Raw genomic sequence first — 112,601 nt, 5'->3', positions numbered from 1 at the left:
AACCGCTTGCGGGCTGCTGCTCAACGCCGTCCTGACCTTGCGCGTGGGCTGGGTGGAGGAATCGACCAGCGTGGTCGCCATGTCCTGCATCCTGCTCCTCGCGGCTGCCGGGGTGTTCGTGGCTGGGCGGGCACGGCGAATCCAGCTGGTGGCGGGCGATGATTCCATCCCGCTTCTGCGCGCCCATGCAGTGTTGGGTATAACCGCCATTGCCTTTGCGGCCGCGCTGACTGGCGTGTGGTCGGTTGCGATCACCGCCAGAGCCGGTGCTCACGCATTGCCGGCGGGCGAAAGCGCCCCGGCCCGTTGCAGCGGCAGCGAAGGTTTCTTCTTTTGCACAACCATAGCGCGAAGGCCCCGCGTCGGGGCACCGCTTCGCGCCGGAGACCCAGACCATGACCGCGACATCCGACTCGCCTCTCTCGAACCCGCAGGCCTTCCTCCTGCGCCTCTACCGCACCGCCGTGCAGCGGGCCCAGCCCCTGCACAGCATGGCCGCGCATCTGCCGCCGGTGCCCAAGGGCCGCACGGTGGTGCTGGGCGCGGGCAAGGCCGGCGGCTCCATGGCGCAGGCGCTGGAGGCGCTGTGGCCGCTGGAGGCGCCGCTGTCGGGCCTGGTGGTCACGCGCTACGGCCATGTGCCGCCGCGCCCCGAAGGCCTGCCGCGGCGGCTGGACGTGGTGGAGGCCGCGCACCCCGTGCCCGACGCGGCCGGGCTGGCGGCAGCCGAGCGCATCCTGGCGCTCACGCAGGGCCTCACCGAGGACGACCTCGTGCTCTGCCTGATCTCGGGCGGCGGCTCCGCCTTGCTCACGCTGCCGGCCGAAGGCCTCACGCTGGAGGAGAAGCAGCGCATCAACCGCGCGCTGCTGGAAAGCGGCGCGGCCATCGGCGAGATGAACTGCGTGCGCAAACACCTCTCGCGCATCAAGGGCGGGCGCCTGGCTGCCGCCTGCGCGCCAGCGCGCGTGGTCACGCTCACCATCAGCGACGTACCGGGCGACGACCCCTCGGTGATCGCCAGCGGCCCCACGGTGCCCGACGCGACCACCTGCGCCGATGCGCTCGCCATCCTCGACCGCTACCGCATCGAGGTGCCCGCCGCCGTGCGCGCGGCGCTCCAGGCGGGCGAACTCGAAACGCCCAAGCCCGGCGACGCCTGCTTCGACGGCCACGCCGTGCACATGATCGCCACGCCCCAGCAGTCGCTCGAAGCCGCGGCCGAGGCGGCGTGCGCGGCGGGCATTGCCGCATACATCCTCTCCGACGAGATCGAGGGCGAATCGCGCGAGGTGGGCAAGGTGCACGCGGCCCTGGCCCGCGCCGTGGCGCGCCACGGCCAGCCGTTCGCGCGGCCGTGCGTGATCCTCTCGGGCGGCGAGACCACCGTCACCATCCGCCAGCGCCCGCCCGGCACCCCGAAGGGGCGGGGCGGGCGCGCGGGCGAGTTCTGCCTGGGCCTGGCCCAGGCGCTGCAAGGCCAGGAGGGCGTGTGGGCCATCGCCGCCGACACCGATGGCATCGACGGCGTGGAGGACAACGCCGGCGCGCGCGTGTCGCCCGACACGCTGGCCCGCGCCGCCGCGCAGGGCCTGCGCATCGGCGGCTACCTGGATCGCAACGACGCCTACGGCTACTTCGAGGCGCTGGGCGACCTCGTCGTCACCGGGCCCACGAACACCAACGTGAACGACTTCCGTGCGCTTCTGATTTTGTAGCTGCTTGCGCTTGCTGAACAAGCGCTAGAGGCCAATTTGGCTTGAAACCGGCGCGCCCCAGGCGAGCAGACGCCGCGCAAGGGCCGCCCCGCCGCGCTGGCGTCGTCCCCTTCCCGCGCGCAGCGCGAGAGAAGGGGGAAGCCGCGCAGCGGCTCAGGGGGTTGTCACATATCCCCCCACCAGTCCTTGCCGAAGCGCCCCTGCACGAACGCGATGAACGCCTGCACCTTCTGCGGCACCAGGCGCGGCGAGGGATAGACGGCGTGGATCTCCTGCTCCGGCAGGCGGCAGGTCTTGAGCACCTCCACCACGCGCCCGGCCTGTAGCGATTCGTGCGCCACGTAGCGCGGCAGCGCCGCGATGCCCATGTGCGAGCGCGCGGCGGCCAGCAGGGCCGATAGGTTGTTGGAGCGCAGCCGCCCCGTGACGGGCACCGACACCGCCTCGCCGCTCGCGTTGCGCAGGCGCCAGAGGTCGTTGCCCTGCACGCTGCTGTAGATCAGCGTGGCGTGCTCCTTCAGGTCGGACGGGCGGCGCGGCATGCCGTGCTTTTTCAGATAAGTGCGCGAGGCGACGAGCACCCACGGGTTCACGCCCAGCGTGCGCGCGCCCAGGCTGGAATCGGCCAGCTTGCCCAGGCGCAGCGCCACGTCAATGCCGTTGGCGACCAAGTCGGTGTAGCGGTCCTCGAAGCTCAAGTCCACCTGCACCTGTGGGTTGTGCTGCATGAATTCCAGCGCCAGCGGGATGACCACGCGCCGCCCGAAGGCGACGGAGCTGCCGATGCGCAACTGCCCCTGCACGTGGGTCTGCCGCACCTGGACGACGCTGTCGGCCTCGGCCACGTCGGCGGCGATGGACTTGCAGCGCTCGTAGTAGAGCGCGCCCGCCTCGGTGGGGCTAACGCCGCGCGTGTTGCGGTTGAGCAGGCGCACCTTCAGGCGCGATTCCAGCGCGGCGACCTGCTTGGTCACCGTGGGCTGCGTGGTGGCGAATTCGTGCGCCACCTTGGTGAAGCTGCCCGTCTCCACCACGCGCACGAACATCAGCATCGCATCCAGCCTGTCCATCGTTCCGTCTCCCGTTCATTCCTGGTTGGAATAAATTTTATGGTCAGTGCGGGCGTTCCTGAAACGGCGCAGCCTGCCTAGAGTCGGCTCCAGTTCAAAGGAGACCCTCATGGCGAAAATGAAAGCGATAGAAGCCGCGGTGTGCGTGCTGGAAAAAGAAGGCGTCACGGTCGCGTTCGGCGTGCCCGGCGCGGCCATCAACCCGCTCTATGCGGCGATGAAGGCGCATGGCGGCATCGGCCACATCCTGGCGCGGCACGTGGAGGGCGCGAGCCACATGGCCGAGGGCTACACGCGCGCCGTGGCCGGCAACATAGGGGTGTGCATCGGCACCAGCGGCCCGGCGGGCACCGACATGATCACGGGCCTGTATTCGGCCAGCGCGGATTCCATCCCCATCCTGTGCATCACCGGCCAGGCGCCGCGCGCGCGGCTGCACAAGGAGGACTTCCAGGCGGTGGACATCGCCACGATCGCCAAGAGCGTGACCAAGTGGGCCACCACGGTGCTGGAGCCCGCGCAGGTGCCGCGCGCCTTCCAGCAGGCGTTCCACCTGATGCGCTCGGGCCGCCCCGGCCCGGTGCTGATCGACCTGCCCATCGACGTGCAACTCGCCGAGATCGAGTTCGACCCCGACACCTACGAGCCGCTGCCCGCCTACAAGCCCGCCGCTACGCGCGCGCAGGTCGAGAAGGCGCTGGCGATGCTGAACGAGGCCGAGCGCCCGCTGATCGTCGCGGGCGGCGGCATCATCAATGCGGATGCGAGCGCCGAGCTGGTCGAATTCGCCGAAGCCACCGGCGTGCCCGTGATCCCCACGCTGATGGGCTGGGGCACCATTCCCGACGACCACCCGCAGATGGCCGGCATGTGCGGCCTGCAGACCAGCCACCGCTACGGCAACGCCACCCTGCTGGCCAGCGACTTCGTGCTGGGCATCGGCAACCGCTGGGCCAACCGGCACACGGGCTTGGTCGACGTCTACACCAAGGGCCGCAAGTTCGTGCACGTGGATATCGAGCCCACGCAGATCGGCCGCGTGTTCGCGCCGGATTACGGCATCGTCTCCGACGCGGGCGCGGCGCTCAGGCTGTTCATCGAAGTCGCCCGCGAATGGCGCGCGGCGGGCAGGCTGCGCGACCGCAGCGCCTGGCTGCTCGAATGCCAGCAGCGCAAGCGCAGCGTGGAGTACCTGCGCAAGACGAATTTCGACGACGTGCCCATGAAGCCGCAGCGCGTGTACCAGTGCATGAACCGCAGCCTGGACAAGGACACCTGCTACGTCTCCACCATCGGCCTGTCGCAGATCGCGGGCGCGCAGTTCCTGCACGTGTACAAGCCGCGCCACTGGATCAACTGCGGCCAGGCCGGCCCGCTGGGCTGGACGGTGCCCGCCGCCCTGGGCGTGCGCGTGGCCGACCCGGCGCGGCGCATCGTGGCGCTGTCGGGCGACTACGACTTCCAGTTCATGATCGAGGAGCTGGCCGTGGGCGCGCAGTTCAAGCTGCCCTACATCCACGTGCTGGTCAACAACAGCTACCTGGGCCTGATCCGCCAGGCGCAGCGCGCCTTCAGCATCGACTACTGCGTGCAGCTCGCGTTCGACAACATCAACATGGACGAGGGCGAGGCATCGCGCGGCTACGGCGTCGACCACGTGAAGGTGGTCGAGGGCCTGGGCTGCAAGGCCATCCGCGTGCACCGGCCCGAGGAGTTCGCGCCCGCCATGCAGCAGGCCGAGCGCTGGATGGCCGAGCACCGCACGCCCGTGGTCGTCGAGGTGATCCTGGAGCGCGTGACCAACATCGCCATGGGCGCCGAGATCGACAACATCGGCGAGTTCGAGGCGCTCGCCGCCGAGCCCGCCGACGTGCCCAGCGCGCTCGCCCTTCTGGATTGAAACCGGAGACCGCATCCATGCCCCGCTTTGCCGCCAACCTGACCATGCTGTTCACCGAGGTGCCCTTCCTCGACCGCTTCGAGCGCGCCGCGCGCGCCGGATTCGAGGCCGTGGAATTCCTCTTCCCTACGCCCACCCCGCGCGGGAGATCCGCGACCGCCTCGACGCCACGGGCCTCCAGCTCGTGCTGCACAACCTGCCCGCGGGCGACTGGGACGCGGGCGAGCGCGGCATCGCCTGCCACCCAGATCGCGTGGAAGAGTTCCGCGATGGCGTCGCGCGCGCCATCGACTACTCACAGGCGCTGGGCGTTGCGCAGCTCAACTGCCTCGCGGGCAAGGCGCCCGCGGGCGTGAATGCCGCCACGCTGCGCCGTACTTTCGTGGAGAACCTGCGCTACGCCGCCGCGCAACTCGGCACGGCCGGGCTGCGCCTGCTGATCGAGCCCATCAACCCGTTCGACATTCCCGGATTCGTACTGAACCGCACGGACGAGGCCATCGCCATCCTGGACGAAGTGGGCGCGCCCAACGCCTTCGTGCAGTACGACATCTACCACGCCCAGCGCACCGAGGGCGAACTGGCCGCCACGCTGCAGAAGCACCTGCCGCGCATCGGCCACGTGCAACTGGCCGACAACCCCGGCCGCAACGAACCCGGCACGGGCGAGATCAACTACCCATACCTGTTCGCGCACCTCGACCGCATCGGCTACCAGGGCTGGGTGGGCTGCGAATACAAGCCCGCGCAGAGCACCGAGGCGGGCCTGGACTGGCTCAAGAATCATTGAAAGGAAGAACCATGAACGCAACCCCTCTCAAGCTCGGCTTCATCGGCCTGGGCATCATGGGCGCGCCCATGTGCGGCCACCTGATCGCCGCAGGCCACCAGCTCTTCGTGCACACGCGCGGCAAGGTCGCGCCCGCCATTGCCGAGAGCAGCGCCACGCAATGCACCACGGCGCGTGGCGTGGCCGAGCGGGCCGACATCGTCTTTTTGATGCTGCCCGACACGCCCGACGTGGAAAGGGTGCTGTTCGGCGAGGGTGGCGTGGCCGAGGGTTTGAAGAACGGCGGCGGCAAGGTGGTGGTGGACATGAGCTCCATCTCGCCCGTCGCCACCAAGGACTTCGCGCGCCGCATCGAGGCGCTGGGTGCCCGGTACCTCGACGCGCCCGTCTCGGGCGGCGAGGTAGGCGCGAAGAACGCCACGCTGTCCATCATGGTCGGTGGCCCCGATGCGGTGTTCGAGCGCGTCAGGCCCTTGTTCGAGAAGATGGGCAAGAACATCACCCTGGTCGGCGGCAACGGTGATGGCCAGACCGCCAAGGTGGCCAACCAGATCATCGTGGCGCTGAACATCGAGGCCGTCGCCGAGGCGCTGCTGTTCGCCTCCCGCGCGGGCGCCGATCCGGCGCGGGTGCGCGAGGCGCTGCTGGGCGGCTTCGCCTCGTCGAAGATCCTGGAGGTGCATGCCGAGCGCATGATCAAGCGCACGTTCGACCCGGGTTTCCGCATCGCCCTGCACCAGAAGGACCTGAACCTGGCCCTGTCCGCCGCGAAGGATCTGGGTGTGGCCCTGCCCAACACGGCCTGCGCGCAGCAACTCTTCAGCGCCTGCGTGGCGCACGGCGGCGCGGGCTGGGACCACTCCGGCATGGTGCGCGCGCTGGAGACGATGGCGAATTTCGAGGTGGGCCAGAAGGTTCAAGACTGATCGGGGTACAGCGCTTTTCTGGCAAGCGCTGGATGCTCATCTTTCAATAGCATGAGGCTGTCCGGTAGGCACTGGGCGTCATGCCCATCGCCTTCTTGAACTGCCGGGAAAACTGCACGGGGTCGCCGAATCCGCAGGCAAAGGCAATCTCCTGCAGCGGGCGTCCGTCCTTCGCGGCCAGCAGTGCGCAGGCGCGTTCGAGCCGGCAGCGCAGCACGTACTGGTAGGGCGACAGGCCGGTCTCGCGCTTGAAGCAGCGGCAGAAGTGGTATTCGCTCAAGCCCGCTTGCCGCGCGAGGTCGGCCAGGCCGATGGCCTCGCCCAGGTGCGCGCCGATGTAGTCATGGACGCGGCGCAGCCGGCCCTGGCCCATGGCGGACTTCTCCCATGCGGGCCGCGCTCCCCTGGCGAAGCCGGTCAGCAGGTGCGCCGCCAGCGTGCGTGCGAAGGTGTCAGCGAACAGCGGCCCATGGGGGTTGCCCTGGCGCAGTTCGGCGTGCACCAGCTCGGCCGCGTGCAGCACGAATGCATTGGGCGTGTCGGCATGGTGCGGCGGCACGTCCACGCGGGCGATGCCCAGCTCCTGCGCCACCGATTCCACCAGCGCTGGCCGCAGCGTCATCAGGTGCAGGCTGCCCAACTCGCCGTCGTACTGCACACGGTGGGCACAGCCGCTGGGCACGTAGGCCGCGGCGCCGCGCGGCTGCACCTCGCGGCGGGGCCGGCCGTCGATCACCCGCCGGGCCGTGGACAGCGGGTTGAGCTTGACCATGAGGTAGTGCTCCTGCATCACGTGCTCCACCGTGTCCAGCGTCTGCTGGCGGCGGTGCTCGAAATAGAGCGCGTTCCAGCCAAGGCCCGTGCTGCTCAGCGCCGCGTCGTCCCGCAGCACGCGGGCGCGGCTGCCGCCATCCCTGAAATCGAGTCGCACGGCGTCGGTGTTCATCCAGTCTTCCTTCATGGCGCAACAAAGCGCGGGCCGCAGCAGGATTCGGCTAGCGCCATTGGCACCGCCGCACCTATGCTGGGTGCATTCACTGACGGAGTATCACGCCATGCACATTTCCAACCTGCCTTTCTGCACCGTGGACTGGGCCGCCGTGGAGCCGACCGAGCACCCCGGCGAGCACGGCACGGCGACGTGGCGCACGCGCCAGTTCGGCCCCATCCGCGTGCGCATGGTGGAGTACAGCCCCGGCTACCTGGCCGACCACTGGTGCACCAAGGGCCACGTGCTGCTGTGCCTGGAGGGCGCGCTGGACACCGAGCTGGCCGACGGCCGGCGCTTCACGCTCACGCCCGGCGTGTCCTACCAGGTGGCCGACGGCGCGGAGCCGCACCGGTCCTCGACGCAGGCGGGGGCCAGGCTGTTCATCGTGGACTGAAGCAGGCACGCGTGGAGATCAGTAGCGCAGCGCCTCCACCACCCGCGCGAACGCGGGCGAGGGCTGGCGGCGGCTGGGGTAGTAGAGGTGGTAGCCCGCGAACGGCGGGCACCAGTCCTGCAGCACGCGCACGAGGCGCCCGGCCTCGACGTGCGGCATCACCTCGTCCTCGGGCAGCAGCGCGATGCCCAGACCCGTCAGCGCCGCGTCCACCTGCGGCTGCGTGGTGTTGAAGACCAGTTGCCCGTCCACGCGCACGTTCAGCTTGCGGCCCCGGCGCGCGAAGTCCCACACGTACAGCCCGCCCGAGGTGGGCATGCGCTGGTTGATGCAGTTGTGCGCGGTCAGCGCCTGCGGCGTCTTCGGCGCCGCGTGCGTGGCGAAGTAGGCGGGCGAGGCCACCACCGCCAGGCACAGCGGCGGCCCGATGGGGATGGCGATCATGTCCTTGTCCACGATGCTGCCGAAGCGCACGCCCGCATCGAACCGGTCGGCCACGATGTCGCGCAGGCCGTAGTTCACGTCGAACTCCAGCGACACGTCCGGGTACTCGCGCAGCAGCGGCGCGAGCTTCGGTAAAAGCACGCTGTACAGCACGAAGTCGCCGCAGGTGATGCGCACCGTGCCCGCGGGCTTGTCACGCAGTTCGGAGAGCGCATCCAGCTCGGCCTCGATCTCGTCGAAGCGGTGGCCGATGGCCTGCATCAGCCGCTCGCCCGCCGGCGTGGGCGCCACGCTGCGCGTGGTGCGCGTGAGCAGGCGGATGCGCAGCCGCTCCTCCAGCCCGCGCACGGTTTGGCTCAGCGCCGACTGCGTGACGCCCAGCAGCGCGGCGGCGCGGGTGAAGCTGCCTTCGCGCGCGACGGTAACGAAGGCGAGCAGGTCGTTGAGGTTGCGGCGCATGGGGGGATTCTGGCGGGTGGATTGATTAGTGGCTCTTATAAGCGCATTCAGCATTGATGAGCTAGTCGCGCGTTCCAGCGGCCGGCACACTCTCTGCCCATGCCCCTCTTTCCCCGCGGCAACGCCCTGGCCGCCGGCAGTGCATCCGCGCAGGAGCCTTTCATGCAGATCCGCCTGACCGTCGATGGCCGCAGCGCCACCGCCACGCTGTACGACAACGCCACCGCGCGCGATTTCGCGGCGCTGCTGCCGCTCACGCTGACGATGGAGGACTACGCCGCCATCGAGCGCGTGGCCACGCTGCCGCGCAAGCTCTCCACGCAGGGCGCGCCCGAAGGCATGGCGCCCGTGGCGGGCGAACTGACGCATTACGCGCCCTGGGGCAACCTGGCGATCTTCATCGAGGGGCGCTCGTATGCGCGCGGCCTGCTGCCGCTGGGCAAGGTGGATGAGGGCTTGCCCGTCCTGGCGCGGCCAGGGCCGTACCCGTTGCGCATCGAAGCCGTGCTCCCGAAAAAGTAGCTGCTTGCGCTTTATGGATGGGCATTTCAATATGAAAACCATGTGAAACCCTTGAATATCAAGCGCAAGCAGCTATCAAAACAGATGAATCCGAAAGAACGCCTGCCATGAACCCAACCCTCGAAGACACCCGCCGCCGCCATCTGCTGAAGATGGCCGGCACCGGCATCGCCGCCCTGGGCGCCGCCACGGGCTGCGCCGTTTCGCAGCCGCTGGGCGGCGCGTGGGACAAGACCTTCGCCCCAAGCGACAAGGTCGATCACCGCAAGGTCCGCTTCAAGAACCGCTACGGCATCACGCTGGCGGGAGACCTGTACGTGCCGAAGCACGCCAGCGGCAGGCTTGCGGCCATCGCCGTGAGCGGCCCGTTCGGCGCGGTGAAGGAGCAGTCGTCGGGCCTCTATGCGCAGACGCTGGCCGAGCGCGGTTTCGTCACGCTGGCCTTCGATCCGTCGTACACCGGCGAGAGCGGCGGCGCGCCGCGCAACGTCGCATCGCCTGACATCAGCGTGGAGGATTTCAGCGCGGCGGTGGACTGCCTGGGGCTGCTGCCCGAGGTGGACCGCGAGCGCATCGGCGTCCTGGGCATCTGCGGCTGGGGCGGCATGGCGCTGAGCGCGGCGGCCGTGGACAAGCGCATCAAGGCCGTCGCCGCTAGCACCATGTACGACATGACGCGCGTGATGTCCCAGGGCTACGACGACAGCATGGCGCCCGCGCAGCGCGCGCAGACGCTGGAGCAGTTGAGCCGCCAGCGCTGGAAGGACGCGGAGGCCGGCAAGCCCGCCTACCAGCCGCCCTACAACGAACTGAAGGGAGGCGAAGCGCCGTTCCTCGTCGAGTACGCCGACTACTACCGCACGCCGCGCGGCTACCACCCGCGCGCGGTCAACTCCGGCAACGCATGGACCGTGACCACGCCGCTGCCGTTCATGAACCTGCCCATCCTCACCCACATCCGGGAGATCGCGCCGCGCCCGATCCTGCTGGTGCATGGCGAGAAGGCCCACTCGCGCTACTTCAGCGAGACCGCCTACGCGGCAGCGGCCGAGCCGAAGGAACTGGTGATCGTGCCGGGCGCCGTCCACGTGGACCTGTACGACCGCATGGACAAGATTCCCTTCGACAGGCTGGCGGCGTTCTTCCGCCAGCACCTCGCGCCAGCGTGATGGCGGCTGCCGAACCGCGCGCCCATTGGAGCGGCGTGCTGGCGATGACGCTGTGCGTGTTCACGCTGATCGCGTCCGAATTCATGCCCGTGAGCCTGCTCACGCCGATGGCGGCCGACCTGCGCGTGACCGAGGGCATGGCGGGGCAGGGCATCGCCATCTCCGGCGCGTTCGCCGTGGCCGCCAGCCTGTGCATCGCGCAGATCGCGGGCCGCATGGACCGGAAAACGCTGCTGCTGGCGCTGACGGCGGCGATGGGCCTGTCGGGTGCGGTCATCGCGCTGGCGCCCGGCTACGCCGTCTACATGCTGGGCCGCGCGCTGATCGGCGTGGTGGTGGGCGGCTTCTGGTCGCTCTCCGCCGCCACGGCCATGCGGCTGGTGCCCGCCGCCCAGGTGCCGCGCGCGCTGGCCGTCTTCAATGGCGGCAACGCGCTGGCGACGGTGATCGCCGCGCCGCTGGGGGCATGGCTCGGCGCGGTCATCGGCTGGCGCGGCGCGTTCTTCTGCCTGGTGCCGGTGGCGCTCGCCGCCTTCGTATGGCAGTGGATCAGCCTGCCGCGCATGCCCGCAGGGCCGGGCGCGGCGGGCGCGGGCCACGTGTTCAGGCTGCTGCGCCGCCGCGTGGTGGCGCTGGGCATGCTGGGCGTGGGCGTGTTCTTCATGGGCCAGTTCACGCTGTTCACCTACGTGCGGCCGTTCCTGGAGACGGTGACGCGCGTGGAGGTGTCCACCGTCACGCTGGTGCTGCTGGTGATCGGCGTGGCGGGGTTCGCCGGCACCGCGCTGGTCGGTGCGGTGCTCCAGCGCGGCTTCTATGCCACGCTGGCCGCCATTCCGCTGTTGATGGCCGCGATCGCCGGAGCGCTGATGGCCTGGGGCGGCTGGACGGCGGCGGTCGTCGTGCTGCTGGGCATATGGGGCTTGGTCGCCACGGCCGCGCCCGTGGGCTGGTGGGCCTGGGTGCCGCGCACTTTTCCGCACGATGCGGAAGCGGGTGGCGGGCTGATGGTGGCGATGATCCAGCTGTCCATCGCGCTGGGCTCCACCGTGGGCGGGCTGCTGTTCGACCACGGCGGCTACCGGAGCACGTTCGCCGCCAGCGCGGGGCTGCTGCTGGTGTCGGCTGCGCTGATCGTTCTCACATCGCGTGCCGAGGCGCAGGCGGCATAGGGCCGCCGCCCGCAGCGCCCTGGGTTCAGGCGCCGGACCCGGGCGCTTCCCGCGCGGAGGGTGGCCGGCGTTCCAGCGCCAGCATCACCAGGCCGCCGGCCAGCAGCACGCCCACGCCGGCCAGCGCGCCGGTCTTCACATAGACCAGCGACGACCACAGCATGTACCCGCACACGCCGGCGAATGCCAGCGGCAGCAGCGGGTACAGTGGCACCTTGAACGGCCGGGGCGTTTCGGGTTGCCTGCGGCGCAGCACGATCAGCGCCAGCGTGCTCAGCAGGAAGAAGCTCCAGAACACCGGCGCGGTGTAGTCCACCATGGCCTCGAAGCCGCCGCGCAGCGCGCCGCCCAGCGCCACCAGCGCCAGCGCGAAACCCGACTGCAGCAGCAGAGCCAGCGTGGGCACGCCGCGTTGCGGGTGCCAGCGGCCCAGCGCGCGCAGCTGCGGCCAGTCGCGCCCGACGGCGAAGTTGGTGCGCGCGCCGACGATCATGGTGGCGTTGATCGAGGTCAGCGCCGCGACGGCCACCATGGCGGCGATCAGCGTCTCGCCGCCGCGCCCGAAGGCCACGCGCAGCAGGTCGGCCGCCACGGCTTCGCTCCGGGCCATGCCCTGGAGCCCCAGGCCGTGCACGTAGGCCAGGTTCACCGCCACGTACAGCGCGGTGATGCAGCCTATGCTGATGACCAGCGCGTGCAGAATGCGCCGGCGCGGGCCGCGCAGCTCGGCGCTGAGGTAGGCGGCCTCGTTCCAGCCACCGTAGGTCAGCAGCACGAACACCATTGCCAGCCCCAGCATGCCCGGGCTGGGCATGCCGCCGGTGGCCGGCGCCGCTTGCACCGGCGGCAGCGGCGCGGCGGGCGTGCCGCCCAGCCACAGCCACAGTCCGGCGGCCACCACCAGCACCAAGCCCAGCACCTCGGCCAGCGTCAGCCAGCTCTGCGTGCCGGCGCTGGCGTGGATGCCGCGCACGTTCAGCCAGGTGAGCGCGGCGACGGCCAGGGCCGCCCACAGCGTGCTGCCCTGCGCACCCAGCGGCAGCACGGCGCTCATGTAGTCGCCGAAGACGAAGCCCAGCAGCGCGATGGAGCCGGTGGTGATGACGGAAAAGCGCGCCCACGCGAACAGGAACGACACCCGCCGTCCGTAGGCCAGGCGCAGGAAGTGGTAGTCGCCGCCCGCGTGCGGCCAGGCGGCCGCCAGCTCGGCGTAGCACAGCGCGCCGATGAGCGAGACCACGCCGCCCAGCACCCAGGCCGCGATCATCCATTCGGCGGAGCCGGTGAACTGCGCCACCAGCGAGGGCGACTTGAAGATCCCGGCGCCGACGACGATGCCGACGATGATGGCCACCGCCTCGCGCAGGCGCAGCGTCTGCGCGGGCTGCGCCTGCGCGGCGCCGCTCATTCGGTGCCCAGCGGCTCGGCCTCGCTCTCGGGCGCAGGGGCGGCGCCGTCGAACGGCGGCGCGGCGCCGGTGCGGCGCGCGCTGAAGGGCGCCCGCGCGCCGCCGACCGAGAAGTCGTAGACCGACCCCGTGATGGCGTCGCCCGCGAGCTGGCCGCTGAAGCGCCGCAGGTGCCCCAGTGCGTCGGTGAAGCCGAAGCTCACCTGCGTGCCGGCCACGCGCGCCTCGCGCAGCTGCGCCTCGAAGTCGGGGAAGCGCGCGCTGCCCTCCAGCATCTGGAAGCTCTGCCGCAGCGACACCGGCACGCTGACCGTCTGGCCGCCCTGCGGGAAGCTCAGCGTCCAGTCGCCCCCGGCGTTGGCCGGCACCAGCCACAGGTGCACCGAGGCGTTGCCGATGCGCGCCGTCTCGTCGGGCCGCCAGCGGCCCATGCGGAATTCGTGCGAGACGATGCGCGTGCCGGGCTTGAGCGCCAGGATGTGGTGGCGCAGCCGCAGGTTGAGCTGCGGCAGCAGGTACATGGTGATCACGTCGGCGCGGGAGAAGTCGGACTCGAAAATGTCCGCCTTCTCGAAGCGCGCCCGCCCGGCCACGCCGGCCTGCTGCGCGCGGCGGCGCGAGAGCTCGACCAGGTCGGGGTTGTATTCGATGCCCAGGCCCTGCGCCCCTTCGAGCGCGGCGGCGATGACGATCTTGCCGTCGCCCGAGCCGAGGTCGATGACGTAGTCCTTGGGCGTGAGCTGCGCCATGCGCAGCATGCGGCCCACCAGCGCGTCGGGCGAGGGGATCCAGATCACGTCCTTGCCGGACTGGCCGCGCTGCGGCTCGTAGCCCTGCTGCGCGCGGGCCAGGCTGCCCAGCGCCAGCGCGCCGGTGGCGGCCAGCACCTGCCGGCGGTGAAGGAACATCGTCTTCGGGGTCATGGCTGTGCTTCTCCGGTGGAAGGGTGGAAGATGCACGTTGCGCTGGCCGAAGGGCGCTGCGCGCGGGCATGCTTCGAGCCTAACGGCGGCGCAGCCGGTGTGACAAGCCAAGACGCCCATTTCACAGGGGATTCATGGTGAAAATAGCCTATGGCGCTTACCCAGTAAGCGCGAGAAGCTATTTTTATGATAGCGTCGTGCGTGCTTCACCGTGGCGCGGCCATACTGCCGTGTCCGCCGCTTTCCCGGCTTGTCCCGATCCCGTGCAACCCATGAAAGGAACACCGCCATGACCATCCAAGCCTACGGCGCCCAGGCCGCCGACCAGCCCCTGCAGCCGCTCGCCATCACCCGCCGCGCGCCGGGCGCGCACGACGTGCAGATCGCCATCGCCTATTGCGGTGTGTGCCATTCCGACCTCCACCAGGTGCGCTCCGAATGGGCGGGCACGCTCTACCCCTGCGTGCCGGGCCACGAGATCGTGGGCCGCGTCACGGCGGTGGGCGCGCACGTGTCGGGCTTCGCGCCGGGCGACCTGGTGGGCGTGGGCTGCATCGTCGACAGCTGCCGGCACTGCGCGGACTGCGGCGACGGGCTGGAGAACTATTGCGACCACATGGTCGGCACCTACAACGGGCCCACGCCCGACGCGCCGGGCCACACGCTGGGCGGCTATTCGCAGCAGATCGTGGTGCACGAACGCTACGTGCTGCGCGTGCGCCACCCCGCAGCGCAGCTGAGCGCCGTGGCGCCGCTGCTGTGCGCGGGCATCACCACCTACTCGCCATTGCGCCACTGGAAGGTGGGGCCGGGCCACAAGGTGGGCGTGGTGGGCATCGGCGGGCTGGGGCACATGGGCATCAAGCTCGCGCGCGCGATGGGCGCGCACGTGGTGGCGTTCACCACCTCCGAATCCAAGCGCGATGCGGCACTGGCGCTGGGCGCGCACGAGGTGGTCGTCTCGCGCCACCGCGGCGAGATGAAGGCGCACGCCGCGAGCCTGGACTTCATCCTGAACACCGTGGCCGCGCCGCATGAGCTCGATCCGTTCTTCGCATTGCTGGGGCGCGACGGCACCATGGCGCTGGTGGGCGCACCGGCCTCGCCGCACCCGTCGCCCAACGTGTTCAGCCTGATCATGAAGCGCCGCAGCCTCGCGGGCTCGCTGATCGGCGGCATTCCCGAGACGCAGGAAATGCTGGACTTCTGCGCCGAGCACGGCATCGTGGCCGACGTGGAGATGATCCGCGCCGACGAGATCAACGCGGCCTATGAGCGCATGCTCAAGGGCGACGTGAAATACCGCTTCGTGATCGACTGCGCGAGCCTGGCGCAGTAGGCGCCGCCCGGCGCAATTTGCCCGATGCCCAGAGACGGCTACACCGACCTGCTGGCCTTCATCCATGTGGCGCGCGAAGGCAGCTTCACCCGCGCCGCCGCGCAGCTGGGCGTATCGCCATCGGCGCTGAGCCATTCGGTGCGCGCGCTGGAGGCGCGTATGGACGTGCGGCTGCTGACCCGCACCACGCGCAGCGTCTCCGTGACGGAGGCCGGGGCGCGCCTGTACGAGAGCACGGCGCCGCGCTTCGAGGAGATCGACGCCGAACTGGCGGCGGTGAGCGAGCTGCGCAAGAAGCCCTCGGGGCTGGTGCGCATCACGGCGGCGGAGTTTCCCGCCACCTACCTGATCTGGCCCAAGCTCTGCCAGGTGCTGCCGGACTACCCGGACATCACCGTGGAAGTGACGGTGGACTACAACCGCACCGACATCGTGGCCGAGCGCTACGACGCGGGCGTGCGCCTGGGCGACGAGATCGCCAAGGACATGATCGCGGTGCGCATCAGCGCGGACCAGCGCATCGCCGTGGTGGGCGCGCCGCAGTACTTCGCGGGCCACGCCCCGCCCAAGACCCCGCAGGACCTGGCCGCGCACAACTGCATCAACCTGCGCCTGCCGACCCACGGCGGCCTGATGGTGTGGGACTTCCGCAAGGGCAAACGTGAAGTCAAGGTGCGCGTGACCGGGCAGTGGATCTACAACAGCATCACGCCCATCGTGCGCGCCGCGCTGGCGGGGCAGGGTCTGGGTTTCGTGCCCGAGGACGCCGTGGCGGAGCACATCGCCGAAGGGCGGCTGGTGCGCGTGCTGGACGACTGGTGCCAGCCCTATACCGGCTACCACCTGTACTACCCGAGCCGCAGGCAGTCGCCCGGCGCGCTGGCCGTCATCGTCGAGGCGCTGCGGTATCGGGAGCCGCCAATGCCAAAGCGCCGTCCGGCCCGGTAGGCCGCATTGCTGAATCCCGCTCAAAACCGCATGCGGGATTCGGTACTTAATCAAAACAGCGCCGCCGCCTACGATTTCCTTCACCGGGCCTGACAGGCCCACGAAGGAATCTCATGAAGAACACGCTGGTCGCCGCAGGCGCGTCGCTGCTGGTGGGTGCCGCAACGGCCCAAGGCATCCAGATCGCCCCCGCAGGCACCACTCCCACCATCCTGGGCGCCGCGCAGAACTTCAGCGGCCACGCGGCGGTGGACATCCAATCGGCCGGCAACAGCCGCAAGCACGGCAGCGTCGGCATGGTCGCTTTCGCGCCTGGCGCGCGCACCGCTTGGCACACGCACCCGGTCGGCCAGCTGCTCATCGTCACCGACGGCAAGGGCTGGGTGCAGGAAGACGGCCAGCCCCGGCGCGAGATCAAGGCGGGCGACGTGGTCTGGATCGAGGCGGGTGTGAAGCACTGGCATGGCGCGGCACAAGCCAACGGCATGCGCCATCTGGCGATTGCCTACGTGAAGGACGGCCAGAGCGCGGACTGGAAGGAACTGGTGAGCGATGCGCAATACGACGCCCGCTAAGTGCTTCGCTGTGGTGCTGTCGCTCGTCCTCGCGATGGCGTCTGCCGCCCGTGCCCAGGAGCCCAGCCCCATGACCCTATCTCCTAAACAGCAGGCCATCCCCTTGATCGCGTTCTTTATGGCCGGGAGTGACATGCCCCGGCTCCGCGCTGCCTTGAACCAGGGTTTGGACGTGGGCCTGACCATCGCCGAGGCCAGGGAAATCCTGGTGCAGCTTTATGCGTATGCCGGTTTTCCGAAAAGCCTCAACGCGCTGGGCGAACTGTTGAAGGTCGTCGAAGACCGCAAACAGCGCGGCATCCACGATGCGCCGGGGCGCGAGCCCAGCCGCGCCATCCCCACGGGCGATGCGTTGATCGCCGTGGGCACCGCGAACCAGACGAAGATTTCCGGCGGGCCGGTCAAGAACGCGGTGACGGACTTCGCGCCTGTCATCAACCAGTACCTGCAAGCGCACCTGTTCGGCGACATCTTTGAGCGCGACAACCTCGACTGGCAGAGCCGCGAACTCGCCACCGTGGGCGCGCTGTCTGCCATGCCGGGCGTGGAGGCGCAGTTGCGTTCGCACATGCGGGCCAGCCTGCGCGTGGGCCTGAGCGCCGCGCAGTTGCAGCACTTGACGCAGGTGCTGGCGGAACGCGGCGCAAGCCCCTTGGTCATCCAGGCCCAGGGCAGTTTCGCCGTCGGCGGCACCGTGCAAAAGACGGCTGGAACCTACGACAACAACCAGCCGACGGCCCAGGGGCAGAGCTTCCCTGGCGACCACCTCTACGCCTTCTACCAGGTGCCGCAGAGCCCCAGGCCGCTGCCCATCGTCATGCTGCACGGCGCGTTCCAGTCGGCGCGCAGTTGGGAGACCACTGCGGACGGGCGCGAGGGCTTCCAGACCCTCTTTCTGCGCCGGGGCTTCCCGGTTTATCTGGTCGATCAGCCGCGCCGGGGACGCGCGGGCAACAGTACCGTCGCGGCGACGGTCGAGCCCATGCCTTTCGACCAGCTCTTCTTTGATCAATTCCGCATCGGCAAGTGGCCGAATTACTTCGACAACGTGCAGTTCGACCGCAAGCCGGAAACGCTGGGCCAGTTTCTCCGCTCGGTCACGCCCAACACCGGCCCCTATGACGCGGGCGTGATCTCGGACGCCATGGCCGCGCTGTTCGACAAGACGGGGCCGGGCATCCTGTTTTCGCACTCGCAGGCGGGCGGGCCGGGCTGGCTGACGGCGATCAAGAGCCCCAACGTCAAGGCCATCATCGCTTTCGAGCCGGGCAGCGGCTTCATCTTCCCGCAAGGCGAATTGCCGCCCGCGATGCCGAGCGCTGCCGGCACGCTGGCGCCGGAGGCCGTGCCCCTGGCGGACTTCCAGAAGCTCACCCGCATTCCGCTCGTCATTTACTACGGCGACAACTTTCCCGTCGAACCGACCACCGAGCGCGGCCAGGACAACTGGCGCGTGCGCCTCGCCATGGCGAGGCTCTGGGTGGATGCCGTCAACCGGCATGGCGGCGACGCCCGGCTGGTGCGCCTGCCGGAGATCGGCATCCGGGGCAACACCCATTTCCTCATGTCCGATCTCAACAACGTTCAGGTCGCCGATCTGGTATCGCAATTTCTGACCGAGAAAAAGCTGGACTGATCGACGCCATTCACCCCCAGGAGTATTCACATGCAACGCACCCTTTTGAAAGCCACCCTCATGGCCGCCATCGTCGGCGCCTCCGGCGGCGCGGCCCTCGCCGAGGATTACCGCAAGAACCCGTTCACCCTGACCTACGGCGGCGCCATCACGAAGAACGAGCCGGGCCAGATCCACATCCACCCGGTCCAATACAAGCTGAACGGTTTGGACATTGCTGCCAACGTCTATACCCCCGCGAACTACGACCCGGCGAAGGAATACCCTGCCGTCGTCGTGGCGCATCCGAACGGCGGGGTCAAGGAGCAGGTCGCGGGCCTCTATGCCCAGCGCCTGGCCGAGCAGGGCTACATCGCCATCGCCATGGACGCCGCATACCAGGGCGGCAGCGGCGGCGAGCCGCGCAACACCGACAAGCCCCAGCACCGCACCGAGGACATCCACGGCGCGGCGGATTTCATCACCCGCTACGCGGGCGTCGATGCCGCGCGCCTGGGCCTGCTGGGGATCTGCAGCGGCGGCGGGTATGCGCTGGCTGCGGCCAAGAGCGACAAGCGTTTCCGATCGGTGGCGACGCTCTCCATGTTCAATTCCGGCCGCGTGCGCCGCAACGGTTTCGAGGACTCGGCCACCAGCACCATCGGGCAGCGCCTGCAGCAGGCTTCGCAGGCGCGGGCGCAGGAAGCGGCAGGCGGCAAGGTGCTCTACATCGGCGGCGGCGCGGCGGCGACGGACGCGCAGATCGCCGCCATGCCGTTCGAGATGTACCGCGAGGGGGCCGTTTACTACGAACGCAGCCACGCTCATCCCAACTCCGGCGCATCTCCGAATTCGGGCGGCGCCTACACGGTGAGCAGCCTGCTCGACCTGATGCGTTGGGATGCCACCGACCAAATCGAACTCATCGACCAGCCCCTGCTGATGATCGCGGGCAGCAAGGCCGACAGCTTGTACATGACCTTGGATTCCTTTGCCAAGGCCAGCGGCACGAAGAACAGGGAACTGTTCAAGATCGACGGCGCCACGCACATCGAGACCTACTGGGTCCCGCAATACGTGGACGCCGCGGTGGCCAGGCTGACGGCCTTCTACGCCAAGACCCTGTGAGGTAAAAAGGCCGCGCACGGAACGAGCCAGGCGCGGCCTTTTTCGTGAAGCGCCGGTGGGTCAGTACCCCAGCGTCTGCCCGTCCGGGTTGCGCGGGTCGGACGCGCCGTACAGCATGCCGTCGCGGATCTGGATGGTCTGCGTGCGGCCCATCGATGGCTTCAGCGCCACCTTGTGGCCCCATTGGCGCAGCAGGGCCAGGGTGTCGTTGGAGAAGCCCTTCTCGATGCGCAGTTCGTCCGGCGTCCACTGGTGGTGGAAGCGCGGCGTGGCCGCTGCCTCGGCGGGGTTCATGCCGTAGTCGATGGTGTTGACCACCGTCTGCAGCACCGTGGTGATGATGCGTGCGCCGCCGGGGCTGCCGGTCACCAGCGTGGGCTTGCCGTCCTTGAGCACCAGTGTGGGCGTCATCGACGACAGCGGGCGCTTGCCCGCCTGTACGGCGTTGGCGTCGCCGCCCACCAGGCCGTAGGCGTTGGCCACGCCGGGCTTGGCCGAGAAGTCGTCCATCTCGTTGTTGAGCAGGATGCCCGTGCCCTTGGCGACGATGCCGCTGCCGAAGTTGGTGTTCAGCGTGTAGGTCACCGCCACGGCGTTGCCGGCCTTGTCCACCACCGAGTAGTGCGTGGTCTGGTCGCTCTCGTAGGGCTGGGGCTGGCCGGGCTTGATGGCCTTGGCGTCGCGCGCCTTGGTCGCATCGATGCCCTTGGCGAGCTGCTCGGCGTAGCGCTTGGAGGTCAGGCCCTTCAGGGGCACCTTCACGAAGTCCGGGTCGCCCAGGTACTCGGAGCGGTCGGCATACGCCAGCTTCATGCTCTCGGCCATGTGGTGCACGCTCTGGGCACTGTTCACGCCCCACTGGTTCATGGGCCAGCGCTCCATCATGTTGAGGATCTGGATCAGGTGCGCGCCGCCAGACGACGGCGGGGGCATGGTCACGATCTGGTAGCCGCGGTAGCTGCCGCGCACGGGCTCGCGCTCGACGACCTTGTAGTTCTTCAGGTCGGCCAGCGTGACCGCGCCCGCGTGCGGGGCCATCTCGGCGGCGATCTTCTGGGCGATGGCGCCTTCGTAGAACACCTTGGCACCCTGCTGGCCGATCAGCCGCAGCGACTGGGCCAGGTCCTTCTGCACCAGCAGGTCGCCGCGCTGGAGCGGCTCGCCGTTCTTCCAGAAGATGGCCTGTGTGGCAGGCCAGCGGCCCATGGTCTTCTTCTCCTGCTGCAGGATCTTGGCCAGCGTCTCGCTCACCGGGTAGCCCTTGTCGGCCAGCGCCACGGCCGGAGCGACCACCTTGGACAGGGGCATCGTGCCCCACTTCTTGAGCGCATGCTCCATGCCCGCCACGGTGCCGGGCACGCCCACGGCGTAGTGGGTGTAGAGCGACTTGCCGTCGACCACGTTGCCCTTGGCGTCCAGGTACATGTCGCGCGTGGCCTTGGAGGGCGCCACCTCGCGGAAGTCCAGCGCCACGCTCCTGCTGGTCCTGGCATCGTGCACCATCATGAACCCGCCGCCGCCGATGTTGCCCGCATTGGGCAGCGCCACGGCCAGCGCGAAACCCATGGCCACGGCGGCGTCCACCGCATTGCCGCCGGCCTTGAGGATGTCCAGCCCGATGCGCGAGGCCAGCTCCTGCTCGCTGGCCACCATGCCGTTCTTGGCCACCACGGGGTGGAACACATCCATGTCGAAGTCATAAGCCGCGGCGGCGGCCTGCGCGGCGCTGGGCTGCGCGGTGGCGGCCGCGGGCTGCACGGCGGCAGCGGGCGCCGGCGGCTGCGGGTTGCTGCAGGCGACCAGGCTGGCCAGGGCCAGCGCAAGGCTGCCGGCCAGCAGGGTGGAGCGGAATTGCATTCGGTGTCTCCTGGTGGTTGGGGATGGGCCGCAGGGTAAACGCCCGGTGCGGCGCTGGCAAGAGAGTACAAAAACTGTATACACTTTCTAGTACCCGAAACCACTTCAGGAGATGCCCCATGGGCCTCAGCACCCACGTCCTCGACACCATGCACGGCTGCCCCGCCGCGGGCATGGAGGTCGCGCTGTATGCCACCAGCGGCGAGCAGGCCACGCTGGTCAAGCGCCTGACCCTCAACCACGACGGCCGCACCGACGCGCCGCTGTTCGACAACGCCAGCCTGCGCCCCGGCACCTACCGGCTGACGTTCGACGTGGCCGCGTACTTCAAGGCCAAGGGCGTGCAGTTGCCCGAGCCCAACTTCCTGGGCCGCGTGAGCCTGGACTTCGGCATCGCCCATGCGGACCAGCACTACCATGTGCCGCTGCTGGTGAGCCCGTGGAGCTATTCCACGTATCGCGGTTCGTGATCTAGAGCTGTCCCTCGGTGAGGGTGTCGAGTTGGAAACTCCCCGACTTGTCCCACAGCCACGTATCGGTATAGGTCACGCGCTGCATGCGCGAGGGCACGGGGAAGGGCGCGGCGGCGCGCACCGTGCGCTCGATCTCCTTGACCACCTCGGGCGCATGGCGCGGCGCGCGCATCCAGCGCAGGGCGGTCACGCGGCCCGCGCGGTCGATGTCCACCTCCAGCACGCCGATGGCGTAGAGCAGCGGCGGCAGCTTGCCCTTGTAGATGCGCTGCGCGTTCAGGCCGTACAGGTGCGTGGCCGCATCCTGCCGGTAGGCGCGCGGCGTTGCGGCGCCCGAAGCGCGCGCCGAGCCCTGGGCCGCGGGCACGGGGCCGGTCACGCGGGCGTCGCTGCCGGGCACGGCCGGGGCGGGCGCGGGCTCCGGCCCGGACTTGCAGGCCGCCACGATGGCCGCCACGGCCGCCATGAGGCTGGCCGGCAGCCAGAAGGGGCGCTTGCGGGCCGGGGGACGCTGGTCGGGGGACTGGGACATGATGGTCGGTAGGTGAATGGCGAACCAGAGGCGGGAACACATGCGCACGGCGTTGCATCGCTTGCTCGAACACATCCAGGCGGCGCCCGCGTGCCTGGTGACGGTGGAGTCTACCCAAGGCTCGGTGCCGCGCGAGCGCGGGGCCTGGATGGCCCTGCTGGCGGGAGACGATACGCCGCTGGGCACCATCGGCGGCGGGCACCTGGAGCTGCAGGCCCTGCAGGAGGCGCGCGAGCGCCTGGCGGATTACCTGGCCGGGCGGCCGGCGCGCGCGCCGCTGGTGCGCCGGGCGCTGGGGCCCAGCCTGGGCCAGTGCTGCGGCGGCGTGGTGGTGCTGCGCTTCGAGTGCGTGGGCGCGGCGGACGCGCCGGCGCTGCGCGAGCGCCTGGCGCCGCCCCTGCACCCGGTGGCGCTGTTCGGCGGCGGCCACGTGGGCCACGCGCTGGCGCGCGTGCTGGCGCCGCTGCCCTTCGCGCTGCACTGGATCGACAGCCGCGACGGGGTGTTTCCCCCGCGCCGCCACCGCAGGCGCTGTGCGAACACTCCGACCCGGTGCAGGCGGCCGTGCCTGGCCTCGCGCCGCGCTCGTTCGTGCTCATCATGAGCTTCAGCCACGCGGAGGACCTGGACATCGTGGCTGCCTGCCTGGCGCGCCAGCGCGCGCGCGGCGACCTGCCCTTCATCGGCCTCATCGGCAGCCGCACCAAGTGGGCGACGTTCCGCCACCGGCTGGCGGCGCGCGGCTTTACGGCGCAGGAACTGGCGCAGGTGACCTGCCCCATCGGCGTGCCCGGCATCGCGGGCAAGGAGCCCGAGGTGATCGCCGTGGCGGTGGCGGCGCAGTTGCTGCAGCGGCTGGGGCAGGCTTGAAGCCAAAACGGCCTCCAGCGCTTGTCGGGCAAGCGCTGGCAGCTATTCTTCTGGGAGCGATCAGGCCAGGGTGTAGGCCGTCTTCACCGTGGTGAAGAATTCCTGCGCATAGTGCCCCTGCTCGCGCGGGCCGTAGCTGCTGCCCTTGCGTCCGCCGAACGGCACGTGGTAGTCCACCCCCGCCGTGGGCAGGTTCACCATCACCATGCCGGCCTGGGCATGGCGCTTGAAGTGCGTGGCGTGCTTCAGGCTGGTCGTGGCGATGCCCGCCGACAGGCCGAACTCGGTATCGTTGGCTACGGCCAGCGCTTCTTCATAGTCCTTCACGCGGATCACGCTGGCGACGGGACCGAAGATCTCCTCGCGGTTGATGCGCATGGCGGGCGTGGTATCGGCGAACAGCGCCGGCGCCATGAAATAGCCCTCGTGCCCGCTGCCCGTGTGGCAGGCCACGCGGCCGCCGCCGCTGACGAGCCGTGCGCCCTCGGCTTTGCCGATCTCGACGTAGCTCAGATCCTGTTCGAGCTGCGCCTGGCTCACCACCGGCCCCATGTCCGTGCCCGCGGCCAGCGCGGCGCCGACCTTGATCGCTTCGATGCGGCTCTTCAGCGCCTCGACGAAGGCCGGGTAGATCTTGTCCGTCACGATCAGGCGGCTCGATGCCGTGCAGCGCTGGCCCGTGGAATAGAAGCAGCTCTGCGCCGACAGCTCCACCGCCTGCTTCAGGTCGGCATCGTCCAGCACCACCTGCGGGTTCTTGCCGCCCATCTCCAGTTGCACCTTCTTGCCGTTCTCCACGCAAGCGGCGGCAATCCCCCGGCCCACGCCGACCGACCCCGTGAAGCTGATGGCCGCGATGCCCGGATGGCGCACCAGCGCGTCGCCGATCACACGCCCCCGGCCCATGACGAGGTTGAACACCCCGGCCGGAATGCCCGAGCGGTGGATGATGTCCGCCAGCGCCCAGGCACAGCCCGGCACGAGATCGGCGGGCTTGATGACCACGCAGTTGCCGAAGGCCAGCGCCGGAGCGATCTTCCAGGCGGGAATCGCGATGGGGAAGTTCCACGGCGTGATGAGACCGACCACGCCAATGGGCTCGCGCGTGATCTCCACGCCGATGCCGGGGCGCACGGAGGGCAGCGTCTCGCCCGCCAGCCGCAGGCATTCGCCCGCGAAGAACTTGAAGATCTGGCCCGCGCGCATGACCTCGCCGATGGCCTCGCCGCGCACCTTGCCTTCTTCGCGGGCGAGCAACTCGCCCAGCTCCTCCTTGCGGGAGAGGATCTCCGAGCCGATGCGATCCAGCGCATCCGAGCGCGCCTGGATGCCCGAAGTGCTCCACGCGGGAAACGCCGCCACGGCGGCGGTCACGGCCGCATCCACGTCGGCGGCATCGCCCTGGGCGTATTCGCCGATCACGTCGGCCAGGTGGCTGGGGTTGGTGTTGGGCGCGTAGGACTTTCCGGGAGTCCAGGCGCCGTTGATCAGGTTGTCGTGTCGGGACATGAATACTCTCTTATTGATAGCTGCTCGCGATTGATGGACAAGCGCTGGAGGCCGATTGGGCTAACGAACCATGCAGGGCCGCTTGTTGTCGAACTTCCAGCCGGGGATCAGGTGCTGCATGGCGATGGCGTCGTCGCGCGCGCCCAGGCCGTGTTCCAGGTACAGCGTGTGGGCGCGCTGCAGCGCGGCGCGGTCCACCGCCACGCCCAGGCCGGGCGTCGTCGGCACCTCGACGAAGCCGCCCTTGATCTGCAGCGGGTTCTGCGTGAGGAACTGCCCGTCCTGCCAGATCCAGTGCGTGTCGATGGCCGTCACCTTGCCGGGCACGGCGGCGGCCACGTGGGTGAACATGGCCAGCGAAATGTCGAAGTGGTTGTTGGAGTGCGAGCCCCAGGTCAGGCCCCAGTCGCGGCAGGTCTGGCCCACGCGCACGCTGCCGGCCATCGTCCAGAAATGCGGGTCGGCCAGCGGAATGTCCACCGACTGCAGCGACAGCGCATGCACCATCTGGCGCCAGTCGGTGGCGACCATGTTGGTGGCAGTGGGCAGGCCGGTGGCGCGGCGGAACTCGGCCATCACCTCGCGGCCGGAGAAGCCGCCCTCGGCGCCGCAGGGGTCTTCGGCATAGGCCAGCACGCCGCGCATGTCGCGCATCAGGCGGATGGCGTCTTTCAGCAGCCAGCCGCCGTTGGGGTCGAGCGTGACGCGCGCTTCGGGGAAGCGCCGGGCCAGCGCGGTGACGGCCGCGACTTCCTCTTCGCCCGCGAGCACGCCGCCCTTGAGCTTGAAGTCGTTGAAGCCGTAGCGCGCGTGCGCGGCCTCGGCCTGGCGCACGATCGCGTCGGGCGTCATGGCTTCCATGTGGCGCACCTGGGCCCAGGCGTCGCTGCCGCTCGTGTCCTCGCCGGGCTTCACGTAGGGCAGGCCGGTCTTGCCGCTCGGGCCGACGAAGAACAGGTAGCCCAGCATCTCCACGCGCTCGCGCTGCTGGCCTTCGCCCAGCAGCGCGGCCACGGGCACGCCCAGGTGCTGGCCCAGCAGGTCGAGCAGGCACGATTCGACGGCAGTGACGGCATGCACGCCGATGCGCAGGTCGAACGTCTGCAGGCCGCGCCCGCCCGTGTCGCGGCCCTCCAGGGCGCCTTGCACCTGCCGCAGCAGTTGCAGGTGCTGGCCGATGGACTGGCCGATCAGCACGCGCTTGCTGTCCTCCAGCGCCTGGCGGATGCCTTCGCCGCCGGGCACCTCGCCCACGCCAGTGCGGCCCGCGCTGTCGTGGATCAGCAGCACGTTGCGCGTGAAGAACGGGCCGTGCGCGCCGCTCAGGTTCATCAGCATGCCGTCGCGGCCCGCGACGGGGATGACTTCGATGTCGGTGATGGTCGGGGTGCTGGACATGGTCAGTCGATGGTGATCTTGCGGCTCTGGATCAGCGCTTTCCAGCGCGCGTTCTCGCGTGCCTGGAAGGCCGTGAATTCGGCGGGCGTGCTGCCCACGATCTCCAGCCCCTGGTCGGTGAAGCGCTTGGCGATGGCCGGGTCGCGGATGGCGTCGACCGCGGCCTGGCCGAGCTTGGCCTTCACGTCGGCGGGCAGGCCCCTGGGCGCGGCCAGGCCCTGCCATGAATAGACCTCTGCGCCCTGGACGCCGGCCTCGGCCAGCGTGGGCACGTCGGGCAGCACGGGCGAGCGCTTGTCGCCGGTGACGGCAATCGCGCGCAGCTTGCCGGCGCGGATGTGCGGCAGCACGGCATTCACGTTCTGGAACGAGAAATCCACCTGTCCGCCCAGCAGGTCGTTGATGGCCGGCGCGCCGCCCTTGTAGGGCACGTGCGTGCCCGAGGTGCCGCTCTGCTGCCAGAACATCTCGGCCGAGAGGTGGTCCGACGAGCCGTTGCCCGAGCTGGCGAAACTGAGCTTGCCCGGCTGCGCCTTGAGCGCGGCCACCACCTCGGTCACGGTGCGGGCCTGCTGCGCGGACGAGGCCACGAGCACGTTGGGCGCCTGCACGGGCACGCTGATGTAGTCGAAGTCCGCCGCAGCGTCGTAGGGCGCGGACTTCATCAGGTGCGGCGTGATGACGTAGGGGCCGAGCGAGGCGAACAGCAGCGTGTAGCCGTCGGCCGGCGCGCGCTTGACGGCCGTGGCGCCGATGGTGCCGGTGGCGCCAGGGCGGTTGTCCACCACGAAGGATTGGCCGAGCGTGTCGCCCATCTTCTGTGCCATGGCGCGGGCGATGGTGTCGGTGGAGCCGCCGGGCGGGAAGGGCACGACGATGGTCACGCTCTTGTCCGGCCAGGCGGCCGCAGTGGCGCAGAGAGCTGCCATCGCCAGGGCTGCGAGCAGTTTCTTCATGGCGTGTCTCCTGGCCTTATTCGTCCAGCGTGGCGATGAGCTGGGCGAGCGCTTCGTACTCGGCAGGCTTGAGCTCTGACAGCGGCGCGCGCACGGGGCCGGCGTCGTGGCCGACGATCTTCGCGCCGGCCTTGACGATGCTCACCGCATAGCCTTCTCCACGATTGCGGATCTTCAGGTAAGGGATGAAGAAATCCTTGAGCAGCCGGTGCTGCGTGGCCATGTCGTCGTTCTTCACCGCTTCGTAGAAGCGCATCGCCGTCTTGGGGATGAAGTTGAAGACGGCCGACGAATACACCGGCGTGCCCAGCGCCTTGTAGGCTGCTGCATAGACCTCGGCCGTGGGCAGGCCGCCCAGGTAGGCCAGGCGGTCGCCCAGGGTCAGGTACATGGCGCACTGGGCCTCGATGTCGCCCACGCCGTCCTTGTAGCCCACCAGGTTGGGGTTGCGCTCGGCCAGGCGCGCCACGGTCTCGGGCGCGAAGCGGCTGATGCCGCGGTTGTAGATGATCACGCCAAACTTCACGCTCTTGCACACCGCCTCGACGTGGGCGGCCAGGCCTTCCTGGCTGGCCTCGGTCAGGTAGTGCGGCAGCAGCAGGATGCCGTGGGCGCCGGCCTTCTCGGCCGCCTGCGCGCATTCGATGGCGAAGCGCGTGGGGCCGCCCGCGCCGGCGATGATGGGCACCTTGCCCTTGCAGGTGTCCACGGCGGTCTTGATGATGGCCGGGTACTCGCCGCCCGTGAGCGAGAAGAACTCGCCCGTGCCGCCCGCCGCGAACAGGGCGCTGGCGCCGTAGGGGGCGAGCCACTCCAGACGCGCCGCGTAGCCCTTGGCGTTGAAATCGCCATTGGTGTCGAAGTCGGTCAGGGGGAAGGACAGCAGGCCGGAGCTCATCACGTCCTTGAGGTCTTGAGGGGTCATGTCGGTCTTTCTTTCGGGGGAAGAGGGGGCGGGGAAAAGAGGCGTGCGTCAATCGAGCTGCAGGTTCTCCTGCTGCACGACCTTGGCCCAGCGGGCGCGCTCGGCGGCGAAGAAACGGTCCACCTCGGCGGGGGCCATGGTCACCACCTCGGCGCCCTGGCCGGCCAGGCGCGAGCGCACCTCGGGCGAGCGGATGGCGGTGACCAGCGATTCGTGGATGCGGCGGGCGATGCCGTCCGGCGTGCCCGCGCGCAGCATTACGCCCTGCCAGGTGCCGGTTTCGTAGCCGGCCACGCCCTGCTCGGCGATGGTGGGCACGGTGCCGATCAGCGGCATGCGTTCGCGCTTGGACACGCCCAGCAGCTTGAGCTTGCCGCTCTGTACATGGGGGTAGGTGGCCAGCATGCCGTTCATCAGCACCTGGGTCTGGCCCGCCACCGTGTCCTGCACCGACTGCACGCCGCCCTTGTAGGGGACGTACTGCCACTTGGCGCCCGTGGCGCGGGCCAGTTCCACGCCGGCCAGGTGCGGGGCGCTGCCGGTGGCCGTCACGGCGAAGTTCAGGTCGCTGGTCTTGGACAGCTCCACCAGCTCCTTGAGCGTGTTGGCCTTCACCGAGGGGTGCACCACCAGCAGGTGCGGCGAATAGGCCAGCATGGCCGCGCCGCGCAGGTCCTTGGACGGGTTGAACGGCAGCTTGGTGTAGACCGACGGGCTGATGGCCAGCGCGCCCAGGTCGCAAAGCAGCAGGGTGTAGCCGTCGGCGGGCGCCTTGGCCACGAAGTCCGCGCCCAGGTTGCCGTTGGCGCCGGGCTTGTTCTCCACGATCACCGGCTGCCCCAGCATCTCCGACAGCGGCTGGCTGATCGAGCGCGCGATGATGTCGGAGCTGCCGCCGGGCGGGTAGGGCACCACGATCTTCAGCGGCCGGGTGGGCCAGGCGGGCGCGGGCTGGGCGGCGATGCACAGCGGGGCCGCGCACAGGCTGGCGAGTGCGGCGGCGGCCGCGCGGCGGGTGAGGCGAGGGTGCATGGGTTGTCTCCTTGGTTGATGTTGTATGTCATCATACAACATGAGATGACAAGCGCAAGCCTGTCGCGCCGCCTTCAGGCGGCGGGGGCGCTGCGCTTCTGCGCGAGGCGCAGCCGCTCGCGGGAGTTGGTGAGGTGGATGCGCATGGCGGCGCGGGCCGAGTCGGCGTCCTGCCGCTCGATGGCGTTGAAGATCTCCTCGTGCTCGCGGTTCACGCGGTGCAGGTAGTCGGGGTCGCGCCCCGGCGACTGGATGGAGGTGATGCGCGTGCGCGGGATCAGCTGCGCGCCGAAGTGCGCCAGGATGCTCTCGAAATACGGGTTGCCCGTGGCCTGCGCGATGCCCAGGTGGAAGGCGAGGTCCGGCGCGATGGTGTCGCCGCCGCCCGCGGCGTTGCGCTCGAACGCCTGCAGCGCCTGCCGCATGGCCTGCAGGTGGGCGTCGCTGCGGCGCTGCGCGGCCAGGCCTGCCGCCTCGGTCTCCAGGCTGATGCGCAGCTCCAGCACGGCCAGCACGTCCACCGATTCGCTGAGCTCCCGCGCGTTGAGCGTGAGCCCCGCGCCCTCTCGCACGGCCTGCACGAAGGTGCCGATGCCGTGGCGCGTCTCCACCAGGCCGGCGGCCTGCAGCTTGGAGATCGCCTCGCGCACCACGGTGCGGCTCACGTCGTAGCTGCGCACCAGCTCCGACTCGGTAGGCAGGCGGTCGCCCTCGCGCAGCAGGCCCTGGCGGATCTTGTTCTCGAATTCCTCGGAGAGCAGGTTGGCCAGGCTGCGGCCGTTGCGGCCGGACTTGCCGCGCAGGGATTCGCGGGAGGCGGGGGTGGGTGAGGGTAATCCCGTGGACGGCGCATTCATGCTTTGATCATAATGCGTTGTAAGTTGTCTGATGACATATTTCATGCCCCGCCTCCGATGAGCACCTCCCACGCGATCCGCCACGTCCGCATCACGCCCATTGCCTTTCGCGATCCGCCGCTGCTGAACGCGGCGGGCATCCACGAGCCCTGGGCACTGCGCTCCATCATCGAGATCGAGACGGCCTCGGGCCTGGTGGGCATCAGCGAGAGCTATGGTGACCAGCCCATGCTGGATGCGCTGGCCAAGGCCGCGCCGGCGCTGGCGGGGCTGTCGCCCTGGGCGCTGGGCGAGATGGAGCGCCGCGTGGAGGCGCTGGTGGCGCCCCCGAAGCTCACGGCCTCGGAGTTCCTGGGCCAGCAGGTGTCGCTGGCGCCGGGCACGCACGTTTCCAAGACGGTGGCCAAGGTGGTCAGCGCGTTCGAGGTCGCCATGCTCGACCTGCAAGGGCAGATGGCGCGGGCGCCCATCGTCGATCTGCTGGGCGGGGCGGCGCGCGGCAGCGTGCCGTTTTCGGCCTACCTGTTCTACAAGTACGCCGAGCACATCGGCACACCCTGTGCGCCGGACGCCTGGGGCGAGGCGCTGACGCCCGGCCAGCTCGTGGCCCAGGCGCGGCGCATGATCGGGCAGCATGGCTTCCGGAGCATCAAGCTCAAGGCGGGCGCGCTGCCGCCCGAGCAGGAGGCCGCGGGCATCCTGGCGCTGGCAGAGGCCTTTCCCGGCACGCCGCTGCGCATCGACCCCAACGCCAACTGGACGGTGGAGACCAGCCTGCGGATCGTGCAGCAGCTGCGCGGCGTGCTGGAGTACTACGAAGACCCGGCCCCGGGCCTGGACGGCATGGCCGCCGTGGCGCGCGCGTGCGACGTGCCGCTGGCCACCAACATGGTGGTGACGGACTTCGCCGAGTTCCGCCGCAACGCCGAGATGGGCTGCCCCGTGAAGATCGTGCTCAGCGACCACCACTACTGGGGCGGGCTGCGCGCCACGCAGCGGCTGTCCACGCTGTGCAAGACCTTCGACCTGGGCCTGTCCATGCACAGCAACTCGCACCTGGGCATCAGCCTGGTGGCCATGACGCACCTGTGCGCCAGCGTGCCGCTGCTCACCTACGCCTGCGACACGCACTACCCCTGGCAGGACGAGGAAGTCGTCGAAGGCGGGCGCCTCCGGTTCGAGCAGGGCAGCCTGCGCGTGCCCACGGCGCCGGGCCTGGGCGTCACGCTGGACCGCGAGGCGCTCGCCCGCCTGCACGACAACTACCTGCGCTGCGGCATCCGCAACCGCGACGACCTGGGGCAGATGCGTAAGTACGACCCCACCTTCACCGGCAAACAGCCGCGCTTTTGAGCTTTTTTCCATCAACAGACAGGAGACAACCGCCATGCAACGCCGCACGCTGATCCACCGTTCCCTCGCCGCCAGCGCCCTGCTGCTGGGCGGCAGCTTCGCCGCCCAGCCCGCCGTGGCCCAGGGCGCCTGGCCCACGGGCAAGCCCATCACCTACATGGTGCCGTTCCCGCCCGGCGGCAACACCGACACCCTGGCGCGCGTGATCGCCCAGCCCCTGGGCCAGGCGCTGGGCACGCCGGTGGTCATCGAGAACAAGGGCGGCGCCGGTGGCAGCGTGGGCTCGGGCCTGGCCGCCCGCGCGCCCGCGGATGGCTACACCATCCTTGGCGGCACCATCAGCTCGCACTCCATCAACGTGAGCCTGTATTCCAAGCTGGACTACGACCCCATCAAGTCGTTCACGCCGGTGGCCATGCTGGGCTCCGGGCCGCTGGTGCTGGTGGTGCCGTCGGCCAGCCCCTACAAGACGCTGGACGACGTGCTCGCCGCCAGCAAGGCCAAGGCCGGCGCGGGCGGGCTGTCTTCCGCGTCACCCGGCACCGGCACCTCGCCGCACATGGCGCTGGAGCTGCTGGCCTACCAGTCGGGCGTGAAGTTCACGCACGTGCCCTACAAGGGCAGCGGCCCGGCCGTGCAGGACGTGGTGGGCGGCCAGGTGGACATGATGTTCGACACCACGCTGATCGTGGGCCCCCACATCCAGTCCGGCAAGCTGCGCCCCATCGCCGTCACCAGCTCCAGGCGCCTGGAGTCGCTGCCCGACGTGCCCACCATCGCCGAAGCGGGCCAGAAGGGCTTCGACATGGGCTCGTGGCAGGCCGTGTTCGCCCCGGCGGGCACGCCCAAGCCCATCGTGGACCGGCTGCACGCGGAGATCATGAAGATCGTCGCCACGCCCGAGGTCCAGGCCCGCCTCAAGAGCTTCGGCATGGTTCCCTCCACCATGACGCCCGCCGAACTCGGCGCCTACCAGCAGGCCGAGGTGACCAAGTGGGCGCAGGTGATCAAGGCGGCGGGCATCAAGGCGGAGTGAACGGACCGGAACGCGGCACGATGAGCATCCAGCCCCCCTCTGCATCGCGATGGACGCGCGCGACAACGTGGCCATCGTCGCCAACGACGGCGGCCTGCCGGCCGGCACCGTGCTCCCCTCGGGCCTCGTGCTGGTCGACAAGGTGCCCCAGGGCCACAAGGTGGCGCTGGCCGACCTGGCGGCGGGCGACGCGGTGCGGCGCTACAACGTGGTGATCGGCCGGGCCGCGCGGCCGATCCCCGCCGGGAGCTGGGTGCATGAGCGCCTGCTGGAGATGCCCGCGGCGCGCTCGCTGGAGGGCCTGCCCATCGCCACGGTGAAGCCGCCCGAGCCGCCGCCGCTGGAGGGCCATACCTTCGAGGGCTACCGCAACGCCGACGGCTCGGTGGGCACGCGCAACATCCTCGCCATCACCACCACGGTGCAGTGCGTGGCCGGCGTGCTCGACTTCGCGGTGCGCCGCATCAAGGCCGAGCTGCTGCCACAGTATCCGCACGTTGATGACGTGGTAGGCCTGGAGCACACCTACGGCTGCGGCGTGGCCATCGACGCCGTGGGCGCCGAGATACCGCAGCGCACGCTGCGCAACATCAGCCGCAATCCCAACTTCGGCGGCGAGGTGATGGTGGTCAGCCTGGGCTGCGAGAAGCTGCAGCCCGAGCGGCTGCTGCCGCCGGGCACCTTCCCCATCGTGGACGAACGTGAACCCGAACTGGACGTGGTCTGCCTGCAGGACGAGGCGCACGTCGGCTTCATGAGCATGATCGACTCCATCATGGAAAGCGCCAAGGCGCACCTGGAGCGGCTGAACCGGCGCCACCGCGAGACCGTACCCGCCAGCGCCCTCGTGGTGGGCGTTCAGTGCGGCGGCAGCGATGCGTTCAGCGGCGTCACGGCCAACCCGGCCGTGGGCTTCTGCACCGACCTGCTGGTGCGCGCGGGTGCCACGGTGATGTTCAGCGAGGTGACCGAGGTGCGCGACGGCATCGCCCAGCTCACCGCGCGCGCGGCCACCCCCGGGGTGGCGCGAGACATGATCGCGGAGATGGCCTGGTACGACGCCTACCTGGACAAGGGCCGGGTGGACCGCAGCGCCAACACCACGCCCGGCAACAAGAAGGGCGGGCTGTCGAACATCGTCGAGAAGGCCATGGGCTCCATCGTCAAGAGCGGCACCGCGCCCATCACGGGCGTGTTGTCGCCGGGGCAGCGGCTGGCGGACCGCGGCATCGCGCGCGGGCTGGTGTACGCGGCCACACCCGCCAGCGACTTCATCTGCGGCACGCTGCAGCTGGCCGCCGGCATGAACCTGCACGTGTTCACCACCGGGCGCGGCACGCCCTACGGGCTGGCTGCGGTGCCGGTGATCAAGGTCGCCACGCGCAGCGACCTGGCGCGTCGCTGGCACGACCTGATGGACGTGAACGCCGGCCGCATCGCCGACGGCGGCGCCAGCATCGAGGACGTGGGCTGGGAGCTGTTCCGCCTCATGCTCGACGTGGCCAGCGGCCGCCGCAAGACCTGGGCCGAGCACTGGAAGCTGCACAACCAGCTCGTGCTGTTCAACCCGGCGCCCGTTACCTGACAGATGCTCCTGCATTGATAGCTGCTTGCGCTTTCTGCATAGGCGCTGGAGGCCGATTTGGCTTGAAATCCCGTAAGACTGCCTTGTGCGGGTCACTACCGAGCCGGCGGATGTGGCGGCGGCAACAAAAATTGCATACACTTCATGTCCACAAAATTGGTCGCAGCGGTGCCCCGGTAGCTTTCATGCCAAGGTGCGCGGCCTGATCCATCTGCTCAGAGCGCCCGCAGTGGTGAGCAGCTTTCGGGTGGCCCCACGCCACCGGGTTGAAACACTATGGAAAGCTACTTTCTCGACTGGGCCAATCTGCTGCTGCGCTGGCTGCACGTCATCACCGCCATCGCCTGGGTGGGCTCCTCGTTCTACTTCGTGTTCCTCGACAGCAGCCTCACGCCGCCCGTCGACGAAGACCTGAAGAAGCAGGGCGTGAACGGCGAACTCTGGGCCGTGCACGGCGGCGGGTTCTACCACCCGGTCAAGTTCAACGTCGCGCCGCCCAAGCTGCCCGACCATCTGCACTGGTTCTTCTGGGAGAGCTACACCACGTGGCTGTCGGGCTTCGCGCTGCTCACGGTGTCCTACCTCTGGAACGCCGGCATCTACCTGGTGCACCCGGCCAACCCGCTCATGTCGCCCGCCATGGCCATCGTGGCGGCGCTGGCCTTCCTGGTGGTGTTCTGGCTGCTCTACGACGGCATCTGCCGCGTGTTCGGGCAGCAGAAGAACGGCGACGCCATCGTGGGGGCGCAGGTAGCGGTGCTGGTGTGCATCGCGGCGGTCCTGGCCTGCCACATCTTCCCCGGCCAGGCGGCCTTCCTGCTCATGGGCGCGATGCTCGCCACCTCGATGAGCGCGAACGTGTTCTTTTGGATCATCCCCGGCCAGCGCAAGGTCGTCGCCGCGCTCAAGGCCGGCCAGCCGGTCGACCCGATCCACGGCAAGCGCGGCAAGCAGCGCAGCGTGCACAACACCTATTTCACGCTGCCCGTGCTGTTCGCCATGCTGTCCAACCACTACGGCTGGCTGTACAGCCACGAGCTGAACTGGCTGGTGCTGATCCTCATGATGTTCGCGGGCGCGGCCATCCGCCAGTTCTTCGTGATGCGCCACGGCTACAAGCTGGGCCGCAACCCCCATCCCTGGAAATATGCCGCCATGGGCGTGGCGGTGCTCCTGGGCGTGATCGCGTGGCTCAAGCCCGCGCCGCAGGCGGCCGCTCCGGCACCGGCCGCCGCGGCCCCGTCTGCCGCCGCAGCGCCTGCCGCGGGCTACGAGCAACTGCACGCGGTCATGCAGAAGCACTGCGTGGTCTGCCACAGCGCCAACACCATCGCGCAGAAGAATGTGAAGTTCGACACGCCCGAGGACGTGAAGGGCCACGCGCAGCAGATCTACCAGCAGGTGGTGCAGCTGCGCAAGATGCCCTTCGGCAACCCCGGCGCGCTGACCGATGCGGAGCGCGACACCTTCAAGCGCTGGTACGAGGGCGGTGCCCCCACCCCCTGACGGCGTTATGAATGCTATCGCGCGCGCCGCATACCGGGCGGCGCGCGGCGCCTTAAGCTAGGGGCCATGCACCTCTACCGCTCCGCGCTTCTGCGCTTTTCCGACGACGGCACGGCCCTGTACGACGAAGACGGCCTGCTGGCCGTCGCCCCCGATGCGCGCGGCGTGCAGCGCGTGCAGGCCGCCGGCGCCTGGAGCGCGCTGCGTGCGCGCTATCCCGAGGCGCCGGTGACCCACTGGCCCGGCCGCATCATTGCGCCGGGCTTCGTGGACATGCATGTGCACTACCCGCAGCTCGACGTGATCGGCTCGCCCGCGGACGGCCTGCTGCCCTGGCTGGAGAACTACACGTTCCCGCACGAGTCGCGCTTCGCCGACGCGGACTATGCCGCCGGCGTGGCGCGCTTCTTCCTCGATGAGCTGCTGCGCAACGGCGTCACCACGGCGCTCACCTTCGCCACCTCGCACCCGCAGTCGGTCGATGCGCTCATGGCCGAGGCGCAGGCCCGCAGGCTGCGCCTGATCGCCGGCAAGGTGCTGCAGGACCGCCATTCGCCCGACGGCGTGCGCGACGCCACCGAGCAATCGCTCATCGACACCGAGGCGCTCATCCGCCGCTGGCACGGCCAGGGCCGCCTGGGCTACGCCATCACGCCGCGCTTCGCGCCCACCAGCACCGAGGCCCAGCTGCGCGGCGCCGGCGCCTTGGCCGCGCGCTACGCGGACGTGTGGATCCAGTCCCACGTGGCCGAGAACCGCGACGAGATCCGCTGGGCGCGCGAACTCTTTCCCGCCGCGCGCAGCTACCTGGGCGTGTACGACGGCTTCGGCCTGATGCGCGAGCGCGCCGTGTACGCCCACTGCATCCACTTCGACGACAACGACCGCGCCCTGATGCGCGACCGCGGCGCCGTGGCGGCCGTGTGCCCCACGAGCAACCTGTTCCTGGGCAGCGGCTTCTTCGACTACGCGGGCGCCGACCGCGTGGGCTTCGGCTACGGGCTGGCCAGCGACGTGGGCGGCGGCACCAGCTTCAGCCCTTTCCACACCATGCTCGCGGCCTACTACGTGGGGCGCGAAGGCCATGCCAAGCAGGGCCTGAGCCTGCCGCCCCAGCGCCTGTGGTGGCAGCACACGGCCGGCGCCGCGCGCGCGCTGGGCCTGGAGGGCGTGGTGGGCAACCTGCAGCCGGGCTGCGAGGCCGACTTCGTCGTGCTCGACCCGCAGGCCACGCCGCTGCTGGCGCGCCGCACGGGCGACGCGCGCGACCTCGACGAGCTGCTGTTCGCCATGGTCGTGCTGGGCGACGACCGTTTGATCGAGCGCACGGTCATTGCATGAAAAAGGCCTCTGGCGCTTGCCTGTCAAGCGCAGGCAGCTATCATTTGGGTAGCTATCGGCGCGGCCTCGCCTAGAATGCGCGCCAGGAGTGACCTCATGAGCATCAAGAGCGACAAATGGATCCGCCGCATGGCCGAGCAACACGGGATGATCGAGCCCTTCGAGCCCGGCCAGGTCCGCGAGAGCGAGGGGCGCAAGATCATCAGCTACGGTACCAGCAGCTACGGCTACGACATCCGCTGCGCGCGTGAATTCAAGGTCTTCACCAACATCCACAGCACCGTGGTGGACCCGAAGAACTTCGACGAGAAGAGCTTCGTCGATTTCGAGGGCGACTACTGCATCATCCCGCCCAACAGCTTCGCGCTGGCGCGCACGGTGGAGTATTTCCGCATCCCGCGCGACGTGCTCACCGTGTGCCTGGGCAAGAGCACCTATGCGCGCTGCGGCATCATCGTCAACGTCACGCCGTTCGAGCCCGAGTGGGAAGGCTACGTGACGCTCGAATTCAGCAACACCACGCCGCTGCCCGCCAAGATCTACGCGGGTGAGGGCTGCGCGCAGGTGCTGTTCTTCCAGGGCGACGAGCCCTGCGACGTGAGCTACCGCGACCGCAACGGCAAGTACCAGGGCCAGCACGGCGTGACGCTGCCTAAGGCCTGAACCACCGCCCGCGTCCTACGCCGCGTCGGGCGGTGATCCGCCGGGCGCGCGCCGGGGCGCTGCCTACGATCGGCTCCAGTTGAACGACCGGAGCCTTCCATGGCATATGCCCCATCTTCCGCTTCCTCCTCCGACGCCCCGGCTTCCTCCCCCTGGGTGGTCTGGGTGGGAACGGCCGTCATCCTCGTGCAGCTGGTGGCCATCGGTGTGGTGGTGGAGCACCATGCGCGCGAAGCCGCCGCCACGGCCGCGACCTACGTGACCAGCACGCTGCAGCCGCCGGCCACCCTGGCGACCGCCGCGCAGTAGGCGCGCCGCGAATGTGAACTTTCTTGAACCGCCCCGCCGGGGCGGTGCGCTGCGCACATCGGGGCGGCAGCGGCGCTTGCCGGGCGGGCGTAACATCCGTGGCTTGCGCCGTGCGCACATTGGAGAACGCTCATGAGATGGGAAGGCAATCGTCAGTCGGACAACGTCGAGGACCGCCGCGGCAGCGGCGGCGGAGGCGGCGGTTTCGGTGGGCGCTCCATCGGCATCGGCACGGTGGTGGTGGCGCTGATCGGCTGGGGCGTGTTCGGCATCAACCCGCTGACGACCATCGGCGTGCTGTCGGGCGGAGGCGGCGCGCCGCAGGTGCAGCAGGGCCCCGCCAAGGCACCGCCCGCGAACGACCGCAGCGCCGCCTTCGTGTCCACGGTGCTGGCCTCCACCGAGGACGTGTGGGCGCAGATCTTCCAGCAGGGCGGGGCGCAGTACCGCCCGCCCAAGCTGGTGCTGTTCCGCGGCGCCACGCCCACGGCCTGCGGCACGGGGCAAAGCGCCATGGGGCCGTTCTACTGCCCGGGCGACCAGAAGGTCTACCTGGACATGGATTTCTTCGACACCATGAGCCGACAGCTCGGCGCGCCGGGCGAGTTCGCCCGCGCCTACGTGATCGCCCACGAGGTAGGCCACCACGTGCAGACCCTGCTGGGCGCCACGGGCAAGGTGGACGGGATGCGCGGGCGCGTGAGCCAGCGCGAGCAGAACGCCCTGTCGGTGCGCCTGGAGCTGCAGGCCGACTGCTACGCCGGCATCTGGACACGCTACTCGCAGCAGGCCAAGAACTGGCTGGACCAGAGCGACATCGAGTCCGCGCTGAACGCCGCCGGGCAGATCGGCGACGACACGCTGCAGCGCAAGCAGACGGGCACCGTGCGCCCCGACGCCTTCACCCACGGCTCCAGCGCGCAGCGCGTGCGCTGGTTCACGCAGGGCATGAAGACCGGCAGCGTGCAGGCCTGCGATACGTTCAGCGCGCAGACGCTGTAAACGTTTCCTCGGCCACGGTGTATTTCGTCAGGCGCCGCGCATCCACGCGGATGCCCAGGCCCGGCGCCGTGGGCACGGTGAGGGTGCTGTCCGCGTTGAGCGTGAACGGCTCCTCCACGATGTCCTCCTCGAAATACTTCGACGAGGCCGAGATGTCGCCCGGCAGCGTGAAGCCCGGCAGCGAGGCCACCGCCACGTTGAGCGCGCGGCCGATGCCGGTCTCGAACATGCCGCCCATCCACACCGGCACGCCCTGCGCGCGGCACAGGTCGTGGCTGCGCACGGATTCGCGCACGCCCCCCACGCGGCCCGGCTTGATGTTGATGACGCGGCAGGCGCCGATGGAAAGCGCCTTGCGCGCGTCGTCGGCCGACAGGATGCTCTCGTCCAGGCACACCGCCGTGCGCATGCGCTGCTGCAGCTGCGCGTGGTCGATGATGTCTTCGTTGGACAGGGGCTGCTCGATCAGCAGCAGGCCCAGGTCGTCCAGCCCGGCGAGCCGGTCCAGGTGCTCCAGCGTGTAGGCGGCGTTGCCGTCCACCTGCAGTTTCAAATCGGGCCAGTGCTTGCGCACGAGGGCCGTTTCCACCAGATCCTTGCCGGGCTTGATCTTGAGCTTGACGCGCCGGTAGCCCTCGCGCAGGTAGCCTTCCACGCTGCGCAGCAGCGCCTCGGGCGTGTCGTGCACGCTGACCGAGACGCCGGTTTCCACGCGCTCGCGCGTGCCGCCGAGGCGCGTGCTGAGCGATTGGCCGCGCGCCTGCGCGTCCAGATCCCAGAACGCGCATTCCAGCCCCGCCTTGGCGATGCGGTGGCCGGCCACGGGCGACATCGCGTCCCACAGCGCCTGCGCGTCCGCCAGTTCCCGGCCCAGTACCAGCGGGACGAGGTACTCGCGCAGCACCAGCGCGTTGATGGCCGTGCTTTCGTAGCAATAGTCGGGGTAGGCGAGGGCGACGCACTCGCCCCAGCCGGTGAGGCCACCGTCGGTGGCGGCCTCGACGAGGATCGCGTCCTTGTGCGTGAGCGTCCAGCGCGACGTGGAGAACGCATGCCGGAACGGCATGCGCACGTGGCGCAGGGTGATGCGGGCGATCTTCATCAGTCGAGCGAGGCGCCGGTGTGCTTGACCACGACGGCCCACTTGTCCGTCTCGGCGCGGATGAAGCGCGTGAAGTCCTCCACCGAGCCCTCGACCGTGGTGTTGCCGATCTTGGCGAACGCCTCGGTCATGGTCTTTCCCTTCATGGCGGTGTTGATCTCCTTGTTCAGGCGCTGGACCACTTCCCTGGGCGTGCCCGCGGGCGCCACGATGCCGCCCCAGGCGCTCATCAGGAAGTCCTTCACGCCGGCCTCCTGCATCGTGGGGATCTCGGGGAAGAGGAACGAGCGCTTCTCGGCCGTGTAGCCCAGGGCGCGCAGCGTGCCGGCCTTCACGTAGGTGGACAGCGGGCCGATGTTGTCGAACATGATGTCCACGCGGTTGCCGATCAGGTCCTGGTAGGCGGCCGACGAGCCCTGGTAGGGGATATGGTTGAGCTTCACGCCCGCGAGCTGCTCGAACAGCGCCAGGCTCATGTGCCCCGTGGTGCCCACGCCGGGCGATGCGCCGGTCACCGTGCCGGGGGGCTGCTTGCGGATCCAGTCCAGCAGTTCCTGCACGTTCTTCGCCTCCAGCGAGGGGCGCACCACGAGCAGGTTGGAGGTGGACGAGAACTGCGCGATGGGCGCGATGTCGCGGTCCACGTCGTAGGCCAGCTTCTTGAACAGCGTGCGGTTGATGGCCAGCGTGTTCACGTTGCCGTAGCCGATGGTGTAGCCGTCGGGCGCGGAGCGGGCGATGGCCGTCATGCCGATGCCGCCGCCGCCGCCCGGGCGGTTCTCCACCACCACGGCCTGGCCGAGCTGCTTTTGCAGCTCGTCGGCCAGCAGGCGGCTGATGATGTCGGGGCTGCCGCCGGGCGGCGTGGGCACGATGAACTTGATGGGCTTGCCCGGCCAGGCCGCCTGCGCGTGGACGGGTGCGGCGGCGGCGAGCGCCAGGCTGGCGGCGATGGCGGCGGCGCGCCAGATTTTCTTCAGCATTCGAGGGCTCCTTGTATTTTTCCGGCCGCGATGCTAGTGGCCGGGCGCATGCCCGACAATCGACATTTCGGTCGCGGCCGATGACCTAATGTAAAGACCCTCCACACGCTCCATGCGCATCCAGAGCCCCTCCCTCGTCGAACTGCATTCCTTCCTGGCCGTGGCGCGCACCGGGAGCTTCCGCCGTGCCGCGCAGGAACTGTGCGTCACCCAGGCGGCCGTGAGCCGGGCCGTGGCGCGTCTGGAGGCCGACCTGGGGCAGGAGGTATTCATCCGGGGCAGCGGCGGGGTGGTGCTGACGCCGCTGGGCACGGACCTGCAGCGCATGACCGCGCGGCACGTGCGCGCGCTGGAGACGGCCGGCATGCGCCTGCGCAAGCCGCGCGAGCGCCTGCGGCTGCAGCTGTCGGTGGTCACCAGCCTGGGCAACCTCTGGCTCATGCCCCGGCTGGAGGACTTTCGCCGCAGCCACCCCGAGATCGGGATCGAGTTCCGCCAGTACCGGCACGACGAGGATTTCACGCGCGAGGACGTGGACCTGTGGATCGACGTGAAGCGCAGCCTGCGCCAGCAGTGGCCGCGCCAGATCGCCGCGCGCTACCTCATCGGCCACGAGATCCTGGAGGTCTGCACGCCGGACGTGGCGCGGGGCATCCGCTGCGCGCAGGACGTGCTGCGCCAGCCGCTGCTCTACCACTCCGCGCACCCCGACAACTGGAACATCTGGGCCCGGGCGGCGCACCTGGACCTGGCGGGCCAGCGGCTGGGCTGCGGGTTCGACCTGGTTATCAACATGGTGGACGCCGCCCGCGCGGGCATGGGCGTGGCGGTGGTGCAGGAGTGCATGGTGCACGACGACCTGCGCGCGGGCCGGCTGGTCGCGCCCCTGGGCATCCGCGCCTCCACGGGCCGCGGATACTACCTGTGCTGGCGCCGGGCGCAGGCCCAGCACCCGGCCAGCGAGCTGTTCGGCCAGTGGCTGCAGCAACAGGCGCTGGCGCCCGTTTCTGCTGCAGTGCGACAATAGCGGCTTGATGACACAACCCTACTCCTCCCTTGCGCTGGCGGAACCCCTCAAGCGCGCCGTAGCCGAAATGGGCTACGAGAACATGACGCCCATCCAGGCCCAGGCGATTCCCGTCGTGCTGACGGGCAAGGACGTGATGGGCGCGGCGCAGACCGGCACCGGCAAGACGGCGGCCTTCTCGCTGCCGCTGCTGCAGCGCCTGCTGCAGCACGAGAACAGCTCGGCCTCGCCCGCGCGCCACCCAGTGCGCGCCCTGGTGCTGCTGCCCACGCGCGAACTGGCCGACCAGGTGGCCCAGCAGATCGCGCTCTATGCCAAGTACACCAAGCTGCGCAGCGCGGTGGTGTTCGGCGGCATGGACATGAAGCCCCAGACCATCGAGCTCAAGAAGGGCGTCGAGGTGCTGGTGGCCACGCCCGGGCGCCTGCTGGACCACATCGAGGCCAAGAACGCGGTGCTCAATCAAGTCGAGTACGTGGTGCTCGACGAGGCCGACCGCATGCTGGACATCGGCTTCCTGCCCGACCTGCAGCGCATCCTGTCGTACCTGCCCAAGCAGCGCACCACGCTGCTGTTCTCGGCCACCTTCTCGCCCGAGATCAAGCGCCTGGCCGGCAGCTACCTGCAGGACCCCATCACCATCGAGGTGGCGCGGCCCAACGAGACCGCCTCCACCGTGGAGCAGCGCTTCTTCAGCGTGGACGGCGACGACAAGCGCCGCGCGATCCGCCACGTGCTGAACGAGCGCGGCCTCAAGCAGGCCTTCGTCTTCGTCAACAGCAAGCTGGGCTGCGCGCGCCTGGCCCGTAGCCTGGAGCGCGACGGCCTGAAGACCACCGCGCTGCACGGCGACAAGAGCCAGGACGAGCGCTTGAAGGCGCTGGAGTCCTTCAAGAGCGGCGAGGTGGACCTGCTGGTCTGCACCGACGTGGCCGCGCGCGGCCTGGACATCAAGGACGTGCCCGCGGTGTTCAACTTCGACGTGCCCTTCAACGCCGAGGACTACGTTCACCGCATCGGCCGCACGGGCCGCGCCGGCGCCTCGGGCCTGGCCGTCACGCTGGTGGCCAGCAGCGACGCGCGCCTGGTGGCCGACATCGAGAAGCTCATCAAGAAGAAGATCGAGCTGGAGCCGATCCGGTTCGAGGAAGAACGCCCGCGCGGGCGCTACAACGACGGCCACCGCCGCGAGCGCGAGGACGACCCGCGTGCGCCGCGCGAGCGCGAGCGCCGCGAGCCGCGCTCCGGCGGCTATCGTCCGGCCGCCGCGCCGCGCGACCCGTTCTTCGACAAGCCCTACGAGCCCAGCGCGGTCGCCGCAGCCCCCACCTGGGAGGCGGCGCCCAAGGCCGCCGGCACGGGCCGCGGCATCTCCGCCAACATCAAGCCCCGGCGCAAGGTGGCGGCCCTGTTCAAGGCGCCGCAGCCGGTCGAATAAAGCACTTTGTCAAAAGCAGGAGCTGCCAGCGCTTGACTGGCAAGGGTTTCAGGTGGTTTTCATGCTGAAACCCAGGAGCTGCAAGCGCAAGCAGCTATCGTTTTTGAATCAATGCCGGTGCCCGCCCGGGCCGGCCAGCGTGGCGACCAGCGCGGCGTCCATCGCACCGAAGGCCAGCACTGTGCCGCCGCGCCGCGCGGCGAATGCCTGCGCTGCCTCGCGTGCGGCAAAGGCCGGCAGGTTGCCCGCGCGCATGGGGCCCCGGGCGTCGGAGCCGTGCACGTAGAAGGCGGCGCGCGCATCGGTCCAGCGCGCGGCCGTGCCGTCTCCCGCATCGGTGACGTAGAGCGCCGCGACCTGCGCGGCGTCGCGGCCGGGGCTGTAGCGCCCCATGTCCTGCAGGTACATGAACAGCGACAGCGGCGAATCGAAGAAATGCGCGTCGCCGTCGGAGAAGATGAGCTGCGCTGCCCATTCGGGGGCGCGCGCGGGGAACATGCCGCACACCGGGCAGCGCGCGCCCGTGGGAACGGGGCGCGGCTGCGTGGGCGCGAGGCCCGAGGCGCTGTCGTAGGGCGTGGGCGGGGCGACGATGCACACGTCGTCCGGCGGCGCCCCGGCCGGCATGCGCTGCGCGCGGCGCACGGCCCAGGCGCCGCCGAAGCCCAGCGTGGCGAGGGCGCCCAGGCCGCCGGCCAGCAGGGCGCGGCGGCTACATGCGGGTGTCGTGCAGGGCGCCACCGCTCAGGTCCACCATGTCGCGCGTGATCTCGGCAAAGCGCAGCACCTTGCCGCCGTGCTCGGCGGCGAACTTCGCGGCATCGGGCTCTTGCGCGAAGCTGGCGATGGTCGGCCCCATCGAGCCGTGGCGCTTGCCGCCCAGCACGTAGATGCCGGCCTTGGCGTCGATCCAGTGGCCCCGGGGCTCGTTCCAGTCGGCCTGGCCCATGTCCTGCACGTAGACGGCGCGGATGGCACGCACCTGCTCGGCCGCGAGCAGGGTATTGAACAGCTCCACCGTATCGCAGAAGAAGGCGGGCTTGTCTTGCCCCGCGTAGTGGATCTGCGCCTTGGGGCCGGGGTAGTCGGCCAGCAGCATGCCGTCGAGTTCGCAGCTGGTGGAGCGGTCGATCTCCACGGGGGCGAGCGACTGGGCTTCGCCCGCCTTGTCGCCGCAGGCGGCCAGCAGCGTGGTGAAGGCGGCAAGGCCCAGCGTGCCGAGCGCGCGGCGGCGGGTGATGCAGGAACAGGTCATGGCTTGAATCTCCAGGTGGCGAGGGCGAGCGGCAGCGCGATCCAGGCGAGCATCACGCCGCCCATGACCGCCGGGCTGCCCAGCGACGAGGGCACGACGCTGGCCAGGCCGTAGAGCGTGCGCACGTCGTCGAGCGAGAACACGTTGAGGATGCGGAACACGTCCGCCGGGTTGAGCAGCAGCAGCCAGGCGAACGCGTCGCCCGCGAACTGCCCGCCGGTGGTGACGAGCAGGCCCAGCAGCAGCAGGTCGAACACCAGTACGAAGAAGAACCAGGTGGCGATGGCCAGGCCCGAGGCGCGCGTGCGCTCGCGCGCCAGCACGGAGATGAGCACCGCCAGGCTGAGGAAGGCCAGCCCCAGCAGCACCGAGCTGAGCATGAAGCCGCCGTAGTGGTAGAGCGCCGCGCCGCTCATGTGCCGCCACAGCAGCACGGCCACCAGCCCGAAGCCGGCCACGGTGGACAGCGTGAGCGCGCCCGCCAGCCCCAGGTACTTGCCCAGCAGCAATTCGAGGCGCGTGATGGGCAGGGCCAGCAGCAGGTCGAGCGAGCCGCGCTCGCGCTCGCCCACGATGGCGTCGAAGCCCAGCAGCAGCGCGATCAGCGGGATCAGGTAGATCACCAGGCTGACCAGGCTGGCGATGGTGAACTCGATGGAGCGAAAGCCCACCTGCCCCTGCTGCGCGCCGCCGAAGTAGGCGATGACCAGCGAGAACACGGTGAAGACCAGGGCCACCGCCAGCACCCAGCGGTTGCGCATGCGGTCGCGGAATTCCTTGGCCGCGATGGTGAGGATTTGGGTGATTTCCATCTCAGTGACCTATTGCGTTGCGTGCCGTCTGCAGCCTTTGAAACTGGCGCCCGCCAGGCGAGGACCGCCGTGCAAGGGCCGCCCCGCCGCACGGGCGGCGTCCCCCTTCCCACGCGCAGCGTGAGAGAAGGGGAAGCGGCGTAGCCGCTCAGGGGGATGTCTCATATGCTGCGCAGGCCGAAGTACACGTCTTCGAGCGAGGGTTCCTGGATCTGCAGGTCCAGCAGCCGTGCGCCCAGGGGGGCGAGGGCGGCGAGCACGGCCATCTTCTGTTCGCGCGGGCAGTCCAGGCGCAGGCCGCCTTCCGCGGCGGTGCAGGCGACGTGGGGCAGTGCGGCCAGCGCCTGCCGCGCGGCGGGCACGCCGCCCTCGTCCAGCGCCAGGGTGATGGACAGGGGCATGCGCATCTGCTCGCGCAGCGCCTGCACGCTGCCCACGGCCTGCATCTTGCCCGAGGCGAGGATGGCCAGGCGGTCCACGCGCTCCTGCAGCTCGGCCAGGATGTGCGAGGTGATGACCACCGTGACCCCTTCGGCCTGCAGGGTGCGCAAGGTGGCGTAGAAGTCGCGGATGGCCTGCGGGTCCAGGCCGTTGGTGGGCTCGTCGAGGAACAGCACGCGCGGGCTGCCCAGCAGCGCCTGCGCGAAGCCCAGGCGCTGGCGCATGCCCTTGGAGTATTCGCGCACCGGGCGCCTGCCGGCGTGCGCCAGGCCCACGCGCTCCAGCATGGCAGGGCATTGCGCGAGCGGCGCGCCCTTCAGGCGGGCGAAGAAGCGCAGCGTCTCCAGCCCGTCGAGGTTGTCGTAGAGCACCACGTTCTCGGGCAGGTAGCCCAGGTGGCGACGCGCGGCGCGAAAGCCGCGCCCGGTGACCGTGGCGCCGCCGATGCGGATGTCGCCCTGCGTGGCCGGCACCAGGCCCAGCATCATCTTGAATAGCGTGCTCTTGCCCGCGCCGTTGTGGCCGATCAGGCCGAAGATCTCGCCGCGCGGGATGGCGAGATCAACGCCGTCCACCGCGTGCAGCGCACCGTAGTGCTTGCTCACGCCGCGCAGCGCGATGGCCATGCCGTCACTGGCCGGGGAAATGCTTGCCACGCCATTCACTCCAATCGTTGTTGCCGGGCTGCATGCGCGGGCGGGGATCCACCACCGAGGGCACGCGCAGCACGGGAAATTGCTGGGCCACCAGCCGCAGCGCCTGCACGGCGGGGCTGGCCAGCAGCAGCTTGACGCCGGGGTGGCGCCAGGTGAGCCGGTCCACCATGTCGTTGGCCTCGTAGGGCACGTCGCCCACGCCGTCGCCGTCGCGGTCCCAGCCGAGGTAGTTGCTCCAGTGGTTGCCGCGCCGGGTGCCCCAGGGCTCGTCGCGCGCGCCCACGTAGCGCACCTGCTCGCGGTTGCCGATGAAGTCGTTGCCCTCCACCTCGTTGTTCTTGGAGCCGGCCGCCAGGTGCACGCCCACGGTGTTGTCCACCACCAGGTTGCCGTTGAGACGGATGTACTCCACGTCGTAGATGAAGAAGCCCCGGTTGTTGCCGGCGACGACGTTGTTCTCGATCACCGAGTCCTGCAGCGTGCGCAGCATGATGCCGTGGTCGCTGTTGCCCCAGGCGCGGTTGCCGCGCACCACCTGGTCGCGCACTTCCATCAGGGCCAGGCCGCCGCGGTTGTAGTAGCTGTCGTTGTCCTCCCACAGGTTGTGGTAGGAGTTCATGTAGTGCGTGCCGTAGCGGCTGTGGTGCAGCTTGTTGCCCTGGAACAGCGCGTTGTGCGACACGTCGACGTACAGCGCGTCGCGCACGAAGCTGATGTCGTTGTTCAGGATGCGCGCGCGCTGGGTGTTGTAGAGCTGCACGCCGTTGCCGCGCTGCGAGGAGGCGTAGTCGCGCTTGCCGGTGATGCGGTTGTGCTCGATGAGCACCTCGTCGGCCTTCTCGATCCACAGGCCGAACAGGTTGTAGGTCAGGTCGCAGCCGCGCACCACGGCGCGGTGGGCGCCGGGGTAGAGGTAGATGCCGGCGTTCTGGTCCTTGAGGCTGTCGCCCGAGTCGCGCACGATCAGCCCGTCGATCACCACGTCGGGCGCGGTCACGCGGATGGTGTCGCCCTGCAGGCCGCCGCTCACGGTGGGGCGGTCGATGCCGCGCAGCGTGAGCGGCTTGTCGATCAACAGGTTGGCGCGGTACTGGCCGCGCTGCACCTCCACCGTGTCGCCCGGCCGGGCCGCGCGCACGGCGGCGGCGAGGTCGTCGCCCGGGCGCACGGTGACGGTGGCTGCCTGGCAGGCCCCGGCGATCCACAGTGCCAGGGCCAGGCTTAAGTGGGTGGTGGAGCCTTTCATGGAACCACCAGCCCCAGGGCCTGCAGCGCCAGGAACAGCGCGGCGCCGATCATCAGGTTCTTGAATCCCACGTAGCTCATCATGTCCATCACGCCGGCAACGCGGTAATTGTCGCGCCACCAGGGGCCGTCCTTCACGTAGCGGCGGCCCGACAGGCGGATCAGCACCTCGTACACGCTCCAGCCGAACCACCAGCCGATGATGGCGCCCGAGGAGAGCTGCCCCATGGCCGCCACCACCCAGGCCACCGTGGCGGCGATGGCCAGCGAGATGCCCGCCATCTGCAGCGCGCGCTGGCTGCGCCAGCCCTCGGCGCTCCAGGGCCAGAGGTGGTCGCGCACCTCCAGCAGCAGCCACTTGGCGAAGCCCACGCCGCGCTTGTGCACGGGCAGGGTGGGGTCGGTGGGCATGCGCGGGTCGGGCCCCTTCACGGCCTTGGGCAGGATCTGGTCGGCCACCGTGGCGGGATGGATGGGGATGAAGTAGCCGTTCTTGCCGATGGGCGTGAGCTCCAGCCCGTCCTTCTCGCGGCGCTTGCGCTCGCGCGCCAGGGGTGGGCAGCCTTTCACGTCGGTGTAGAGGATCATGCAGTCCAGGCAGTGCAGGCATTCGCGGTGGTCGATGCGGCCGTCGGCGTCGATGGCCTGGGCGCCGCAGCCCACGGCGCAGGCCTTGCAGCTGTTGCAGTCCTGCTTGCGCTTGAGGCCGAACCAGCGGAACGTGCTGGGCATGGCCAGCGACGCGCCCAGCGGGCAGATGTACTTGCAGTAGGGCCGCTCGATGAAGATGGACACGCCCAGGATGGCGGCCACGAACAGGCCGTAGGGCCAGGCGCGGTTCAGCACGCCGACCAGGAAGGTGGTCTTGAACGGCTCCACCTCGGCCAGCTTCTCGGCCAGCCCCATGGAGAACATGGACACGGTGAGCAGGAAGAAGAACACCGCGTACTTGACCCACTTGAGCCGGTCGTGCCACTTCTGCGGCAGCTGCGTCTGGAAGCGCTTGAGTCCGATGTGCTCGGCGATCTTGTAGATCGCCTCCTGCAGCGAGCCGAACGGGCACATCCAGCCGCAGAACAGGCCCCGGCCGAACAGGAACACCGTGACGATGATGAAGATCCAGAACAGGAAGATGAACGGGTCGGACAGGAACAGCGACCACGTCCACTGGAACAGCAGCGAGTGGAACCAGGTCAGCACCTGCGTGATGGAGGGCTGGGCCATGTAGCCGAAGCCGATCCAGAAGATGCTGATGGCCCAGAACGTGTACTTGAAGCCGTTGACCGGCCACTTGTTCTTGTGCGTGGACAGGCGCGTGAGCTTCTCGCGCAGCGCATAGACCACGCCCACCAGCACCAGCAGCGCGGCGAACAGGCCGATCGGCAGGGCCTGCGACTTCCAGATGCGCACCCACGGGGCGGCGGGCTCCTCGACCTTGGGACGGCCGCCTTCGAGCACGCTGGCGGGCAGCCAGTATTTCGACTCGAACACCGCGAAGCTGCGGTGGCCCGTGGCCTGGTCCACGCGGTTGCCCAGGAAGGCCAGCTTCCACGGGTAGGCGGCGGAGAACGAGGGCGAGCGGACCACGAAGATGGCCGACTCGGTGTAGCGCGGCGCGCCCGCGGCCTCCAGGCCGTAGAGGTTGTACGAATCCAGGTCGCGGAAGGTGAACGAGTCCGCGCCCTGCTTGACCTGCACGCGGTCGTAGATGCCGCCGCGCACGAAGCCCGAGCCCTTGAACGACTCGGCGCCCGCCGTCTTGATGACGAAGAGGGCGTTCTCGCCGTCCTTCAGGCGCGAGCGCAGGTTGCCCCAGCCGTTGCTGCCCAGCAGGCTGCGGCCGATGTCGGGGTGGTTCAGGTCGCCGAACCACAGCTCGATGAACGGCTCGGGCCCGCGCGGCAGGCCCACCTGCTCGGGCTTGACGGCCAGGCGCTGCACGGCGCCCATCTGCACGAGCTGGGCCCAGTCGTAGCTTTGCCCGCTGGCGGCGAAGCGCGCCGGCTCGCGCACCGTGGGCGCGATGATGCCGGTCTGCCGCGCCACGGCGGCGCCCGAGGCCATGACCACCTGGTTCTGCGCGACCACGGTCACGGTGGCGCCGGAGATCGCATCGACGCCGATCACGTTCTCGTCGGGGCGCGAGGGGCCGACCTCGATGGTGTCGGCCACCGACTTGCCGATGTACTGGTTGTTGAAGTTGATGAGCGCCGATTCGGGAATGCCCAGCAACAGGATGGGCTCGGAGTGCTTGAGCACCTTCACGCCCACGAAGCGGCCATCCTTGTCCATGCCGATCAGCGTGACCACCGGCTTGCCCGAATAGGCGGGCGTGTCGGTGATGTCGGTGGAGAGCATCACGTAGCCCAGCAGCGTGTCGCCCTCGCCATAGGCCTCGACATAGGGCGGCTGGCCCTTGCGCTGGGAGAAGCGCACGGCGCCGGGGAACACCTCACCGCAGGGCAGCAGCGCGCACAAGTCGGGGGCCGTAGCCAGGTTGGCGGGCAGCTCGGCTTCGTAGGCGCCCGCATAGGCGCGGGGCGCCAGGCCGAGGGCCAGCAGCATGGCCAGGAGGAAGGCGGCGAACCGCGGGCCGAGGGAGATCATGGGACTCTTGTTTTGATAGCTGGTAGCGCTTGGCCAGCAAGCGCTGGAAGCCGATTTGGCTTGAAACCTCCCTGGGCGCGGCGGCCCAGGGAGCGGTGCGGCGTCAGGCTTCGACGATCATGCGGGTGCGCATCTCCAGGTGCAGTGCATGGCAGAAGTGCGTGCAGTAGCACCAGAACACGCCGGGCTTGTCGGCGATGAAGGTCACCGACTTGGTCTCCAGCGGGTTCACGATGAAGTTCACGTTGTAGTTCGGGATGGCGAAGCCGTGCGTCAGGTCCTCGATCTTGTCCAGGTTGGTCAGGATCAGCGTGACCTCGTCGCCCTTCTTCACCGTGAACTCGCGCAGGCTGAAGGCCGGCGCCTGCGAGGTGATCTTCACCGTGACCTTCTTGCCGTTGCGCGTCACGCCCGACTCCTTCGGGTCCTTGATCGCCAGAGGCGAGTCGTCCAGGTCATACACCTGCTTGGGCTTGAGCAGGTCGCGCTTGAAGATGATGAAGTCGTGCGGCTCGCCGCGCACCGGGTGGTCGGCCATCAGCACCATCTTCTCGCCCGAGATGTCGATGAACTGCTCGTTCTCCGGGTGCAGCGGGCCCACGGGCAGGAAGCGGTCCTTGGAGAACTTGCAGCCCACGGCCAGGTACTTGCCGTCGGCCGCGCGCGTCTCGGACTGCGAGGCGTTGATGTGGCCGGGCTGGTAGTGCACGTCCAGGCGGTCCACCACGTACTTGGCGTTCTTGTCGCCGGCGTGGAACTTGATCGCGGCGTCCACGTTCCACTTGACCACTTGGCTGTCCAGGAACAGCGTGGTGTAGGCGTTGCCGCGGCCGTCGAAGGCGGTGTGCAGCGGGCCCAGGCCCAGCTCCACCTCGGCGACGATGGCGTCGTCGAGCTTCTCCATCTTGCCGTCGAACCAGTCCAGCACCTTGGCCAGCTCGATCACCGTGGCCGTGGGCGAGAGCTTGCCGGCGCAGATGAAGTACTTGGCGTCGGGGCTGGCGTTCACGCCGTGGGGGTTCTTGGGCACGCTCACGTAGGCGGTGAGGGCGGTCTTGGGGTCCTTGTTCGCCTCGTGCGTGCCGTCCACCACGGGCACCTTCGACGTGCCGATGGTCTTGAACTTGCCGGCCTTCACGGCTTCCTCGATGCGCGCCACGTTGAAGAACAGGCAGGCGTCGCGCTCGGCGGACATCATGTCCTCGTACTTCGCGCCCATTTCCACGTTGTACTGGTTGGTGGCGGCCAGCTTGCCGTCGTACGAAGTGGCGACCAGGTCGCAGTTGCCGTCGATCAGCACCTGCCAGCGCACTTCCATCGTCTCGGCATCCACGCAGGTGAAGAGGGAGCGGTACTTCGTGTGGTCCTCGATGCCCGCGTTGGGCAGCGGAATGGCGAACTCGCCGCCGCAGAACACGCGCGTGGTGTAGTTGATGGCCGGGTCCACCGGGTCGGCCTTGTCGGGGAAGATGCCGTGGAAGCCCTGCACGTTGGGCAGCTCGGTGATCTTGTCGCAGACGAAATAGTCCAGGCGGATGCGGGCCACGCGGCTGTTGATCTTGTCGTTGATCCAGGCGTAGCGGCCGTCGTAGTTGCCGTCCTTGTACGAGGCGTGCGTGTGGTGGGTGTCGGCCACGGTGTAGCGCAGGTGGCCGTCGGGCTTGGTGCCCATGACCGCCTTGGACTCGTTGGTGACGCCCCAGCCCACGAGCGCGTCGGGCACGAAGCAGGGAATGCGGTGGATCTCGCGGCCCGAGGGCAGGCCCAGCACGCGCATGTCGCCGGTATGGCCGCCGCTCCACAGGCCGTAGTAGGTGTCGAGCTCGCCCGGCTTGAGGTGCGCGCTGGCACCCGCATGGCTGGCCGGCGCCGGGGCGGGCGCCGCGGCGCCCGAGGCGGCAGGCGCCGCGGCGGGCTTGTCGTTGCACGCGGCAACGCCCACCGTCAGGCCCGCCAGCGCGGCCGTGTTGATGAAGCGGCGGCGTCCCATGCCGGCTTCGGTGTTCTGGACTTCTTTCTTCGTGCTCATGTTGGCCTCTTTTCAGGATTGGCAAAGGGAAAACGGTGGTGCGCGCGCCGGCGGCGGCGTGGCCATGGGGGCCACGGCATGCACGCCGGGCGGCGCGGCGGGAAGGGGGGTGGAAACGGGAAGGGCCGGCAGGCGGGCCTGCGCGGGCAGGGGCGGGGCGCTGCCCAGCAGGCACAGGGCGCAGTCGAGGCCCAGCGGGCCGGCCGGGGCCTCGCCGCCAGGGGCGTGGACGACGAGCGCGGAACCCGCGCCGGAGCAGACCACCTCCAGCGTGCGCGGCTGCACCAGGGGCGCGGCCACGGCCGTGCCCAGGCAGGCGAAGAACCACGCCAGTACCCACCAGCGCCAGCGGTTCAGGGAGCGGAAGGTGGACATGGGTGGGTGCGTATCGGTGTTCGTTGTGGAGTTGCCCCGGAGGGTGGCTGCGTGGGTTAAATATTCACCTAAAATGTTTCTTTGCATATTGATGCATGTCAAATGAATATTTAGGAAAATCTCCCACACTGACGCACATCAGGTCGGAGGGCGCCGCGCAGGGCCATGGCACCGCAACGCCCCTCCCGCCTCTTGATGTCACCGCAAGAAAGAAAGGCAACCCCCATGAAACCGATCTCCCTCACCCTGGCACTGGCCGCTGCCGCCGTGCTGCTCACCGCCTGCGGCAAGAACGAGGCGCCCGCGCCGGCCGCCCCCGCACCCGCGCCGGCCGCCCCCGCACCCGCGCCGGCCGCGCAGGCCCCCGCACCTGCGCCCGCCGCGGCACCCGCCGAGAACACCGTGGGCAAGAGCACCTACGGCAAGACCTGCGCCATGTGCCACGCCGCGGGCGTGGCCGGTGCGCCCAAGCCGGGCGACAAGGCCGACTGGGCTCCGCGCATCGCACAGGGCAAGGACACGCTCTACAAGCACGCCATCGAGGGCTTCACCGGCTCCAAGGGCATGATGCCGGCGCGCGGCGGCGCGGCCAGCCTGAGCGACGACGACGTGAAGGCCGCCGTGGACTACATGGCCGACCAGTCGGTCTGAAGGCGAGGAGCGCGATGAACCCCGATCCGCGCATCCCCGGCCGGCTCACGCGCAGGCGCTTCGCGCTGGCGCTGCCGCTGCTCGGCGCGCTGGCGTACCTGGCGCCGGGCGGGGCCCTGGCATCCGCGCCCGGCGGCCTGGTACGCGAGAGCCGCGTGCTCATGGGCACGCGGGTGGACATCGTCGCCAGCGCGCAGGGGGCCGATGCCCACGAGGCCGTCCGCCAGGCGTTCGCGGAAATGGAGCGCCTCGAAGCGCTCATGAGCCGCTACCGTGCAGACAGCGATGTCGGCCGCATCGCCGCCGCAGCCGGGCGGCACGCGGTGCCGGTGGCGCCCGAGGTGATGGCCGTGCTGCGCACCGCGCGGCGGCTGCACCGCGAGAGCGGCGGCGCGTTCGACATCACCGTGGGCGCGCTCGCCGGCTGGCGCTTCGAGCCGGGGCACGAGGCCGTGCCCACGCCCGCGCAGATCGGGCGCGCACTGCGCCTCGTCGGCATGGACGGCCTCGTGCTCGACGAGCGCGCGGGCACGGCCCGCCTGGCGCGGCCGGGCATGGCGCTGGACCTGGGCGGCGTGGCCAAGCTGCCGATACTGCACGCGGGCCTGCGCGCCCTGGCGCGCGCGGGCGTGCACGATGCGCTGGTCAACGGCGGCGGCGACGTGCTTGCGGCAGGCAGCCTGCAGGGCCGCCCCTGGCGCGTGGGCGTGCGCGATCCGGCAGCGCCCGCGCGGCTGCTGGGCGTGCTGGAACTGCAGGGCGGCGGCGTGGTGGCGTCTTCGGGCGACTACGAGCGCGGCTTCGTGCGCGCGGGGCGCCGTCTGCACCACGTGCTGGACCCGCGCACCGGCTGGCCCACCGAGGGCGTGCACGGCGTGGCGCTGCGGGCGCGCACCGTGGACGAGGTGAACGGCTGGGGCGCGGCGCTCATGGTGCGCGGCGCGGCCCAGGCGGGCGCATGGCACGCGCAGCACCCGGGCGTGGACGCCCTCGTGGCCGACGCTGGCGGCGCGCGCTGGCTGTCGCAGGGCATGGCGGCGGCGCTGAAAAATATCGGCTGAAAAGGGCTCCAGCGCTTGCTGGGTAAGCGCGAGCAGCTCCTATTCCGATAGTTCAGGCGCCGGGCTGCTGCGCCTGCGGGCACGCCACCTGGCAGTGCTCGCGCTCGGCCAGAGTGGCGCCGAAACGCACGGCGCTCAAGGCGCCGCCCCAGACGCAGCCCGTGTCCAGCGCCAGCAGGTCGGGCCGGTTCATCCAGCCCAGCGTGGACCAGTGGCCGAACGCGACCAGCGTGCCCCGGCTGCGCCGTGCCGGCACGTCGAACCAGGGCACCAGGCCGGCCGGCGGCTGGCTGGCGCTTTCCGTGCTCTCGAAATCCATCACGCCCTCGGGCGAGCAGAAGCGCAGCCGCGTCAGCGCGTTCACGATGACGCGCAGCCGGTCCATGCCCTGCAGGCCCTCATCCCAGCGGTCGGGGGTGTTGCCGTACATCTGCTGCAGGAAGCTGCCCAGGTGTGGCCCCCGCAGCATGGCGTGCACCTCGCCGGCGAGGGTCGTCGCGTCCTGGGCGCTCCATTGCGGCAGCACGCCGGCGTGGACCATCAGTAGCGTTTCTCCGCCGTGTTCGATCTGGCGCGCCAGCGGCTGGAGGCGCAGCCAGTCCAGCAGGGCCGCGTGGTCGGGCGCCTGCAGGATGGCGTCCATCGTGTCGCGGCGCGAAGGCTTGCGCACGCCGTGCGCGGTGGCCAGCAGGTGCAGGTCGTGGTTGCCCAGCAGCGCATGCATGCTGCCTTCCATTGCCATGCAGCGGCGCAGCACGGCGTCGGACTGCGGGCCGCGGTTCACCAGGTCCCCGAGCAGGTACAGGGTGTCGCGGCTGGGGGAAAAGCCGATATGCGTGAGAAGCCGCTCGAATGCGCCATCGCATCCCTGGATGTCGCCCACACAGTAAATCGCCATGGTCCGCCGTTTCCTTTCTGAAAGCGCGATTGTCATGCCACGGCGTGCTGATTCGGCCGTACCGCTGCGCGGCCATGGCTGTCTTTCTCGGTGTGGTGTAGTAACCATGTGAAACGAGGTGGTTTTCCTACAGGCGGCCAGTGCGGCGCATTGGATTCGCAAATGCGCAGAGGTTCAGGTGCGTGTGGTTTATACGTATAAGGGCTGCAGGTGTTGCGCTCATTGCACTGTATTTCCGCAAACGTCAAGCAGGTTTTGCAAACTATCCCTATAATCAAATCGACCGCGTTTAATCCACCTCGACATTCTCATTAACTGCCATGAACACCAGCTATAAAGACCTCCTGAAGCAGCGCGAAGCGCTGGAGCAGCAAATCAACGAGGCCCGCCGCCGCGAGCTTTCCGCCGCCGTTGCCCAGGTGCGCGACCTGATCGCTGAATATGGCCTTTCCCAGCAGGATGTGTTTCCATCGGGCCGCAGCGGCCGCGTGTCGTCGGCCAGCGGTACCAAGGTGGCGCCCAAATACCGCAATCCCGCCACGGGCCAGACCTGGACGGGGCGTGGCAAGGCGCCCAAGTGGATTCAGAACGAGGACCGCGAGAAGTTCGCCATTTGAACCGGCGTTATCCGCTCATCCGTAAAGCCCGCTTTCAGCGGGCTTTTCTATTGGCGGCGAGATGCGGGGAACATCCTTCTCTGGTTATGGACATTGCCGGACGGGCGGCATTGAGGCATGCCTCCTTCATCCCGCTATGACCACTGCGCGGCGTGAAGGTATTGGCCGGTGAATTGGCAGAGGAGCCAGGCCACTGCCAGAATAGAAGCACCTGTCGTCCCCCGAATGGAGTATCCCCATGGCTGCATCTTCCACCAAAGCCACCAAAGGCCACGCTTTCGCCTCCACGCTCAAGACTTTCACCACGGCATCGGGCAAGGGCGGCAAGTTTTATTCACTGCCGGCGCTGGCGCGCCAGTTTCCCTCCATCGGGCGCCTGCCGGTATCCATTCGCATCGTGCTCGAATCGGTGCTGCGCAATTGCGATGGGCGCAAGGTGACGCCCGGGCACGTGGAGCAGCTCGCCAACTGGGGCGCCCATGCGCCGCGCAAGGACGAGATTCCCTTCGTCGTCTCGCGCGTCGTGCTGCAGGACTTCACCGGCGTGCCGCTGCTGGCCGACCTGGCCGCCATGCGCAGCGTGGCGCAGCGGCTGGGCAAGGCACCCAAGAAGATCGAGCCGCTGGTGCCCGTGGACCTGGTGGTGGACCACTCCATCATGGTGGACCACTACGGCACCAAGAAGGCGCTGGACCTGAACATGAAGCTTGAATTCCAGCGCAACCGCGAGCGCTACGAATTCATGAAGTGGGGCATGCAGGCGTTCGACACGTTCGGCGTGGTGCCGCCCGGCTTCGGCATCGTGCACCAGGTGAACCTGGAATACCTGGCGCGCGGCGTGCACAAGGACGCGAACGGCGTCCACTACCCCGATACGCTGGTGGGCACCGACAGCCACACCACCATGATCAACGGTATCGGCGTGGTGGGCTGGGGGTGGGCGGCATCGAGGCAGAGGCGGCCATGCTGGGTCAGCCGGTCTATTTCCTCACGCCCGACGTGGTGGGCTTCGAGCTGACCGGCCAGCTGCGCGAGGGCGTGACGGCCACCGACCTGGTGCTCACGGTGACCGAGATCCTGCGCCGGGAGAAGGTGGTGGGCAAGTTCGTCGAGTTCTTCGGCGAGGGCACGCGCACGCTGGCGCTGCCCGACCGGGCTACCATCGGCAACATGGCGCCCGAATACGGCGCCACCATGGGCTTCTTCCCCGTGGATGAGAAGACCATCGACTATTTCAAGGGCACGGGCCGCACCCAGGCCGAGATCGAGGCGTTCGAGGCCTACTTCCGCGCCCAGGGCCTGTTCGGCGTGCCGCGCTCGGGCGAGATCGACTATTCGCAGGTCGTGCGCCTGGACCTCGGCGACGTGACGCCCAGCCTGGCCGGCCCCAAGCGCCCGCAGGACCGCATCGAGCTGGGCAACGTCTGCCGGCAGTTCGCCGAGCTGTTCTCCAAGCCGGTGGCGGAATCCGGCTTCAATCGGCCGGCCGAGCTGCTGCACACGCGCTACCAGATCCGCAAGAGCGGCGAGGCACCCGAGGTCGTGCCTGCCGAGAAGCCCGCCCCGCCCGGTGCGCCGCGCTTCGAGGCCGAGATGGAGCAGAACAAGCCCAAGCTGGAGGTGCAGCACGTGGAGCCCACGCTGCACGTGCAGCCCAGGAGCCCGCAGCCGACCATCGGCAACGGCGATGTGCTCATCGCCGCCATCACGAGTTGCACCAACACCTCCAACCCCAGCGTGCTGCTGGCCGCGGGCCTGTTGGCCAAGAAGGCGGTGGAGGCCGGGCTCAAGGTGCAGCCGCACATCAAGACCTCGCTCGCGCCCGGCTCGCGCATCGTCACCGAATACCTCACCGAGACGGGCCTGCTGCCTTACCTGGAAAAGCTCGGCTTCGCCGTGGCGGGCTACGGCTGCACCACCTGCATCGGCAATGCAGGCGATCTCGCGCCCGAGATCAACGAGGTGATCACCGGCAACGACCTGGTCTGCGCGGCCGTGCTGTCGGGCAACCGCAATTTCGAGGCGCGCATCCACCCCAACCTGAAGGCCAACTTCCTGGCCAGCCCGCCGCTGGTGGTGGCCTATGCGATCGCCGGGACGGTGCTGCGCGACCTGATGACCGAACCGGTGGGGCAGGGCAAGGGCGGGCGCTGCGTCTACCTGGGCGACATCTGGCCGAGCAGCGAGGAGATCCACGCCCTCATGCGCTATGCCATGAAGGGCAAGGCCTTCCGCGAAAACTACGCCAAGGTGCGCACCGACCCGGGCGCGCTCTGGAACAAGGTGAAGGGCGTGGCGGGCGACACCTACGTCTGGCCCGCCAGCACCTACATCGCCGAGCCGCCGTTCTTCGCCCACTTTGCTCTCGATTCAGGAGCTGCCAGCGCTGATGCGGCGGGCGCCACGGCTCAAAAAGACTCCGAATCGGTGCTGGGTGCGCGCATCATGGCGCTGTTCGGCGACTCGATCACCACGGACCACATCTCGCCCGCGGGCTCGATCAAGGAAACCTCGCCCGCCGGCCAGTGGCTGCTGCAGCACGGCGTGATGAAGCAGGACTTCAACAGCTACGGCGCGCGGCGCGGCAACCACGACGTGATGATGCGCGGCACCTTCGCCAACGTGCGCATCAAGAACCTCATGATCCCGCCGCTGGCGGACGGCTCGCGCGAGGAAGGCGGCGTCACCCTCTACCAGGGCGACGGGCCGATGCACGGCACCAAGATGTCCATCTTCGACGCGGCCATGCAGTACATCGCGCACAAGACGCCCACGGTGGTCTTCGCCGGCGAGGAATACGGCACCGGCTCCAGCCGCGACTGGGCGGCCAAGGGCACGCAGCTGCTGGGCATCAAGGCCGTGGTGGCGCGCAGCTTCGAGCGCATCCACCGCTCCAACCTCGTCGGCATGGGCGTGCTGCCGCTGCAGTTCAGGGGAGGCGATTCGTGGCAGAGCCTAGGCCTGACGGGCGACGAAGTGATCGACGTGGTTCCCGACCCCGCGCTCACGCCGCAGAGCGAGGCCCGGCTGGTCATCCGCCGCGCCGACGGCTCGCGCCAGGAAGTGGTGGTGACGCTGCGCATCGACACCCCCATCGAGGTCGACTACTACCGCGCCGGCGGCATCCTGCCGTACGTGCTGCGCCAGCTGCTCGCGGGCTGACCCCTCCCTCCGGGGCGCGCCTGAGGGAATAAACCGATGCGCGGCCCTGGGCCCTGGGGCTGGAGAGTCGATACACTCGTATCCACATGTATTCGACGCCATCCCTGGCCCTTCCATGAAGCCCCGGCTCTCTCCATCGCTGGCGCGGACCCGGTTGCCCGCAGGCCCGGTCGCCGTCGTGGCGATGGTGGTGGCCGTGCCGGCGCTGCTGGGGGTGCCGATGCTGCAGGGGCTGGGCGCGCTGGCGCTGGAGCCGCTGCTGGCCTTCGTCGCCGTCTTCGCGGGCCTGCTGGCCGTGGCCGTCTGCCTGCAGATGCTGGACGTGCGCGACCAGCACCGCGCCAACGTGCTGGTGCTGGGACTGTCGGTGGCGGCGGTCTGCAATTTCATGCACGCCATGCTGCAGCTGCAGGCCGGCGCCCCGCAGGCCGGCCAGGCGGCCGCCGGGGCCTTTTTCTCCATGGCCGCGCGCGGCGTGGAGGCGCTCACGCTGCTGCTGTTCGCCCTGCGCCTGCACATTCCGGGCGCGGGCATGGTCTGGGTGGCGGTGGCGGCGCTGGCCGCCATGCCGCTGCTGTGGACCGGCGCGGGGCCGTTGTCCGCCGGGTGGATGCAGGAGCAGGGCGGCGTGCGCCTGCTGCTGGCGAGCCTGGCCGCTGCCGTCGCCATGGCGGCCGCGGCGGGGCTGCTGCTGCGCCCCGGCGGGCCCGAGCGCGGCGGGCGCGTGCGCCTCATGGCCTGGGCCGCGCTGTGCATGGCGGCGGGCGAGGCGATGCTGGGCGTGCGCGTGTGGCTGGGGGACGAGGCGCTGCCGCTCGGATGGGCGGCCCATGCGCTGCGTGTCGCGGGGTACGCGCTGCTGTTCCAGGCGGTCTACACCTCCGGCGTGCGCCTGCCCTATGAGCGCGCGCGGCAGGCCGAGAGGCGCGTGCGCGAAAGTGGCCTGCGGCTGCAATCGCTGGGCCGCAACCTGCCGGGCAGCGTGCTTTACCAGCTGGTGCGCGAGCCCGACGGCCGGCGCTATTTCGTGCACGTGGGCGATGCCATCCTGCGCCTCAACGGCGTGCGCGCCGACGACGTGGTGCGCGATGCCGCGGTACTCTACGACCAGATCCTGCCCGAGGACCGGCCGCTCAACGCGCTGGCGGAAGAGCAGTCGTTCCACACGATGTGCGTGAGCGAATGCGTGGTGCGCATGCGGCGCACCGATGGCGAGGTGCGCTGGATGCGCATGAGCTCCTCCCCGCGCCGTCTCGATGCGGGCCGCGTGATCTGGGACGGCGTGCTGTCCGACGTGACGCAGCAGCGCGAGGCCGAGCGCCTGACGCGCGAGCGCGACGTGCAACTGGCCAGTGTGCTGCAGCACCTGCCCGGCGGCGTCTCGCGCGTGGACCGCCAGGGCCGGGTGCTGTACGTGAATCCGCTGCAGGCGCAGTGGCTGCGCTGCGCGCCTTCGGCCCTGGAGGGGCAGCTGCTGTCCGACGTGCTCACGCAGCCCTTCCTCTCGCGCCTGGACCCGCCGCTGCAGCGCGCGCTGCGGGGCGAGACCACCACGGCCGAGGTGGACATGGAAGGCCCCGACGGTCCGGTGGTCTGGCGCATCACCTTTGTGCCCGAGAGGGCGGGGGAGGAGGTGTCCTCCGTCGTCATCTTCGCCTACGACATCACCGAGCAGAAGCGCCTCGCGCACGAGCTGCGCCAGCAGCGCACGCAGTTGGGGGGCCTGGTGAATGCGATCCCCGATGTCGTGAGCCTCAAGGACGCGCAGGGGCGCTATGTCTCGGGCAACCCCGTGTTCGCGCGCTTCCTGGGGCGCAGCGAGCGCGAATTCGTCGGCCTCACCGATGCGCAGCTCCTGCCCGCCGGCGAAGCGCAGCGCGTGCAGGCGCTCGACCAGCGCGCCATGGCCGCCTGGCAGCCCCTGGTCGTGGAGGAAACCCTCACCTTCGCCGAGGACGGCTACAGCGGGCGCTTCGAGACCGTGAAGACCCCCATCCGCGATCAGCACGGGCGCGTGACCGGCGTGCTGAGCGTCTGCCGCGACATCACCGACCGCCAGCGTGCCGCGCAGGAGATCGAGCGCCTGGCCTTCTACGACCCGCTGACGGGGCTGCCCAACCGGCGCCTGCTGCTCGACCGCCTCGAGCACGCCATGGCCGCGTGCGAGCGGCACGGCCGCCTGGGCGCGCTGCTGTTCATCGACCTGGACAACTTCAAGGACCTCAACGACACGCTGGGCCACGACATGGGCGACCGCCTGCTGGCCCAGGTGGCGCAGCGCCTGGTGGAATGCGTGCGCGAGTCCGACACGGTGGCCCGCTTCGGCGGGGACGAGTTCGTCGTCATGCTCGAAAACCTGGAGCCCGCGCTGAGCCGGGCGGCGGGGCAGGCCGAGCGCGTCTCCGAGAAGCTGCTCGCGCGGCTCAACCAGCCATTCGACCTGGGGTCGCAGCAATACTTCAGCACGCCGAGCATCGGCATCACGCTGTTCGGCGAACAGCGCTCCAGCGTGGACGAACTGCTCAAGCGCGCCGACCTCGCCATGTACCAGGCGAAGGCGGCGGGGCGCAACACCCAGCGCTTCTTCGACCCCGACATGCAGGCGGCGGTCAACGCGCGCTCGCAGCTCGAAGCCGACCTGCGCCAGGGCCTGGCGCGTTCCGAGCTGAGCGTGCACTTCCAGCCCGTGATGGACGAGCGCGCCCGGCTGTGCGGCGCCGAGGCGCTGGTGCGCTGGCGCCACCCCGAGCGCGGCATGGTGAGCCCGGCCGAGTTCATCCCCCTGGCGGAGCAGACCGGCCTCATCGTGCCGCTGGGCCGCATGGTACTGCGGCTGGCGTGCGAGCAGCTCGTGCGCTGGAGCCACCACGCCTCCACGCGCGGCCTGAGCATTTCCGTGAACGTGAGCGCGCGGCAGTTCCGCCAGCCCGACTTCGTGGCCGACGTGCTCGGCACGCTGGCCGAGACGGGCGCGCAGGCGGGCCTGCTCAAGCTGGAACTCACCGAAAGCCTGCTGCTCGGCGACGTGGAGGACACGGCGCAGCGCATGGGCCTGCTGCAGCAGCAGGGGGTGGGGTTCGCGCTGGACGACTTCGGCACCGGCTACTCCTCGCTGTCCTACCTCAAGCGGCTGCCGCTCGCGCAGATCAAGATCGACCAGGGCTTCGTGCGCGATGTGCTGGCCGACCCGAACGACGCCGCCATCGTGCGCACCATCCTCGCGCTGGCCAAGAGCATGGACCTGCAGGTGGTGGCCGAGGGCGTGGAGAGCACCAGCCAGCTGGCCTTCCTCAAGCTGCACGGCTGCGACGGCTTCCAGGGCTACCTGTTCGGCCGCCCCTGCACGGCCGAGCAGTTCGAGGCCGAGCATCTGCCCGAGCTGGGCCCGCATTCCCAGGCGCTCGCCACGCCCGCCCTGCCATGAGCGCACGCATCGCCTGGATCGACCCCGACCCGCAGCACGCGCGCCGCGCGCTCGGGCTGCTGGCCCACACCGACGCATGCGCGGGCTGGCTGGCCATGCCCGTGCCCACGCCGGACTTCGGCATGGCGCCGCTGCAGGGCTGGAGCGCCGTGGTGCTGTGCCTGGCGCCGCACGCCACGCAGCTTCCCGCCTGGGCGCTGGAGCATCCGCACTGGCCTGTGCTGCTGTGCCTGGCGCCCGGCCAGGAGGCGCTGGCCGCGCGGGCGCTGCGGGCCGGCGCCGGCGATGCCGGGGGCGACTACGTGGTGCGCCACCCGGACGCCGACCACGTGCCCGAGCTGCTGCGCCGCCTGGCTGCGCTGGTGGAGCGCTCCGGCCGCAGCGCCGGAGGCGACGCCGCCGAGCCGCTGCGCCAGCAGATCGCGCGCATGCGCACGGCGCTGGCCAGCATGAGCCAGGGCATTTTCCAGACCGGGCCGGACGGACGCATCAACGTCTACAACCAGCGGGTGCTGCAGTTGCTGGACCTGCCCGAGCAGCTCATGGCCGGGCATCCCACGCTGGCCGAACTCACCGAGCTGCAGGCGCACCGCGGCGACTTCGGCACCACCTACGACCTGGTGGACATGCGCGGGCGCGACTACATCGCCGAGGGCGCGGTGCGGATCTCGCCCGAGGTCTACTGGCGCAAGACCCGCGGCGGCCGCACCTTCGAGGTGCGCACCAAGACGCTGCCCGACGGCGGGCTGGTGCGCACTTTCGCCGACGTGAGCGACTACGTGCGCGTGCAGTCCGAGCTGCAGACCAGCGAGGCGCGCTTCCGCAGCCTGTGCGACCTGTCCTCCGACTGGTACTGGGAGCAGGACGCGCAGTACCGCTTCACCGATTTCGCGGGCGTCTCCGCGCACAAGGACGCGCGGCTCGAATCCATGCTCGGGCGCACCTGCTGGGATACGCCCGCCCTGAACATGCGCGAGGAAGACTGGGTGGCCCACCGCCGGCTGCTGGCGGCCCGTCAGCCGTTCCGCGACCTGGAGCTGCAGCGCGTGGGCGCGAACGGCCAAGCCTACTGGATGGCGCTCAGCGGCGTGCCCATCATCGACGCCTCCGGCGTGCTGCGCGGATACCGCGGCGTGGGCCGCAACATCACCGAGCGCAAGCGCGTCGAGGGCGAGATCGAGCGGCTGGCCTTCTACGACATGCTCACCGGCCTGCCCAACCGGCGCCTGTTCCTCGACCGCCTGCAGCGCGCCTGCGTGGGCCTGCAGCGCAGCCAGCGCCACGCGGCGCTGCTGTTCATCGACCTGGACAACTTCAAGGACCTCAACGACACGCGCGGCCATGACACCGGCGACCAGCTGCTCGCGCAGGTGGCCGAGCGGCTGCGCGCCTGCATGCGCGCCAGCGACACCGTGGCGCGCTTCGGCGGCGACGAATTCGTGGTGCTGGTCGAGAACCTCGCGGGCCAGCGCCCCGCCGCCCAGCAGGACGCGGACAAGCTCGCGCGCAAGATCGCCGGCGTGCTCAGCCAGCCCTACGCGCTGGGCAGCGGGCCGGCGCACCACAGCACGCCCAGCATCGGTCTCACGCTGTTCGGGCACCCGCCGGCCGCGCCGGAGGAACTGCTCAAGCAGGCCGATTTCGCCATGTACCAGGCCAAGGCCGCGGGCCGCAACGCCGTGCGCTTCTTCGACCCCGGCGTACTCGCCGCGATGAGCGCGCGTTCCGAGCTGGAGACCGAGCTGCGCCACGGCATCGCGCGCGGGGACCTGCGGCTGCACTACCAGCCCGTCGTCGACGCCCAGGGCCGCATGGTCGGCGCCGAGGCGCTGGCGCGCTGGCAGCACCCGGTGCGCGGCATGGTCAGCCCGGCCGAATTCATCCCGCTGGCCGAGCAGAGCGGGCTCATCCTGCCGCTGGGGCGCTGGGTGGTCGAGAGCGCCTGCGCCCAGCTCGCGGCCTGGGCCCGGCAGGCGGCCACGCGGCAGCTCGTGCTGTCGGTGAACGTGAGCGCGCGCCAGTTCCGCCAGCCCGACTTCGCCGACCAGGTGCTGGGCGCGCTGCGCGCCAGCGGCGCCTCGGCCCGGCTGCTGCGGCTGGAGCTCACCGAAAGCCTGCTGCTCACCGACACCGAAGAGATGATCGCCAAGATGGAGTACCTGCGCGCCCAGGGCGTGGGCTTCTCGCTGGACGACTTCGGCACCGGCTACTCGTCGCTGTCCTACCTCAAGCGGCTGCCGCTGGACCAGCTCAAGATCGACCGCGGCTTCGTGCGCGACCTGCTCACCGACCCCAACGACGCCGCCATCGTGCGCACCATCCTCGCGCTGGCCCAGAGCCTGGACCTGGGCGTGGTGGCCGAAGGCGTGGAGACCACGGGCCAGCTCGACTTCCTGCAGCGCCACGGCTGCCAGGCATTCCAGGGCTACCTGTTCGGCCGGCCGGTGCCCATGGAAGACCTCGAACGGCGGCTCTGAGACCACGTTCTAACGCCCGGATGGGCCGACAATCGCGGGCATGCACAAACAGGTCTTGATCGCAGGCGGCGGCATCGGAGGGCTGGCCGCCGCCCTGGGCTGCTCGCGCGCCGGCTGGGAGGTGCGGCTGTACGAACGCGCGGACGCGTTCACCGAGGTGGGCGCCGGCGTGCAGATCGGCCCCAACGTCGTGCGGCGCCTGCAGGCCTGGGGCCTGCAATCCGCACTGCAGGCCGTCGCGGCCTTCCCCGACCGGCTGCAGGTGCGCAGCGCGCAGGGCGGCCGCGAGCTGGCCAGCCTGCGGCTGGGCGCCACCGTCATCGAGCGCTATGGCGCCGCCTACGCCACCATCCACCGCGCCGACCTGCATGGCCTGCTGCTCCAGGCCGTGCGCGGACGGCCCGAGGTGCACCTCAACCTGGGCCAGGCCGTCGAACGCCATGCCGAGGAGGGCGGGGCCGTCACCCTGCGCCTGGTGCGCAGGGACGGCACGGCCGTGGAGGTGGAGGGCGACGCCTTCATCGGCGCCGACGGCCTGCGCAGCGGTACGCGCGCGCGCCTGCTGGGCGAGGCGCCCACGCGCGTGTCGGGCCACCTGGCCTACCGCGCCGTCGTGCGGCAGGACGCGCTGCCCCAGGCGCTGCGCACCACGCGCGTCACCGCCTGGCTGGGGCCGCGCCTGCACGTGGTGCAGTACCCGCTGCGCCGCGGCGAGCTGATGAACGTGGTGGCCATCCGCCACGGCACGCCGCCCGCCGACCTGGAAACCTGGGACCACGGCGCCAACGCGCAGGAACTGGAGGCCGCCCTGGCCGGCACCTGCACGGCGCTGCAGGACCTGGTGCGCGCGGTGCCCCAGGCCGGCAGCGGCTGGCGCCTGTGGCCGCTGCTCGACCGCCCGCCCGTCGCCGGCCCGCACGAGATGGCGCGCGGCCTCATCGCGCTGCTTGGCGATGCAGCCCACCCCATGCGCCCCTACCTGGCGCAGGGCGCCGGCATGGCCATCGAGGATGCGGCCGAACTGCAGCGCGCCCTGGCCATGCACGACCTCGACGTGCCCTTGCGCCTGCGCCGCTATGCGCTCAACCGCTGGCAGCGCAACGCCCGCGTACAGGAGCGCTCGCGCCGCAACGGCACCATCTTCCACGCCACCGGCCCCCTGCGCTGGGGGCGCGACATGGCACTGCGCCTGCTGGGCGAGCGCATCCTGGACGTGCCCTGGCTCTACCGGGGCGATGGCTCCAGCGCCAGTCTGCTTTGATTTCGATAGCTGCTCGCGCTTGATGGATAAGCGCTGGAGACCGATTCTGTTCTAAACGTCCTGCGGCGGGCGGGGCAGCAGCCGGAACGCCAGCGCCCCCAGCGCCAGCAGCGCCGCGATGCAGCCCATCACCGCCACGAACGGGTCCATGCCCCGCCCCTTGGCCAGCGACGCCACCAGCCCCGTGAACCACTGCATGGCCGCTACGCCCAGGAACATGGCCATGGTGAACACCGCCATGGCGCGCCCCGTGAGCTGGGCCGGATAGGCCGCGCGCACGTCGGCGTACTGCAGCACGATGTAGCCCGACAGCAGGCCCGTGGCCAGCATGCAGGCCACGTCCACCCAGGCCGAATGCACCAGCGCCATGGCCACGAAGAGCAGCGCCATCAGCAGCGTGCAGACCACGATCCAGCCGCGCCGCGTGGCCGCGCCCGGGTTGATGCGGCCGAACACCATCGGCCCGCACAGCGCCACCACCGACAGGGCCAGCGCCACGTTGCCGCTGTCCACCAGCGAGAAGCCGTGGCGCTCGATCAGCATGGGCCCCAGCCACAGGCCGCGCAGGGAAATGAGGGCCGCATAGCTCACCGCGCCCAGCGCCACGATGCCCCAGGTGTGCGGCAGGGCGAAGAGGGCGGCGAAGCGCGCCACTGCCTCGCGCACCGATTCCTGCGGCATGCCGTGCGCGGGGCCGAGTGCGGGCTCGTGCACGCCGCGCCAGATCCACAGCCACGCGGCCAGCGCCATCGCCGCCAGCACCACGAAGCCCGTGCGCCACGACCACTGCTGGACCAGCCAGGCCAGCGGCGTGCCGGTGAACAGCATGCCCAGCGTGCCCAGCGCCATCGACAGGCCCGATAGGGACGCGAAGCGTTGCGGCGCGAAATGCCGCGCGATGAACACCGTGCACACCAAGAAGGCAGGCGCGCAGCCCACGCCGATCAGCGCCTGCCCCAGCACCAGCGTGCCGTAGCCCGGCGCCGCCGCCGACAGCAGCGCGCCCGCGATGCACAGCGGGAACGCCGTGAGCACCGTGCGGCGCACGCCGTACAGGTCGATGCCGATGCCCATGAAGAGCTGCATGGCTCCGAAGGCGAAATGGAACGTGCCGGCGAACACGCCCAGCGCCTGGGGCGACAGGTGGAACTCGGCCTGCAGCGGCGCGGCCAGGATGGCCGCCACGGTGCGGAAGGCCGAACTCAGCGCGAAGCCCGAGGTGAGCGCCACCAGCATCATCATCGCCGCGCGCGGCGGCAGGGGGCGGGCGGGGCAGACGGTGCAGGGGCGGGCGTGGCGCGGGTCATGGGCCGCAAGGCTACCCGATCGCATCGGCTTGCGCTGTGCTTCCAGGGAAAACCAGGTCCAGCGCTTATCTGGAAAGCGCGAGCAGCTATGAAAAAAGAAGCGCGCTACATGCCCTTGAACAGGTGCGCGTACAGCCGGCTCACGGCCAGCCGCTCGGAGCGGCCGCGCAGGCGCAGGTGCAGGCGGCCCGATTCGTCGCGCACCGCGCTGTCGATGGCGCCCGCGCGCACCAGCGTGCCGCGGTGCACCTGCCAGAACTCGGTGGGGTCGAGCTGCGCGACCAGCTCCTTGAGCGGCGTGCGGATCAGGTGCTCGCGCTCGGCGGTGAGCACCCGTACGTACTTGTCGGCGGCTTCGAAATACAGCACCTCGGCCACGGGCACGAAGTGGATCTGCGACCCGCTGCTGGCCTGGATCACCTCCAGCCGCGCGGCGGCGGGCGCGGGCGCGCTCAGGGCCGGTGCCTGAACCAGCTCGCGCAGCTGGGCCAGCGTCTGCTCCAGTGCGGGCGTAGCGCGCTGCTGCAGCGCCTGTTGCAGCTTGGCGCAGGTCTGCGCCAGACGCGCGGGCTGCACGGGCTTGAGCAGGTAGTCCACGGCCTGCGCCTCGAAGGCCTGCACTGCGTACTGGTCGTAGGCGGTCACGAAGACCAGCGCGGGGAAGGGGCGCGCAGTGGCGTCCCAGGCGTCGGCCAGTTCCACGGCGGCCTCCAGCCCGCTCTGGCCGGGCATGCGGATGTCGAAGAACAGCACGTCGGGCTGCAGGCGCAGCGCCTCGCGCGCGGCGGCGAGGCCGTCGGCCACGGTGGCGGCAATGTGCAGCGCGGGCCACGCGCGGGCCAGCTCGTGCTGCAGCGCGGCGGCCAGCAGTGGCTCATCCTCGGCAATCAAGGCCCTGGGCGGTGAGGTGTTCATGGGGTTGGGCGTTCAAGGGAAAAGTGACCGTGGCGCTTGTGCTGCCTGCGCTGCCAGCTATTAATTCGAGAGTGCCGGCGGCTCCGTAGAGCGTGGCGAGCCGCTCGCGCACCTGCTGCAGCCCGAAGCCGCTGCCGCCCGGCGCGCCGCCGTTCAGCCCGGCGCCCGTCAGCCCGGCGCCCGTCAGCCCGGCGCCCGTGTCGCGCACGGCCAACTGGATGCGCGCGTCCTCCAGCAGGCGCGCCTGCACGTCGATGCGCCCGCCCTCCACCTGCGGCTCCAGGCCATGGCGGATGGCGTTCTCCACCAGCGGCTGCAGCAGCAGGGGCGGCACGCTGGCCTGCGCGAGCGATTCGGGCAGGTCCAGCGTGAAGGCCAGGCGCGGGCCCATGCGCACGGCCATCAGCGCCAGGTAGTCGGCCACGCGCGCGAATTCGTCGGCCAGCGGGTGCAGCGTGCCGCGCGAGGCGCCCAGCGTGGCGCGCAGGTAGGCGATCAGGTGGTCCAGCATGGCCTGGGCGCGCGGCGGGTCGGTGGCCACGAGCACGCGCAGGTTGGCCAGGGTGTTGAACAGCATGTGCGGTTCGAGCTGCGTCTCCAGCAGCTTCAGGCGCGCCTCGGCGGCATCGCGCTGCGCCTGGGCGATGGTGGCTTCGAGGAAGCGCGCCTTGCCCCGGCTGTAGAAGAGGAAGCAGATGGCGGCGCTGGCCGCGACGGTGATGACCAGGGTGGAGGCGAAGTCGTGCTGTTGCGCGAGTGCCAGCACGTCGAACGTGCCGCCGCTGTACAGGTTGCCGATGGCGGTGCCCACGACGAAGCCGAATGTGGTGCCCGCCAGCATGAGCAGCCAGCCCCGCCAGCCGTGCGGCCACGGCACGGCGCTGCCGCGCGTGAGCGCGATGCGCCCCAGGTCGATGAAAAGCCAGCTCAAGGTGCCGATCGGCAGCGAGTAGGCGAGGTTGGTGTCCCATGCGCCCTTGCCCGCCAGCGTGACGCCGAGCGCGATGAGGCAGCAGAAGACCACATTGATCAGCAGGCGGCTGGCGATGGCGGAAGGCTGGTCGATGGGGCGGCGCATGGCGGAGGTGTCGTTGGCCGGCCCATTGTGCAGCGGCCGGGCGGCGCCGGTCACCGTGCGCTGCCTTCGCGCTCTTGCAGGGCGCGGCGCTCGCGCTGCAGCAGCCGGTCGTACCAGCCGCCGCCGGGCAGGGCCAGCCACACGGCCGCGCCGTGCAGCAGCAGCCCCAGGCCCCAGCCCAGGGCGGGGTACATGGCCCAGTGCCGGCCCTGGTGGGCCGACAGGGCGGCGAGCAGCAGGTTCACGGCCACGTAGGCGCAGGCGTGCAGCAGCCAGCCGAGCTTGGCGCCCGCGCGGCGGCGGGCGAGGCGTTCGAGGTCTTCGGGATGTGCGGTTCGCATGGCGTGTCTCCTTTCGCGCATGGAGGCACTGTGCGCGCGCGCCGCCGGCCCCGCCACCGCCTTGCGACGAACGGCGCCAGGGCCGTGCGAGACGCTTTCGCGGGGGTGGGAATGGATAATCCGCGCTCTTGCCGTTTTCTCAGGACACCCGCGTGGATCTTCTTTTGCTTGCCAAGGCCGCCGTCATGGGCGTGGTCGAGGGCCTGACCGAATTCCTTCCCATCTCCTCCACAGGCCACCTGATCCTCGCCGGCGCGCTGCTCGGTTTCGACGATGCCAAGGCCAAGGTCTTCGACATCGCCATCCAGACCGGCGCGATCTTCGCCGTCATCCTCGTCTACTGGCAGCGCATCCGCGATACGCTGGTGGCCCTGCCCACGCAGCGCCAGGCGCAGCGCTTCGCGCTGAACGTGCTCATCGGCTTCGTGCCCGCCGTGGTGCTGGGGCTGCTGCTGGGCAAGGCGATCAAGGCGCACCTGTTCACGCCCGTGGTGGTGGCCAGCACCTTCATCGTCGGCGGCTTCATCATCCTGTGGGCCGAGCGGCGCCAGCAGACCGCCGTGCGCATCCAGTCGGTGGACGACATGGGGCCGATGGACGCGCTGAAGGTGGGCCTGGTGCAGTGCCTAGCGATGGTGCCGGGCACCAGCCGCAGCGGCGCCACCATCATCGGCGGCATGCTGCTGGGGCTGTCGCGCAAGGCGGCGACGGACTATTCGTTCTTCCTGGCCATTCCCACGCTGATCGGCGCGGGCGTCTACAGCCTCTACAAGGAGCGCGCGCTGCTGTCGGCGGCCGACGTGCCGCTGTTCGCGGTGGGGCTGGTGTTCTCGTTCATCAGCGCCTGGCTGTGCGTGCGCTGGCTGCTGCGCTACATCAGCAGCCACAGCTTCGTGCCGTTCGCCTACTACCGCATCGTGTTCGGCGTGGTGGTGCTGCTGACCGCGTGGTCGGGCGTGGTGACCTGGGCGGATTGATTCAAAAACGATAGCTGCCAGCGCTTGCCAGGCAAGCGCTGGAGGCCGATTTAACTATCAATCCGGCCGCACGTGCCGCACGGCCGTCTTGGGCCGGAAGGCCTTGCACACGGCGGCGCGCGTTTCCAGGTACGGCCCTTTGAGCAGGTCGATGCAGTAGGGCACGGCCGCGAAGATACCGGGCGTATCCGGCAGGCCTTCGAGCGTCTCGGCAATGGCCTTGGGCTGGCCCGGCAGGTTGATGATGAGGCACTGGCCCCGGATCACGGCAACCTGGCGCGAGAGGATGGCCGTGGGAACGAAGCGCAGGCTGATCTGGCGCATCTGCTCGCCGAAGCCGGGCATTTCCTTGTCGGCCACGGCCAGCGTGGCCTCGGGCGTCACGTCGCGCAGCGCGGGGCCGGTGCCGCCGGTGGTCAGCACGAGGCTGCAGCCGGCATCGACCAGTTCGATGAGCGTGGTGCTGATGGTGGCCTGCTCGTCGGGGATCAGGCGCGGCTCGAAGGCGATGGGGTTGTGCAGCGCGCGCCCCAGCCAGTCGTTGAGTGCGGGCAGGCCCTTGTCCTCGTAGACGCCGCCGCTCGCGCGGTCGCTGATGGAGACGATGCCGATCTTGACCGGCTCGGGCGGGGGCAGCGTGTCAGGCATCGGCTTGTCGCTCCTCATGGGCCGCCAGCTCGGCGGCATCCTGCATCTGCTCGCGAACGAGCTGGAACAGCTCGCGGTAGGCGCGGCCCTTGCGCGGGGCCAGACCCTGCGATTCGGCCACCTTGGCATCGTGTGCGGCGGGAGCGTCCTTGCGCGCCTGGCGGATCAGCGCGCGGATCTGCTGCGTGTCGGTACGCGGGAACTGCTCCAGCCACTGGGCGAGCGCGCCGTCGTCGGCGATGAGCCGGTCGCGCCAGTGCTCGGCCTGGTGCAGCGCCAGCTTCTCGGCGGCCGAGCCGTTCTGCTGCTCGTCCAGCGCGGCGTGGATGGCGTCCCGCTGCGCGTCCTCCAGCTTGCGCATCAGCTTGCCGACGAACTGCATCTGCCGGCGCTTGCCTTCGAAGTTGGTGATGCGCTTGGCTTCAGCCAGCGCCTCCTGCAGCTTCTCGGGCAGTTCCAGGCGCGCGAACAGGTCGCCGCGCAGCGTGAGCAGCGCCTGGCCCAGCGACTGCAGGGCCTCGCTTTCGCGCTTGAGGTCGGTCTTGCTCGATTCCGACGTGCCTTTGAGTTCGGCCTTGAGCTGAAGGTCCAGCTCGCTGCCCTCGGCAACGAAGTGGCCCTTCACGTAATAGCCTTTTTTGGGTTTGCGTGACATGGGTTTGCTCGCGGAAGGGGCCGGTATCATAGCCGCCGCTATGAATACACCCGTCTCCGAGCCTGAAAGCGGCTTCAGCTACTCCCGCGATTTCTTTGAAGACCTCGTCGATCAGGCCCTGCGGCACGCCAAGAAGCTCGGCGCCACCGACGCCGGCGCCGATGCGTCCGAAGGCTGCGGCCTGTCGGTCAACGTGCGCAAGGGCGCACTGGAGACGGTGGAGCGCAACCGCGACAAGTCGCTGGGCGTGACCGTCTACGTGGGCAAGCGGCGCGGCAACGCGAGCACGTCCGATTTCTCGCCCGCCGCAGTGCAGCGCACCGTGCAGGCCGCCTACGACATCGCCCGCTTCACGGCCGAAGACCCCGTGGCCGGGTTGCCCGACGAGGCCGACATCGCGCCCCAGGCGGAGCACCGCGATCTGCAACTGTTCCACCCCTGGCCCATCACCAGCGAAGAGGCTGCGCGCCTAGCGCTCGAATGCGAGGAGGCGGCCTTCAAGACCCACAAGCGCGTGACCAACAGCGAGGGCGCGGGCGTCTCGGCGCAGCAGAGCCACTTCTTCAGCGCGCACACGCGCGGCTTTCGCGGCGGCTACGCCAGCTCGCGCCACAGCGTCTCGGTGGCGCCGATCGCCTCGCTGCCCGGCCGCAACGCCGAGATGCAGCGCGACGCCTGGTACAGCTCCATGCGCGACGCGCGCGAGCTGGCCGCCCCTGCCGCCGTGGGCCGCTACGCCGCCGAGCGGGCGCTCTCCCGCCTGGGCAGCCGCAAGATCGCCACCACCGAATGCCCCGTGCTGTTCGAGTCGCCCCTGGCCGCCGGGCTGCTGGGCGGCTTCGTGCAGGCCGTGAGCGGCGGCGCGCTCTACCGCAAGAGCAGCTTCCTCGTCGATGCGCTGGGCAAGCAGGTTTTCGCCAAGCACATCGACGTGCGCGAGGACCCGTTCATCCTAGGCGGCAAGGGCAGCTCTCCGTTCGACGAGGAGGGCGTGCGCGTCGCACCGCGCCAGGTGGTCGATGGCGGGCGGGTGGAGGGCTACTTCCTCAGCACCTACTCGGCACGCAAGCTCGGCATGAAGACCACGGGCAACGCGGGCGGCTCGCACAACCTCACGCTCACCTCGCGGCTCACGTGGGCGGGCGACGACCTCGATGCGATGCTGCGCAAGCTCGGCACGGGCCTGTTCGTCATCGAGCTCATGGGCCAGGGCGTGAACTACGTGACGGGCGACTACTCGCGCGGCGCGAGCGGCTTCTGGGTGGAGAACGGCCGCATCGCCTACCCGGTGCACGAGATCACCATCGCCGGCAACCTCAAGGACATGCTGCTGGGCATCGAGGCTGTGGGCGCCGACGCCTACAACTACGGCGCGAAAACCGTCGGCTCCATCCTCGTCAACCGCATGAAGGTGGCGGGCAGTTGAGCGCGCTTGCGCGGCCGGACTGGGCCAAGGCCCTCGTCGTGGTCGTGATCTGGGGGCTGAACTTCGTCGTCATGAAGTGGGGGCTGGCCACGCTCTCGCCCCTGCTGCTGTGCGCGCTGCGCTTCATCGCCGCGTCGCTGCCGCTGCTGCTGTTCGTGCCGCGCCCGCGCAACCTGCCGTGGAGCCTGCTGGCCGCCTACGGGCTGGCGCAGGGCGTGGGACAGTTCGGCCTGCTGTTCACCGGCATGCGCCTGGGCATGCCGGCGGGCATGGCCTCGGTGGTGCTGCAGACGCAGGCGTTCATCACGCTGCTGCTGGCCGCCGCGCTGCTGGGCGAGCGCCCGCAGCGCTGGCAGTGGTGGGGTTTGGCCGTCGCCACGCTGGGGCTGCTGGCCATCGGCAGCGCGCATGGCGATTCGGCGCGGGACATGACGCTGGCCGGCTTCCTGATGACCGTGGGCGCGGCGGCGCTGTGGGCCACTTCCAACCTGCTCACGCGCCACGCGGCGCGCCATGGCCCCTACGAGCCCGTGCCCTTCATCGTGTGGAGCAGCCTGTTCCCCGTGGTGCCGCTGCTGCTGCTCTCGGCGTGGCTGGAGGGAGACATGGCCGCGCAGCTCGCCGCCTTCGGCTGGCGCGAGCTGGCCGTGGTGGGCTACCTCGCGGGCCTCTCCACCCTGGTGGGTTACGGCCTGTGGACGCGCCTGCTGCAGCGCTACCCGGCCAGCACCGTGGCGCCGCTGTCGCTGCTGGTGCCGGTGGTGGGGCTGCTCTCGGCCCTGCTGCTGCTGGGCGAGCGGCCCTCGGCGCTGCAGTGGCTGGGCACGGCGGGCGTGCTGCTGGGCATGGTGGTCAACCAGTTCGGCGGGCGCTGGCGGCGGCGAGCATAGCCTCGCCCACCAGGCGCTCGCCGCGGGCGGCGAGCGCCTCGCCCGCGCCCTGGATGTCGCGCGCTTCCTTGTTCTGGCTCAGCTTGGCCTTGCCCTCCAGGCGGGTGATCTCGATCTCGATGCCGACGATGGCCTGGAGCAGCGTGTCGATGAAGTCCTGGGGCGCATCCGTCATCTTCCAGGGCACGGGCTGGCCGGCCTCGTGCGTGCGGGTGAGGCGGCCCACCATGCCGCGCACGTAGCGCTCGTCGTCGCGGATGGTGACGCGCCCGTGGGCGTGGGCCACGAGGTAGTTCCAGGTGGGCACCTGCCTGTGCAGTTCCTGCTTGCTCGGATACCACTGCGGCGAGATGTAGGCGTCGCCCGCGCGGAAGATCACGAGCACCTCGTCGCCATTGACCAGTTCCTGCCACACGGTGTTGGCACGCGCCACGTGGCAGTGCAGCACGCCCTGCGTGCCTTCCTGCGCGCGCAGTTCGAACGGCAGGTGGTTGGCGTCCAGGCCCTTGGCGCCGTGGGTGACCAGGGTGCCCATGGGGTGCCGGGCGATGAGGCCGTGCAGGACCTCGGGGCGGGATTCTTCGAAGTGGGCGGGGGTGTACATGGCGGCGATTGTTCGTCTATCCTGGTTCAGGAAGGTGTACCAGTTTCACTTTATTTTCGTGGACCACAACGCATGCCGCGCACCGCCAAGACGCCGCAGATTCCCGCCATCGGCCCGCTCGACCGCAGCGCCGGCGCGCTGGGGCGCCAGCTGGCGCAGAAGCTGCGCGACGCGGTGAAGGGCGGCGGGCTGCAGCCGGGGAGTCCCTGCCGTCGACGCGCGCGCTGGCCGAATCCCTGGGCATCGCCCGCGGCACGGTGGTCCAGGTGTACGAGCAGCTGATGGCCGAGGGCTTCCTGGTGTCGTGCCCCGGCGTGGGCACGCAGGTCGCGCCGTCTTTGGCGGGCGTGCCGCGCAAGGGGCGGCGCGCGGCATGCCGCTGCCCCCGCTGCCGCCTGCGGCGGAGGCATTCGCCCGGGTGGCCTCGCAGTTCACGCCGCTTCCGCCCGTGCCGTTCGCCGTCTCTGTGCCCGTGGGCATGGCGGCGCCCGGCCTGGCGTGGCGCCGCCTGGGCAACCGCATCCGCGCCCATGGCGCGGGCGCGCCCGGCGGCTATGGCGACCCCCAGGGCGCGCTGCCGCTGCGGGAGGCCATTGCCGACTACGTCCGGCGGTCGCGCTCCGTGCACTGCGGCGCGGAGCAGGTCATCGTCACCACGGGTACGCAGCAGGGCCTGTTCCTCGCCTGCATGGTGCTGCTGGGGCAGGACGATTGCGCCTGGGTGGAGAACCCCGCCTATCTGGGCATCACGGCCCTCCTGGACGCGTTGGCGCCCGGACGGAGGGTGCGCGTGCCCGTGGACGAGGAGGGCATCGACATCGCGGCCGGCCTGCGCCTGTGCCCCGGCGCCCGCGCCGCGTTCGTCACGCCGTCGCACCAGTACCCTCTGGGCATGCCCATGGGCATGGCGCGGCGCAACGCGCTGCTGGACTGGGCGCGCGCCCGCTCGGCGTGGATCGTGGAGGACGACTACGACAGCGAGCTGCGCTACACGGGCCACCCGTTTCCCTCGCTGCAAGGGCTGGACCCCGGGCGGGTGGTCTACCTGGGCACTTTCAGCAAGATCCTCTTTCCCTCGCTGCGGCTCGGCTATGCCGTCGTGCCGCCCGCGCTCGTGCAGGCGTTCCGCGGCGCCCGCGCGCTCATGGACCGGCACCCGCCCAGCGCCGACCAGCACGTGCTGGCCGCCTTCATCGCAGAAGGGCACCTGGACCGGCACATCCGGCGCATCCGGGGCGTCTATGCGCAGAGCAGGGCCCAGCTGTTGCAGATCCTGCAGGAGGCGCTGCCCGGCGGCCTGGCATGGCTGCAGCCGAGCGACCAGGGCATGCACTGCGTGCTGTGGCTGGCGCCGCGCATCGACGACCGGGCGGTCGCCCTCCAGGCCGTGCGGGCCGGCGTGGCGGTGCGCCCGCTGTCGCCGATGTATGCGCCCGGCAGCGGCCGGCCGGGGCTGGTGCTGGGCCTGGGGGCGTTCCCGGCGGAGCAGGTCGCGGAGGCCGCGCGGCGGCTGGCAGCCGTCATCGCCGGGGCTGCCGCGTGAGGGCGATGCGCAAAAAAGAGAGCTGGCTGCGCTTGCTGCCACTGGACTTCGATAGAAAACCCTTCTGAAACCATTGCTGGACAAGCGTGGCCAGCTCCATTTTTGATAGTCCTCAAAATAGGTAATAAAAATTATTATCATTACCGTTTTTGACAAAGCGCCTTCCGGCACTACGGAAAGGCGCCAGAAAGGACCGAACGGATGGTTTCCCTTGCACCGGCAGCCAAGCCGCCGCCCTCGCTGCGGCGCTACCGCGCGGCGGTAGCTTCGCGCACCGTCGCCGCCGTGGCCGGCGGCTACCTGCTCGCGGCGGCGGGCGCGGCGGTGGGCGCGCATGCGATGGCCGGGCTGGGCATGCCGCGCGCCGACGCGGCGCTGGCCTCGACCCTGCTGGCCTTCATCGTCCACGCCGTGGCGGCGATGTGGGCATTCGGCTGCGCCAGCGCCTGGCGCGCATGGGCGGGCGTGTGCCTGCCCGGCGCGGTGCTGGCACTGGCCGCCTGGTGGCTGCAGCGCGGGGGGATGGCATGAGCCCCCGCCCGGCCGTTCCGAAGGGGGCTCGCACCGCAGTGCAAAGCACGGAGGTTAAGCAATGAGGCCCGACGGCAAGCCCGAGGGGCTGCGGCAGTCCATGTCGTGGCTGCATACCTGGAGCGGCCTGCTGCTGGGCTGGCTGCTCTACGCCGTGTTCTTCACCGGCACGCTGAGCTATTTCCGCGACGAGATCGACGACTGGATGCGGCCCGAACTGCACGTCTCCGTGCCCGGCCCCGAGACGGCGCAGCGCGCGCTGGACGCCATGCAGCGCATCGCGCCCGAGGCCACCACCTGGACGCTCTCGCTGCCCGGCCCGCGCCAGACGGCGGTGGAAGCCTCCTGGCGCGAGCCGGGGGCCGCGCAGGGCCGCGCCGGGCTCAAGCGCGCCACGCTGGACGCCGCCACAGGCGAGCGCATCGAGCCGCGCGAGACGCGCGGCGGCGCCTTCCTCTACCGCTTCCACTTCGAGCTGTACGCCATGCCGCGCGTGTGGGGCCGCTGGATCGTGGGCATCGCCACCATGTTCATGTTCGTGGCCATCCTCAGCGGCGTCATCACGCACAAGAAGATCTTCACGGACTTCTTCACCTTCCGCCCCAAGAAGGGCCAGCGCTCGTGGCTCGACGCGCACAACGCCACGGCCGTGCTGGCGCTGCCGTTCCACCTCGTCATCACCTTCAGCGGCCTGGTGCTGCTGATGTTCATGCTCATGCCCTGGGGCATCCAGGCCATCTACGGCGGCGACACGAACGCCTATTTCGCCGAAGTGCGCGGCGCCCGCCCGCAGGCAACGACGCAGGGCGAGCGCCAGCGCGGGGGCAGGCAGGAGGCCGGGGCCGCGGCGCTGGCACCCGTCGCGCCGCTGATGGCCGAGGCCGCGCAGCGCTGGCCCGTGCACGGCGTGGGCAGCATCACGGTGAACGCGCCCGGCACGCCGCGCGCCACCATCGAGCTGCGCGAGGGCGGCGGCGAGAGCCTGGCCAACCGCGGCCAGGCGCGCACGCTGCTGTTCGACGGCGCCACGGGCCGGATGCGCGATCGGCCCGAGCCGGCCGCGCCCTCGTGGGTGCGCGCCACGAGCAACGTGGTGACGGGCGTGCACCTGGGCCGCTTCGCCGAGCCCGCCGTGCGCTGGCTGCTGTTTCTCTCCGGCGTGGTCGGCACGGTGATGGCGGCCACGGGCATGGTGCTGTGGGTGGTCAAGCGGCTGCCCGAGCGCCGCAAGCTCGGGCGCACGCCGTTCGGCCACCGGCTGGTGGAAGTGCTCAACGTGGGCTCCATCGCCGGCCTGTCGGTCGCCACGGCCGCGTATTTCTGGATGAACCGGCTGCTGCCCGCGGGGCTGGAGGCGCGCGGCGACTGGGAGATCCGCGGCTTCTTCATCGCCTGGCTGCTGTGCCTGCTGCACCCGTTGGTGCGCACGCACCGCCGCGCGTGGCTGGAGCAGATGCTGCTGGCCGCGCTGCTGTTCGCGCTGCTGCCGGTGCTCAACCCGCTGACGGGCGGCGCCTCGCTCGCGCAGAGCGTTCCGCACGGGCAGTGGAGCATCGCCGGGTTCGACCTGACCATGCTGGCGCTGGCCGCGTTGCACGGCTGGGTGGTCTGGTGGCTGCTGCGCGGAAAGCCCGCCGCAAAGCCCGCGCCGCGCGCGGCGGCACCCGCCACCGGCGGCGTGGCCGTGAAGGCGCAGGCCTGGGAGCGGGCGCAATGATGGCCTGGTCCGCCCTGTTCCTGGCCTTCGCGGCCTTCACCGCCATTGCCGCGTCGATGGAGCGGCACGGGGACGACCTGCGGCTCGCACCGCAGGGCCGTGCGCTGGCCTGGCGCGCGGGCGGCTACGGCCTGCTGGCCGCCTCGCTGCTGCCGTGCCTCGTGCACTGGAACGCATCGGTGGCGGTCACGGCGTGGCTGGGCCTGCTGACCTTCGCCGCACTGGCGCTGGGGCTGCTGCTCACCTATGCGCCCCATGCGGCGCGGCGTGCGGCGCCCGCGGCCGGCGCCGCGGGGCTGCTGGCCGCGCTGCTCTCCCTTCCGCTCTGACTTTTCCGCCGGCTTTCCTGCGCCCCCGGGGCGCGGGAAGGCCCTTCCACCCCAGGCTTCGCGCGCGGGGCCGGGCCGCGCACGCCCTGCGCGCGGCTTGTTCATCCACAGGAGACTCCATGCATTCGATTTCCAGCCCTTTCCCTCCATCGCGCATGCACTGGGCCGCACGCCTGGCGGCCGGCGTGCTCGCGGGCGGCGCGGCCTCGTGGGCGCAGGCCCAGGCCGGCGCCGCGCAGCCCGAGGCCAAGCTGTCCGCCGTGGTGGTGACCGCCACGGGCTACGAGCAGGCGCTGTCGGACGCGCCCGCGTCCATCACCGTGGTCACGCAGGAGCAGCTCGAAGGCAAGCGCTACCGCGACGTGACCGACGCGCTGCAGGACATTCCCGGCATCTCCATCGAGGGCGGCGCGGGCGGCAAGATCGAGTCCACGCAGGTCTACATGCGCGGGCTGGGCGAGGACTACGTGCTGTTCCTCGTCGACGGCAAGCCGCTGGGCTCGTCCTCGCAGGCGTACTACAACGGCTTCGGCAGCGCCACGCAGGTGGGCTGGCTGCCGCCCGTCTCGGCCATCGAGCGCATCGAGGTCATCCGCGGGCCGATGTCGTCGCTCTACGGATCGAGCGCGCTCGGCGGCGTGATCAACATCATCACCAAGAAGGTGGCCAGCGCCTGGACCGGCAGCGTCACCGTGGACGGCGTGGTGCAGGAGCGCTCGGACGCGGGCGGCGAGCACCAGGAGCGCTTCTACCTGAGCGGCCCCATCGTCTCCGACCGCCTGGGCCTCACGCTGTACGGCTCGCGCTTCCAGCGCAGCGAGGACGGCTTCACCGGCGGCTACGCCGCCAAGGAGCGCAAGGACCTCACGGCCAAGCTGGCCTGGAAGCTCACCGGCGCCCAGACGCTGGGCCTGGAGGCGACGCACGGCGAGAGCGACAACACGCGCACGGCGCGCACCGGCGCGGCCGGTTCGGTGAACAACGAGCGCGACTACTTCGCGCTGACGCACGACGTGGACTGGGGCGCGGGGGCGCGCACCAGCTCCTTCGTCACGCGCGAGGAGGTGGAGATCACCAACGGCAGCAACTATTCCGAGTACGCCGCCACCTTCGCAAACACCAAGACAGTGCTGCCGCTGGGCAGCCACATGCTCTCGTTCGGCGGCGAGTACAAGAAGGAGAGCACCAACCACGACGCGAGCCGCTTCCCCGGCTCGCGCATGACCGACCTGTCGCGCTGGCAGATGGCGCTGTTCGCGGAGGACGAATACTTCCTGAACGACCAGCTCTCCGTGGTCGGCGGCCTGCGCTACGACCGCAACGAGCACTACGGCAGCGAGTGGATTCCGCGCCTGTACGGGGTGTACCGCCTGACGCCCGAGTTCGTGCTCAAGGGCGGCGTCAGCGGCGGCTACAAGGCGCCCACGCTCAAGCAGGCCGACGACAACATCGTCGAGATCGCCGCGCGCGGCGCCGCGTGGGACATGGGCAACAAGGACCTCAAGCCCGAGAAGAGCACCAACTACGAGATCGGCCTGAACTGGACTTCGCCCGAAGGCGCCAACGCCGGCGTGACGGTCTACCGCACCAGCTACAAGGACAAGATCAGCACGCAGACCATCTGCACCAGCCCCGCCTCGGCGCCCGACTGCCACTACAACGGCGAGACGCGCCAGCGCATCAACCAGTACGTGAACGTCAGCTCCGCCGACCTGACCGGGCTGGAGGCCTCGCTGAGCATGCCGCTGGGCGCGGTGCGGCTGTCCACGTCCTACACCTTCACCGACAGCGAGATCAAGAGCGGCGCCGACGTGGGCAAGCCCCTGAACAACCTGCCGCGCCACATGCTGAACCTGGGCGCGGACTGGAGCGTGACCGGCCCGCTCAAGCTCTGGGGCAAGGCGCGCTACAAGGGCAAGACCATCGACGGCGGCACCAGCCAGCTGCCGGCCTACACGCTGGTGGACCTGGGCGCCACCTACCAGGTGAACAAGAACCTGCGCCTGTTCGGCGGCTTCTACAACCTGCTGGACAAGGAAGTGAGCATCGCGGACTACGGCAAGACCCTCGACGGCCGGCGCCTGTACGTGGGCTTGACCGCCGATTTCTGAGGCCGTTCAGTACGCTGCGCCGGGCGCGCCCGGCGCGGCCACGGCGGCGCCCGCGAACTGGGTGCGCAGCTTGCGCGCCGCGTTGGCGAACATGAGCACGTCCACGCCCACGGCCACGAAGGTGCAGCCCAGGTCGAGGTAGCGCTGGGCGAGCGCCGGGTCCGACGTGAGCGTGCCCGCGGCCTTGCCGCTGGCGATGATGGTCTTCATCGCGCCCTCGATGGCGGCCTGCACCTCGGGGTGGCCGGGGTTGCCCCGGTGGCCCATCGACGCGGCGAGGTCCGCCGGGCCGATGAATACGCCGTGCACGCCGTCCACCGCGCAGATGGCCTCCAGGTTGCCGAGCGCGGTGACGGTCTCGGCCTGCACCAGCAGGCAGACCTCGTCGTCGGCCACGGCCAGGTAGTCGGCGCGGCTGCTCCAGCGCGACGCGCGCCCCACGGCGCTGCCCACGCCGCGCACGCCCTTGGGCGGGTACTGCGTGGCGGCGACGATGTCGCGGGCTTGGCTTGGCGTATCGACCATGGGCACCAGCAGCGATTTCGCGCCGATGTCCAGCATCTGCTTGATGAGGGCGGTGCTGCCCTCCACCACGCGCACCACGGGCTGGCCGGGGTCGGGCGCCATGGCCTGCAGCGCAGCCAGGGTGCTGCGCAGGTCGTTGGGGGCATGCTCGCCGTCGATCAGCAGCCAGTCGTAGCCGCAGGTGGCGGCGGCTTCGGCCAGGTACGGGTCGGCCATGGAGAGCCACAGGCCGATCTGCGCCTGTTTAGCGGCCAGCGCGGCTTTGAAGGGGTTGTGTGCGGGCATGTTCAGTCCAGTTGGCCTTGGCAGACGTACTTGATGTGCAAGTAGTCGTCGAGCCCGTGGGTCGATCCCTCGCGCCCGTAGCCCGACTCCTTCACGCCGCCGAAGGGCGCGGCCTCGGCCGAGATGGCGCCTTCGTTGATGCCGACGATGCCGGATTCGAGCGCATCGGCCACGCGCCAGATGCGGCGCACGTCCTGGCTGTAGAAGTAGGCGGCGAGGCCGAAGGGCGTGTCGTTGGCGGCCTGGATCACCTCGGCCTCATCGTCGAACACGGTCAGCGGCGCGACGGGGCCGAAGGTTTCCTCGCACGCGCATTGCATGGACGCATCGGCACCCGCGAGCACGGTGGGCGCGTAGTAGGTGGCGCCCAGCTCCGGCAGGCGCTTGCCGCCGGTGAGCACCTTGGCGCCCTTGGCGACGGCGTCCTGCACGTGGCGCTCGATCTTCTCCACCGCGCGGTCGTTGATCATGGGGCCGATCTGCGAGGCGGGGTCGCTCGCGGGGCCCACCTTCAGCGCACCCACGCGCGCGGCGAGCTTGCTGGCGAAGGCATCGAACACCGCGCGGTGCACGAACACGCGGTTGGGGCACACGCAGGTCTGGCCGCCGTTGCGGAACTTGGCGGCCATGAAGCCTTCGACGGCGGCATCCACGTCGGCGTCGTCGAACACGATGAAGGGCGCATTGCCGCCCAGCTCCAGCGAGAGCTTCTTGAGCGTGTCGGCGCTGCGGCGCGCGAGGTGCTTGCCCACGGGCGTGGAGCCGGTGAAGGTGATCTTGCGCACGCGCGCATCGTCGAGCCACACGTTCACCACCTCGGGCGTCTTCTCGCGCGAGGCGGTGACGATGTTGAGCACGCCGGGCGGCACGCCCGCCTCGTGCGCGAGCAGCACCAGCGCGAGCGAGGTGAGCGGCGTGTCCTCGGCGGGCTTGCAGACCACGGTGCAGCCTGCGGCCAGCGCGGGCGCGATCTTGCGCGCGATCATCGCGGCGGGAAAGTTCCACGGCGTGATCGCGGCCACCACGCCCACGGGCTCGCGCAGCGCGAACATGCGCCGGCCGGGCAGCGGCGCGGGGATGACCTCGCCGTTCATGCGCGTGGCCTGTTCGCCGAACCATTCGATGTAGCTCGCGGCATAGGCCACCTCGCCCTTGCCCTCGGCCAGGGGCTTGCCCTGTTCGAGGGAGATCAGCTTGCCCAGGTCGTCCTGGTGCGCCAGCACGAGGTCATTCCAGCGCTTGACGATCGCCGCACGCTGCTTGGCCGGCACCTTGCGCCATGCCGGAAAGGCGTTGTGGGCGGCGTCCAGCGCGGCGCAGGCCTCTGGAGCGCCGCTGTCGTGCACTTCTGTGATGACGTCGCCGGTGGCCGGGTCGGTGACGGCCAGGCGTGCGGTGGGCGTGGCGCTCCAGGCGCCGCCGATGAAGTTGGCGCTGCGAATCAGGTCGGTGCGGGTGAGGGTGAGCGGCATGGCGTTATGAGTCAAATCAGCCGCCAGCGCTTGATGGTAAAGCGCAAGCAGCTATGGTTTCAGGAGTGCTTCAGCTAACGATGCCGAGATGCCAGGGCACGAACTCATGGTCGCCCAGGCCGAGCGACTCGCTCTTGGTCGGCTCGCCGCTGGCATGGCGCAGGATCTGTTGGAAGATGCGCTCGCCCATCTCGGGCACCGTGCATTCTCCATCGACTATGACGCCGCAGTTGATATCCATGTCTTCTTCGAGGCGGCGGTACATCGGCGTGTTGCTCGCCAGCTTGATCGTCGGCGCGGGCTTGCTGCCGAACATGGAGCCGCGCCCGGTGGTGAAGCAGATCAGGTTGGCGCCGCTGGCGATCTGGCCCGTCGATGCCACGGGGTCGTAGCCGGGCGAGTCCATGAACACGAAGCCGTTTTGCGTGATGGGCTCGGCGTATTCGTAGACGGCCTGCAGCGGCGTGGTGCCGCCCTTCATGGCGCTGCCCAGCGATTTCTCGAAGATGTTGGCCAGGCCCCCGGCCTGGTTGCCGTGGCCCACCACGCCGTTGAACTGCGCGTTCTGGCCGCTGGCGTACTTCTCCCACCATGCGAGGCGGTCGAGCAGCTTCTGTCCCACTTCCGGCGTGATGGCGCGGCGTGTGAGCATGAATTCCACGCCGTGGATCTCCGGCGTTTCGCTCAGGATGGCCGTGCCGCCGTGGCGCACCAGGATGTCCATCGCGGCGCCCAGCGCCGGGTTGGCGGTGATGCCCGAGAAACCATCGGAGCCGCCGCACTCCAGCCCGATCTTGAGGTGGCTCGCGCTCACCGTCTGGCGCTGCGCCTGGTTGGCGATGGGCAGCATCTCCTCGATCGCCTGGATGCCCGCCGCGATGGTCGCGCGCGTGCCGCCCGTCTCCTGCATCACGAAGGTGCGCAGCAGCTGGCCCTGCTGCAGGCCTTGCGATTCCATGAGCCCGTCGACCTGGTTGCGCTCGCAGCCCAGGCCCACGATGAGCACGGCCGCCAGATTGGGGTGGCGCGCATAGCCCGCCAGCGTGCGGCGCAGCACGTCGAAATGCTCGCTGGGCGAGGACATGCCGCAGCCGCTGGTCTGCGCGAACGCGGCCACGCCATCCACGTTGGGGAAGGCCGCGAGCCGCTCGGGCGTGAAGTGCGCCGCGATGTTCTTGATGACCGTGGCCGAGCAGTTCACCGACGAGAGGATGCCGATGAAGTTGCGCGTGCCCACCTTGCCGTCGGGCCGCACGAAGCCCTGGAACGTGGCGCGCTGGCTTTCGGGCAGGTAGTCCACGGGCCGCACGTCGGCGCCGAAGGCCGGGTCGCGGTAATAGTCCACCAGCTTGAGGTTGTGGCTGTGCACGTAGTCGCCCGGCTCCAGGTCACGCGTGGCGACGCCGATCACCGTGTCGTACTTCTTGACCTGCTCGCCCTCCTTGATGGGGCGCGCGGCGATCTTGTGGCCCGCGGGCACCTGGGCGCGCGTGCGCACGCCCAGCTCCGGGATCTCCTGGCCCAGCGCCAGCGCCGCCTTGGCGACGAGCACGTTGTCGTTGGGGTGCAGGTGCAGCAGGGGGCTGGCGCTCGGGGTGGTCATGATTTCATCAGCTCGCGCAGCTTGAGTTTGTCGATCAGCACAGTCTCCTTCTGGTAGACCGTGTTCACGTATTTTTCATAGTCCGGGCCGTCCAGGTACATCACCGGCGCGTCGATCTTGTCCGTCACGGCCTTGAACTCGGGGCTGGCCACGGCCTGCCTGAAGGCGTCGCGCAGCTTGGCGAGGATGGCCGGGTCCACGCCCTTGGGCGCGCCGATGCCGTTGGGCGCATCCACCACCACGTTGTAGCCCAGATCCTTGAGCGTGGGCACGTCCTTGAAGCGCGGCGTGCGCTGCTCGCCCCAGGTGGCCAGCAGGCGCAGCTTGCCGGCCTCCACGTGCGGCGCCCACGAGCTGGAGTCGGCCAGCGCGTCCACGTGGCCGCCCAGCACGCCCTGCAGCGCCTCGGCGCCGCCCTTGTAGGGCACGTGGTTGAGCTGGATGCCCGCGGCGCCGGCGAATTCCTCCATGCCCACATGCGTGGCACCACCCACGCCTGCGTGGGCATAGGTCACCTGGCCGGGCTTGGCCTTGGCGGCGGCCACGAATTCCTGCAGCGTCTTGTAGGGCGAATTGGCCGGCACGGCGATGCCGAAGGTCTGGCCCGAGGTGCGCGCGATGTAGGTGAAGTCCTTGCGCGGGTCGGCCTGCAGCGTGCCGAGCTGCGAGAAGCGCGTGACCGAGATCGGGATCTGTCCGATGGTGTAGCCGTCGGGCCTGGCCGATGCCAGCGCCTTCGCGCCGATCATGCCGGAGGCGCCCGCCTTGTTCTCCACCGCGATGGACTGGCCCAGCACGCGGCCGGCCACGGTGCACAGCGCGCGCATCGACTGGTCGGCCGTGCCGCCGGCGGGCCAGGGGCAGATGAAGGTGATGGGGCGTTCGGGCCAGCTCTGTGCGAACAGGCGGCCGGATGCGGCGGCGAGGGTGGTGGCGCCCAGGGCGCCGAGCACGTGGCGGCGCTGCACGCTGCGTGGCGTGGTCATATTGTCTCCTTCTGTCGTGGGGTTGTGCGAAACAGCGCCATTGTTGGAAACTGCCGCATAACAATCCAATGAAAATATCGACAGTCTTCATTGCCTGCAGGTTATGAAGCCGCAGGCCGGAACGCCGGGCGGCGCACAATGCAGGCAGCGAAGGAGACACCCCATGAACACGACGGCACGATTCAAGGTGGGCGACCACGTGCGCTGGAACTCCGAGGCCGGGCATGTGACCGGCACCATCATCGCGGTGCAAACCGGCGACTTCGACTACAAAGGCCACCGGCACCGCGCGAGCGCGCAGGAGCCGCAGTACGAGATCAAGAGCGACAAGACCGACCACATCGCCGCCCACAAGGGCAGCGCGCTGCGGCTGCTATGACGCAGGCGGCGCCCTTCTTCACCATCGGCCATTCCAACCGCAGCCTGGCCGAGTTCGAGGCGCTGCTGCGCGAGGCCGGCGTCGAGTTGGTGGCCGACATCCGCAAGATGCCCATGTCGCGCGCCAATCCGCAGTTCAACCACGACGCGCTGGCACCGGTCCTGGCCGCGCAAGGCATGGCCTACGAACACATCGCCGCGCTGGGCGGCCTGCGTGGCCGCTCGCCCGGACTGGCGCGCGCGCTGAACGGCTATTGGGAGAACCCGAGCTTCCACCGCTACGCCGACTATGCGCTGTCGCCCTCATTCCGCACCGGCCTCGAACACCTGCGCCGCGCGGGGCGCGCGCGGCGCTGCGCGCTGATGTGCGCCGAAGCCGTGTGGTGGCGCTGCCACCGCCGCATCGTGGCCGACTACCTGATCGCCAGCGGCGAGGCGGTGTTCCACATCATGGGCCCGGGCCGGCTGGAGCCCGCCAGGCTCACGCCCGGCGCGGTGGTGCAGGCCGACGGAGCCATCACATACCCCGCAGCGGCGGAGCAGGGCGGACCGCCATGAGCAAGATCGACCGCGTGTTGCGCAGCAACCTCAAGCTGCGCCACCTGCAGATGCTGGTGGCACTGGACCAGTTCCGCCACCTGGGCCGCGCAGCGGAATTCCTCTCCGTCACGCAGCCGGCCGTCTCCAAGACGCTGGCCGAGATCGAGAACATGTTCGGCCTGCCGCTGTTCGAGCGCTCCACGCGCGGCACCGAGCCCACGGCCGCCGGTGCCAGCGTGGTGCGCTTCGCGCGCTCGGTGCTCGCAGGCTACGAGCGCACGCGCGACGAGATCGCCGCCGAGGCCAGCGGCGCCAGCGGCCGCACCAGCGTGGGCGCCATGGTGGCCGCCACGCCCGTGCTGCTCTCGCGCGCCGTGGAACGGCTCAAGGCCCGCTCCAGCCGCACCACCGTGCTGATCGACGAGGGCGACCTCACGCGCCTGCTGCCCCGCCTGCGCCTGGGCGAGCTGGACCTGTTCATGGGCCGCCTGGAACCCGCCTATGCCTCGCCCGACCTCGAAACCGAGCCGCTCTACGAAGACCCGATGGCTGCCGTGGCGCACCCAGCGCACCCCCTGGTGAAAAAGCGCAGGCCCACCTGGGCCGACATCGCCGCCCAGCCCTGCGTCATGCCCCCGCCCTGGGCGTCGCTGCGCGTGAAGCTGGAGCAGCAGTTCTTCGCCCACGGCCTGCACCCGCCGGCGGACATCATCGAATCGGCGGCGTTCCTCTCGCAGATCACCTTCATGCACCAGCGCGGCGCCGTGGCCTTCATGGCGGGCACGGTGGCGCGGCACTATGCACAGCGCGGCGTGGTGGCCGTGCTCAAGCTGCCGGTGCAGGTGGGACTGCCGCCTGTGGGCCTCATCACCCTGCGGGGTCAGGCAATGACGCCGGTGACGGGGTTGCTGGTGGAGTGCTTGAGGGAAGTGGGGAAAGGTTTGCCCTGAGGGAGGGCTGGAGCGGCGCTGCAGTGTGTTGCGAGGCACTGCCGGATATCGGCCGGCCAGCCCTTGCGGTCAGGGGAGGCTCAAGTCCACACCGAGGCTCTTGGCAAGGGTGAATGTGAAGAGCATCACCCCCAGGAGCCCCAGCATGAAGACAGCAGCCACCTTGCAGCCCGTGCGCAGCAGCGCGCGCTTGTCCATCCTCTTGCCTTGGTCGTAATGCCACTTGACGGCAAAGAACATGCAGGTGCCGAAGATGAGAACCTTGAACGCAACGAAGACTACAGGAACCCAATCGATCATCTTGAGAATTTCCACCCTATGACTTGACACTGTCTATCGCGAGGAGCACCACCGTCCCGGATGAGAGAGGCGCAAACGTCAGCGATTGCCATACAAGAATGGGGCTGCTGCACGTTCTGAGGCATATTGGCTGAAAGCAATTTCCATACATCGAGACAAAATGTCCTCGCTGAAATCCATGCAAGATGACAATTTGCCCATTTGGCTGCCGCGATTGGCCGTGCATGGCGGGCCGCGTTTTCTGCAGATTGCGGATGCCTTGCAGGCGGCGATGGCAGAAGGATCGCTGAAGCCGGGTGACCGCCTGCCTCCGCAGCGCCTGCTGGCAGCCCTGCTGGGCGTCGACCTGACGACGGTCACGCGCGCATACGATGAAGCCAGGCGCCGCCACTTGCTGGAGGGCCGCGGCGCTCGAGGTACCTATGTCGCGGCACCGAAAGCCGAACTGACATCGATCCTCGACCTGAGCATGAATACCCCGCCATCGCCGGATGGCGTGGACTTCGACGACCTGCTGAAACAGGGCTTGTCTCAGGTATTGATGAGGTCGGATGCCGAATTGCTGATGACTTACCACTTGGGCGGGGGAAGCGACTCGGACCGCAAGGCTGGAGCCCGATGGCTCGAACCGATGTTTGGCTATCTGGATGCTGGGCAGGTGGTTGTCTGCCCGGGCGCGCAGGCGGCGATCGCCGCACTGATCCTTGCACTGACGAGGCCTGACGATGTGATATTGGCAGAGCCGACGAGTTATCCCGGCCTGCGTACCGCAGCGACCCAATTCGGCCGCCACATCATTGCGGTGGAAGCGGACGGGCACGGGATGGTGCCTGAGATGCTTGAGCAAGCGTGCCGCCAGCACAAGCCTGCGCTGGTATACCTCAATCCGACATTGCAGAACCCGACCGCCATCACCATTCCGGAACGCCGGCGCCAGGAGCTCGTCAGCATTGCGAAGCGCTGCAATGTACGAATCGTTGAGGATGATCCCTATTGGCTGCTTGCCGATGCCCCTCCACCACCTGTTGCCACGTTTGCTCCGGAGCAGGCGTACTACATCTCGACCCTGTCGAAATGCCTGACGCCCGGCTTGCGGGTCGCGTTTGTGCTCATACGTGACCCGCACGAACGCGAACGGTTCCTGGTCGCGCTCAGGTCATTTGCGCTGATGGCCGCTCCTCTGACGGCAGCCCTCGCCACGCAGTGGATCCTCGACGGCTCGGCTGCCGCATTGATGGAAGGCGTACGCAAGGAGGCGCGTCTGCGCCACTGGATGGCCAGGGATATTCTGGCGGGGCGGTACAGCGGCGCGGGAGACGGCCTGCATGTATGGCTGGAGTTGCCCGGATATTGGAACTCCTCGCAGCTGGCGCGTGCCGCCGACAGCGAGGGGATAGCCGTCACGCCGGCAGAGGCATTCGCCAATGGCAGCGGGTCCGTGAATGCCATTCGGATTTCTTTGGGCAGCGTCAAGGACCGTGAACGCTTAAAGGCGGGTCTTCGACGGCTGTCTCATCTGCTTGCGCGACGGCCCGAGTCGTTTGGCGCTGCTGTGGTCTAGCGGTTGCACAGAGGTGCGATAGCGCTTATCCGGCTCCTATGGCGCATCGGCCAGAGAGCGCACCACGTCCAGCAGCACATCGGCGCCTTGGGCGAGATGGCGCTGCGCGGTGTATTCGCGTGGGTTGTGGCTGATGCCCTGGTGGCTGGGCACGAAGACCATGGCCGACGGGCAGATGCGCGCCATCATCTGCGCGTCGTGCCCCGCGCCGGAGGTCATGCGGCGGTGGCTGTATCCGCGCGCGGCGGCGGCTGCTGCGATGCGTGCAGCGATGCGTTCGTCGAAGCGCACGGGGGCGAAGCGCGCCAGGCGCCGCGCCGCGATGCGCACGCCTTGCTCGGCTGCGAGCTGTTGCAGGTACTCGGCAAGCTGCTCCTCCGCGCGCTGCAGCAGCGCCTCGTCGGTGTGGCGCAGGTCCACGGTGAGCGTGGCGCGCGCGGCGATCACGTTGATGAGGCCGGGGTGCAGGCCGATCGCGCCCACGGTACCGACCAGCGTGCCGCCTGCCCCGCCGGCCAGGCCGCGCACGAAGACGGCGATGGCGGCAGCGCAGTAGCCCGCGTCGCGCCGCAGGTGCATGGGCGTGGTGCCGGCGTGGTTGGACTGGCCGGTGATGGCGATCTCCTGCCACGAGATGCCCTGCAGGTCGTGCACCACGCCGATGTCGATGCCCTCGGCCTCCAGCACCGGCCCCTGTTCGATGTGCAGTTCCACAAACGCATGCGGGCGGATGCTGCCGCAGGGCAGGTCGCCCGCGTAGCCGATGCGCGCCAGCTCGTCGCCCAGTCGGGCGCCGTCGGTGCCGGTGGTGTCCAGCGCCTGCGCGAGCGACAGGCCGCCGGCGTGCACCAGCGAACCCATCATGTCGGGCATGAAGCGCACGCCTTCTTCGTTGGTGAAGGCCGCGACGACGATGGGGCGGCGCGTGCCGATGCCGCGCGCGTCGAGCCAGCGCACCACCTCCAGCCCCGCGATCACGCCGTAGTTGCCGTCGTAGCGGCCGCCGGTGGCCACGGTGTCGATGTGTGATCCGGTCATCACCGGCGCGGCGTGGGCTTCCTGTCCCGTACGCGTGCCGAAGATGTTGCCGATCCGGTCCACCTGCACATGCAGGCCGCATTCGCGCATCCAGGCCACGATCTGGTCGCGGCCGGCGCGGTCGGCGTCGGTGAGGGCGATGCGGCACACGCCGCCGGCGTCGGTGGCGCCGATGGCGGCGTGCGCGTGCAGGCGCTGCTGCAGGGCCGTGCCGTCGATGCCGCCTTGCACGCGCAGCCAGGCGGCCTGGGCCGCGCGCACGGCCTCGGCGCTGCGGCCCACGATGCATTCGTACACGCTCGGGGCGGTGGCGCCTTCGGTGCTGACCAGCAGCACGCGCGACTGGGCGTCCAGGCCCATGCGGTCCGCCAATGCGGGGCTGCGCAGCAGCGCCGCCAGGCCGGCCAGGCCGGCGGCGCCCGACTCGCCACTGACGATGGGCACGTCGCCGGCCTCGCCGCCGGCCAGCAGGCGCATGGCCTGCTCGGCGTCGGCGTCGCTCACGGTGAGGAAACCATCCACGCAGGGGGCGAGGAAGCGCCAGGCCAGCGGAGAGGTTTCGCCGCAGGCCAGGCCCGCCATCACCGAATCGACCGTGCCCGTGGCGCGCGCGGGAGCACCGCGCAGGGCGCTTTGCTGGAGGCAGTCGGCCTGCTGAGGCTCCACGACGACGAGGGTGGGGCGCTGCGCGCCGTAGCGCTCCCAGAACACGCTGGCCAGGCCCGCGGCCAGGCCACCCACACCGCCCTGCAGGAAGACATGGGTGTAGGGACAGGGGCCCTGGGGTGGCGCGGTGTCGAGCACCTCGTCGGCGATCACGCCATAGCCCTGCATCACGTCGCGGGGAATGTCCTCGTAGCCGTCGTACGAGGTGTCGGACACCACCTGCCAGCCGTGTTCGGCGGCCAGCCGCGCGGCCTCGGCGACGGAGTCGTCGTAGTTGCCCGCGATGCGCACGATGCGCGCGCCCAGCGCGGCGATGGGCGCCTCGCGCTCCTGGCTCACATGCGCGTGCAGCACGATCACGCAGCGGCAGCCGATGCTCTGCGCCGCGGCGGCCAGGGCGCGGCCGTGGTTGCCGTCGGTGGCGCTGATGACGGTGAAGCCGCCCAGCGCCTGCGCATGCCGGCCGGCCCACAGCCCTTCGGGCGTGAAGCCCGCGCCGGGCCAGCGGCGCAGCACCAGGCGCAGCAGCGCGATGGGCGCGCCCAGCGTCTTGAAGCTCGCCAGCGAAGAGCGGGTGGATTCGTCCTTCAGCGCGATACTCTGCACGCCCAGGCGCGCGGCCAGGCCCGGCAGGTCCCACAGCGGCGTGGGGCCGGGGTGCAGGCCGCTCCAGGGGCGCAGCCACTGCCGGCTCTGGCGCGCGGTGGCCAGGTTCATGAGGGCGTGCAGTTCGGCGTCGTATGCGCCGCGGCGCGCCTGGGAATTGGTGACGAGGGGCGTGGTCATGGCGTGAGGCGGCGGCGGGCGATTTCCGCGAAATAGCGCGCGCCGACGGGTAGCACGCGGTCGTTGAAGTCGTAGCGGGCGTTGTGCAGCGGCACGCCGCCGGGGCTGTCGCCCGCGCCGTTGCCGATGAACACGAACGCGCCGGGCACGTGGCGCAGGAAGGCGCCGAAGTCTTCCGAGATCATCATGGGCGCGACGTCGGCGTCCACCTGGTCCGCGCCCACGATGGCGGTGGCGGCGGCCACGGCGGCGTCGGTGCAGGCGGGCCAGTTCACGGTGGGCGCGAACTCGTGCGTGTATTCCACCGTGCAGTGCGCGCCGTGCGCGGCGCACAGCCCTTCGCAGATGGCGCGCATGCGCGCCTCCAGCAGCGCCTGCACGGCGGGCGAATAGCTGCGCGTGTCCCCCTTGATGGTCACGTGCGTGGGGATGGCGTTGCGGATGCCGTCGGTGATGAACTCGGTGCACGACACCACGGCGCTGTCGCCCGGATCGACGGCGCGCGCCACGATGGTCTGCAGCGCCAGCACGATCTGCGCGCCGATCACCAGCGGGTCCACGCCCATGTGCGGGCGCGCGGCGTGGCCGCCCCGGCCGGTGATGTGGATGGCGAAGTTGTCCTCGCTGGCCATGATGCCGCCCGCGCGCGTGGCGATGCGGCCTTCGGCCATGCCCGGCATGTTGTGCGCGCCGTAGATCTCGTCCACCGGAAAGCGTTCGAACAGTCCGTCGGCCATCATCGCGGCGGCGCCGCGCCCATGCTCCTCGGCGGGCTGGAAGATGAAGCGCACCGTGCCGTCGAAGTCCCGCCGCTCGGCCAGCAGCCGCGCGGCGCCCAGCGCCATGGCCATGTGGCCGTCGTGCCCGCAGGCATGCATGCAGCCCGCATTGCGCGAGGCGTGGGCGCGGCCCTGGTCCGGGCCCACTGCCTCGGCGATGGCCAGCGCATCCATGTCGGCCCGGATGCCGATGGCGCGCGTGCCGGTGCCGGCCGTGAGGCTGGCCACCACGCCCGTGCCGCCGATGCCCCGGCGCACCTCCAGGCCCAGGGCCTGGAGGATGCCGGCCACGTAATCGGACGTGCGCTGTTCGTTGAAGCCGGTTTCGGGGTGCTGGTGCAGATGGCGGCGCCAGCGCACGAGCTGGCCGGAAAAGTCGTCTGGGGCGGTGTGGTCCATGGCGTGATTCTTGGCGCTCCGCCGTGGGACGTTTCACCGCAATGCAGGCCCATTGCGGGACAAAGCACGCACAATAGCCGTCTATCTTCCCCTTTTGTACCGCTGACCGCCATGGCCCCGCTGGACCACCTCGACACCCAGATACTCACCCTGCTGCAGCAGGACGCATCGCTGCCGGTGCGCACGCTGGCCGAGCGCGTGCACAGCTCGCCCGCCACGGTGCAGCGGCGCGTGGCCCAGTTGCGCGAATCGGGGGTCCTGCTCAAGCAGGTGGCCCTGGTGGACCGGCGCAAGGTGGGACGGGCGCTGACGGCCTTCGTGTCGGTGGAGCTGGACAAGCAGAACGACGCACTGCTGCGTGCGTTCGAGCAGCGCATGCTGGCCGAGGACGATGTGCAGGCGTGCTACGAGGTGTCGGGCGAGTTCGACTTCCTGCTGATCGTGAATGCGCCGTCGATGGAGCACTACCACGCGTTCACACGGGCGGTTTTCTCGTCGAACAACAACGTGCGCAACTTCAAGAGCACGTTCGCGATGCACTGCGCGAAGTTCGAGACGGCGGTGCCTTTGGTATAGGGACTTGCCTGGACCCGCAATATGGGAGTGCAGTGACATTGCCGGTACGCGCGTTCAAGGCACCTGCTGTGGCACCGGAATCTCCTCGGTGCGCGCTGCCAGAAAAGTGACCGTGGCGCACAACAGCGCCATCGCACCGCAAAACACCAGCAGCGCGCGATGCAACCCGAGGTGGTCCGACAGCCAGCCCATGCCCAAGATTGGCACGATGGTGCCCAGGTAGCCCACGATCAGGTACGACGACAGCAGCCCGCCGCGCTCGTGCGGCTGGGTGAGCTTGCTGATCACGCCCATGCCCGCCACGCTGGCCAGGCCGTGGCCGAAGGCGGTCATCAGCACAGCGGCCACGAACACGGCCGTGTGGCCGGTGAGCGTAGTCGCCACCAGCAGCAGGTTGCACAGCACCAGGGCCACGCCGCTGGTCAGCACCACGCGCTTGGTGCGCCAGTTGCGCACCAGGAACTGGAAGGCGGACGACAGGAACAGGATCATCGCGATCGACAGGCCGCTCACGGCCGGGCCGTGCCACGGCACGATTTCGCGCATGAAGCTGGGCGCCAGCGAGGAATACAGGCTGAACATGCCGAACGCGCTGAACGCGCCCATGCTGGCCAGCCAGAACTGGCGCCGGCGCGCGCGCGGCGGGCGGGTCATGCGCGGCCTCCACTGGGCGATGACGCCGCGCCAGGTGCCGGGCGGCAGCGTGTCCTGCACCGGGGCGGGCAGGCCCTCCAGCCGGTGCAGCGCGTAGACGGCCAGCAGGCCCATGGCAGCCGTGGGCAGGTAGGCGGTGACGAGCGGCCAGGGCGCCCACTGCGCGATGAGGCCGCCCACCAGCGGCCCCAGGCCGAAGCCCAGCGTGATCGCCATGGAGGTGAGCGCCGCCGTGCGGCGCGGGTCGCGCCCCGGGCTGGCCTGCACCATGCCGGTGGAGGCGGAGGTGGTGATCATCCCCGAGGCCAGGCCGATCATGGTGCGCGCCAGCATGAAGACCGGCGTGTTCCACGCCAGCGCCGAGAGCAGCAAGCCCGCCGTCATCAGCACGAGCCCGGTGCGCAGGATGGAAAGCGCGCCGTAGCGCTGCGTGAGCCGTCCGAGGAACATCAGGCTGGCCAGCGCGCCGAACATGTAGACCACGAAGATGTGCGTGATGTCGCTGGGCCTGAGCCCCCATGCCTGCTGGTACAGCGGGTAGAGCGGGCTGGCGAGCGCGGTGCCCATGACGCCGACGCACATGGCGTAGCCGATCCAGACGACGGGAGACCAGGGTTTTTGCATAGGCGACGGGGCATGGTACCGCGCGGTGCGCTGCCGCCCGTTCGCGGCTAGACTGGCGCAGCACCCACCACAGCGCATCTATGGCCGATTCCAAGCTCCCTGCCGCAACCTTTCCCCGGGCACCTGGCGACATGAGCGAGAAGGTGCGCGCCTATCCGTGGGCCGCGCATCCGCTGGGCCCCATCGACACCTGGCCCCTGGCGCTGCGCGTGGCGCTGGACATGGTGCTGGCCTCGCATTTCCCCAAGTGCCTGGTCTGGGGCGAGCACCAGACCACGCTCTACAACGACGCCTTCCGCACCATCCTGGGCGACAAGCCCGAGGCGCTGGGCCGGCCGTTCCACGAGGTCTGGGCGGAGGCGTGGGACACGATAGGCCCCATCGCCGCGCGTGCGCGGGCGGGCGAGGCCACCTTCCTCGCCGACATGCCGCTGGTGGTGCGCCGCTACGGCTACGACGAGCAGGCCTACTTCACCTTCTGCTACAGCCCCGTGCGCGACGAGCACGGCATGGTTGCGGGCTGGGTGGACACGGTGATCGAGACCACGCAGGCCCACAAGGCCCAGCAGCAGCTGCGCGAGGAGGCGTCATCGCTGGAGCAGCAGGTGGTCGAGCGCACGGCAGACCGCGACCGGCTGTGGGAAATCTCGGACGCGCTGATGATCGTCTCGCGCTTCGACGGCGTCATCGTCGCCGCCAACCCTGGCTGGACGGCGGCCCTGGGATGGAGCGAGGGCGAGAGCGTGGGGCGCCATGTGCGCGACTTCGTGTTCGAGGGCGACGTGCAGGCGCTCGACGTGGAGACCACGCTGCTGAGCACCGGCACGCCGCGGCGCCAGTTGCGCCTGCGCTTCGTGCAACGCAGCGGCGAGGTGCGCTGGATCGCCTGGTCGGTGGTCGCGGCCGACGGCTTCGTGCATGCCGTGGGGCGCGACGTGACCGAGGACCTGATGCGTGAGAAGGCCCTGGCCGAGGTCGAGGAGCGCCTGCGCCAGAGCCAGAAGATGGAGGCCATCGGCCAGCTCACCGGCGGTATCGCGCACGACTTCAACAACATGCTGCAGGGCATCATGCTGCCGCTGCAGCTCATGCACCGGCGGCTGCAGCAGGGGCGCACGCAGGAGGTGGAGCGCTACATCGAGTCGGCGCTGGCCTCCGCGCGGCGCGCCGCCTCGCTCACGCAGCGGCTGCTGGCGTTCTCGCGCCGCCAGCCGCTGGACGTGCGGCCTACCGACGTGGCGGCCGTGCTGCGCGGGCTCGAGCCCATGCTGCGCAGCAGCTGCGTGGAGAACATCACGCTGTCCAGCGATCTGCCCGAGGGTCTGTGGAGCGTGCGCACCGACCGGCACCAGTTCGAGAGCGCGGTGCTGAACCTGGCCATCAATGCGCGCGACGCCATGCCGGGCGGCGGCGACCTGCGCGTGTCCGCCGCCAACGTGGTGGTCGCGGCGCAGCCCGGCCGCCACGAAGGGCCGGGCGGCCTGGCGCCGGGCGACTACGTGCGCGTGAGCGTGGCGGACACGGGCACGGGCATGACGCCGGACGTGATCGAGCGCGCGTTCGACCCCTTCTTCACCACCAAGCCCATCGGCCAGGGCACGGGGCTGGGGCTGTCCATGATCTACGGCTACATGCGCCAGACCGGCGGCGCGGTGGAGATCGACAGCCGCCCCGGCAGCGGCACCACCATGCACCTGTACCTGCCGCGCACAGAGCAGCCGCCCAGCGACGAGCCGTACCCGCGGCTGGACCTGCAGGCCGCCGCCAAGCGGCGCGACTCCGTGCTGGTGGTGGAGGACGATGCCACCGTGCGCGCGCTGGTGGTGGAACTGCTGCGCGACATGGGCTTCCAGGTGATGCAGGCGGCCACCGGCCACGAGGCGATGGTGCTGCTGTCGGGCGCGTTGCACTTCGACCTGCTGGTCACCGACGTAGGGCTGCCCGGCCCCAACGGCCGGCAGGTGGCCGACTTCGCGTGCGAGAAGCTGCCAAACATCCGCGTACTGCTCATGACCGGCTACGCTGAACGGGCGGCTGCCAGCCCCAACCTGCTGGGCTGCAACATGGAATTGCTGGTGAAGCCGTTCGATGCGCCGGCCTTCGTGGACAAGGTACGCCAGATGATGGGCAGTTGCGGCAGCGCGCCGGCCGGGGCGTAAAATACCGCCCCTCGGCTTGCGCATCCAGCGCATGCAGCTATGTTTTCAGGAGCTGAGGGGCAAGCGGTGGCCTCATGACGAGGCTGTCTAACCACCCAACTTTTTGTTCGTTGTGCTTGTCATGACGGGCCATTACATTCAGCCGCTTCCATTGAACCGCAGTCCACGCCGCCCGGGCTCCGTGCGGCGTTTGCGCTTGTATTGCTCATGATCGAACTTAGGGGTATCACCCAGATCTACCCGGGCCCGCAAGGCCCCGTCGAGGCCCTGCGCGGCATCGACCTGCATGTCACGCCCGGCGAGGTGTTCGGCATCATCGGCCGCTCCGGCGCGGGCAAGAGCTCGCTGGTGCGCGTCATCAACCTGCTCAACCGGCCGACCAAGGGCCAGGTGGTGGTGGCCGGGCGCGACATGACGCAGCTGGACGACGCCGCGCTGCGCGCTGCGCGCCGCGAGATCGGCATGGTGTTCCAGCACTTCAACCTGCTGTCCTCGCGCACGGTGTTCGAGAACGCCGCCCTGCCGCTGGAACTGGCGGGCATGTCCGGGGCCGCGATCCGGCAGCGCGTCGGGCCGCTGCTGGAACTGGTGGGCCTGGCCCACCTGGCCGACCGCTACCCGGCGCAGATCTCCGGCGGGCAGAAGCAGCGCGTGGGCATCGCCCGCGCGCTGGCCAGCAACCCCAAGGTGCTGCTGTCGGACGAGGCCACCTCCGCGCTGGACCCGGAGACCACGCGCTCCATCCTCGACCTGCTGCGCCAGGTGAACCGCGAGCTGGGCGTGACGGTGGTGCTCATCACGCACCAGATGCAGGTCATCAAGCAGATCGCCGACCGCGTGGCCGTCATCGACGCGGGCCGCATCGTGGAAATGGGGCCGGTGGTCGAGATCTTCACCCGCCCTCGGCAGGACATCACCAAGAGCCTGATCGACGAGATCGTGCCGCAGGAACTGCCCGCCAGCGTGCTCGCGCGCGTGCGCGCCCTGGCCGCGCGCCTGGCGCCGGGAGACAGCGGGCAGCTGATGCGCCTGTCTTACGCGGGCGAGCAGGCCTACGAGCCCATCCTCTCGCACCTGATCCGCGAGCTGGGCCTGGACCTGTCCATCCTGCATGGGCAGATCGACGAGATCCAGGAGCAGACCTTCGGTTCGCTCGCCGTGTATGCGAGCGGCCCCATGGCGCGCATCGGCGCGGCCATCGATTACCTGCGCGCCCAGGGCGTCGTGGTCAAGACGGTTGAGGTGAACTGATGTTCGAGAATTTTTCCGAAATGATGCTGGAGCTGTTCGTCACGTCGCTCTGGGAGACGCTCATCATGGTCGGCGTCTCCGGCATGGTGGGCGGCCTCGTGGGCATTCCGCTGGGCGTGTTCCTGCGCCTGACCGACGCGGGCGGCGTGCTGGAGAACGGCCCGGCCAACAAGATCGTGGGCTGGATCGTGAACGCCGTGCGCTCCACGCCGTTCATCATCCTGCTGGTGGCCATCATCCCGTTCACGCGCTTCATCACGGGCTCGTCCATCGGCACCTGGGCCGCCGTGGTGCCGTTGACCATCGCTGTCGCGCCCTTCATCGCGCGGCTGGTGGAAACCGCGCTGCGCGAGGTGGACAACGGCCTGGTGGAAGCCGCCCAGTCCATGGGTGCCACCACCTGGCAGATCGTCTGGAAGGTACTGCTGCCCGAGGCGCTGCCCGGCATCGTGGCGGGGCTGACGATCAGCTTCGTGAGCCTCACGGGCTACTCGGCCATGGCCGGCGCCATCGGCGGCGGCGGGCTGGGCGACCTGGGCATCCGCTACGGCTACCAGCGCTTCCTGCCCGACATCATGCTGGCGGTGGTGGTCATCCTGATCTTCTTCGTGCAGGCCATCCAGAGCCTGGGCGACTGGGCCGTGCGGCGCCTGAGCCATCGCTGAGTCACCCACCCCGTTACCCACCGACGAGGCCCTTGCAATGCAAGGGCCTTGTGCGTTTTTGGGGGTGTCAAAACCAAATTCGTTTTCCGCACATGGATCATCGAAAAGCGCATTTTTCACCAGTCGATGCCGTGAATACCATGGGAGATTCACATCGCAACGGGTAGAAAATGGGCAAGGCATATTTCGACGACGGCAGGATCGAGTTAACGCATTACGGGGCCGCCGCCTGGAAAATCACGGACGGCAAACACACGGTATTGCTCGATCCCTATTTCACGCGGCTGCGCTATTCCGGCAAGCGGTTCGGCATGCTCCCCGCCAGCGCGGCTCCCGGGGACGAGCGGCCGGCGCACAGCTTCGACGATATTGTGGAAAGCGATACGGCCGTCATCGACCGGCATATCGACGAGGCGACGCATATTCTGCTGTCCCATGCGCATTTCAACCACTGCATGGACATGCCCTATATCGCCAGGAAAACGGGTGCGCTGGTCATCGGCTCCTACAGCGCGACCAATATCGCTAGCGCTTATGGCGTGGAAGAAGACCGGCTGATTACCGTGCGCGGCGGCGAGGATTACGATTTCGGTGAAATATCGATCCGGGTCATTCCCAGCCTGCATTCGGCCCTGTGCGACAAATGCTATTTCGATGCGGGAATCGTCCCTGAGGGGCTGAAGGGGCCGCTGCCTCTGAAGGCCTTCTCCGAAGGCGGCACCTTCGGCTATCTCATCCGGTTCCGCCAGCACGAGGTGCTGCTGTTCGGCTCGATGAACTACATCGAGCGGGAGGTGCAGGGGCTGACCCCCTCGGTCATTCTCGTGCCGGCGGCCCGTCCGCGCCTGCAGGTCTGGCAATACACGGCGCGCCTCCTGAAAGCCACGGGCCTGCCCAAGGTGGTCGTCGCCACCCACTGGGACGTGCAGACCTATCCCTATGGCGCGGACCAGTCGTCCGCGCTGGAGCAGGCGGCGTCCTTCCAGCGCGAAGTGCAGGAGGTGTCGCCCCGGTCCACCCAGGTATTGCCGCGGCATTTCGAAACGTTCGCCATCCATGCGGACCACCGCGTCGCCTTTCCTGCAGCCGCGCACGCGCAGGGGGTTCATCATGCATAAGCGTGCCCTGGTCCTCTCTGCGCTGCTGGCGGCGACCGCCGGCTCGGACCTGCTGGCCAAGGAGGTCCAATACCCCAGCAAGCCGATCACGCTCATCGTTCCCTACCCGCCGGGCGGGCCCAACGACGTGATTGCGCGCACGCTGTCCGCCGAGCTGTCGAAGGAACTGAAGGTTCCGGTGGTCATCGAGAACAAGGCAGGCGCCGCCGGGAACATCGGCACGGCGGCCGCGGCACGCGCTCCGTCCGACGGGTACACGATCGCGCTACCCGGGAGCGCGCTGGCGATCAACACCGTCATCTTCGACAACCTGCCCTACAGGCTGTCGGATTTCCGGGCCATCGGCCTGGTGGCCCAGGGACCCGTCGTAGCGGTGGCGCACCCATCTGCCGGCATCCGCTCCATTGCCGAACTCGCGCAGGCTGCCAAGGCGCGGCCGGAGGCCTTCCCGTTCCCCTCCGGCGGCAAAGGCACTTCCCCCCATCTGGGCGGTGTGCTGTTCAACCAGCAGGCCCAGGTGAAGATGACCCACGTGCCGTACAAGGGCACGGGCGAATTCGTGCCGGACCTGCTGGCGGGGCGTGTGCCCGTGGCATTCGTGAGCCCCCTGATAGCGCGGCAGCACGTGGACTCGGGCGCGCTCGTCGCTTTGGCCACCACGGGCGAGAAGCGCCTGCGTGGCTGGGAGCGCGTGCCCACGGTGGCTGAGAGCGGCTACCCGGGCTTCAAGGTGCAGCCCTGGTATGCGCTGGTCGCGCCTGCGGCCACGCCCGACGGGGTGGTCCACACGCTCCACGAGGCATTGCAGAAGGCGCTGCAGTCGCCGCGGGTGCAGGAAAAGCTGGTCAATCTCGGGCTCGACGCGGTGCCGGGCACTATCCGGCAGGCCGATGCCGCCATCCTCGGCGAAGCCGCCCAGTGGAAGGGCATCGACTGGTCGGAGTGATGCTTATATGCATGGGTTGTGTGGAAATGAAAATTTATTCGTTTTTGCGCTGTACGGGAGCACCTAGGATGCGCGTCATCTCTCCATCGAAAGGTATTTTTTGTGAACAAGCGCTCCCTGCTCCAATCGACCCTCGCGCTGGCCCTGGCGGCCGGCCTTTCGCCCGCCGCGCTGGCGCAGGACAAGCCGATCAAGATCGGCGTGACGGCCGGCCCGCATGCGCAGATCTTCGAGCAGGTCAAGAAGGTGGCGGAAAAGCAGGGCCTGAAGCTGCAGGTCGTGGAGTTCAGCGACTACGTGCAGCCCAACGCGGCGCTGGCCTCGGGCGACCTGGACGCCAACAGCTACCAGCACAAGCCCTACCTGGACGCGCAGATCAAGGACCGCGGCTACCCCTTCGCCGTGGCGGCCAACACCGTCACCTTCCCGATCGGGCTGTACTCCAAGAAGGTCAAGAAGCTGGCCGACCTGAAGGAGGGCGCGCGCTTCGGCATTCCCAACGACCCCACCAACGGCGGGCGCGTGCTGCTGCTGCTGCAGGCGCAGGGCCTCATCAAGCTCAAGGACGGCGCGGGGCTGAAGGCCACGCCGCTGGACGTGGTGAGCAACCCCAAGAAGCTGAAGTTCGTGGAACTGGACGCCGCGCAACTGCCGCGCTCGCTGGACGACCTGGACGCCTCGGCCATCAACACCAACTTCGCCATCTCGGCCGGGCTCAACCCCAAGACCGACTCCATCGCGCAGGAGAACCCGGACGGCCCGTACGTGAATATCCTCGTCGTGCGTGAGGCCGACAAGAACAAGCCGTGGGTGGCGCAGCTCGTGAAGGCCTACCATAACGACGAGATCCGCCGCTTCATCGACACGCAGTTCAAGGGCTCGGTGCTGGCGGGCTGGTGATTTTTCCCTCCTCTCCTTTGAAAGGGTTTTCATGAGCACGTACCGCATCGCCGTCGTCGTCGGCAGCCTCCGCAAGGATTCGTTCAACCGCAAGCTGGCCACGGCGCTGGCGCGCCTGGCACCGCAGGATTTCGAGTTCCAACAGGTGCGCATCGACGATCTGCCGCTGTACAACCAGGACGACGATGGCAACCAGGCCGAAGCGGTGCGCCGCCTGAAGGGCGAGATCGCGGCCGCGCAGGGCGTGCTGTTCGTCACGCCGGAGTACAACCGCTCCATTCCGGGCGTGCTCAAGAACGCGCTGGACCACGGCTCGCGCCCCTACGGCCAGAGCTGCTGGGCGGGCAAGCCCGCCGGGGTGGTGGGCACGTCCATCGGTGCCATCGGCACCGCGCTGGCGCAGCAGCATCTGCGCAACGTGCTGGCCTACCTGGACATGCCCACGCTGGGCCAGCCCGAGGCCTTCGTCCACGCCAAGCACGGCCTGTTCGACGCCGACGGCAATGTCGGCGAAGCCAGCCGTGCCTTCCTGCAGGGCTGGGTGGACAAGTACGTGGCCTGGGTCAAGCGTCACTCCTGAACTGATAGCTGCCAGCGCTTGATGGATAAGCGCTAGAGGCGCTTTTCATATAAGAAAACCCGGCTATGCCGCACAGGCATGGCCGGGTTTTCTGCATGGGGCGCTCGCTCAGGCGGCCTGTGCGATGCGCGCCTGGTTGGCGGCGCGGGCCTGCACTTCGGCCTGGATGGCCTGGGTGGCGGCGGCCAGCGCCTGGGCCTTGGCGTCGGGTCCCATGCCCACGCCCTCGGCGCGCACGATGCGCACGTCGGTCACGCCGAAGAAGCCCAGCACCGTGCGCAGGTAGCTTTCCTGGTGGTCCATGGCGCGGCCGGCGTCGCTGGTGGAATACACGCCGCCCCGGCTGGAGGCGATGATCACCGTCTTGCCCTTGGCGAGGCCTTCGGGGCCGTCGGCCGTGTAGCGGAAGGTGCGGCCGGGCTGGGCGAGGCGGTCGATCCAGGCCTTGAGCTGCGTGGGAATGGCGAAGTTGTAGAACGGCGCGCCGATCACCACCACGTCGGCCGCGAGGAACTGGCGCACCAGGCGCTCGGACACGGCGTTCTCGCGCTGCTGGGCCTCGGTGAGTCCCTCGGTCTGGCCGGTGCGCGGGGCCATGGCGTCCATGGTGAAGTGGGCGGGGGCGTTCTCGGCCAGGTCCAGGTAATCCACCTGGGTGCCAGGGTGGGCGGCCTTCCAGGCCTGGACGATCTGCGCCGTGAGCAGGCGGGAGACGGACTGTTCGCCGGTCACGGCGGAATCGATGTGCAGCAGTTGCATGGAAAGCTCCGGTAGGAATGGGGCCCCGAGGGTGGGGCGATGGAGCTATTGTGATTTTGGTGCGAATGTTTGATAAGCCGGCAATATTGCGATAGATTGTCCTGAATTTCAATTCAATACCATGCAAGACCTGAACGACATGCTGTATTTCGCCGAGGTGGCCGAGCGCGGCGGCTTCGCCGCGGCCGGGCGGGCGCTGGGCATTCCCAAGTCGCGCCTGTCGCGCCGCGTGGCCGAACTGGAGGCGCGCCTGGGCGTGCGCCTGCTGCAGCGCACCACGCGCACGCTGTCGCTCACGGAAGTGGGCGAGGCCTACCTGTGCCACTGCCTGTCCATGCGCGAATCGGCCCAGGCCGCGGAGGACACGGTGGCCCAGGTGCATTCGGAACCGCGCGGCACGGTGCGCGTGACCTGCCCGGTGACGCTGGCGCAGGAGGTGCTGGGCGAGCTGATGCCGGCCTTCCTGGCGCGCCACCCGCTGGTGCGCCTGGAGATGCAGGTCACCAACCGCGTGGTCAACGTGGTGGAGGAGGGCGTGGACGTGGCCTTGCGCGTGCGCCTCACCCTGGACGAGAGCGGCAGCATGGTGGTCAAACGGCTGGACGAGGGGCGCCAGCTGCTGGTGGCCAGCCCGGCGCAGCTCGCGCGCCAGGGCACGCCCGCCACGCTGGATGACCTGGCGCGCATGGACACCATGGCCATGTCCGCCACCGATGGGCGCACCAGCCTGTGCCTGATCGGCCCCGGCGGGCGCGAGGAAACGGTGCACTTCACCCCGCGCTACGTGGCCGACGACCTGCTCACCCTGCGCTTCGCCGCCCTGGCCGGTACGGGCCTGTGCTGGCTGCCCGACTACATGTGCCAGGCGGAGCTGGAAGCTGGCCGGCTGGTGCAGCTACTGCCCGAGTGGTCGCAGCCGAGGGGCATCGTGCACGCGGTGTTCGCCTCGCGGCGGGGGCTGTCGCCGGCGGTGCGCAGCTTCCTGGACTACCTGGGCGAGGCCGTGCCGCGCCATGCCAAGCTGTGCAGCAGCGCTACCTCTACATAGATCATTTGCCTATAAATTCACAACGATATATTCGTTTGGGTTTGAAGGGCGGGCTCGCACAATCCGCCCATCATGCAAGCAAGCGATGGCGTGGCGGCAGCCCAGGACAGCACGGACACCGGCGGTGACGGCGCGCGGTGCTCCGTCGTCATCGTGCCGGGCTGGCGCGACTCGGGGCCGGGCCACTGGCAAAGCCTCTGGGCCCAGCGTCTGCCCGGTGCGGTGCGCGTGGTGCAGGACGACTGGGAGTCGCCCTCGCGCGCAGCCTGGGTGGCCACGCTGGAGGCCACCGTGCTCGCCGCACCACACCCGGTGGTGATCGCCGCGCACAGCCTCGGCTGCATCGCCACCACGCACCTGGGTGCCCAGGCGGCGGCGCGCATCCGCGGTGCATTGCTGGTGGCGCCCGCCGACCCGGAGCGCCGTGCGGTGCTCAGCGACTTCGCCCCCGTGCCCTATGCGCGGCTGCCCTACCGCAGCGTGCTCGTGGCCAGCGGCAACGACCCGTTCTGCCCGATCCGCCTGGCGGGTGCCTACGCCCGGGCGTGGGGCAGCGAATTCGTGCGCCTGCAGCAGGCGGGCCACATCAACGTGGAGTCGGGCCACGGCGAATGGCCGCTGGGCTGGGCGCTGCTGCACTCGCTGCTGGGCGATGCGGAGCCCGCACCCGTCGCAGGTGCGCGGGCCAAAGCGCCCCGGCTGGCGCTGGCCTGAGCGGTTTTGCTCTCTTAACCGTAGCTGCTTGCGCTTGATGGACAAGCGCTGGAGGCCATTTTGGCTTCAGATGCCTTCTTTATTCCAAAAGGCGATTAATTTACAAAAATATATTCTTTTGAGTTTTAAGCGATCGTCGGGACAATGCCTCCATTCACAGCAACCGGCGACGCACAACATGACTTCGACCTCCAAGCTCAAGACCCTCATCGCTTCCCTGGCGCTGGCCGCCAGCGGGCTCGCATCGGCACAGGCCAACGGGCTGCTCAACGTGTCCTACGACGTGGCGCGCGAGTTCTACAAGGACTACAACGCCGCCTTCGTCGCCCATTACAAGAAGACCAAGGGTGTCGACGTGAAGGTCGACCAGGCCCACGGCGGCTCCAGCGCCCAGGCGCGTGCCGTGAACGACGGCTTGGCGGCCGACGTGGTCACGTTCAACACCACGACCGACGTGCAGTTCCTCGCCGACAACGGCGTGGTCGCCAAGGACTGGGCCAAGAAGTTCCCGCACGACGCATCGCCCACCACCTCCACCATGCTGTTCCTGGTGCGCCACGGCAACCCCAAGAACATCAAGGACTGGGACGACCTGGTGCGCCCCGACGTGAAGGTCGTCGTGGTCAACCCCAAGACCGGCGGCAACGGCCGCTACGCCTACCTGGGCGCCTGGGGCTCGGTGCGCGAGAAGGGCGGCACCGACGCGCAGGCGGCCGAGTTCGTCGGCAAGCTCTACAAGAACGTGCCCGTGCTCGCCAAGGGCGGGCGCGACGCGACGGCCACCTTCCTGCAGCGCAACATCGGCGACGTGCTGATCACGTTCGAGTCGGAAGTGGTGTCGGTCGAGCGCGAGTTCGGCAAGGGCAAGGTCGATGCGGTCTATCCGTCGGTGAGCGTCACGGCCGAGAACCCCGTGGCCGTCGTGGAGCGCACCGTGGCCAAGAAGGGCACGGGCGAACTCGCCAAGGCGTACCTCGACTACCTCTACTCCGACGAGGCGCAGGAAATCGCCGCCAAGCACGCCATCCGTCCGCGCTCCGAAGCGGTGCTTAAAAAACATGCCGACCTCTTCAAGCCCATCCAGCAGTTCACCGTGGCCAAGTACTTCGGCAGCTTGACCGAGGCGCAGAAGGTGCACTTCAACGACGGCGGCCAGTTCGACAAGCTCTACACGCCCGGCAAGTAACTCCGCCATGACCACGCTAGCGCTGGGCGCCGCCCAGCCTCCCAAGCGCGCGCGCAAGCGCGTGCTGCCCGGCTTCGGCCTGACGCTGGGCTACACGCTGTTCTACCTGAGCATCATCGTGCTCATCCCCCTGACGGCGCTGCTGTTCAAGACGTTCACGATGACCTGGCCCCAGTTCTGGGACGCCGTGGCCGCGCCGCGCGTGCTGGCCTCGTACCGGCTCACGTTCGGCGCCTCGTTCATCGCGGCGTGCGTGAACCTCGTCTTCGGCCTGCTGATCGCGTGGGTGCTGGTGCGCTACCAGTTCCCCGGCAAGAAGATCGTCGATGCGCTGGTCGATCTGCCCTTCGCGCTGCCCACGGCCGTGGCGGGCATCTCGCTCACTGCGCTGCTGGCGGGCAACGGCTGGATCGGGCAGTACCTGGAGCCGCTGGGCATCCAGCTCGCGTTCAACCCCAACGGCATCGTGATCGCGCTGATCTTCATCGGCCTGCCGTTCGTGGTGCGCACGGTGCAGCCGGTGTTGGAAGACAGCGAGAAGGAGCTGGAAGAGGCCGCGACGAGCCTGGGCGCCACGCGCTGGCAGATCTTCCGCCACGTGATCCTGCCGGCCATCACGCCCGCGCTGCTCACGGGCTTCGCCATGGCCTTCGCGCGCGCCGTGGGCGAATACGGCTCGGTCATTTTCATCGCAGGCAACATGCCCATGGTCTCGGAAATCACGCCGCTCATCATCATCGGCAAGCTGGAGCAGTACGACTACGCGGGCGCCACGGCGGTGGCCGTGGTGATGCTGGTCATCTCCTTCGTCATGCTGCTGGTCATCAACGCGCTGCAGGCCTGGCAGCGCCGCCACGCGGGGGCGCCGGTATGAGCACGGCAACGCACACCATCCGCCGCGCCAAGGCGGGCACCACCGAGGCGCCCTGGGTCAAGTGGACGCTGATCGGCGTCGCCATGGTCTTCCTGCTGCTGTTCCTCGTGCTGCCGCTCGCGGCGGTGTTCACCGAGGCGCTGCGCAAGGGCGTGGACGCCTACCTGGCGGGCCTGAAAGAGCCCGATGCCTGGTCGGCCATCCAGCTCACGCTGCTCACCGCCGTGATCGCCGTGCCGCTGAACCTCGTCTTCGGCGTGGCGGCGGCGTGGTGCATCGCCAAGTACGAGTTCAAGGGCAAGGCGTTTTTGACGACGCTGATCGACCTGCCGTTCTCCATCTCGCCCGTGGTCGCGGGCCTGATGTACGTGCTGGTGTTCGGCGCGCACGGCTGGTTCGGCCCATGGCTCGCGGAGCACGACATCAAGATCATCTTCGCCGTGCCCGGCATCGTGCTCGCGACGGTGTTCGTCACCTTCCCGTTCATCGCGCGCGAACTGATCCCGTTGATGCAAGCGCAGGGCAATGACGAGGAGCAGGCCGCCATCGTGCTCGGCGCGAGCGGCTGGCAGACCTTCTGGCACGTGACGCTGCCCAACATCAAGTGGGGCCTGCTGTACGGCGTGATCCTCTGCAACGCGCGCGCCATGGGCGAGTTCGGCGCGGTGTCGGTCGTCTCGGGCCACATCCGCGGACAGACCAACACGATCCCGCTGCATGTGGAGATCCTCTACAACGAATACCAGTCGGTCGCCGCGTTCGCCGCTGCCTCGCTGCTGGCGCTGCTGGCGCTGGTCACGCTGGTCATCAAGTCGGTGGCCGAGTGGAAGAGCGAGCAAGAGATGAAGGCCGCCGCCGAGCTGCCGCCCGAGCGGCCCCGGCCCTGAAAGAAAGCACACCATGAGCATCGAAATCCGCAACGTCAGCAAGCAGTTCGGCGACTTCCAGGCGCTGCGCGACGTGAGCCTGGACATCGCTTCGGGCGAACTCATCGCGCTGCTCGGCCCCTCGGGCTGCGGCAAGACCACGCTGCTGCGCATCATCGCCGGGCTGGAAACGCCCGACGTGGGCAGCATCCACTTCAGCGGCGAAGACACGACCGACGTGCACGTGCGCGAGCGCGGCGTGGGCTTCGTGTTCCAGCACTACGCGCTGTTCCGCCACATGACGGTGTTCGACAACGTGGCTTTCGGCCTGCGCATGAAGCCGCGCGGCGAGCGGCCCAGCGAGGCGAAGATCAAGGAAAAGGTGATGAGCCTGCTCCAGCTGGTGCAGCTCGACTGGATCGCCGACCGCTACCCCTCGCAGCTCTCGGGCGGGCAGCGCCAGCGCATCGCCCTGGCGCGCGCGCTGGCCGTGGAGCCCAAGGTGCTGCTGCTGGACGAGCCCTTCGGCGCGCTGGACGCCAAGGTGCGCAAGGAACTGCGCCGCTGGCTGCGCCGCCTGCACGACGAGCTGCACGTGACCAGCATCTTCGTGACGCACGACCAGGAAGAAGCGCTGGAAGTGGCCGACCGCGTGGTCGTCATCAACCAGGGCAAGATCGAGCAGCAGGGCACGCCCCAGCAGGTGTGGGACAACCCGGCCAGCCCCTTCGTCTATGGCTTCCTGGGCGACGTGAACCTGTTCAAGGGCCGCGCGAGCGACGGGCGCATCCACCTCGACGACGGCATGCAGCTCGACAGCCCCGAGGCGGGCCATGCCGACGGCACGCGCGCCTTCGCCTACGTGCGTCCGCACGACCTGGACGTGGAGCGTTACTCGCCCGGCCAGGCGCTGGACGCGCACGGGCGCCCCAGCGGCATCGTGGCGCAGCTTTCGCGCGCCATCGTCGTGGGGCCGATCGCGCGGCTGGAACTAATTCCCGAAGGCAACACCCAATCGGCGGACAATGCGGACTCGGACGCATTGATCGAAGCGCAGATCCCGGCGCAGCAGTTCCACGACATGGGGCTGCGCGAAGGCGAGACGCTGGTGGTCACACCGCGCCGCGCCAAGGTGTTTCTGGACCAAGCCGCCGGCATCTGACGCCCGCGCCCCCTTGCGGGGCCCGGGTGTCCGGCCCGGCCCCACAAGGAAAAAGAAAAGTGTTGTTGAACTGGATCGAAACCGCCCCGCGCCGCATCCTGGCGCTCATCAGCGTGGCCTGCGTGGGCATGCTCGCCTTCGGCATGTACCTGCAGCACGTGGTGGGCCTGGAGCCGTGCCCCATGTGCATCGTGCAGCGCTATGCGCTCATCGGCGTGGCCGTCTTCACGGGCCTGGCGAGCGCCGGGCGCGGGCGTGGGTGGTGGAAGGGGTGGAGCGTTGCGGCCCTGCTGACGGCGGGCTTCGGCGCCTTCGTGGCCGCGCGCCAGACCTGGCTGCAGTGGTACCCGCCCGAGGTTGCCACCTGCGGGCGCGACTTCTACGGGATGATCGAGAACTATCCTATCAGCCGCGCCATTCCCATGATCTTCCGCGGCTCGGGCGACTGCAGCGCGGTGGACTGGACCTTCCTGGGCGGCTCCATCGCCAACTGGTCCTTCGTGTGCTTCGTGGCGTTCGGCCTCGTACTGCTGGCGCTGCTGGTGCGGGGCGGGCGCAGGGGTTGAGCCCTTTCAGTCTGGCGGAAAGAGCGCCGGCACGGCGCCGGGCCGCCATACCTCGTATTTGTGCATGACGCGCTCGAACAGCAGGGAGCCTTGCCACCGCGCCAGCCATCCGCGCAGCAAGGGCAAGGCAGAAGCCTCCCACTTAGCAGGATCAATGCCCGCGAACTGACGGACGAAGGGCGCGATGGCCATGTCCGCCAGGCAGGCGCGGGGCCCCGACAAGCAGCCGCCGTGCAAGGCCAGTCGCTGCTCCAGCTCCGATAGCCATGCGTTGGCGGATGCGCGCTCCACGTCCGGGTCGGCGCCAGGGTGGCGCTGGGGATACTTGCAACGGTCCAGCGCGTGCTTGAAGGGGCCATCGCATTGGGCGATGAGTTCCATCACCTCCTCCATGCTGCCGTGCGCGGGCGCCAGCCAGCCGTACGGATCGTGCCGCTGCAGTGCCCAGCGCATGATGTCCAGGCTTTGCTCAATCACCCGTCCAGGCAGCACCAGCACGGGCACGGTGGCCTTGGGCGACGCGGCTAGCAGCGCGGCCGGCTTGTCGCGCAGCGCCACCTCGCGCAGCTCGCACGCCTGGCCGCTGGCCGCGAGCGCCAGCCGGGCGCGCATGGCATAGGGGCAGCGGCGGAACGAGTAAAGGACGGGCAGGGCATCCATGCGGCAGCGGCCGTGCTATTGCCCCGGCGCCTGGGAGGACGACCAGCTCTGGTCCTGCAAAAAGAACTTGGCCACCATCTCCTTGGTGATCTGCACGGCGCGCTTGAGGCTCAGGTCGATGTGCTCGCTGAGCGCCTGCAGCGCGGGCTCGAGCTGGCGGGCCTGCAGCAGGTCCAGCAGCTGGGCGTGGGCGTTGAAGGCGCGCGTGTTCCAGTCGGACTGCTCCAGATCGATGTGCCGCGCCACGTGGATGCGGCGCGTCACCTGCTCCAGGAACTGGCTCAGCTCCTTGTTGTGCGACATGGCGGTGAGGCGGCGGTGGAACTCCTCGTCGGCCAGCAGCAGATCGCCGATGGACATGCCCGGCGCCTCGGCCATCACCCCGTCCCAGTAGGCGCGCAGGCTTTCTATTTCCGCATCGGTGGCGTTTTCCACGGCTAGGAATAGGGCGCGGCGCTCCAGCGCGATGCGCACCTGGTAGAGGTTGTAGAGCTCCTCCACGCTGATGGCCTTGCGGTAGAAGCCCTTGTTCATCACGAAATCAAGGAAGCCCTCGGCCACCAGCCGGTTCAGGGCTTCGCGCAGCGGCGGGCGGCTGATGCCGAACTCCCGGCCCAGCGCCTGCTCGTTGATGCGCGCGCCGGGGCGGAAGTCGTAGCGCATGGCGCGTTCGCGCAGCTCGAGGTACAGGCGCTCGACGCTGCTGGCATCGCGTGTCTGAGGCACGTGCGCGCTTTCCTTGTTGGATTTTTCTTGACTGCCATGGTGCTCTTGGACAACGGGTGAGAGAACGCATTCTAGGCCCGCCTGTTCATCGGCCCAGCGGCTCCGGGAGCCGTACGCCACAGGGAATTCTTCATTTTATTGACTTATGTCTTCATAAGTGTCTACACTTTTGCAACAGGTTTGAAGCACGAGGACACTGGGAATGAGCGATCTGAGCGTTGGCAGCAGCCTGCGGGCCGTGGGCCTGGACGACAAGTACACGGCTACCGAGGGCACGGTCTACCTGACCGGCGTGCAGGCCCTGGTGCGCCTGCCCATGATGCAAAAGCGCCGCGACCGCGCTGCGGGCCTGAACACCGGGGGCTACATCACGGGCTACCGGGGCTCGCCCCTGGGCACGTTCGACGACCAGCTGGTGAAGGCGCGCAAGCACCTGCAGGCGCACGACGTGGTCTTCGTGCCCGGCGTGAACGAGGACCTGGCCGCCACGGCCGTCTGGGGCAGCCAGATGGCGGAGATCGGCGGGGAGGGGCGCTTCGACGGCGTGTTCTCCATCTGGTACGGCAAGGGGCCGGGTGTGGACCGCTCGGGCGACGCCTTCCGCCACGGCAACCTGGCGGGCAGCTCGAAGAACGGCGGCGTGCTGGTGCTCATGGGCGACGACCACACCTGCGAGTCGTCCACCACCTGCCACCAGAGCGAGTTCGCGCTGGTCGATGCGCAGATGCCCATCCTCTCGCCCGCGGGCGTGCCTGAGCTGATCGAACATGGGCTCTACGGCTGGGCGCTGTCGCGCTACTCCGGCTGCTGGGTGGGCATGAAGTGCATCAAGGACACGGCCGATGCCTCGGGCTCGGTGGAGGTGCACGAGGCCGGCCCGTCCTTCACGCTGCCCGAGCTGCCGGACATGCCACCCGACGGCCTCAACATCCGCCTGCCGGACACGCCGCATGCGCAGGAATACCGGCTGGTCAACCACAAGCTCGATGCCGTGCGCGCCTTCGCGCGCGC

General features: G+C 69.5%; 98 protein-coding genes and 6 pseudogenes (2 of these 104 cut by a window edge). 61 read left to right on the top strand and 43 right to left on the bottom strand.

The window, feature by feature from the left end:
* Together AAG689_RS12735 and AAG689_RS12730 are read left to right on the top strand one after the other, a co-directional pair.
* A pseudogene (locus AAG689_RS12735) lies at positions 1-133 on the top strand (DUF202 domain-containing protein); its annotated part reaches 122 nt to the left of the window's first position; the annotation flags it as partial.
* A 262-nt stretch (positions 134-395) separates the two neighbouring features.
* Positions 396-1,718 carry a glycerate kinase gene (locus AAG689_RS12730; protein WP_406622365.1) on the top strand — a complete coding sequence of 441 codons (1,323 nt, stop codon included), beginning with the start codon at positions 396-398 and terminating at the stop codon, positions 1,716-1,718.
* 164 nt (positions 1,719-1,882) lie between these two features.
* On the opposite strand, the gene AAG689_RS12725 is transcribed toward AAG689_RS12730, so the two are convergent.
* Positions 1,883-2,788: a LysR family transcriptional regulator gene (locus tag AAG689_RS12725; protein ID WP_406622364.1), complete on the bottom strand. Its 906-nt coding sequence runs from the start codon at positions 2,786-2,788 to the stop codon at positions 1,883-1,885.
* A 109-nt stretch (positions 2,789-2,897) separates the two neighbouring features.
* Here AAG689_RS12725 and gcl point away from each other — a divergent pair, with 109 nt between their 5' ends.
* The 3 genes and pseudogenes from gcl to glxR all read left to right on the top strand — a co-directional run bounded on the left by gcl (position 2,898) and on the right by glxR (position 6,404).
* Positions 2,898-4,688 (top strand): glyoxylate carboligase, encoded by a 1,791-nt coding sequence (gcl, locus tag AAG689_RS12720; protein ID WP_406622363.1) that lies wholly within the window; start codon positions 2,898-2,900, stop codon positions 4,686-4,688.
* Positions 4,689-4,705: 17 nt separating this feature from the next.
* A pseudogene (hyi, locus tag AAG689_RS12715) lies at positions 4,706-5,478 on the top strand (hydroxypyruvate isomerase).
* An 11-nt stretch (positions 5,479-5,489) separates the two neighbouring features.
* Entirely contained in the window at positions 5,490-6,404 is a 915-nt protein-coding gene (glxR, locus tag AAG689_RS12710) for a 2-hydroxy-3-oxopropionate reductase (protein ID WP_406626253.1), read from the top strand.
* Between the two features lie 43 nt (positions 6,405-6,447).
* Here the strand turns inward: glxR and AAG689_RS12705 are convergent, their stop codons facing one another.
* Complete coding sequence (locus tag AAG689_RS12705; RefSeq protein WP_406626252.1) at positions 6,448-7,350, bottom strand: helix-turn-helix domain-containing protein; 903 nt, start codon at positions 7,348-7,350, stop codon at positions 6,448-6,450.
* A gap of 109 nt (positions 7,351-7,459) precedes the next feature.
* Between AAG689_RS12705 and AAG689_RS12700 the strand changes: the two genes are divergently transcribed.
* Positions 7,460-7,789, top strand: coding sequence for a DHCW motif cupin fold protein (locus AAG689_RS12700; protein WP_406626251.1), 330 nt, complete (start codon positions 7,460-7,462; stop codon positions 7,787-7,789).
* An 18-nt stretch (positions 7,790-7,807) separates the two neighbouring features.
* Here the strand turns inward: AAG689_RS12700 and AAG689_RS12695 are convergent, their stop codons facing one another.
* A complete protein-coding gene (locus AAG689_RS12695) occupies positions 7,808-8,692 on the bottom strand; it encodes a LysR family transcriptional regulator (protein WP_406626250.1) in 885 nt (294 codons plus the stop codon).
* Positions 8,693-8,791: 99 nt separating this feature from the next.
* On the opposite strand from AAG689_RS12695, the gene AAG689_RS12690 reads away from it, so the two are divergent.
* The 3 genes from AAG689_RS12690 (at position 8,792) to AAG689_RS12680 (ending at position 11,555) form a co-directional block, all read left to right on the top strand.
* Complete coding sequence (locus AAG689_RS12690; RefSeq protein WP_406626249.1) at positions 8,792-9,214, top strand: cyclophilin-like fold protein; 423 nt, start codon at positions 8,792-8,794, stop codon at positions 9,212-9,214.
* A gap of 107 nt (positions 9,215-9,321) precedes the next feature.
* Positions 9,322-10,383 (top strand): alpha/beta hydrolase, encoded by a 1,062-nt coding sequence (locus AAG689_RS12685; protein WP_406626248.1) that lies wholly within the window; start codon positions 9,322-9,324, stop codon positions 10,381-10,383.
* Entirely contained in the window at positions 10,383-11,555 is a 1,173-nt protein-coding gene (locus AAG689_RS12680; RefSeq protein ID WP_406626247.1) for an MFS transporter, read from the top strand. The genes AAG689_RS12685 and AAG689_RS12680 overlap by 1 nt, the downstream gene beginning before the upstream one ends.
* A 25-nt stretch (positions 11,556-11,580) precedes the next feature.
* Here the strand turns inward: AAG689_RS12680 and AAG689_RS12675 are convergent, their stop codons facing one another.
* Both AAG689_RS12675 and AAG689_RS12670 read right to left on the bottom strand, forming a co-directional pair.
* On the bottom strand, positions 11,581-12,963 hold the full coding sequence (locus AAG689_RS12675) for an APC family permease (protein ID WP_406626246.1): 1,383 nt from the start codon (positions 12,961-12,963) through the stop codon (positions 11,581-11,583).
* Positions 12,960-13,886 carry a methyltransferase domain-containing protein gene (locus tag AAG689_RS12670; protein WP_406626245.1) on the bottom strand — a complete coding sequence of 309 codons (927 nt, stop codon included), beginning with the start codon at positions 13,884-13,886 and terminating at the stop codon, positions 12,960-12,962. Before AAG689_RS12670 ends, AAG689_RS12675 begins: the two co-directional genes overlap by 4 nt.
* Before the next feature lie 289 nt (positions 13,887-14,175).
* Between AAG689_RS12670 and AAG689_RS12665 the strand changes: the two genes are divergently transcribed.
* From AAG689_RS12665 to AAG689_RS12645, 5 genes are all read left to right on the top strand, one after another.
* Complete coding sequence (locus AAG689_RS12665; RefSeq protein WP_406626244.1) at positions 14,176-15,225, top strand: NAD(P)-dependent alcohol dehydrogenase; 1,050 nt, start codon at positions 14,176-14,178, stop codon at positions 15,223-15,225.
* 24 nt (positions 15,226-15,249) lie between these two features.
* Positions 15,250-16,173: a LysR family transcriptional regulator gene (locus AAG689_RS12660; protein WP_406626243.1), complete on the top strand. Its 924-nt coding sequence runs from the start codon at positions 15,250-15,252 to the stop codon at positions 16,171-16,173.
* A 113-nt stretch (positions 16,174-16,286) separates the two neighbouring features.
* Positions 16,287-16,748, top strand: a complete 462-nt coding sequence (locus tag AAG689_RS12655; RefSeq protein WP_406626242.1) for a cupin domain-containing protein — start codon at positions 16,287-16,289, stop codon at positions 16,746-16,748.
* On the top strand, positions 16,726-18,384 hold the full coding sequence (locus tag AAG689_RS12650; RefSeq protein ID WP_406626241.1) for an alpha/beta fold hydrolase: 1,659 nt from the start codon (positions 16,726-16,728) through the stop codon (positions 18,382-18,384). Before AAG689_RS12655 ends, AAG689_RS12650 begins: the two co-directional genes overlap by 23 nt.
* Positions 18,385-18,444: 60 nt before the next feature.
* Positions 18,445-19,491, top strand: coding sequence for an alpha/beta hydrolase (locus tag AAG689_RS12645; RefSeq protein ID WP_406626338.1), 1,047 nt, complete (start codon positions 18,445-18,447; stop codon positions 19,489-19,491).
* Positions 19,492-19,551: 60 nt separating this feature from the next.
* On the opposite strand, the gene ggt is transcribed toward AAG689_RS12645, so the two are convergent.
* The gene (gene ggt, locus AAG689_RS12640) at positions 19,552-21,348 is read right to left on the bottom strand and encodes a gamma-glutamyltransferase (protein ID WP_406626240.1); all 1,797 of its coding nucleotides are present in this window, start codon (positions 21,346-21,348) and stop codon (positions 19,552-19,554) included.
* A 119-nt stretch (positions 21,349-21,467) separates the two neighbouring features.
* On the opposite strand from ggt, the gene uraH reads away from it, so the two are divergent.
* A complete protein-coding gene (gene uraH / locus AAG689_RS12635) occupies positions 21,468-21,818 on the top strand; it encodes a hydroxyisourate hydrolase (RefSeq protein WP_406626239.1) in 351 nt (116 codons plus the stop codon).
* 1 nt (position 21,819) lies between these two features.
* Here uraH and AAG689_RS12630 read toward each other — a convergent pair whose 3' ends face one another.
* Positions 21,820-22,287, bottom strand: coding sequence for a hypothetical protein (locus AAG689_RS12630; protein WP_406626337.1), 468 nt, complete (start codon positions 22,285-22,287; stop codon positions 21,820-21,822).
* Positions 22,288-22,393: 106 nt separating this feature from the next.
* On the opposite strand from AAG689_RS12630, the pseudogene xdhC reads away from it, so the two are divergent.
* Positions 22,394-23,223: pseudogene (xdhC, locus tag AAG689_RS12625) on the top strand (xanthine dehydrogenase accessory protein XdhC).
* A gap of 60 nt (positions 23,224-23,283) precedes the next feature.
* Here xdhC and AAG689_RS12620 read toward each other — a convergent pair.
* From AAG689_RS12620 to AAG689_RS12595, 6 genes are all read right to left on the bottom strand, one after another.
* Entirely contained in the window at positions 23,284-24,732 is a 1,449-nt protein-coding gene (locus AAG689_RS12620) for an aldehyde dehydrogenase family protein (RefSeq protein ID WP_406626238.1), read from the bottom strand.
* Positions 24,733-24,792: 60 nt separating this feature from the next.
* Positions 24,793-26,130, bottom strand: a complete 1,338-nt coding sequence (locus AAG689_RS12615) for an enolase C-terminal domain-like protein (RefSeq protein WP_406626237.1) — start codon at positions 26,128-26,130, stop codon at positions 24,793-24,795.
* Positions 26,131-26,132: 2 nt separating this feature from the next.
* Positions 26,133-27,086: a Bug family tripartite tricarboxylate transporter substrate binding protein gene (locus AAG689_RS12610; RefSeq protein ID WP_406626236.1), complete on the bottom strand. Its 954-nt coding sequence runs from the start codon at positions 27,084-27,086 to the stop codon at positions 26,133-26,135.
* A gap of 16 nt (positions 27,087-27,102) precedes the next feature.
* The gene (gene kdgD, locus AAG689_RS12605; RefSeq protein ID WP_406626235.1) at positions 27,103-28,011 is read right to left on the bottom strand and encodes a 5-dehydro-4-deoxyglucarate dehydratase; all 909 of its coding nucleotides are present in this window, start codon (positions 28,009-28,011) and stop codon (positions 27,103-27,105) included.
* A 48-nt stretch (positions 28,012-28,059) separates the two neighbouring features.
* Complete coding sequence (locus AAG689_RS12600) at positions 28,060-29,043, bottom strand: Bug family tripartite tricarboxylate transporter substrate binding protein (protein ID WP_406626234.1); 984 nt, start codon at positions 29,041-29,043, stop codon at positions 28,060-28,062.
* 74 nt (positions 29,044-29,117) lie between these two features.
* Positions 29,118-29,900: a FadR/GntR family transcriptional regulator gene (locus AAG689_RS12595; protein WP_406626233.1), complete on the bottom strand. Its 783-nt coding sequence runs from the start codon at positions 29,898-29,900 to the stop codon at positions 29,118-29,120.
* Between the two features lie 57 nt (positions 29,901-29,957).
* Here AAG689_RS12595 and AAG689_RS12590 point away from each other — a divergent pair, with 57 nt between their 5' ends.
* The 8 genes from AAG689_RS12590 to AAG689_RS12555 all read left to right on the top strand — a co-directional run bounded on the left by AAG689_RS12590 (position 29,958) and on the right by AAG689_RS12555 (position 38,695).
* Positions 29,958-31,253 (top strand): glucarate dehydratase family protein, encoded by a 1,296-nt coding sequence (locus AAG689_RS12590; protein WP_406626232.1) that lies wholly within the window; start codon positions 29,958-29,960, stop codon positions 31,251-31,253.
* A 34-nt stretch (positions 31,254-31,287) separates the two neighbouring features.
* Positions 31,288-32,289: a Bug family tripartite tricarboxylate transporter substrate binding protein gene (locus AAG689_RS12585; RefSeq protein WP_406626231.1), complete on the top strand. Its 1,002-nt coding sequence runs from the start codon at positions 31,288-31,290 to the stop codon at positions 32,287-32,289.
* Between the two features lie 49 nt (positions 32,290-32,338).
* Positions 32,339-33,874: a galactarate dehydratase gene (gene garD, locus AAG689_RS12580; protein ID WP_406626230.1), complete on the top strand. Its 1,536-nt coding sequence runs from the start codon at positions 32,339-32,341 to the stop codon at positions 33,872-33,874.
* A 276-nt stretch (positions 33,875-34,150) separates the two neighbouring features.
* Positions 34,151-35,380, top strand: coding sequence for a urate hydroxylase PuuD (locus AAG689_RS12575; RefSeq protein WP_406626229.1), 1,230 nt, complete (start codon positions 34,151-34,153; stop codon positions 35,378-35,380).
* Between the two features lie 66 nt (positions 35,381-35,446).
* Positions 35,447-36,721, top strand: coding sequence for a guanine deaminase (gene guaD, locus AAG689_RS12570; protein WP_406626228.1), 1,275 nt, complete (start codon positions 35,447-35,449; stop codon positions 36,719-36,721).
* 96 nt (positions 36,722-36,817) lie between these two features.
* Positions 36,818-37,384 (top strand): dCTP deaminase, encoded by a 567-nt coding sequence (dcd, locus tag AAG689_RS12565; protein ID WP_020227617.1) that lies wholly within the window; start codon positions 36,818-36,820, stop codon positions 37,382-37,384.
* Between the two features lie 99 nt (positions 37,385-37,483).
* Complete coding sequence (locus AAG689_RS12560; RefSeq protein ID WP_406626227.1) at positions 37,484-37,693, top strand: hypothetical protein; 210 nt, start codon at positions 37,484-37,486, stop codon at positions 37,691-37,693.
* 132 nt (positions 37,694-37,825) lie between these two features.
* Positions 37,826-38,695 (top strand): neutral zinc metallopeptidase, encoded by an 870-nt coding sequence (locus AAG689_RS12555; RefSeq protein ID WP_406626226.1) that lies wholly within the window; start codon positions 37,826-37,828, stop codon positions 38,693-38,695.
* Here AAG689_RS12555 and menC read toward each other — a convergent pair.
* Both menC and AAG689_RS12545 read right to left on the bottom strand, forming a co-directional pair.
* Positions 38,676-39,797: an o-succinylbenzoate synthase gene (gene menC / locus AAG689_RS12550; RefSeq protein ID WP_406626225.1), complete on the bottom strand. Its 1,122-nt coding sequence runs from the start codon at positions 39,795-39,797 to the stop codon at positions 38,676-38,678. The two genes, AAG689_RS12555 and menC, sit on opposite strands and share 20 nt — an antisense overlap.
* Positions 39,797-40,780 carry a Bug family tripartite tricarboxylate transporter substrate binding protein gene (locus AAG689_RS12545; RefSeq protein ID WP_406626224.1) on the bottom strand — a complete coding sequence of 328 codons (984 nt, stop codon included), beginning with the start codon at positions 40,778-40,780 and terminating at the stop codon, positions 39,797-39,799. Before AAG689_RS12545 ends, menC begins: the two co-directional genes overlap by 1 nt.
* Before the next feature lie 112 nt (positions 40,781-40,892).
* Between AAG689_RS12545 and AAG689_RS12540 the strand changes: the two genes are divergently transcribed.
* Together AAG689_RS12540 and AAG689_RS12535 are read left to right on the top strand one after the other, a co-directional pair.
* Positions 40,893-41,807 carry a LysR substrate-binding domain-containing protein gene (locus tag AAG689_RS12540; RefSeq protein ID WP_406626223.1) on the top strand — a complete coding sequence of 305 codons (915 nt, stop codon included), beginning with the start codon at positions 40,893-40,895 and terminating at the stop codon, positions 41,805-41,807.
* Positions 41,808-41,814: 7 nt separating this feature from the next.
* Positions 41,815-43,245, top strand: a complete 1,431-nt coding sequence (locus AAG689_RS12535) for a DEAD/DEAH box helicase (RefSeq protein WP_406626222.1) — start codon at positions 41,815-41,817, stop codon at positions 43,243-43,245.
* A 108-nt stretch (positions 43,246-43,353) separates the two neighbouring features.
* Here AAG689_RS12535 and AAG689_RS12530 read toward each other — a convergent pair whose 3' ends face one another.
* From AAG689_RS12530 to AAG689_RS12495, 8 genes are all read right to left on the bottom strand, one after another.
* Positions 43,354-43,986 carry a nitrous oxide reductase accessory protein NosL gene (locus tag AAG689_RS12530; protein ID WP_406626221.1) on the bottom strand — a complete coding sequence of 211 codons (633 nt, stop codon included), beginning with the start codon at positions 43,984-43,986 and terminating at the stop codon, positions 43,354-43,356.
* A complete protein-coding gene (locus tag AAG689_RS12525) occupies positions 43,958-44,500 on the bottom strand; it encodes a nitrous oxide reductase accessory protein NosL (RefSeq protein WP_406626220.1) in 543 nt (180 codons plus the stop codon). The genes AAG689_RS12530 and AAG689_RS12525 overlap by 29 nt, the downstream gene beginning before the upstream one ends.
* Positions 44,497-45,312 carry an ABC transporter permease gene (locus AAG689_RS12520; RefSeq protein ID WP_406626219.1) on the bottom strand — a complete coding sequence of 272 codons (816 nt, stop codon included), beginning with the start codon at positions 45,310-45,312 and terminating at the stop codon, positions 44,497-44,499. Before AAG689_RS12520 ends, AAG689_RS12525 begins: the two co-directional genes overlap by 4 nt.
* A 161-nt stretch (positions 45,313-45,473) precedes the next feature.
* Positions 45,474-46,379, bottom strand: a complete 906-nt coding sequence (locus AAG689_RS12515) for an ABC transporter ATP-binding protein (protein WP_406626336.1) — start codon at positions 46,377-46,379, stop codon at positions 45,474-45,476.
* A gap of 4 nt (positions 46,380-46,383) precedes the next feature.
* On the bottom strand, positions 46,384-47,655 hold the full coding sequence (locus tag AAG689_RS12510; RefSeq protein WP_406626218.1) for a nitrous oxide reductase family maturation protein NosD: 1,272 nt from the start codon (positions 47,653-47,655) through the stop codon (positions 46,384-46,386).
* Positions 47,652-50,261 (bottom strand): 4Fe-4S binding protein, encoded by a 2,610-nt coding sequence (locus AAG689_RS12505; RefSeq protein ID WP_406626217.1) that lies wholly within the window; start codon positions 50,259-50,261, stop codon positions 47,652-47,654. Before AAG689_RS12505 ends, AAG689_RS12510 begins: the two co-directional genes overlap by 4 nt.
* Before the next feature lie 103 nt (positions 50,262-50,364).
* Complete coding sequence (gene nosZ / locus AAG689_RS12500; protein WP_406626216.1) at positions 50,365-52,290, bottom strand: TAT-dependent nitrous-oxide reductase; 1,926 nt, start codon at positions 52,288-52,290, stop codon at positions 50,365-50,367.
* A 12-nt stretch (positions 52,291-52,302) separates the two neighbouring features.
* Positions 52,303-52,665: a DUF2946 family protein gene (locus AAG689_RS12495; RefSeq protein ID WP_020227603.1), complete on the bottom strand. Its 363-nt coding sequence runs from the start codon at positions 52,663-52,665 to the stop codon at positions 52,303-52,305.
* A 225-nt stretch (positions 52,666-52,890) separates the two neighbouring features.
* Between AAG689_RS12495 and AAG689_RS12490 the strand changes: the two genes are divergently transcribed.
* Together AAG689_RS12490 and AAG689_RS12485 are read left to right on the top strand one after the other, a co-directional pair.
* Positions 52,891-53,316, top strand: a complete 426-nt coding sequence (locus tag AAG689_RS12490) for a c-type cytochrome (RefSeq protein ID WP_406626215.1) — start codon at positions 52,891-52,893, stop codon at positions 53,314-53,316.
* 14 nt (positions 53,317-53,330) lie between these two features.
* Positions 53,331-54,377, top strand: coding sequence for an FAD:protein FMN transferase (locus AAG689_RS12485; RefSeq protein ID WP_406626214.1), 1,047 nt, complete (start codon positions 53,331-53,333; stop codon positions 54,375-54,377).
* Between the two features lie 52 nt (positions 54,378-54,429).
* Here AAG689_RS12485 and AAG689_RS12480 read toward each other — a convergent pair whose 3' ends face one another.
* On the bottom strand, positions 54,430-55,275 hold the full coding sequence (locus AAG689_RS12480; protein ID WP_406626213.1) for a symmetrical bis(5'-nucleosyl)-tetraphosphatase: 846 nt from the start codon (positions 55,273-55,275) through the stop codon (positions 54,430-54,432).
* 320 nt (positions 55,276-55,595) lie between these two features.
* Here AAG689_RS12480 and AAG689_RS12475 point away from each other — a divergent pair, with 320 nt between their 5' ends.
* The 5 genes and pseudogenes from AAG689_RS12475 to AAG689_RS12455 all read left to right on the top strand — a co-directional run bounded on the left by AAG689_RS12475 (position 55,596) and on the right by AAG689_RS12455 (position 66,216).
* Positions 55,596-55,892 (top strand): H-NS histone family protein, encoded by a 297-nt coding sequence (locus AAG689_RS12475; RefSeq protein WP_020227599.1) that lies wholly within the window; start codon positions 55,596-55,598, stop codon positions 55,890-55,892.
* A gap of 238 nt (positions 55,893-56,130) precedes the next feature.
* Positions 56,131-59,054, top strand: a pseudogene (locus AAG689_RS12470) (aconitate hydratase).
* A gap of 115 nt (positions 59,055-59,169) precedes the next feature.
* The gene (locus tag AAG689_RS12465) at positions 59,170-62,478 is read left to right on the top strand and encodes an EAL domain-containing protein (RefSeq protein ID WP_406626212.1); all 3,309 of its coding nucleotides are present in this window, start codon (positions 59,170-59,172) and stop codon (positions 62,476-62,478) included.
* Positions 62,475-64,955: an EAL domain-containing protein gene (locus tag AAG689_RS12460; protein ID WP_406626211.1), complete on the top strand. Its 2,481-nt coding sequence runs from the start codon at positions 62,475-62,477 to the stop codon at positions 64,953-64,955. The genes AAG689_RS12465 and AAG689_RS12460 overlap by 4 nt, the downstream gene beginning before the upstream one ends.
* Before the next feature lie 40 nt (positions 64,956-64,995).
* A complete protein-coding gene (locus tag AAG689_RS12455; RefSeq protein WP_406626210.1) occupies positions 64,996-66,216 on the top strand; it encodes an FAD-dependent monooxygenase in 1,221 nt (406 codons plus the stop codon).
* A 51-nt stretch (positions 66,217-66,267) separates the two neighbouring features.
* On the opposite strand, the gene AAG689_RS12450 is transcribed toward AAG689_RS12455, so the two are convergent.
* The 4 genes from AAG689_RS12450 to AAG689_RS12435 form a co-directional block, all read right to left on the bottom strand.
* The gene (locus AAG689_RS12450; RefSeq protein WP_406626335.1) at positions 66,268-67,458 is read right to left on the bottom strand and encodes an MFS transporter; all 1,191 of its coding nucleotides are present in this window, start codon (positions 67,456-67,458) and stop codon (positions 66,268-66,270) included.
* A 170-nt stretch (positions 67,459-67,628) separates the two neighbouring features.
* On the bottom strand, positions 67,629-68,438 hold the full coding sequence (locus AAG689_RS12445) for a LytR/AlgR family response regulator transcription factor (RefSeq protein WP_406626209.1): 810 nt from the start codon (positions 68,436-68,438) through the stop codon (positions 67,629-67,631).
* A complete protein-coding gene (locus AAG689_RS12440; protein ID WP_406626208.1) occupies positions 68,398-69,570 on the bottom strand; it encodes a sensor histidine kinase in 1,173 nt (390 codons plus the stop codon). Before AAG689_RS12440 ends, AAG689_RS12445 begins: the two co-directional genes overlap by 41 nt.
* Complete coding sequence (locus AAG689_RS12435) at positions 69,567-69,857, bottom strand: 2TM domain-containing protein (protein ID WP_406626207.1); 291 nt, start codon at positions 69,855-69,857, stop codon at positions 69,567-69,569. The genes AAG689_RS12440 and AAG689_RS12435 overlap by 4 nt, the downstream gene beginning before the upstream one ends.
* 152 nt (positions 69,858-70,009) lie before the next feature.
* Here AAG689_RS12435 and AAG689_RS12430 point away from each other — a divergent pair, with 152 nt between their 5' ends.
* Positions 70,010-70,834, top strand: coding sequence for an undecaprenyl-diphosphate phosphatase (locus AAG689_RS12430; protein ID WP_034690161.1), 825 nt, complete (start codon positions 70,010-70,012; stop codon positions 70,832-70,834).
* A 57-nt stretch (positions 70,835-70,891) separates the two neighbouring features.
* On the opposite strand, the gene mog is transcribed toward AAG689_RS12430, so the two are convergent.
* Together mog and yjgA are read right to left on the bottom strand one after the other, a co-directional pair.
* Complete coding sequence (gene mog / locus AAG689_RS12425) at positions 70,892-71,482, bottom strand: molybdopterin adenylyltransferase (RefSeq protein WP_406626206.1); 591 nt, start codon at positions 71,480-71,482, stop codon at positions 70,892-70,894.
* Positions 71,475-72,137, bottom strand: coding sequence for a ribosome biogenesis factor YjgA (yjgA, locus tag AAG689_RS12420; RefSeq protein WP_020227588.1), 663 nt, complete (start codon positions 72,135-72,137; stop codon positions 71,475-71,477). The genes mog and yjgA overlap by 8 nt, the downstream gene beginning before the upstream one ends.
* Before the next feature lie 40 nt (positions 72,138-72,177).
* On the opposite strand from yjgA, the gene pmbA reads away from it, so the two are divergent.
* Together pmbA and AAG689_RS12410 are read left to right on the top strand one after the other, a co-directional pair.
* On the top strand, positions 72,178-73,563 hold the full coding sequence (gene pmbA, locus AAG689_RS12415; RefSeq protein ID WP_406626205.1) for a metalloprotease PmbA: 1,386 nt from the start codon (positions 72,178-72,180) through the stop codon (positions 73,561-73,563).
* Positions 73,560-74,453 carry an EamA family transporter gene (locus tag AAG689_RS12410; RefSeq protein WP_406626204.1) on the top strand — a complete coding sequence of 298 codons (894 nt, stop codon included), beginning with the start codon at positions 73,560-73,562 and terminating at the stop codon, positions 74,451-74,453. The genes pmbA and AAG689_RS12410 overlap by 4 nt, the downstream gene beginning before the upstream one ends.
* On the opposite strand, the gene AAG689_RS12405 is transcribed toward AAG689_RS12410, so the two are convergent.
* Positions 74,416-75,057: an FMN-binding negative transcriptional regulator gene (locus tag AAG689_RS12405; protein WP_406626203.1), complete on the bottom strand. Its 642-nt coding sequence runs from the start codon at positions 75,055-75,057 to the stop codon at positions 74,416-74,418. The two genes, AAG689_RS12410 and AAG689_RS12405, sit on opposite strands and share 38 nt — an antisense overlap.
* Positions 75,058-75,129: 72 nt before the next feature.
* Here AAG689_RS12405 and AAG689_RS12400 point away from each other — a divergent pair.
* The 5 genes and pseudogenes from AAG689_RS12400 (at position 75,130) to AAG689_RS12380 (ending at position 81,288) form a co-directional block, all read left to right on the top strand.
* Positions 75,130-76,600: pseudogene (locus AAG689_RS12400) on the top strand (PLP-dependent aminotransferase family protein).
* Between the two features lie 201 nt (positions 76,601-76,801).
* Positions 76,802-77,131 carry a DUF3649 domain-containing protein gene (locus AAG689_RS12395; RefSeq protein ID WP_406626202.1) on the top strand — a complete coding sequence of 110 codons (330 nt, stop codon included), beginning with the start codon at positions 76,802-76,804 and terminating at the stop codon, positions 77,129-77,131.
* A 61-nt stretch (positions 77,132-77,192) separates the two neighbouring features.
* Positions 77,193-78,848, top strand: coding sequence for a PepSY-associated TM helix domain-containing protein (locus AAG689_RS12390; RefSeq protein WP_406626201.1), 1,656 nt, complete (start codon positions 77,193-77,195; stop codon positions 78,846-78,848).
* Positions 78,845-79,177 (top strand): DUF3325 family protein, encoded by a 333-nt coding sequence (locus tag AAG689_RS12385; RefSeq protein WP_406626200.1) that lies wholly within the window; start codon positions 78,845-78,847, stop codon positions 79,175-79,177. The genes AAG689_RS12390 and AAG689_RS12385 overlap by 4 nt, the downstream gene beginning before the upstream one ends.
* A gap of 119 nt (positions 79,178-79,296) precedes the next feature.
* Positions 79,297-81,288, top strand: a complete 1,992-nt coding sequence (locus AAG689_RS12380) for a TonB-dependent receptor domain-containing protein (protein WP_406626199.1) — start codon at positions 79,297-79,299, stop codon at positions 81,286-81,288.
* Positions 81,289-81,294: 6 nt separating this feature from the next.
* Here the strand turns inward: AAG689_RS12380 and hpaI are convergent, their stop codons facing one another.
* From hpaI to AAG689_RS12360, 4 genes are all read right to left on the bottom strand, one after another.
* Entirely contained in the window at positions 81,295-82,098 is an 804-nt protein-coding gene (gene hpaI, locus AAG689_RS12375; protein ID WP_406626198.1) for a 4-hydroxy-2-oxoheptanedioate aldolase, read from the bottom strand.
* Positions 82,099-82,100: 2 nt separating this feature from the next.
* Entirely contained in the window at positions 82,101-83,570 is a 1,470-nt protein-coding gene (locus AAG689_RS12370; protein WP_406626197.1) for an NAD-dependent succinate-semialdehyde dehydrogenase, read from the bottom strand.
* Between the two features lie 70 nt (positions 83,571-83,640).
* Positions 83,641-85,173, bottom strand: coding sequence for a UxaA family hydrolase (locus AAG689_RS12365; RefSeq protein WP_406626196.1), 1,533 nt, complete (start codon positions 85,171-85,173; stop codon positions 83,641-83,643).
* A complete protein-coding gene (locus AAG689_RS12360; protein WP_406626195.1) occupies positions 85,170-86,159 on the bottom strand; it encodes a tripartite tricarboxylate transporter substrate binding protein in 990 nt (329 codons plus the stop codon). The genes AAG689_RS12365 and AAG689_RS12360 overlap by 4 nt, the downstream gene beginning before the upstream one ends.
* Before the next feature lie 163 nt (positions 86,160-86,322).
* On the opposite strand from AAG689_RS12360, the gene AAG689_RS12355 reads away from it, so the two are divergent.
* From AAG689_RS12355 to AAG689_RS12345, 3 genes are read left to right on the top strand one after another with little or no spacing between them, the layout of a single operon-like run.
* Complete coding sequence (locus tag AAG689_RS12355; RefSeq protein WP_406626194.1) at positions 86,323-86,538, top strand: DUF2945 domain-containing protein; 216 nt, start codon at positions 86,323-86,325, stop codon at positions 86,536-86,538.
* On the top strand, positions 86,535-87,095 hold the full coding sequence (locus AAG689_RS12350) for a DUF488 family protein (RefSeq protein ID WP_406626193.1): 561 nt from the start codon (positions 86,535-86,537) through the stop codon (positions 87,093-87,095). The genes AAG689_RS12355 and AAG689_RS12350 overlap by 4 nt, the downstream gene beginning before the upstream one ends.
* Positions 87,092-88,027, top strand: a complete 936-nt coding sequence (locus AAG689_RS12345) for a LysR substrate-binding domain-containing protein (RefSeq protein WP_406626192.1) — start codon at positions 87,092-87,094, stop codon at positions 88,025-88,027. The genes AAG689_RS12350 and AAG689_RS12345 overlap by 4 nt, the downstream gene beginning before the upstream one ends.
* A gap of 69 nt (positions 88,028-88,096) precedes the next feature.
* Here AAG689_RS12345 and AAG689_RS12340 read toward each other — a convergent pair whose 3' ends face one another.
* A complete protein-coding gene (locus tag AAG689_RS12340; RefSeq protein ID WP_406626191.1) occupies positions 88,097-88,327 on the bottom strand; it encodes a hypothetical protein in 231 nt (76 codons plus the stop codon).
* Positions 88,328-88,505: 178 nt separating this feature from the next.
* On the opposite strand from AAG689_RS12340, the gene AAG689_RS12335 reads away from it, so the two are divergent.
* Positions 88,506-89,888, top strand: coding sequence for a PLP-dependent aminotransferase family protein (locus AAG689_RS12335; RefSeq protein ID WP_406626334.1), 1,383 nt, complete (start codon positions 88,506-88,508; stop codon positions 89,886-89,888).
* Between the two features lie 36 nt (positions 89,889-89,924).
* On the opposite strand, the gene AAG689_RS12330 is transcribed toward AAG689_RS12335, so the two are convergent.
* The 3 genes and pseudogenes from AAG689_RS12330 to AAG689_RS12320 all read right to left on the bottom strand — a co-directional run bounded on the left by AAG689_RS12330 (position 89,925) and on the right by AAG689_RS12320 (position 93,556).
* A complete protein-coding gene (locus AAG689_RS12330) occupies positions 89,925-91,163 on the bottom strand; it encodes a M20 family metallo-hydrolase (RefSeq protein WP_406626333.1) in 1,239 nt (412 codons plus the stop codon).
* 3 nt (positions 91,164-91,166) lie between these two features.
* Positions 91,167-92,378 (bottom strand): annotated as a pseudogene (locus AAG689_RS12325) (diaminopropionate ammonia-lyase); the annotation flags it as partial.
* Complete coding sequence (locus AAG689_RS12320) at positions 92,375-93,556, bottom strand: M20 aminoacylase family protein (RefSeq protein WP_406626190.1); 1,182 nt, start codon at positions 93,554-93,556, stop codon at positions 92,375-92,377. The pseudogene AAG689_RS12325 and the gene AAG689_RS12320, both read right to left, overlap by 4 nt.
* 111 nt (positions 93,557-93,667) lie before the next feature.
* Here AAG689_RS12320 and AAG689_RS12315 point away from each other — a divergent pair, with 111 nt between their 5' ends.
* Entirely contained in the window at positions 93,668-94,132 is a 465-nt protein-coding gene (locus AAG689_RS12315) for an Lrp/AsnC family transcriptional regulator (protein ID WP_406626189.1), read from the top strand.
* Between the two features lie 54 nt (positions 94,133-94,186).
* On the opposite strand, the gene AAG689_RS12310 is transcribed toward AAG689_RS12315, so the two are convergent.
* Complete coding sequence (locus AAG689_RS12310) at positions 94,187-95,410, bottom strand: MFS transporter (protein ID WP_406626188.1); 1,224 nt, start codon at positions 95,408-95,410, stop codon at positions 94,187-94,189.
* Between the two features lie 131 nt (positions 95,411-95,541).
* Here AAG689_RS12310 and AAG689_RS12305 point away from each other — a divergent pair, with 131 nt between their 5' ends.
* From AAG689_RS12305 to AAG689_RS12275, 7 genes are all read left to right on the top strand, one after another.
* Positions 95,542-97,569 carry an ATP-binding protein gene (locus tag AAG689_RS12305; protein WP_406626187.1) on the top strand — a complete coding sequence of 676 codons (2,028 nt, stop codon included), beginning with the start codon at positions 95,542-95,544 and terminating at the stop codon, positions 97,567-97,569.
* A 207-nt stretch (positions 97,570-97,776) separates the two neighbouring features.
* The gene (locus tag AAG689_RS12300; RefSeq protein WP_406626186.1) at positions 97,777-98,820 is read left to right on the top strand and encodes a methionine ABC transporter ATP-binding protein; all 1,044 of its coding nucleotides are present in this window, start codon (positions 97,777-97,779) and stop codon (positions 98,818-98,820) included.
* The gene (locus AAG689_RS12295; protein ID WP_406626185.1) at positions 98,820-99,485 is read left to right on the top strand and encodes a methionine ABC transporter permease; all 666 of its coding nucleotides are present in this window, start codon (positions 98,820-98,822) and stop codon (positions 99,483-99,485) included. Before AAG689_RS12300 ends, AAG689_RS12295 begins: the two co-directional genes overlap by 1 nt.
* A 170-nt stretch (positions 99,486-99,655) precedes the next feature.
* Positions 99,656-100,603 (top strand): MBL fold metallo-hydrolase, encoded by a 948-nt coding sequence (locus AAG689_RS12290; protein ID WP_406626184.1) that lies wholly within the window; start codon positions 99,656-99,658, stop codon positions 100,601-100,603.
* Entirely contained in the window at positions 100,596-101,549 is a 954-nt protein-coding gene (locus AAG689_RS12285) for a tripartite tricarboxylate transporter substrate binding protein (RefSeq protein ID WP_406626183.1), read from the top strand. Before AAG689_RS12290 ends, AAG689_RS12285 begins: the two co-directional genes overlap by 8 nt.
* A gap of 102 nt (positions 101,550-101,651) precedes the next feature.
* Entirely contained in the window at positions 101,652-102,449 is a 798-nt protein-coding gene (locus AAG689_RS12280) for a MetQ/NlpA family ABC transporter substrate-binding protein (RefSeq protein WP_020227561.1), read from the top strand.
* 31 nt (positions 102,450-102,480) lie between these two features.
* The gene (locus tag AAG689_RS12275; RefSeq protein WP_406626182.1) at positions 102,481-103,029 is read left to right on the top strand and encodes an NADPH-dependent FMN reductase; all 549 of its coding nucleotides are present in this window, start codon (positions 102,481-102,483) and stop codon (positions 103,027-103,029) included.
* Between the two features lie 108 nt (positions 103,030-103,137).
* Here the strand turns inward: AAG689_RS12275 and AAG689_RS12270 are convergent, their stop codons facing one another.
* Positions 103,138-103,788, bottom strand: coding sequence for an FMN-dependent NADH-azoreductase (locus AAG689_RS12270; RefSeq protein WP_406626181.1), 651 nt, complete (start codon positions 103,786-103,788; stop codon positions 103,138-103,140).
* 121 nt (positions 103,789-103,909) lie between these two features.
* Between AAG689_RS12270 and AAG689_RS12265 the strand changes: the two genes are divergently transcribed.
* The 7 genes from AAG689_RS12265 to AAG689_RS12235 all read left to right on the top strand — a co-directional run bounded on the left by AAG689_RS12265 (position 103,910) and on the right by AAG689_RS12235 (position 110,204).
* The gene (locus AAG689_RS12265; RefSeq protein ID WP_406626180.1) at positions 103,910-104,836 is read left to right on the top strand and encodes a LysR family transcriptional regulator; all 927 of its coding nucleotides are present in this window, start codon (positions 103,910-103,912) and stop codon (positions 104,834-104,836) included.
* A 72-nt stretch (positions 104,837-104,908) separates the two neighbouring features.
* A complete protein-coding gene (locus AAG689_RS12260; protein ID WP_406626179.1) occupies positions 104,909-105,550 on the top strand; it encodes an RBBP9/YdeN family alpha/beta hydrolase in 642 nt (213 codons plus the stop codon).
* Positions 105,551-105,728: 178 nt separating this feature from the next.
* A complete protein-coding gene (locus AAG689_RS12255) occupies positions 105,729-106,736 on the top strand; it encodes a sulfate ABC transporter substrate-binding protein (protein ID WP_406626178.1) in 1,008 nt (335 codons plus the stop codon).
* 7 nt (positions 106,737-106,743) lie between these two features.
* A complete protein-coding gene (gene cysT / locus AAG689_RS12250; protein ID WP_406626177.1) occupies positions 106,744-107,610 on the top strand; it encodes a sulfate ABC transporter permease subunit CysT in 867 nt (288 codons plus the stop codon).
* Entirely contained in the window at positions 107,607-108,497 is an 891-nt protein-coding gene (gene cysW / locus AAG689_RS12245) for a sulfate ABC transporter permease subunit CysW (RefSeq protein WP_406626176.1), read from the top strand. The genes cysT and cysW overlap by 4 nt, the downstream gene beginning before the upstream one ends.
* A gap of 13 nt (positions 108,498-108,510) precedes the next feature.
* Positions 108,511-109,638: a sulfate/molybdate ABC transporter ATP-binding protein gene (locus AAG689_RS12240; RefSeq protein ID WP_406626175.1), complete on the top strand. Its 1,128-nt coding sequence runs from the start codon at positions 108,511-108,513 to the stop codon at positions 109,636-109,638.
* 59 nt (positions 109,639-109,697) lie between these two features.
* A complete protein-coding gene (locus AAG689_RS12235; protein ID WP_406626174.1) occupies positions 109,698-110,204 on the top strand; it encodes a disulfide bond formation protein B in 507 nt (168 codons plus the stop codon).
* 6 nt (positions 110,205-110,210) lie between these two features.
* Here the strand turns inward: AAG689_RS12235 and AAG689_RS12230 are convergent, their stop codons facing one another.
* Positions 110,211-110,864 (bottom strand): glutathione S-transferase, encoded by a 654-nt coding sequence (locus AAG689_RS12230; RefSeq protein ID WP_406626173.1) that lies wholly within the window; start codon positions 110,862-110,864, stop codon positions 110,211-110,213.
* 15 nt (positions 110,865-110,879) lie between these two features.
* A complete protein-coding gene (locus AAG689_RS12225; protein ID WP_406626172.1) occupies positions 110,880-111,590 on the bottom strand; it encodes a GntR family transcriptional regulator in 711 nt (236 codons plus the stop codon).
* 202 nt (positions 111,591-111,792) lie between these two features.
* On the opposite strand from AAG689_RS12225, the gene AAG689_RS12220 reads away from it, so the two are divergent.
* On the top strand, positions 111,793-112,601 hold the start of the coding sequence (locus tag AAG689_RS12220) for an indolepyruvate ferredoxin oxidoreductase family protein (protein ID WP_406626171.1). The gene runs 2,638 nt beyond the window's last position; 809 of the gene's 3,447 nt are visible here — the first part of the coding sequence; the start codon lies at positions 111,793-111,795; the stop codon falls past the right edge of the window.

This window comes from Acidovorax sp. SDU_ACID1, assembly GCF_045291395.1.
Lineage (GTDB): Bacteria > Pseudomonadota > Gammaproteobacteria > Burkholderiales > Burkholderiaceae_C > MR-S7.
Note: the sequence above shows the minus strand (reverse complement) of the source record. Positions and strands in the feature narration are given on the sequence as shown.

Coding starts and splice junctions, on each gene's coding strand:
- AAG689_RS12730 (WP_406622365.1), top strand. CDS start 396: ATGACCGCGACATCCGACTCGCCTCTCTCGAACCCGCAGGCCTTCCTC.
- AAG689_RS12725 (WP_406622364.1), bottom strand. CDS start 2,788: ATGGACAGGCTGGATGCGATGCTGATGTTCGTGCGCGTGGTGGAGACG.
- gcl (WP_406622363.1), top strand. CDS start 2,898: ATGGCGAAAATGAAAGCGATAGAAGCCGCGGTGTGCGTGCTGGAAAAA.
- glxR (WP_406626253.1), top strand. CDS start 5,490: ATGAACGCAACCCCTCTCAAGCTCGGCTTCATCGGCCTGGGCATCATG.
- AAG689_RS12705 (WP_406626252.1), bottom strand. CDS start 7,350: ATGAACACCGACGCCGTGCGACTCGATTTCAGGGATGGCGGCAGCCGC.
- AAG689_RS12700 (WP_406626251.1), top strand. CDS start 7,460: ATGCACATTTCCAACCTGCCTTTCTGCACCGTGGACTGGGCCGCCGTG.
- AAG689_RS12695 (WP_406626250.1), bottom strand. CDS start 8,692: ATGCGCCGCAACCTCAACGACCTGCTCGCCTTCGTTACCGTCGCGCGC.
- AAG689_RS12690 (WP_406626249.1), top strand. CDS start 8,792: ATGCCCCTCTTTCCCCGCGGCAACGCCCTGGCCGCCGGCAGTGCATCC.
- AAG689_RS12685 (WP_406626248.1), top strand. CDS start 9,322: ATGAACCCAACCCTCGAAGACACCCGCCGCCGCCATCTGCTGAAGATG.
- AAG689_RS12680 (WP_406626247.1), top strand. CDS start 10,383: ATGGCGGCTGCCGAACCGCGCGCCCATTGGAGCGGCGTGCTGGCGATG.
- AAG689_RS12675 (WP_406626246.1), bottom strand. CDS start 12,963: ATGAGCGGCGCCGCGCAGGCGCAGCCCGCGCAGACGCTGCGCCTGCGC.
- AAG689_RS12670 (WP_406626245.1), bottom strand. CDS start 13,886: ATGACCCCGAAGACGATGTTCCTTCACCGCCGGCAGGTGCTGGCCGCC.
- AAG689_RS12665 (WP_406626244.1), top strand. CDS start 14,176: ATGACCATCCAAGCCTACGGCGCCCAGGCCGCCGACCAGCCCCTGCAG.
- AAG689_RS12660 (WP_406626243.1), top strand. CDS start 15,250: ATGCCCAGAGACGGCTACACCGACCTGCTGGCCTTCATCCATGTGGCG.
- AAG689_RS12655 (WP_406626242.1), top strand. CDS start 16,287: ATGAAGAACACGCTGGTCGCCGCAGGCGCGTCGCTGCTGGTGGGTGCC.
- AAG689_RS12650 (WP_406626241.1), top strand. CDS start 16,726: ATGCGCAATACGACGCCCGCTAAGTGCTTCGCTGTGGTGCTGTCGCTC.
- AAG689_RS12645 (WP_406626338.1), top strand. CDS start 18,445: ATGGCCGCCATCGTCGGCGCCTCCGGCGGCGCGGCCCTCGCCGAGGAT.
- ggt (WP_406626240.1), bottom strand. CDS start 21,348: ATGCAATTCCGCTCCACCCTGCTGGCCGGCAGCCTTGCGCTGGCCCTG.
- uraH (WP_406626239.1), top strand. CDS start 21,468: ATGGGCCTCAGCACCCACGTCCTCGACACCATGCACGGCTGCCCCGCC.
- AAG689_RS12630 (WP_406626337.1), bottom strand. CDS start 22,287: ATGGCGGCCGTGGCGGCCATCGTGGCGGCCTGCAAGTCCGGGCCGGAG.
- AAG689_RS12620 (WP_406626238.1), bottom strand. CDS start 24,732: ATGTCCCGACACGACAACCTGATCAACGGCGCCTGGACTCCCGGAAAG.
- AAG689_RS12615 (WP_406626237.1), bottom strand. CDS start 26,130: ATGTCCAGCACCCCGACCATCACCGACATCGAAGTCATCCCCGTCGCG.
- AAG689_RS12610 (WP_406626236.1), bottom strand. CDS start 27,086: ATGAAGAAACTGCTCGCAGCCCTGGCGATGGCAGCTCTCTGCGCCACT.
- kdgD (WP_406626235.1), bottom strand. CDS start 28,011: ATGACCCCTCAAGACCTCAAGGACGTGATGAGCTCCGGCCTGCTGTCC.
- AAG689_RS12600 (WP_406626234.1), bottom strand. CDS start 29,043: ATGCACCCTCGCCTCACCCGCCGCGCGGCCGCCGCCGCACTCGCCAGC.
- AAG689_RS12595 (WP_406626233.1), bottom strand. CDS start 29,900: ATGAATGCGCCGTCCACGGGATTACCCTCACCCACCCCCGCCTCCCGC.
- AAG689_RS12590 (WP_406626232.1), top strand. CDS start 29,958: ATGAGCACCTCCCACGCGATCCGCCACGTCCGCATCACGCCCATTGCC.
- AAG689_RS12585 (WP_406626231.1), top strand. CDS start 31,288: ATGCAACGCCGCACGCTGATCCACCGTTCCCTCGCCGCCAGCGCCCTG.
- garD (WP_406626230.1), top strand. CDS start 32,339: ATGGACGCGCGCGACAACGTGGCCATCGTCGCCAACGACGGCGGCCTG.
- AAG689_RS12575 (WP_406626229.1), top strand. CDS start 34,151: ATGGAAAGCTACTTTCTCGACTGGGCCAATCTGCTGCTGCGCTGGCTG.
- guaD (WP_406626228.1), top strand. CDS start 35,447: ATGCACCTCTACCGCTCCGCGCTTCTGCGCTTTTCCGACGACGGCACG.
- dcd (WP_020227617.1), top strand. CDS start 36,818: ATGAGCATCAAGAGCGACAAATGGATCCGCCGCATGGCCGAGCAACAC.
- AAG689_RS12560 (WP_406626227.1), top strand. CDS start 37,484: ATGGCATATGCCCCATCTTCCGCTTCCTCCTCCGACGCCCCGGCTTCC.
- AAG689_RS12555 (WP_406626226.1), top strand. CDS start 37,826: ATGAGATGGGAAGGCAATCGTCAGTCGGACAACGTCGAGGACCGCCGC.
- menC (WP_406626225.1), bottom strand. CDS start 39,797: ATGAAGATCGCCCGCATCACCCTGCGCCACGTGCGCATGCCGTTCCGG.
- AAG689_RS12545 (WP_406626224.1), bottom strand. CDS start 40,780: ATGCTGAAGAAAATCTGGCGCGCCGCCGCCATCGCCGCCAGCCTGGCG.
- AAG689_RS12540 (WP_406626223.1), top strand. CDS start 40,893: ATGCGCATCCAGAGCCCCTCCCTCGTCGAACTGCATTCCTTCCTGGCC.
- AAG689_RS12535 (WP_406626222.1), top strand. CDS start 41,815: ATGACACAACCCTACTCCTCCCTTGCGCTGGCGGAACCCCTCAAGCGC.
- AAG689_RS12525 (WP_406626220.1), bottom strand. CDS start 44,500: ATGACCTGTTCCTGCATCACCCGCCGCCGCGCGCTCGGCACGCTGGGC.
- AAG689_RS12520 (WP_406626219.1), bottom strand. CDS start 45,312: ATGGAAATCACCCAAATCCTCACCATCGCGGCCAAGGAATTCCGCGAC.
- AAG689_RS12515 (WP_406626336.1), bottom strand. CDS start 46,379: ATGGCCATCGCGCTGCGCGGCGTGAGCAAGCACTACGGTGCGCTGCAC.
- AAG689_RS12510 (WP_406626218.1), bottom strand. CDS start 47,655: ATGAAAGGCTCCACCACCCACTTAAGCCTGGCCCTGGCACTGTGGATC.
- AAG689_RS12505 (WP_406626217.1), bottom strand. CDS start 50,261: ATGATCTCCCTCGGCCCGCGGTTCGCCGCCTTCCTCCTGGCCATGCTG.
- nosZ (WP_406626216.1), bottom strand. CDS start 52,290: ATGAGCACGAAGAAAGAAGTCCAGAACACCGAAGCCGGCATGGGACGC.
- AAG689_RS12495 (WP_020227603.1), bottom strand. CDS start 52,665: ATGTCCACCTTCCGCTCCCTGAACCGCTGGCGCTGGTGGGTACTGGCG.
- AAG689_RS12490 (WP_406626215.1), top strand. CDS start 52,891: ATGAAACCGATCTCCCTCACCCTGGCACTGGCCGCTGCCGCCGTGCTG.
- AAG689_RS12485 (WP_406626214.1), top strand. CDS start 53,331: ATGAACCCCGATCCGCGCATCCCCGGCCGGCTCACGCGCAGGCGCTTC.
- AAG689_RS12480 (WP_406626213.1), bottom strand. CDS start 55,275: ATGGCGATTTACTGTGTGGGCGACATCCAGGGATGCGATGGCGCATTC.
- AAG689_RS12475 (WP_020227599.1), top strand. CDS start 55,596: ATGAACACCAGCTATAAAGACCTCCTGAAGCAGCGCGAAGCGCTGGAG.
- AAG689_RS12465 (WP_406626212.1), top strand. CDS start 59,170: ATGAAGCCCCGGCTCTCTCCATCGCTGGCGCGGACCCGGTTGCCCGCA.
- AAG689_RS12460 (WP_406626211.1), top strand. CDS start 62,475: ATGAGCGCACGCATCGCCTGGATCGACCCCGACCCGCAGCACGCGCGC.
- AAG689_RS12455 (WP_406626210.1), top strand. CDS start 64,996: ATGCACAAACAGGTCTTGATCGCAGGCGGCGGCATCGGAGGGCTGGCC.
- AAG689_RS12450 (WP_406626335.1), bottom strand. CDS start 67,458: ATGATGATGCTGGTGGCGCTCACCTCGGGCTTCGCGCTGAGTTCGGCC.
- AAG689_RS12445 (WP_406626209.1), bottom strand. CDS start 68,438: ATGAACACCTCACCGCCCAGGGCCTTGATTGCCGAGGATGAGCCACTG.
- AAG689_RS12435 (WP_406626207.1), bottom strand. CDS start 69,857: ATGCGAACCGCACATCCCGAAGACCTCGAACGCCTCGCCCGCCGCCGC.
- mog (WP_406626206.1), bottom strand. CDS start 71,482: ATGCCTGACACGCTGCCCCCGCCCGAGCCGGTCAAGATCGGCATCGTC.
- yjgA (WP_020227588.1), bottom strand. CDS start 72,137: ATGTCACGCAAACCCAAAAAAGGCTATTACGTGAAGGGCCACTTCGTT.
- pmbA (WP_406626205.1), top strand. CDS start 72,178: ATGAATACACCCGTCTCCGAGCCTGAAAGCGGCTTCAGCTACTCCCGC.
- AAG689_RS12405 (WP_406626203.1), bottom strand. CDS start 75,057: ATGTACACCCCCGCCCACTTCGAAGAATCCCGCCCCGAGGTCCTGCAC.
- AAG689_RS12395 (WP_406626202.1), top strand. CDS start 76,802: ATGGTTTCCCTTGCACCGGCAGCCAAGCCGCCGCCCTCGCTGCGGCGC.
- AAG689_RS12390 (WP_406626201.1), top strand. CDS start 77,193: ATGAGGCCCGACGGCAAGCCCGAGGGGCTGCGGCAGTCCATGTCGTGG.
- AAG689_RS12385 (WP_406626200.1), top strand. CDS start 78,845: ATGATGGCCTGGTCCGCCCTGTTCCTGGCCTTCGCGGCCTTCACCGCC.
- AAG689_RS12380 (WP_406626199.1), top strand. CDS start 79,297: ATGCATTCGATTTCCAGCCCTTTCCCTCCATCGCGCATGCACTGGGCC.
- hpaI (WP_406626198.1), bottom strand. CDS start 82,098: ATGCCCGCACACAACCCCTTCAAAGCCGCGCTGGCCGCTAAACAGGCG.
- AAG689_RS12370 (WP_406626197.1), bottom strand. CDS start 83,570: ATGCCGCTCACCCTCACCCGCACCGACCTGATTCGCAGCGCCAACTTC.
- AAG689_RS12365 (WP_406626196.1), bottom strand. CDS start 85,173: ATGACCACCCCGAGCGCCAGCCCCCTGCTGCACCTGCACCCCAACGAC.
- AAG689_RS12360 (WP_406626195.1), bottom strand. CDS start 86,159: ATGACCACGCCACGCAGCGTGCAGCGCCGCCACGTGCTCGGCGCCCTG.
- AAG689_RS12355 (WP_406626194.1), top strand. CDS start 86,323: ATGAACACGACGGCACGATTCAAGGTGGGCGACCACGTGCGCTGGAAC.
- AAG689_RS12350 (WP_406626193.1), top strand. CDS start 86,535: ATGACGCAGGCGGCGCCCTTCTTCACCATCGGCCATTCCAACCGCAGC.
- AAG689_RS12345 (WP_406626192.1), top strand. CDS start 87,092: ATGAGCAAGATCGACCGCGTGTTGCGCAGCAACCTCAAGCTGCGCCAC.
- AAG689_RS12340 (WP_406626191.1), bottom strand. CDS start 88,327: ATGATCGATTGGGTTCCTGTAGTCTTCGTTGCGTTCAAGGTTCTCATC.
- AAG689_RS12335 (WP_406626334.1), top strand. CDS start 88,506: ATGCAAGATGACAATTTGCCCATTTGGCTGCCGCGATTGGCCGTGCAT.
- AAG689_RS12320 (WP_406626190.1), bottom strand. CDS start 93,556: ATGGACCACACCGCCCCAGACGACTTTTCCGGCCAGCTCGTGCGCTGG.
- AAG689_RS12315 (WP_406626189.1), top strand. CDS start 93,668: ATGGCCCCGCTGGACCACCTCGACACCCAGATACTCACCCTGCTGCAG.
- AAG689_RS12310 (WP_406626188.1), bottom strand. CDS start 95,410: ATGCAAAAACCCTGGTCTCCCGTCGTCTGGATCGGCTACGCCATGTGC.
- AAG689_RS12305 (WP_406626187.1), top strand. CDS start 95,542: ATGAGCGAGAAGGTGCGCGCCTATCCGTGGGCCGCGCATCCGCTGGGC.
- AAG689_RS12300 (WP_406626186.1), top strand. CDS start 97,777: ATGATCGAACTTAGGGGTATCACCCAGATCTACCCGGGCCCGCAAGGC.
- AAG689_RS12295 (WP_406626185.1), top strand. CDS start 98,820: ATGTTCGAGAATTTTTCCGAAATGATGCTGGAGCTGTTCGTCACGTCG.
- AAG689_RS12290 (WP_406626184.1), top strand. CDS start 99,656: ATGGGCAAGGCATATTTCGACGACGGCAGGATCGAGTTAACGCATTAC.
- AAG689_RS12285 (WP_406626183.1), top strand. CDS start 100,596: ATGCATAAGCGTGCCCTGGTCCTCTCTGCGCTGCTGGCGGCGACCGCC.
- AAG689_RS12275 (WP_406626182.1), top strand. CDS start 102,481: ATGAGCACGTACCGCATCGCCGTCGTCGTCGGCAGCCTCCGCAAGGAT.
- AAG689_RS12270 (WP_406626181.1), bottom strand. CDS start 103,788: ATGCAACTGCTGCACATCGATTCCGCCGTGACCGGCGAACAGTCCGTC.
- AAG689_RS12265 (WP_406626180.1), top strand. CDS start 103,910: ATGCAAGACCTGAACGACATGCTGTATTTCGCCGAGGTGGCCGAGCGC.
- AAG689_RS12260 (WP_406626179.1), top strand. CDS start 104,909: ATGCAAGCAAGCGATGGCGTGGCGGCAGCCCAGGACAGCACGGACACC.
- AAG689_RS12255 (WP_406626178.1), top strand. CDS start 105,729: ATGACTTCGACCTCCAAGCTCAAGACCCTCATCGCTTCCCTGGCGCTG.
- cysT (WP_406626177.1), top strand. CDS start 106,744: ATGACCACGCTAGCGCTGGGCGCCGCCCAGCCTCCCAAGCGCGCGCGC.
- cysW (WP_406626176.1), top strand. CDS start 107,607: ATGAGCACGGCAACGCACACCATCCGCCGCGCCAAGGCGGGCACCACC.
- AAG689_RS12240 (WP_406626175.1), top strand. CDS start 108,511: ATGAGCATCGAAATCCGCAACGTCAGCAAGCAGTTCGGCGACTTCCAG.
- AAG689_RS12230 (WP_406626173.1), bottom strand. CDS start 110,864: ATGGATGCCCTGCCCGTCCTTTACTCGTTCCGCCGCTGCCCCTATGCC.